Below are 115,343 nucleotides of genomic sequence, written 5' to 3' on the forward strand. Positions count from 1 at the left end.
CCATTTTATGGGTTCTTCCCAAAAAACATTTTGCTCTCCTTGACGTGTTCTTTCGATCAAAGGTTGCAGTTCTTCATAAGTTGAAATAGGGATTCTTTCTGAAAAAGTGGCGTAGGAATTTATAGAATTGTAATCGTATTTTTTTCCTAAAACAGTGTTCTTAGATGACTGAATTAAATTCATAAGCAATTCCTCTTGAACTTCGTTTGGATATTTCAAGAATAATTCGATTTGATGTATTCTTTGTTTTAGAACCCAAGAAGCAAACGAATTGATTATGGTTAGTGGCATTTAGATTTCTGATTTTAGATTAACGATTGTTGATTTCAGATTTGAATATCAATTGACAAATACTAACTTTGTCAAGTAATCAAAAATAGTGTTTTTTTATAAAAAACAATTCTTTAATAATGTAAAGATTCCGACTCAGGAGAAATCTATCAAGAGTTGTGCTTAATCTAAAATCTAAAATTACAATGACTTACGAAGGTGTTCTAACTAAAATGCAGACTGAATTTGGCAATCCAATTCAATATTATCTAGTTTTTGAAAATAGTTTCTTGAACGTCAATCAATTATTAGATAAGGATCTAGAGATTAATTTTGTTGGTTACCAATGTCTTAATTGTGGGAAAAAGAAAAAGATATTTCGACAAGGTTTTTGTTATGATTGCTTCTATTCAAGTGCTTCAGTGGGCGACTGGATAATGAAGCCTGAATTAAGCACTGCGCATCTGGGAATTGAAGATAGAGATTTGGCTTACGAGGAAAAAGTGCAATTGCAACCGCATATAGTTTATCTAGCTTTATCAAGTGAAGTAAAAGTCGGTGTTACAAGAAAAACCCAAATGCCAACGCGATGGATTGACCAAGGTGCTAATGAGGCGATTTCTATTGTCGAAGTTCCTAATCGTTATTTAGCTGGAATTACTGAGGTAGCATTGAAAAATCATTATGCAGATAAAACCAATTGGAGAAAAATGCTAACGAATACTGTTGAACATGTAGATTTAATTGCTGAGAGATTAAAACTGGAAAATTTAATTCCAAAAGAAGTTCGGGAATATTTCTATTCTCAAAAAAATGATCTTTATGAAATGCATTATCCTGTTCTAGAATATCCAAAGAAAGTGGCTAGCTTAAGTTTAGATAAGACACCACAATTTCAAGGAAAGTTAAGAGGTATAAAAGGACAGTATCTAATTTTTGATGATGGTACAGTTTTTAATGTTCGAAGTTCAGAAGGATATATTGTCAACATAAACGTATAAAAAAATGCCTAAAAAGTAATTCACTTTTTAGGCATTTTTTTTTGATGTTGAAGTTTTAATTTGCTTTCGGTTCTTCTACTTTTTTCTTTTTATTGAATAAACCATTTAATAATTCAGCGGCTTTAGTTTTTACCTCGTCTTTAGCAGTAGGTGTTGCAGTAGTATTTGCCGCAGTTGTATCAGCAGGTTTTTTGTTTTTGTTTATAAAATCATTCAGTGCTGAAGTTCCTTGCTTTACTAATCTATCTTTTTGCTGATTCACTAGTTGTGTAGTAAGTTTTGTTACTGCGCTACTAATATCAGTTGAAATTTTTGGGTTTGTAAAGTTTCCTATTAAAGTTGCAGTAATTGGAATACTTTCTACTTTCGCAGCTTCAGCAGGAGATAATTTAGCAATCAAGGCATTTGCTTCTGATCCTAAATATTTTGCGGGAACATCAAATTTTATATTATAATTCATCGATTGATCAAAACCATGCGTTCCACCAATAGTTGCTTTTATATCTTGATATTTTACATCAAAAGGCTTCACATTTACTTTTCCATCTTTAAAGGTAATTGCTGCTTTTAAATCATTCAAATTGATTTTACTTACATCGATAAATTTAATGTTAGATGCTAGTGATGTTAGCAATGTAGAATTAGCAGAATTCACGGTTGTTGAAAGTAATTGCCCTAGTAAATCTCCTGTGATAGTTTTTAGATCAGGAGTGAATTCAGTCGCATTAAGATTTCCGTTTAATTTGATTGTCGAATTTAATTTTCCATTAACGATTCCCGCTATTGGTGCAATTTTTTTCAACATATCAAGCTGCGTGAAAGATTGCGCAATGTCTACTTGATTTAAATTTAAATTCATTTCAAAAACCGGAACTTTACCTTTAGTGGAAACAGCTCCATTAACTCCAATAGTTCCACCGAAAATAGATGTTTTTACGTTTTCCAAGGTTACTTTCTCATCTTTGACAATCAATTTTCCAGATACATCTCTCAAGGTTAAATTGTCATATAAAACAGTATTAGCATTTGCGATAAGGGTACAATTTAAAAAAGATGGAATCTTCATAGCTTCTGCTTTCTTGTCTTCAGCTTTAGTTTCATCACCTTTTGTCATAAAGTCGTCTACCGCTAGTTGCTTAGAATTCATAAAGAAGTTTCCTTTCAACTCTTGGTTTCTAAAAATAAAACCATAGAAATTTTCTAAAATCCCAGTCACATTTATATCACTTTTACCAGTTGTTGCGCTAAACTGTTTTAAATTAACCTGACTCGGATTAAATTGTACTAATGCCGTACTGATATTCATGGTTTTTCCATTTTCATCAGCATACTTAAATCCTGAAAGACTCATCGTTCCAGCATTGTTTATGTTTTGATACTGACTTTTCTCCACAGATTCCATATCAAACTTTGTTGTAACATCAGCTTTTAAAATTCCTGATAGCGGTTTGTCTAACTTGACAGGATAAGCTTTTGTTACGTTTGCCAAGTTGATTGTTCCTTTTAATGCAGCATCAATAATGGCATTTTGTGTAATGTTACTAATTTTTGCTTTGGCATTAAATATATCTTGGTCAATCTGGAAAGAAAGCTTATCTAAGTTCACATAAGTATCGTTTAATATTCCAGTTTCATTTATTATTTTAGTGTCTATAACAATGTTTTGAACTGTTTTTGGTAAATCAGGATATTTAAATGAAGCATTTTTAGAAGCAATTTCGACATTGAATTTAGGAACTGTATTAGCAGAATAAAGACCTTTTGCAAAACCAACAACCGTAAAATCTCCTGTAGTTTTTACATTCTCTAAACTAGCAGAATAAGCTGCAGGAATTACTCCTAAGAAATTTTTGAAAGAGGAAGTAGGTGTCTTGAATTTTAAATCATATTCCTGTCCGTTTTCTACTAACTGAATAAATCCATCGAATGCTAATGGCAATTGATTAATAAGCGCCTTGTTTTCTTTGAAAGAATATTTGCTGTTTTGTAGATCGATTCCTAAAACGGCATCTAAAGTTAAAGCTACATTATTCATATAATTTACTTTATCGAGATCTAAGGAAATTTTTGCTGTGGATTTTGTTACTAAATCTAGTTTTTGAGAGGCAAAATCTCCTATTCCTTCGTGGTTTAAACTATCAATTTTCATTTTTATTTTAGATCCTTCATCAAAATAACGGAACTGAAAATTCTCAATTTTATAATTTTTTATTTTCAACAGTAAAGGCTCGCTTTTAGTGGCGGCTTTGTTTTCTTTATTTTTCAAAGCAATATCATAATTACCAATACCATCCTTATTAAATATGATATTAATCAATCCATTTTTAGTGCTAATTCCATCTATTGCAATTGCTTCATTTTTATCTTTAAATAATTCTTTAATTGACATTTGTAAATTAACCTCGCCTAATGAAACTAAAGTGTCACCTTCAAAAGGAGCTTTATTAATGATTACCAATGAATCGAGCGTAACATTTGCACTTGGAAAGCTTTTTATTAAACTTAAATTCACATCAGAAAAACTAACCTTCGCATCTACTTTTTCATTTATAGCATCAGCAATTTTTGCTTTTATTTGATCCTCAAAAAAATATGGGATTGTAAATAAAGCAATTAGGAACAAGATTATTAAGGCTCCAATAACTTTTAAAATTGTTTTTAGCATGATTTGGTTTTCTTTAGATTTTTAGATTCAGCAAAAATGATGCCCACTTCAATGCAAAAATAAGCATTATAGTTTAGCGATTTTCATCACTTTTAACATTTAGCCTTGTAGCTTTTTTTCTACTCGTTATTATTTAAAATGAAAGTCCGTTTAAATTTAGATTTAAACGGACTTTATAATTTTATCGTTAACTAGTTTATCTTTAATTCAAAAGGCATTACTGCTTGAATTCCTGTGCGTGTTTGCAATTTTTTAATTTCTTGCATAATACGATAATTCTCCTCTCCAATCTCTTCTTTTATAAATGATTCTTTAGATTTTGCAAAAGGTAAGTTTGCGAATAAATCATCAAAATTCTTTTCGTACTCTGGATAGTTTTGAGTGCTAAACTTTTTAATTTTTGCTAATGAAGCTGCTTGAGCAATAGCATCATTAAGTCCGCCAATTTTATCAACTAGTCCTATTTTTAAAGCTTCAGATCCAGTCCACACTCTTCCTTGTGCGATGGCATCTACTTGCTCAAATGTCATTTTTCTTCCTTCAGCAACGTGAGTAACAAATGTTTTGTAAATGTGCTCGACACCTTCTAATGTTACTGCTTTGAACTTTTCGTCGATAGGTACAAATGTACTGTAGTTTGCAGCATTCTCATGCGTTTTTACTTGTTCAGTGTGAATTCCTATTCTAGTTGCTAGTGGAGTAAAGTTCGGTAAAACTCCAAAAACTCCTATCGAACCTGTAATTGTATTTGCTTCAGCAAAAATAGTATTGGCATTACAAGCAATATAATAGCCACCTGATGCGGCATAATTACCCATTGATACAACTATTGGTTTTACTTTTTTAGTCAGCTCAATTTCTCTCCAAATCAAATCAGATGTTAATGCGCTTCCTCCAGGACTGTCGATACGAAGTACAATCGCTTTTACGTTTTTGTTTTTTCTAGCTTTTTGCAAAGAGCGACGCATTGATCCTTCACCAATCACAGTAACATCTCCTTCACCGCTCATAATTTCTCCTTGAGCATAAATAATTGCAATTTCATCTTTACTTCCCGAAGATTGCGAAGTAGTAAGCACTTTTTGAGCATAATCAGTTACAGAGACTTTGTTGTAATCTTCGTCAGTAGCGACTTTTAGTGCTTTTCTAATCGCATTGTGATACACATCTTCATAAGCTACAATATCTACCAACTTAGCTGTTTTTGCCATTTCTGGCGTTCGTGCTAATAATCCATTTGCAATTACATTCAATTGCTCAATCGACACATTTCTACTTTTAGAAATATCTTTCACAATGGAGTTCCAAACTGAAGTTAACAGCGCAGTCGTTTGTTCTCTATTGGCTTCGCTCATCTCATTTTCAAGAAATGGTTCAACCGCACTTTTATATTTACCATGACGAATAACTTCCATTTTTAATCCTGATTTTTCTTGGAAATCCTTGAAGAACATGATTTCAGCTGAAAGCCCTTTGAAATCCATATCACCTACAGGATTGATATAAATTGTATTCGCAACTGAGTTTAAGTAATATTCTTTTTGAGAGTAAGAATTAGAATAAGCCATCACAAATTTGCCCGACTTCTTAAAATCATCAAGTGCGTCTCTTACAGCTTTGCTTTGAGCCATTCCCAAAGAAGAATTATCATTTAAAATTGATATTCCTTTGATGTCGTCATCTGTTTTTGCATTTTCAATTGAATTAATAATATCAGTTAATCCTATCTTTTTGCCGTCAGAAAAAATAGTTACCCATGGATCTTTATATTTTCCTGCGTAGTCATTTTTGATTTTGCTTAAATTTAATTCGATTACCGAGTTGCTTTTTACAGTTACCGTCTCAGATTCACCGCCAAAAACAGCTCCAATCAATAGTATTCCGAAAAAGAACAACATAAAGAAAACAAAAATACCAATGATGGTAGCCAATACATTTCCTAAAAATTTCATATTTATATTTTTTTAATAAGTCTGCGACCCTTTCAATTCGTTACAAATTTAAGAGATAAAAATCTAAAATTAGTTATTAACACTCTTTATAAAGATACTTCTATTCTAAAATTGTTTTAGTTAATTTGCGTTTAATATGAAATCACAACATCAGGTAATTTTATCGCTAGGAAGTAATCAAGGTAATCGTCTAGAAATCATTGAAAAATGTATAGCGTTAATCCATCAAGAAATAGGAACTGTTATAAAAGTATCCCAGTTATATGAAAGTCCTTCTTGGGGTTTTGATAGTGATGCTTTTTATAATTGTGCTATTCTAATTCACACTACAAGTACTGCGCAAAAAGTTTTGTCACAGGCTTTAAAAGTGGAAAAAAAATTAGGCAGAATTAGAGGTGCGGCTTCAGGATACCAATCTAGAATTATTGATATTGATTTAATAGCATTTGATGAAGAAATAATAGAATCAGAGAAACTCCAAATTCCGCATCCTTTAATGCAGAATAGAAATTTTGTATTATTACCTATTTTAGATTTAAAATTAGATTGGAAACATCCAGTATTTAAAAAAACGATTAAAGAATTATTAGATGCTTCTCCAGATGAAAGTGTTTGTAAAGTGGTGCAAAATTTAAGTAGTCCACTAGCAAATCTTGCTCTGGAACAATTTAATTATGTAGCTTTTGAAGGAAATATTGGTGCTGGTAAAACGACTTTAGCCACTAAAATTGCAGAAGATTTTAATGCTAAAACTGTTTTAGAGCGTTTCGCAGATAATCCTTTTTTGCCCAAATTTTATAAAGACCAAAATCGCTATGCGTTTCCGCTTGAAATGTCATTTCTAGCCGACAGATACCAACAATTATCAGATGATTTAGCGCAGTTTGATTTGTTTAAAGATTTTATAGTAGCCGATTATCATATTTTTAAATCTTTGATATTTGCTAAAATCACTTTGGCAGATGATGAGTATAGATTGTATCGAAATCTATTTGATATTATCTACAAAGAAATGCCAAAACCCGATTTATATATTTACTTGTATCAAAATTCAGAGCGTTTGCTGCAAAATATTAAAAAAAGAGGAAGAAGCTACGAACAAGAAATTCCTGCAGATTATCTTGACAAAATCAATAGTGGTTACTTAGATTATATAAAATCACAAACCGATTTAAATGTTTTGATTATCGATGTTTCTGATAGAGATTTTGTAAAGAATCAAGAAGATTATCTTTTCATCTTAAGCGAAATTCAGAACAAAATAAATAAAGTATCACTATAAAAATTACACCTGAATTTAGCTTCGTGATATTTAATTCTAATTATATTAGATTGAATGAAAATGAGAATTAGCTCGACATGATAAAATCTTGTTGAATTCTATTGAAAGCAATAAAAGAGTTTTCGATTTTGGTAAATAGTTTTATAAAGGTATCTTTTCTATCAATTATGAAATCAGCAATCTAATTATCTAATTGCTTTACCTTTACAAATAAATCCCAAATTACAATTCCTGCACTTACAGATATATTTAAGGAATGTTTAGTTCCTAACTGAGGAATTTCAATACAACCGTCACAAATTGCAACAGCGTCTTGTGAAACTCCGTACACTTCATTTCCAAAAACTAATGCGTACTTCATTTCTTTTTTAACTTTGAAATCATCAAGAAATACAGCACTTTCAACTTGTTCGATAGCAAGTGTGGTAACATTGTCTTTTTTAAGTCTTTCGATAACTTCAATAACGCTTTCGCAATGTTCCCAGGTTACAGTTTCAGTAGCTCCGAGCGCTGTTTTATGAATTTCTTTATTTGGAGGCGTAGCAGTGATGCCACATAAGTATATTTTTTCGATCAAAAACGCATCAGCAGTTCTAAAAACAGAACCAATATTGTGCAAGCTGCGGATATCATCTAAAACTAAAATAATGGGTGTTTTTTCCGATTGTTTAAAATCTTCAATTGATTTTCTATCCAGTTCGCTATTTTCGAGTTTTCTCATAATTGGGGAGTATTCAAAAAAAAAGCTTCCTAAATTAATGGAAGCTTTTTTTTAATATTTATTTTAATTAGCTTTTTGAACCGTCGATAGCTAAAACATTTCCTTTAATCGTAAGTACTTTTGTAGGTACAACTGCATTAGTTGTCAAAGTAATAGTTTTAGAGAAAGGCTGACCTGCTCTTGATGTATCGTATTTTACTCCAATCACTCCTTTTGCTCCTGGAGCGATAGGCGCTCTTGGATAAGTAGGAACAGTACAACCACATGAACCTTGTGCATTAGTAATAATTAATGGTTTGTTACCATTGTTTGTAAAAACAAACTCACGGTTACCATCAGAGTTGTAAGCAACAGTACCATAATCAATAGTCTCACTAGCGAAAACCATTCCTGCACCGTTTACTTTTGTAGTTGTAACTACAGTAGTTTTAGCTTTTACTTTCTTAACAGCTTTTGAGCTTTCTTGCGCGTGAGAAGCCGTCACTCCTACAACTAATAATAATGCTAATGTAATTATCTTTTTCATTTTATTTGTTTTTTAATTGGTTTGACAAATTTAAAGAAAAAATCATGCCAATGCCATAATTTAATCTTAAAAAGCGTTAATTTTTTCTGTAATCACGATAATTGGCTATAAATCTATAAATTCGCTGATAGATTTTTTTTCATTCATTTTAAAGACAAAATACATTGGCATCTAAAGATAAACCGGTTAAGGAAACTCCATTAATGAAGCAGTATAATGAGATCAAAAGGAAATATCCTGATGCATGCTTACTGTTTCGTGTGGGTGATTTCTATGAAACTTTTGGTGATGACGCTGTTCGAGCATCAAAGATTTTAGGAATTACTTTGACTAAAAGAGGTGCAGGTTCAGAAGGTGAAACTGCGCTTGCTGGTTTTCCGCATCATTCCATAAATACGTATTTGCCTAAACTTGTTAAAGCTGGACTCCGAGTTGCTATTTGCGATCAATTAGAAGATCCAAAAATGACAAAGACAATCGTTAAACGGGGCGTTACTGAATTAGTAACTCCTGGTGTTTCTATGAATGATGAGGTTTTACAATCCAAAACAAATAATTTTCTTGCCGCAATATTTTTTGCTATTAAATCTATTGGAATATCGTTTCTAGATGTATCAACAGGAGAGTTTTTAACTGCTCAGGGAAATGCAGAATATATTGATAAGCTTTTGCAGAATTTTAATCCGAGTGAAGTCTTAATTCCCAAAAACAGTAAAAATGATTTTAAAGAAGCTTTCGGAGAAGACTATCATACTTTTTATTTAGAAGATTGGATTTATAAGGAAGACTATGCTTTTGAAACGTTGACGAGACATTTCCAAACTTTTTCATTGAAAGGTTTTGGGGTCGAAGAATTAAAAGAGGGAATTATTTCTGCTGGAGCAATTTTATATTACCTCTCAGAAACGCAGCATAATAAAGTCCAACATATTACTTCAATTCAGCGAATCGCTGAAGACGCTTACGTCTGGATGGATCGTTTTACTATTCGAAATTTAGAATTGTATCATAGTTATAATCCAAACGCGGTCACTCTTCTTGATGTTATTGACAAAACGCTTTCGCCAATGGGTGGGAGATTATTAAAAAGATGGTTAGCATTACCATTGAAAGATAGTAACAAGATAAAAAGTAGACACGAGGTCGTTTCTTATTTAAAAGAGAATCAATCGGTTTTGAAAAATATTCAAAATCAAATTAAGCAAATTTCAGATCTAGAACGATTAATTTCAAAAATCGCTGCGGGGAAAGTGTCGCCACGTGAGGTGGTGTACTTAAAAGAATCTTTGGATGCTATTATTCCAATAAAAAACTTGGCTTTACAAAGTCCGCAAGAAGCGGTAAAAGTAATTGGAGACAATTTGCATAGTTGTGAATTATTACGTGAAAAAATCAAAACTGTCTTGAATCAAGATGCTCCTGTAGCTGTTTCTAAAGGAAATGCAATTGCTAAAGGCGTGAATGCTGAATTAGACGATTTACGTGCAATTTCGACATCAGGAAAAGAGTTCTTAGATGGAATTGAAAAAAGAGAATCTCAAGCAACGGGAATTTCCTCTTTAAAAATTTCTTTCAATAACGTTTTTGGTTATTATATCGAAGTTCGAAACATGCATAAAGACAAAGTTCCCGCAGAATGGATTAGGAAACAGACATTAGTTAATGCGGAGCGCTACATCACCGAGGAATTAAAGGAATATGAAACAAAAATTTTAGGAGCTGAAGAGAAAATTCATAAGATAGAAGCAGAGTTATTTGAGCAATTGGTTCATTGGATCGCCACATACATCAAGCCCGTTCAAATGAATGCTAATTTGGTTGCACAGCTAGACTGCTTATGTTCATTTACGCAGTTAGCAATCGAGAATAAATACGTTTGCCCAGATTTAGACGAAACTTTCGAACTAGAAATAAAAAACGGAAGACATCCTGTTATCGAAAAGCAATTGGCGGTGGGAACGCCATATATCGCTAATGATGTTTTTTTAGATAGAGAGACGCAGCAGTTAATTATGATTACAGGTCCTAACATGTCTGGTAAGTCGGCTATTTTACGTCAAACAGCATTAATCGTACTCTTAGCTCAAATGGGAAGTTTTGTTCCCGCAGAGACTGTAAGAATGGGCGTTGTTGATAAAATCTTCACTAGAGTAGGAGCTTCAGATAATATTTCGATGGGCGAATCTACTTTTATGGTCGAAATGAATGAAACGGCTTCAATTTTGAACAATATTTCTGATCGCAGTTTAGTATTGCTAGACGAAATTGGTAGAGGAACGAGTACTTATGATGGAATTTCAATTGCATGGGCAATTGCAGAGTTCTTGCATGAACATCCTTCAAGGCCTAAAACCTTATTTGCTACGCATTATCACGAATTAAATGAGATGAGTGAATCATTGCCTAGAATCCAAAATTATAACGTGGCCGTGAAGGAATTAAAAGATACTGTTTTGTTTGTTCGAAAATTAATAAAAGGAGGAAGTGCGCATAGTTTTGGAATACACGTTGCCAAGATGGCGGGAATGCCGCAAATAGTAATATTGAAAGCACAGAAACTTTTAAAGAAATTAGAGAAAAATCATTCTAGCGATGCGTTAAACGGAATCAAGGCCGCAAAAGACGAAATGCAAATGAGTTTTTTTAATCTAGATGACCCTTTGCTGGAAGAAATTAAGGAAGAGATTTTAAATCTAGATATAAATACGATTACACCCATGGAAGCATTGATGAAACTCAATGAAATTAAAAGAATGCTGGTTAGATAAAAATTTTATTCTTTTTAAATAATGGGTTATCAGAACGTTAACTTTTTTATTGAATTTTTTTGCAAAAAAGGCTTGTGTAACTCAATAAAAGTCTTAAATTTGCATCCGCAATACAGAACAAGTATCGCGGTTCGCCAAGTCGAACTGAAAATGCGAAAATAGCTCAGTTGGTAGAGCGCGACCTTGCCAAGGTCGAGGTCGCGGGTTCGAGCCCCGTTTTTCGCTCCACACCACATAATGCTCGGATGGTGAAATTGGTAGACACGCTGGACTTAAAATCCAGTGAACAGCAATGTTCGTGCGGGTTCAAGTCCCGCTCTGAGTACTAAAAAAGCTTCAAACTATGTTTGGAGCTTTTTTTATATATTAAATTTCGATCCAAAACATATTTTTTAATTTCAGCGGTAGAGCTTTAACGTTTACTTAAATAGCTTCAAACTGCGTTTGGAGTTTTTTTATATTTTGAATCGATTATTTAGAATAGTAGTAATATTGGAGATCAATTTTGAAATACTTTAGTTTGGAATAAATATTTCAAATAAAAGTTTTGTGTCATTGTGAGTAGTGGATTCGAAGTCAACTCTGAAAACGAGAATCAGTATTATTTCTAAAATTATCGGAATGTTGATTTAAAAAAAAATATTCTTTTTGTCGAAAAGCAGTTGCTTTTTTTATATGAACTTGATTTTGTGATTAATTTTTGTTTTAAGTATGGGAGCTTTTGTAATTAGTAAAAGATATAATGACGAATATAAATTTGTGTTCACTTCGAGGAAAGGTAAAGTTGTGTTCACGAGTTTAAGTTACGAGCTAAAGTTTGAATGCGAAGAAGATATTGAAAGGTTTAAAATTCAGATAGAAACGGCAGAGTTTCTAAAATTCAAATCGTCAGCTGGAAAGTTTTTCTTTAAATTGATGCTAGGCGGCCAAATTTTCGCAACAAGTAGAAAGTATACCACAGCATTGCGTTTGCAGAAAGGAATCGATGAAATCGTACGATACGGAGGTGTATCTGAGATATTGGACTTCTCTGGGAATGATTTTGTTTTTCTTGATTAGATAAATCTAATAGTATTAAAAAAAGAGAGTGTCCTGAAGTTTCAGAACACTCTCTTTTTTTGTTTCGAGCCTCTTATTTTTAAAAAAATAAAACGCTAGAATAAAAAAAAGCCACCTGCATAGCGGATGGCTTCATTTTTTTTGTAATTTAAAAATTACTTAACTTCTGGAGTTACAGCAGTAGTGTCAGTAACAGTCATAACTGAATCAGTAACAACAGCAACAGTGTCAGTAATTACAGCAGTAGTGTCTACAGTCATAGTGTCTTCAGCGTTAGCGTCAGCTTTTTTACAAGATACAACAGTTAATACAGCAACAGCAGCTAAACTTAAAAATACTTTTTTCATCTTAATTTATTATAAAAGGTTAATTATTAATTCGTGGCAAAGATATAAATTTTTTAATATGTAAATTATTTTTTTATTTATTTTTTTAAAAATTATATTTTCTCTCCACGCCAAAGCAAATAGCAATTATTATGCCAGTTGAAAACAAAGGTTAAATAGTATCAATTTTGATTAATTTAACCTTTGATTGATTTTATTTTTTTCTTAAGACCTTCTTCTTTAATGGTTTAGTCTGTTTTGGGTGAACTAACTTTAATTCGCTAATTAAGTTTTGAGCACCTGCATATTTATCCATAATGAATAACACATAACGTATATCAACCATTATATTTCTGCAAATACTAGGGTCATAATAGATATCACTCATAGTTCCTTCCCAAACTCGGTCAAAATTTAGTCCAATTAAGTTTCCATGAGCGTCAATTGCAGGACTTCCTGAATTACCTCCAGTAGTGTGATTTGTACCAATAAAATTAACTGGCATTTTTCCGTTTTCGCTGTATGGACCGTAATCTTTTTTATTATATAGATCAACTAATTTTGCTGGAATATCAAATTCGTAATCTCCAGGAACATATTTCTCCATTACACCTTCTAAGTAGGTAACTGGTTGATAGAAAGTAGCGTCTTTAGGTTCGTACCCTTTAACTTTTCCGTAGGTTACTCTTAATGTGCTGTTAGCATCTGGGAAAATACGACTATCAGAGTTTAACTCTAATTGCGCTTTCATGTACGTACGCTGTAATGCTGTAATGTTCATGTTGATTTCGTCATACTTTGGGGCAATCTCTTTAGTATACTTATCAGATAATTCTTTTACAAGTATAAAAGCAGGATCAGCATTCAAGTTTGCAATAACCGTCTTTGCATCACCAGAAAGTAATTTTTTCAAACTTTCGTAATCTTTTAGTTTTGATTTACCGTAAACTTCTGACGCTAAGTTTTTAGCATTTACATTTACTAAACCTTTTGGTAAAAACTGTTTAGATGATTTTGTAGCATATAAATCTATCAGTTGTTCAAAAACCTTTTCATCTACTGATGCGTTGAAGTTTTTGTAAAAATCAGCTAAACTAGTTACTAGGTTTGCTTTTCTATCGTTAAATGCTTGTTCTCCTCTAGAATTGTAAACCTGTTCTAACTGGTACAATTTAAAACCAGTGCTAAGCATTTCTGTATTGCGTTGTACTGTTTCAGCGAAGTATTCCTTTGCAACTGCATAGGGAGCTATTTCAGTGTAGTTTTTTTCGAAATCAGCTAATAGTGTTCCATATTCTTTTTGCTTACCTGCTTTAACCACTTTTTCCTGAAAAGCTTTTTCCGCTTCTCTTTTTACAGCTACTGCATTTGATTTTTTTAATCCTTGTGTTTCACCAATCCATTTTTTCCAATAGTTAGCAATACTTGCATATTTTGATGCGTACTGAATTTTGATCGCATTATCTTTTCTCATAAAACCATCAGCCACCTTTAAAGCTCTATCTCTGATTTCGATTTTTGCTGGATTTAATTCGTTTACAATTTGCTCAATAGCAACAGCTGGTAAATACTCATTAGTTTTTCCTGGGTATCCAAATACTAGAGTGAAATCATCTTCCGCTACACCGTCAAGTGAAATTGGTAAAAAGTGTTTTGGAGTGTACGGCACATTATCTTTCGAATATTTAGCTGGACGATTATTTTTATCAGCATAAATTCTAAATAAAGAAAAATCTCCTGTATGACGCGGCCAAACCCAGTTGTCAGTATCAGAACCAAATTTCCCAATAGATGTTGGTGGCGCACCAACTAAACGAACATCTGTAAACGTTTCTGTAACGAAAAGCATGTATTGATTTCCTTCAAAGAAAGTACGGATTTTATTTTCTTGCCAGTTTTCCTTTGGTAAAGAATTACTTAATGAAGAAATATTTTCTTGAATTTTTTTCTGCTTATCAGCTTCATTTGTAAGTGATGCAGTTCCGTTTAAAACTGATGTAGTCACATCTTCTATTTTTACAATAAAAGTTACAGTCAAGTTATCGTTTGGTAATTCATCTTCCATTTTATAAGCCCAAAAACCATCAGCTAAGTAATTGTTTTTAACTGTAGAATGTGATTGAATTTGAGAGTAACCACAGTGGTGGTTTGTTAAAATCAAACCTTTTGGCGAAATCACTTCAGAAGTACAACCTCCGTTGAAATGTGGAACAGCATCTTTAATGCTTGAATTATTCACATCATAAATCTCTTTCACAGACATTTTCATGCCTAGATTTTTCATTTCTGTTTCATTCATTCCTTTCAATAAAGAAGGAATCCACATACCACCTTGCTGGGCTTGCGTCTGAATAACAAATAATAATAGGAATAGTTTTAAAAATTTCATGTTTATTTATTTAGTTTGCAATTTTATTTGATTTTGTGTGCCATTAATTTCCGATTATGCATTTCAAAACCGCTTGCAATATACAATTTTTGTGCATTTTGATTGTGGTTTTCGATCTCTAAGTAGATTAATTTTATGGATAGTTTTTTACTTTCTTCCAAAACAAATGCTACCGCTCGACTTCCAATTCCTTTTCCCCTAGCTTTTTCTGACAGATATAATTCATCTAAAAATGCAATTGTGCCTTGATATTCAAAACTGAATATAAATGCTAGAATTACATAGCCTACCACTTCATTATCAGAAACAATAAGCCAAGCTTTACCAAGTTTTTCATCAGAAATAAATTCTTGAAACAGCCTTTTAGATATTTCAGTGTCAATAGGATAATTATCTATTGCATAAAATTGTTCCATCATGTTAACTATTGTTTCAATCTCAGAAACTACTAATGGCTTAAATTGTATCATTCAAAATATTTTTTAAAATTACAGCAGTTGCTCCTTTATTCATTTGCACAAAAGTTTCGCAAATATGTCCTTTTTCATTCCTAATATCTTCATTTCTAATCAAATTTGAAAAAGCCTCGTTTAATTCAGTTGCGTTTTTTATAACTGTGCAGCCTTCCATATTGACTAATGCGGTTGCTTCCGCAAAATGGGAGTAGTTAGGTCCAATAACAATGGGAACGCCAAAAGTGGCTGGTTCTAATAAATTATGAACCCCTGGATTTCCAAAACCACCACCTACATAAGCGATATCAGCATAGCTGTATATTTTAGTTAAAATGCCGACAGTGTCAATAATAAAGACATCAAAATCAGCTAGATTTTTCCCTTCTTTTTCGGAGAACAAAACTGTTTTCTTATTCATACTTTCTTTTAAATTTTTGATCTGCTCTTCTTTAATATTGTGTGGCGCAATAATAAATTTAGTACTTAATGGATTTGAATTAATGAAATCTATTAAAATATTTTCATCTTTTGGCCAAGAACTACCCACAATAATTGTAAGCTTATTGTTTTTAAATTGAGCAATAAAATCTAGAGAATTATCTTTTTCTAAAATGGTTGCAACGCGATCAAATCGAGTATCACCAGATACTGAAACATTCGTTTTTCCTAATTGATGTAATAGCTTTTTTGAATTTTCATTCTGAACAAAAAAGTAGGTAAAAGTATTTAGTGCTTCTCTATAAAACCCGCCATACCATTTGAAAAACAACTGATTTTTTCTAAGAATTCCTGAAATCAAGTAAGTTTTAATTTCTTGTTTTTTAAGTTCAGCGAGGTAATTAGGCCAATATTCATATTTAATTATAAATACTAATTCTGGATGTGTTAATCTCAAAAATTCCTGCGCATTTTTCTTTGTGTCTAATGGTAGATAAACGGTAACGTCAGCGACTGTATTGTTTTTACGTACTTCGTAGCCCGAAGGTGAGAAAAAAGTAAGTACGATTTTATGAAAAGGAAACTGTTTTTTGATTGCTTCGATAACAGGCAAACCTTGTTCGTATTCTCCAAGAGAAGCCGCGTGAAACCAAATAGTTTTATCGGTCGATTTTATTTTTTGTTCTAATGTGGTGAAAACATCTTTCCGACCTTCGATAAAAAGTTTCATTTTCGAGCTAAAAAGAGCTGCGATTTTTAGTAAAAAACCAGCAAATTGAACTACTAAATTATAGAGAAAAAGCATCTTTTTGTATTTTTGGCTAAAATACGTTTTCTTTATTTTAATTACTTCCAAAGAAATGTTTAAATTCAAATTGATCTCATTCAACGCTATTATTTTATAACAATGCTATTTTTTTAATATACGTTCATTGGTTTGAACTCATTAAATAACTATTTTTGTTAATCGTTTTAAGAAAAGGTTTTTTGCGATTAAAAACTTTAAGCTTTTGACCTTTAAACAAAAGAAATCAATGAAGAAAATCCAGATGGTTGACTTGAAAAGTCAATATGATAAAATAAAAGAAACCGTTAATCTTTCTATTCAGGAAGTTTTAGAAACTAATAGTTATATCAACGGACCTCAAGTACATCATTTCCAGAAATCATTAGAAGATTATTTGGATGTTAAGCATGTAATTCCATGCGCAAATGGAACCGATGCTTTGCAAATTGCGATGATGGGTCTGGATTTGCAACCGGGTGATGAGGTAATTACTGCCGATTTTACATTTGCGGCAACAGTTGAAGTTATTGCATTGCTGCAGTTAACACCAGTTTTAGTGGATGTTGACCAAGTTAATATGAATATTTCTATAGAAGGAATTAGAAAAGCAATTACTCCAAAAACAAAAGCTATTGTACCAGTTCATTTATTTGGTCGTGCCGCTAACATGGAAGCAATTATGGCTATTGCCAAAGAGTTTAATTTATATGTAATCGAAGATAATGCGCAAGCAATTGGTGCTAACTGTAGGTTCTCTGATGGTTCAAAAAAGAAAGCTGGAACAATAGGTCATGTTGGTGCAACTTCATTTTTCCCTTCAAAAAACTTAGGATGTTATGGAGATGGAGGAGCAATTTTCACAAATGACGATACATTAGCTCATAAACTTCGTGGAATTGTAAATCACGGAATGTACGAACGCTATCATCATGATGTTGTAGGTGTGAATTCTCGTTTAGATAGTATTCAAGCGGCTGTTTTGAACGCTAAACTACCGTTGTTAGATGAATATAATAAAGCACGTCAAAATGCGGCTAGAAAATACTCGGCGGCATTTGAAGGTCATAAAAATATCATTTCGCCAACGATTTGTGATATTTGCGATTGTCACGTTTTTCATCAATATACATTACGTATTATTGCAGCAGACAGAAATGGATTAATGCAACATTTATTAGACAAAGGAATTCCTTGTGCTATTTATTACCCAATTCCGTTGCACTCTCAAAAAGCATATAAAGATAGTAGATACAAGGAAGAAGATTTTCCAATTACTAATCAATTGGTGAAAGAAGTACTTTCTTTACCGATGCATACTGAATTAGATGATGAACAAATTAAATATATTACAGATAGCGTTTTAGAATTTTTAAAATAATTATTTGTAAACAAAAAACAGCAGAAAAAGATGAAAGTTTTAGTAACAGGAGGTTTAGGTTTTATTGGTTCTCATACCGTAGTTGAATTGCAAAACGAAGGTTTTGAGGTCATCATAGTAGATAATTTATCAAATACTTCGTTAAGTGTTTTAGATGGAATTAAAAATATAACTGGTAAAACGCCAGCTTACGAAAACATTGATTTACGTGAGAAAGATAAAGTGCAGGATTTTTTCAAAAGACATACTGATATTTCAGGAGTCATTCATTTTGCAGCTTCAAAAGCGGTAGGTGAAAGTGTAGAGGATCCATTGTTGTATTATGAAAATAATATTAGCGCACTAATCTATGTTTTACAGCAATTGCAGCAAAAACCTGATGCTAATTTCATTTTTAGTTCTTCTTGTACGGTTTACGGTCAAGCCGAAAAAATGCCAATTACTGAAGATGCAGAATTACAGCAAGCGATGTCTCCGTATGGAAATACAAAAGCTGTAGGTGAAGAAATAATAACTGATACTGCCAAAGTGACTAATATAAATGCGATTTTATTGCGTTACTTCAATCCTATTGGTTCACATCCATCAGCTGAAATAGGGGAGTTACCGATAGGAGTTCCTCAAAACTTAGTTCCTTTTATTACTCAAACAGGTTTTGGATTGAGAAAAGAATTAGCTGTTTATGGAGATGATTATCCTACTCCTGATGGGACAGCTGTTCGTGATTATATTCACGTAGTAGATTTGGCGAAAGCCCACGTAATAGCATTACAACGTTTGTTAAATAAAAAGAATATTGCTAAAGTTGAAACTTTCAATTTAGGAACTGGTACAGGAAGTTCTGTATTAGAAGTTATAAATAGTTTCGAAAAAGTAAGCGGTAAAAAATTGCCCTACAAAATTGTAGGCCGTAGAGAAGGAGATATTACTTCGGCTTACGCCAATACGGACAAGGCAAATAATGTTCTTGGTTGGAAAGCACAATCTACTCTTGAAGAAGCGATGGCAAGCGCTTGGAAATGGGAACAAAAGATTAGAAGTTAAAAAATAGCTATTATATTTAATGAGAATCCCAAAGTATCAAAATGATAGTTTGGGATTTTTTTATGTAAATTTGTTTGACTACCACATTAGTTATGAGTGATGTAAAATTAAATTCAAACAATGCTGAAGAACCAATTACAGCTTACAAAACCAATTCAAAGCAGAAGGGCATTGGAGAAAATTTTGATTTTGATAAGGAATTCAAAAATGGGTATAAACCTGAAGAGCTTTTATTAGAAATGAAGAAACGAATAAGTAAGTATCATTGGAAAAAATAATTTATAAAAATGATATTTTAAACTATTTCGATGATTTAGTCTTTTTATTATTCAATAAAAAATACTTTTCTTATCAAGAAAATGCAGACAAGTATTTAGAAAAATTAGTTCAATTTGTTTCTAATAATATAAGAGACTTTCCAAATCGGAAAACTCCGCAAGAATTAAAATATCTTGGTTCATATTATATTTTTTACAACTCCGACAAACGAACAACCTGATATGTTCTTTTCGAAAAGTTGGGTGATGATTATTTAATTTCAGGAATTTTAAATAATCATTGTGAAGAAGCAAATGATTTACAAAACAAAAATCCTCATAAAAATTTATTTATGAGGATTTTGAATTTATAGGAACAGTGATTACTGCATGCTATTTTTATGCATTTGCAGTCGCAGCTTCTTTGTCAATTTTTCCAATTAATCCAGCTAATACTTTACCAGGTCCAACTTCAGTAAATAAAGTAGCACCATCAGCGATCATTTGTTGTACAGATTGTGTCCATTTTACTGGTGCAGTCAATTGAATAATCAAGTTTTTCTTAATCTCTTCTGGCGATGAAACGGCACTAGCAGTTACATTTTGATATACTGGACACGTAGGAGTTGAAAAAGTAGTTGCTTCAATCGCTGCCGCTAATTCTTCTCTTGCAGGTTCCATCATAGGCGAGTGGAATGCACCGCCTACAGGTAATAACAAAGCTCTTTTTGCTCCAGCTTCTTTCATAGCTTCACACGCTTTTTCAACTGCTGAGGTTTCTCCAGAAATAACTAATTGTCCAGGACAGTTGTAATTTGCTGCTACTACAACGCCATCAATAGAAGCGCAAACTTCTTCTACGATATTATCTGCTAATCCTAAAACCGCTGCCATAGTCGAAGGTTTGATTTCGCACGCTTTTTGCATTGCTAAAGCTCTTTGAGAAACTAATTTTAGACCATCCTCAAATGATAAAGCGCCGTTAGCAACTAATGCTGAAAACTCTCCTAAAGAGTGACCTGCTACCATTTCTGGTTTGAAATCTTCTAATGTTTTTGCTAAGATCACAGAGTGCAAAAAAACTGCTGGTTGCGTGACTTTAGTCTCTTTCAATTCTTCTGCAGTTCCTTCAAACATAATATCTGTGATGCGGAAACCTAATATTTCGTTTGCTTTCTCAAACAATTCTTTTGCTAAAGGTGAATTTTCATATAAGTCTTTGCCCATTCCTGTAAACTGTGCTCCTTGACCTGGAAATACGTATGCTTTCATAATTGCTTTTTTATCGTTTAAAAATTCATTTCGTTAATAACGAACCAAGTGCAAAAATACTATTTTTTACTGTATTTAAAACAATGGTTTTCGTACGCGATTTAGATGTAAAAATCTTAAAAAAAGATATGCTATCGTTGTAATTGCTTAGATTTTATGGGCTCCTTTGTAACATATATTAGATTTATCTACTAATTAAGTATAAAAATAAAGTTATGAAGAAAATAGTTTCAATTTTAGTGCTTGTTATTTTAGGCTTTGTATTGTTTTACATCAATTTACCAGTAATTAACTACGGTTTTACGGGTTTTGCTTTTATCTTATTAATCTTAGTTTTTGTAGCAATAGTTTTTTCAGCTGGGATAACGGTATCAGAAAAAACAAAGCAAGTAAAACTTGCTGCAATGCCAAGCAAGATTTTGTATGTTTTAGTTGCGGTACTTTTAGCATATATAATATTGCTTCCTCTTGTTACTAGTACAAAAATGTTACGAACTGATTCTTTTAAAAATTTAATTGGCAAGGTCGAAGATGGCCAGAAAATTACCAATCACATTGCGCCAATTTCTATTGATAAAATTAGAGTTGTCGACGAAAAATTAGCATATTTATTAGGTGAAAAAATATTGGGATCGCAACCGGCTTTGGGAAGCCAAGTGGAACTAGGTGAATTTTGTATTCAAAAAGTTGGTACCGAATTGTATTGGGTTGCACCTTTACTGCATTCAGGACTTTTGAAATGGTTTAACAATAAAGATGGAACGGATGGATATGTAATGGTATCTGCAACTAATGAGCGTGATGTAAAACTTGTCCAGAACGTTGGTGGAAAACCTGTAAAAATTAAATATCAACCCGGAGCTTATTTTGGAAGTGAATTGCATCGTCATGTTTACTTTAATGGAAATGCAACTGCTGGCTTAACCGACTTTAGTTTTGAAATTGATGATGCTGGAAATCCATTTTGGGTGATTACTAAGTATGCTAAAAAAATTGGTTTTGCAGGAAAGGACGCCACGGGAGTTATTGTAGTTGATGCACAATCAGGTGCTATTAATGAGTATTCAATTGCTAAAACACCGCAATGGGTGGACAGAATCCAACCTTTAGATTTTATTGAAAATCAATTGAATTATTGGGGAAAATATGTTCATGGATATTGGAACTTTTCTAATGCTGATAAACTACAAACAACTGAAGGTCTAACTTTAGTTTATGGAAAAGATAATAAATCGTATTGGTATACCGGACTCACTTCGGTAGGGAAAGATGAATCTGCGGTTGGTTTTGTTTTAGTAGATACTAGAACAAAACAAGCCACATTTTACAAACAAAGTGGTGCGACTGAATATGCTGCTCAAAGCTCAGCAGAAGGAAAAGTTCAGGAAAAAGGATATAAGGCGTCGTTGCCTATTCCTTATAACATAAATAATATTCCTGCTTATGTGATGACTTTGAAAGATGACGGGGGATTAGTAAAAATGTTTGCTATGGTTGATATTTCTGATTATACGATTGTTGGAGTAGGGAACACCATGCGCGAAACGCTTACTGCTTTTAAAAACGTCTATAATATGGCGGATAATAAGATAAACCCGAATAGCGTTTCTAATAAAAAGACGGTAAAATCAATTGTAACCAGAATTCAAAATGATGTCAAAAACGGTAACAGTTTCTACTATTTTAAAGTAAAAGATTATCCAAATATTTTCGTGGGTTCTTCTCAGATCTCAAATCAGTTGCCGGTAACAATAATAGGAGACAGTATCTCGGTTTCTTTTGATTTAGATTTAGAAGAGGTAATTGACATCTCAACTTTTGAAAATCTTAATCTAAAAGATAGTCTAAAAACTAAGTAATAAAAAATGGCTTGCAAATTATTGCAAGCCATTTTTTTTTATTTTTTAGGTAGTACTTTAAAAGAAGTCACTTTGAATCGATTGTCAACTATTTTTCCAACTACTTCTGCTTTTCGTATCGCAGCACAAAAACCATCATCAGCATGTGCATCTCCATGCGAGTCGATTGAAGTTCCATCCACGAAATATGATTTTCCATCAATCCGAACGGCTAAATCACAGTCGTGACCTTTCATATTAAATTGACATTGTCCGCAAGCGGCTTCAACAATTTGTGGCTTTATTTCTTCTTTTTTATCTTGAGCATTTATAGTTGCAGTTATAAATAAAAATGTTGCTAATACTATTTTTTTCATGATCACGATTTTACGTTTACTAAGGTAGCTGCTTTTTTAGCTTTTTCAACAATTTCTTCTATGGGAGTTTCTAAAGTGTCATAGACTAAAGAAACACCCATTCTTCTAAACGGTCTTGAAGTAGGTTTGCCAAAGATTCTGAAATCAGCTTTGGGTAATGATGCTATATTTTCAATTCCTGAATAAGTCGGATTTTGTGAGTTTTCAGATGCTAAAATTACAGCACTTGCTCCAGCTTTCTCTAATGTAATTTCGAAAATAGGTAAACTCAAAACAGCACGTAAATGCAACTCAAATTGATTAAAGTTTTGCGTTCCCGCCAAAGTTACCATTCCGGTATCATGCGGACGTGGAGATAACTCAGAGAAATAAACGCCATTATCTGTCAAGAAAAACTCAACACCAAAAAGTCCTGCACCACCTAAAGCTTCGGTAACTTTTTCAGCCATGTCTTGAGCTTCATATAAGTCCTTGTCGGAAATTCTAGCTGGCTGCCAGCTTTCCATATAATCACCTCGCTCTTGTCTATGGCCAATAGGAGCGCAAAATAAAGTTGGATTATCATTTTGTACCACGGTCAACAAAGTTATCTCAGAATTAAATTTGACAAATGCCTCAACAATTACTTCAACCACATCGCCGCGAGATCCTTCAACAGCATATTTCCATGCTTTGTCAATATCTTCAATAGTTTTTATAGTTGATTGTCCTTTTCCAGACGAACTCATTAAAGGTTTTACCACGCATGGCATTCCTACTGCTTCGACACCTTTTTGCAATTCTGCAGCGGTTGTAGCGTAGCGGTAATTGGCCGTTTTCAATCCTAATTCTTTAGAAGCTAAATCCCGAATTGCCTTTCTATTCATCGTAAAATTCGCAGCTCGCGCCGAGGGAACTACAGTAATTCCTTGTTTCTCATATTTGTAAAATTGTTCCGTACGAATAGCCTCTATTTCAGGAACAATAAAATCGGGTTGATGTTTTGCTACGATTTGGTCTAAAGCGTCGCCGTCGAGCATATTGATTACTTCAAATGAGTGAGCTACTTGCATTGCGGGCGCGTTTTCATAACTATCAACAGCAATTATAGTCTGACCGATGCGTTGTGCAGCAATGGTGAATTCTTTACCTAATTCGCCTGATCCTAGAAGTAGTATTTTCATTTGTGTGATTTTATGATGCTGTTATAAATGAGTTCTTTCTAACTAGCAAGAATATAGGTTTAGCAAATTAGTGTGATTGCTTCGTTCTTCGCAATGACAGAATTTGTATGGCAAAATTAATAAAAAAAACCGATGCGTTTTGGTTTAAAGCATCGGTTAATTTATTTTAATGAAAGTGATCTTCTTCGATTTCGAATTCGGCATCTTTTTCCCAAATCTCCATTTCACAAGGTTTACAATTGAACTTTAATTTGTATTCTAGTTCGCCTTGTTTTAAAACGAGAGGTTCTTTTAATTTTTCGCCCATTATATCTTTTTGATGTATAGGACATTTTTTTAATTCATATTTGATGCAATATTTCGTTGTCATTACACGAGATTTTCCTGGTTCCCATTGTAATTCAAATGCTTTTTCGATTTCAGTAACGCCATGACGTTCGTAAAATTTGCGGGCTAATTTATTAGATACATTATACATGAAATCTAACTTAGCTTCTGGATAAGGATGAGACGTTTTAACCATTTGGTGTTCCTCAACTTTATAACCAGCCATCCGAATTTCTGATAACTGCTCGAAAACAGTTCTTCTCATTTCATTTATTTTTGAAATAGGTAGAAACCAGTTTTCTGAGAACATAACATTTATGTCTTCAGCAACATAAGGTGTGAAACCAGTTTTAGCTAACTGAGTTTTTATATTATCGGCAATAGATTCATTGTTTTTAGTTTGTTCTTTGGCGTGTACCAAATTCACTGTACTCACATAACCGTCTTCATCAGTGGCGATTAATTCGAAACCATTTTCATTTTCTGTCAATAACAAACTCGTGCTTATTTTTCGAACAGCACTATCTTCGCGCTCCACGATTTTGATGAAAGCAGCGTCATTGTTACGGTAAATAAAAGTTCCTTCTTTTAATTCCTTTAAAACATTGGGATATGCTAGACCATTTTCGACTTTGTTTACATAAATACCATCCGCTTCATTGCTTTCATTTATGTAGCAAAGACCATCGCCATTATTCAGTAATTCGCCGTTTTCAATTTGGTAAGCGTTACCAATTGTTTTGAGTAATTTACCAATGTATTGTCCTTTTGATTTTGGACTTTCCCAAGAACCTATTGACTGGTCTCTTCCGTTTACAAAATAGTCAGTGTAACCTCGATTAAAACTTTTATTTAAAGCAGAATCGAAAGTGAAAGTGCATTTTCCAGAAGAAGCTTTTGCATAACTCTCGTTTTGTTCTAAGAAAGCATCTAATTTTTGTCTCAAATAAGAAACATTATTTTTTACATAAACGATGTCTTTTAATCTTCCTTCAATTTTGAAAGAGCAAACTCCCGCTTCAATTAGATTTGGAATCTGTTCTGAAACATCAAAATCCTTTATCGAAAGTAAGTGACTGTTTTTGATTAAAGTTTCTCCGTGACCATCAATTAAATTGTACGGTAAGCGGCAGTTTTGAGCACATGAACCACGATTAGCGCTACGCTCTCCGTTTGCTACACTCATATAGCAATTTCCGCTGAAAGAAACACATAAAGCACCAGTTACAAAAAACTCTAATTCAACATCTGAAGCTGCGCTAATTGTTTTGATTTGGTCAAGGTTTAATTCACGAGCCAAAACGACACGTTTCATTCCTGCATCTTTCAAAAATTTAATTTTGTCAGCATCGCGATTATTTGCTTGTGTACTTGCGTGAAGAACGATAGGAGGTAAGTCCATTTCCATTATCGCCATATCTTGAACGATAAGTGCGTCAACTTTGATATCGTATAATTTCCAAATCATCTGACGACACGTTTCAAGCTCATTGTCATACAAAATAGTATTAATCACAACAAAAACTTGAGCATGAAATAAATGGGCGTATTTTACTAACGCAGCTACATCTTCGATAGAGTTTGTTGCATTAGAGCGAGCTCCAAATTGTGGTGCTCCAATATACACTGCATCGGCACCACTATTTATGGCCGCCATTCCGTGAATTAAATCTTTTGCAGGAGCAAGTATTTCTATTTTCTTTTTCATCTAGTTGATGATAAATTTTTAATTTTTAAAACTTTAGTTTTTTAGAAGTTACTCTAAAAAAGTCTGCAAAGGTCTAATTTATTATTCAGCATTTCTAATGAATACTGTAATTTTTAAGAATTAATCAATTTAAAAATAGAGATTGTAATATACTTCAATACTTTCGAAACAGTGTAAAATATAAAAACCACTTAGTTGAGGAACTAAGTGGTTTTTATCAAAAAATGATCTTAATAGAATTAAGCCATTTTTTTAGCTTTAATTTTCATTAAAGTATTTTGTATGCTGTTCAATTGTTTTGAAATCATAGCAGTTTGAGCTGGTTGAAGATTATCTTTTTTCAAAACTTCTTCATATTTTTCAATTGCTGCTTCTTCACCAGTAATACAAGCATTTATAATAGCTTCCGTATCTCCACCTGTAAACGAAGCTTTAATGTCAATCCATGTACGGTGTAAAGCTCCTAAAGCTCCTCCACCTGATTCATCAGTTGATTTTCCAAGTCTGTTTATTTCGTCTTGTAATTCAACTATAAAAAGAGAACGCTCACGAGCATATTGTAAAAAATCACTTTTGATTGATCCATCCTCTGCGTGTTCTGCTGCATTAGTGTATCCTAATTTTCCATCTTCTAATATTGAAATTAATCCTTCTACTGTACTAACTATTTCTTTTGTGGTTTCATCTGTGTTTAACATGATATAATTTTTTAATTAATGTATAATACAAAGTTGGAGAAACTTGTAATAAATTGTGTTACACAATTTTAAAAAATATTTATAGTATTGTGGAGTAGGTATGTATTTGTATTAAATTTTTAAATAACCTCAAGATCTATATTTAAAAAAAGCAACATATTTTATGTTGCTTTTTTTAAATTAACTAACATCATCGATGTATTGAGTAGATATGATGGTATTTATTCATAATTTTTCAAAGTATTTAAGAGCTCATTTCTGTAATTATAAATATCATCTAAAGAATTTAATAACTTTTTTTCTCCGTTATCTTTGCCATTATTGAAAAGCTCAATATATTTATTAGCTGAATTAAAATGAAGACGACAGATTGGTTTGCGATTATTATCATCTAGTAGAATACCAAAATAGGATTGCGTATCTCTAAAACCTATTCTCGATGTTGGTAATATCTCCCTCAATATTGCCTTTATTATTTGAGATCCTTCATTCTCTTCTTCCGTGGTTACAAATTTTGGCGCTTCAGAATTGTCATCTATTGATGAAATCGTTTCATTTGCTTTAGTAGGAATCGTTTCATTAATGTCTAAAGCGTTTTTCAATCTAAAATTTATAGACTCATTAATAGAATTTGAAAATGCTTTTTTAGTATATTCTTTGAACGCAGTCATTCTAGAAGCTATTAAGGGCTTTTCATAAAACTTGCTAACTAACATCTTAACCATTTCATCTGAAGGATCTTTTAATTCTCTTTCAAATTCGTTTCTTATTGCTTTTATATACTTTAGTCCTTCTGCTGAATCTAAAATTGCCTCTAAATTATATCCGTTTTTTGTAAATTTTTCTAATATTTTTAAACTAGTATCTTTTAGATTAGATAAGTCTAAAGTAAAAAATGGTTTTTCGTCCATTATATTCGGTTTTTCCAAATCTGCGTAGAAATTATAAATATGTCCGTTGGTCAAAACACCGAATCTAGCTTTCGAAACGTGATAATATCTATGTAATTGTGAATTGTGTGCGTCTACATTCTCCTTCCAGTTTTTGCATTCTATTATTAATATTGGCTCACCATCTTTTTTAATAACATAATCTATTTTTTCACCTTTTTTAGTTCCTATATCACAAATAAATTCTGGAATAACTTCAGTTGGATTAAAAATATCGTAACCTAAAATTTGTATAAATGGCATTACGAAAGCGTTTTTAGTAGCTTCTTCAGTATTTATTTGATCTTTTAATGAATCTACTCTACTGTGTAATTGTTCTAACTTTAATTTAATTTCTGCTTCCATATTTTTATATTGCATTTGGTTATAAATATTATTTTAAAAATAAATTAGTAAATAGTTTATTCATTCAAATATAGCAATATATTCTTACTAATAATCGTTTTATTATTTATATAAGTATGCTAAGACATGTTTATTTTCTTGATTTAATGAGCTTTAAAAATTAGATGTTATTGTATTGAAAGTCGGTATAATAATAATTTTAGTTCTCAAAAGAAAAGTGAACAATATATTAGCTACGCGTAAGGGATAGTAGTGAAAATCCTTTTTTATTATGGAGCGAAAGCGGAATAATATAAAAGATTGCAGCGGATAACCCGACCTTACTTTCTCTTCCCGACGGTTTGGGAGAGAAAGCAGGGTTACGCCCAAAAAAAATAGTTTAAAGTTTGAAGCGATAAACCTTCTAACCTTAAACTATTTATAAATTTTGAAAATGTAGTTGAATTACGCTACTGCTTCTTTGATTCTTCGTAAAGCTTCTTTTAAGATGTCTTCGCTCGTTGCGTAAGAAAAACGGATACAGTTTGCGTTACCAAATGCTTCACCAGTAACCGTTGCTACGTTAGCTTCGCCTAAAAGATACATCGAGAAGTCGTTTGCGTCCTTAATTAATGTTCCTTTTAATGTTTTTCCAAAGAAAGAAGAAACGTCTGGGAAAACGTAGAAAGCGCCTTCTGGAACGTTGATTTTCATTCCTGGAATTTCTTTAATCAATCCTACCACTAAATCACGACGACTATGGAAAGCTTGAACCATTTCATTTAATACTGAAGGATCAGCGTCTACAGCAGTAATTGTTGCGCGTTGTGCAATACTGTTTGCTCCACTAGTTACTTGACCTTGAATTTTTGTACATGCTTTAGCAATGAATTCTGGTCCACCGATGTAACCAATTCTCCATCCTGTCATTGCAAATGCCTTTGCAACTCCATTTACAGTAATTGTTCTTTCCAGCATTCCTGGAATTGACGCGATACTACAGAAAGTTCCAGAAAAATTAATATGCTCGTAGATTTCATCAGCAACTACATATACATGAGGATATTTATCTAAGACTTTAGCTAATGCTGTTAATTCTTCTCTATTGTAAACAGATCCACTTGGATTACAAGGAGAACTGAACCAGATCATTTTAGTTTTTGGTGTGATTGCTGCTTCTAATTGCTCTGGCGTGATTTTGAAATCAGTTTCTACAGAGGTTGGAACTTCTACCGGAACTCCACCTGATAGTTTTACGATTTCAAAATAAGAAACCCAGTAAGGAGCAGGTAAAATTACTTCATCACCATCATTAAGCATAACTTGAGCAATGTTGTATAGAGACTGTTTTGCTCCAGTTGAAACTACGATTTGCGATGGTTTATATTCTAAATTATTATCTCTTTTAAATTTTCTACAGATTGCTTCTTTCAGTTCAACATATCCTTCTACTGGAGAGTAAGTGCTGTAATTTTCATTAATGGCGCGTTTAGCAGCCTCTTTGATAAAGTCAGGAGTATTGAAATCTGGTTCTCCTAAACTTAAACTAATGATATCTTTTCCTTGTGCTTTTAGCTCTCTAGCTAATGCTGCCATTGCTAATGTTTGTGATGTAGCCAGGTTGTTAATCCTGTCTGAAAGTGGATTGCTCATTAAAATTGTGTTGATTTCCCTTATTCTCTGTAAAAAACGAGGGTGGTTAATATTAGTTGTTTTTTAGTTTCTTAAAATTTATTGGTATTTGAAGCAGCATATTAATTACAATGCGGGCTTCATACCCAATTCTTTTAAATGCTTGAAGTGAGCGATCACCGCACTACGCATTGTCTTGTATTCGTAATACGGAAGATTACATTCTTGCGCAGTTTCCTTTACAATTTTTGCAATTTTACCGTAATGAATATGACTGATGTTTGGAAAAATATGGTGTTCTATTTGGTGATTTAATCCTCCAGTATACCAGTTTACAATTTTGTTTTTTGGAGCAAAATTAGTTGTTGTGAACAGTTGGTGAATTGCCCACGTATTGTCCATTTCTCCTAATTCATTTGGAGATGGATTTGTAGTCTCTTCCACAACGTGCGCTAACTGGAAAACTACACTTAGAATTAATCCAGCTGTATAATGCATAACAAAAAATCCAATAAGAACTTTCCACCACGCAATTCCAATTACGATAGGTAGTACAATCCAGATAGAAACATAAATTACTTTAGTAATGATTAGAGTAGTCCAAAGTACTTTTGGGCTTTTAGGTTCTCCGTACGATAATTTTCTTTTTAGATAATTACGCATTTGCTTAAAGTCAGTTGTGATCGCCCAGTTAAACGTAAGCAAACCGTAAAGAAATACAGAATAATATTGTTGGAAACGGTGAAAATTATACCATTTAGCATCTTTTGTAAAACGTATTACGCGACCTGCATCTAAGTCTTCATCATGTCCAGGAATATTAGTATAAGTATGGTGTAATACATTATGCTGAACTTGCCAATTATGCACATTTCCAGCAAGAACATAAATTGTTCCTCCCATGAATTTATTCACCCAACTTTTATTCGAATATGAACCGTGATTTCCGTCATGCATTACGTTCATTCCAACTCCTGCCATTCCAATTCCCATTACAATCGTAAGCAGTAAATGTGCCCAAAACGGCATACCTAATGTTAAGATTAAAAAGTATGGCGCTAGAAAAACGGTAAAAAGAATTATAGTTTTCAAATATAATTTCCAATTTCCAGTTTTTTGGATTTTGTTTTCTTTAAAGTAATTGTTAACCCGAGAGTTAAGAGTTCTGAAGAATTTCAGATTATCTTGCTTTGCAAATGTTGGGGCGTTATTATTCATAAGTGTTTAATAAGTTTCAAAGATAATTATTATAAATTTTTGGATATGCAAAATTGAGATAAATATTTCGACTCTAAAGTGTTACTTTTGTTAAAAAAATAAAAGATGGATGAGATTCTTAAGTATTTTCCTAATTTAACAGATATTCAGAAAGAACAGTTTGAAAAACTAGATTTTTTGTACCACGATTGGAATGAAAAAATCAATGTTATTTCAAGAAAAGATATTGATGCATTGTACACAAAACATATTTTACATTCGTTAGGAATTGCTAAAATTATAAAATTTGAGCCAGGAACTTATGTACTCGACGTAGGTACAGGTGGAGGTTTTCCAGGAATTCCATTAGCTATTCTTTTTCCAGAAACTCGTTTTCATTTGATTGATATTATTGCAAAAAAGATAAAAGTGGTTCAGGGTGTTGTAGATGCTTTAGATTTAAAAAATGTCAAGGCTGAACAACTTCGTGCTGAGAATGTAAAAGGTGATTTTGATTTTATTGTAAGTCGTGCAGTCACAAATATGCCTGATTTTGTATCTTGGGTTAAAACCAAAATCAAAAAGAACAATAAGCACGAATTGAAAAATGGGATTCTGTATTTGAAAGGTGGTGATTTAACGGAAGAATTGAAAGACTTCCCGAAAGCAACAGAGTACAATCTTGCTGATTTCTTTGAGGATGAATTTTTCGAAACTAAGAAAGTGGTGCATTTACCATTGAAGTTTGTGGTTTAATAAGTCGTAAAATTAAGAGAAGCTTGGCAAAGCAATCGTATTACATGAGCAATTTATAGGATTGCTTCGTTCCTCGCAATGACAAAAAATAAACCCCACGAGATTCAAATTATTTTGAATCTTGTGGGGTTTGATAATTATAGTGTGATTGCTTCGTTCCTCGCAATGACTATTCTCCTAAAAACGGGTATCTGTAATCTGTTGGAGTTACAAATGTTTCTTTTATAGTTCTTGCTGAAGTCCAACGCAATAAATTTTGCATAGAACCTGCTTTATCATTTGTTCCTGATCCTCTTGCTCCACCAAAAGGTTGCATTCCTACGACAGCTCCAGTTGGTTTATCATTGATGTAGAAGTTACCTGCAGCATTTTGTAACGCTACTGTAGCTTCTTCAATTGCGTAACGGTCTTGACTGAAAACAGCACCAGTTAAAGCATACTCAGAAGTAGTATCAACTAATTTTAAAGTTTCTGCCCATTTTGCATCTTCATACACGTAAATAGTAACTACAGGTCCAAATAATTCAGTTTCCATTGTAGTGTATTTAGGGTTTGTTGTTAAGATAACTGTTGGCTCGATGAAATAGCCTTTTGATTTATCATAGTTTCCACCAATGATTACTTCAGCATCAGTATCTTTTTTAGCTTGATCAATAAATTTAGCTAATTTGTCAAATGAAGCTTCAGAGATAACAGCAGTAATAAAGTTGCTCATATCTTCTGGAGAACCCATTTTCATTGATTTCAAATCAGCTTCTAATTCGCTTTTAATCGCTGGCCACAAACTTTGCGGAACATATACACGAGAAGCTGCACTACATTTTTGACCTTGGTACTCAAATGCCCCACGAGCAATTCCAGTTGAAACTTGTTTAGAGTTTGCAGATGGATGTGCGATAATAAAATCTTTTCCACCAGTTTCTCCTACAATTCTTGGATATGTTTTGTATTTACTGATGTTCGTTCCAATTTTTGCCCAAATATCATTGAAAACCCCTGTTGAACCTGTAAAGTGAACTCCTGCAAAATCAGGACTTGCTAATAACGTTTCAGTTACCATCGCTGAGTCACCCATTACCATATTAATTACACCATCAGGTAATCCTGCTTCTTTGAAAATTTGCATTAATAAGTTAGCAGAGTATACTTGAGTTGCTGCTGGTTTCCACACTACCACATTCCCCATTAAAGCGGCACTTGCTGGTAAGTTTCCAGCAATAGCTGTAAAGTTAAAAGGTGTAATTGCGTAAACAAAACCTTCGAGAGGTCTGTATTCAACACGATTCCACATGTCTGAATTAGACTTAGGCTGTTCGCTATAAATTTGAGTCATATATTCTACATTGAAACGTAGAAAATCTATTAATTCGCAAGATGCATCAATTTCAGCCTGATAAATAGACTTAGATTGCGCAATCATAGTTACTGCATTAATTTTAGCTCTGTATGGACCTGCGATTAATTCAGCTGCTTTTAAGAAAATACCAGCACGTTGTTCCCATGCCATATTTGCCCATGCAGTTCTAGAGGTAAGAGCTGTTTTAATAGCTCCTTCTATATGTGATTTTTCAGCTAAATGATAGGTACCAACAATATGCTGGTGATCATGAGGTGCTGACATTGTTTTAGTATTTCCAGTTCTAATTTCTTCGCTTCCAATGTAAAGAGGTACGTCAATTTTAGCGTTCCACATTTCTTTGTAAGCTGCAAGTACAGCTGCTCTTTCTGGCGAGTTAGGTGCGTAGCTTTTTACAGGCTCGTTTACCGCTTTTGGTACATGAAAAAATCCTTTTAACATAGTTGTAAAATTATAAAATTAGAATAATGCGTTGTGTGTTTTTATCTAAAACACAAAAGTACAAAGGATTCTTTAAAGAAATGATGTTTTTAGTGCTAAAGTAAACACAATATTTATCGATAGTCGTGTTTTAGCCCTGATCGTAGTGGAAAGCTTTTTGTAGCATCGTTATATTTTTTCTTGTAAATAAGAGCGACTTTAGAAGCTCCTTAATTTACTTAGAAAAAAATAAAAGAGAATATAAAAACTTGAAATGTAGAGCAGGATTAGCTTCTTAAAAAATTACTAAAATCTAGTTTAGTGCAAATGGCGCGCTCAACCTAAAAGCTGGTACTATTACTTTAAAGTTTCTAGTTGATGTGAAATTAATCATATTGAAATGTCCTTTCATGGCTCCATATGGAGATGATAATAAGCAACCAGAACTATAGGTATGTAATTCACCAGGTTTCAAAACCGGCTTTTTTCCAATAATGCCTTCGCCATCTACAACTTGAATGTCATTCAAAGAATCAAATATTTCCCAATGACGTGATATTAACTGCACCGAATCTTTGCTGTGGTTTTCAATTGTTATTTGATAACTAAAAGCAAAATGAATCTTGTAGTTTTTAAAGTATGTTCCTTCAAAACTAGTCAATACTGATATTTTAATGCCTCTTGTTATTTGAGAAACCATAATGATTGAATGAATTTGGGTTTATTAATGTCAAATTTACAAAAAATTGATGTCGATAAGTCAGTTTTCAAAAAAGAATTTTTAGTTGGTGCTGTTTATAGAATTTGCCATTCCTTTCCCAACAACTCTGTCATAACGATCAATACCTTCTCGATAATAGACTAAAATAGTGTACTCATTTTCTGTTTGGTAAAAATTACCATCGATTGAATTTTCAACATCAATTACGCCTTTATTATCAGCAACTGTATATTGAAAATTAGTAAATCCCTGTTTGATAAGAATTGCCTTTTCGTATGTTGCTTTTTTAGCATTGTATTCCATTTTATATTCATCTGTCAAACTATAATTGTTGAACATACCAGTTACGTAAATGTCTTTATTCAATGAAAAAGTTGGAGCCGATAAGCTAAAATAAACCCAAGCATAATCTGATTCGATTTCGCTGTTAAAGGCATTAATATTTTTAACAACAAAATTTCCATTGATATCTTGCGAAAATGAATAAGGAAAGTTTGTCCTAGCTGCGCTTGTGTATAATCGCGAACCATAAATAGCTGTGTCAGAATCAATTTTTGCTACATTGTTTGCGGCTGATCTAATATCTTTATTTTCGAAATATAAAAACTCATTTCCAGCCCAAAACTGAGTTGGTGTGTCGTACTTATAAATGAGTTCGTTACCAATTGTATACTGAGGAGCGACATTTTGAATAGAAGAGTTAAACTGTCCATTTTGCAGTAAAACAACTTTTACATTCTTTAATGGATTTTGAAAATTTATAGTTTTAGATCTAATTGTAAATTCTAAATTCTGTTTAGTATCCATGCTGTTTGCAGTTCTAGCTCTTTTAACTTGAGCAGGAACTGTGACTAAATCTTCAACTAAAATTAATTTTCTTGAGAAAACAATTTCTTTATTTTCGTCTAAAATCTTAATCATATAATTACCGCTAATCTTTAATTGTAGGGTAAACTGATTTGGAATTGCTAATTTGTAGTGAGAGTATATCTGTAATGTGTTGAATGAGTTACTATAGTTTTGAATACGCTGATTGTCAAAACCTTCTAAATATTCGTTTTTTGGTAATCCTGAAGGAACCCAATTATAATCACAATGAATAATTTCGTAATAATAATTAGCTTCGTTGCCAAATAAATCATCAAATTGAAGTTGGAATCCTTCACCTAAATTTATAATAGGAACTATATTTTGCTCATTTTGTATAAATGATACGGTCTTAATATTATAGGGTGGAGTTATTTCTTTCTCCGCTTGCGCAAAAGTAAAACTGCTAACAAAGAATAAAAGAAGCGTTATTTTATAAAATATTTTTGTCATTTTTTCGTGCTTATTATTTGGTAAATATAAGGAATGCTTCGATTTATTACTTATTAATTTAATTTCGATAAAATTCTAATTTTCTTGATGTAATACTCATTCATTATAACGTAATATTGTTGCTACTTGTTTCTTGGCATCAGATTTTTGCTCAAATAAATTACTCTTATGAAACTATTGATACGCTCATTCTTTGCTCTTTTAATATTTCCGCTCGCTTGTTTTGCTCAGAAAATAGATTACTCAGAACTGATTCCATTAGATCCTACAGTAAAAATGGGAAAGCTTGAAAACGGTTTGACCTATTATATCAAGAAAAATGCCAAGCCCGAAAATAAAGTAGATCTGCGATTAGTAGTAAATGCAGGTTCGATCTTAGAAAATGTTGACCAGCAGGGATTAGCGCATTTTATTGAACATATGTGCTTCAATGGAACAAAGAATTTTCCTAAGAATCAGTTGGTAGATTATTTACAGAGTATTGGAGTGAAATTTGGCCGACATTTAAACGCATACACGAGTTTTGATGAAACTGTTTATTTTTTACCAATACCTTCCGATAGTCCAGAAAAGTTAGAAAAGGGATTTCAAATCCTTGAAGATTGGGCCTTTAATACTGTTCTAACTGCAGAAGAAATTGATAAAGAAAGAGGTGTTGTTTTAGAGGAATATCGGTTGGGTTTAGGAGCGGAGAAAAGAATGGAGTCTCGCTATCTTTTAAAGATGATGTATAATTCTAAATATGCAGAACGATTGCCTATCGGAAAAAAAGAAATATTAGAAAATTTTCAACATAAATCTTTAATTGATTTTTATAAACATTGGTATCGTCCCAACTTAATGAGTGTAATTGTTGTGGGTGATATCGATGTGCTGGAAATGGAAAATAAAATTATTTCTCATTTTTCACAATATAAAAACCCATCAAATGCAAAAAGGAGAAAGGTTTTTGAAGTTCCTAATCACAATGAAACATTTGTAGCTATAGAAAGTGATAATGAAGCTTCAGCTTCTCAAGTTTTACTGCTTTATAAAGACTACTCTGCGCCAAAAGCAATTGTAAACATTGGAGATTTTAAAAATTATATTGAGCAAGGATTGTTTTCTACAATTTTAAATAATCGATTAGACGAACTGACTAATTCTGCTGCTGCGCCTTTTATTTCGGGATATTCTTCTTACGGAGATACTTTTGCTAGAAACAAAAAAGGATATCAATCTGCGGCGACTTCGAAAGAAAATCAGCATTTAGCCACTCTTCGTTCCCTAGTTGTGGAGAATGAAAGAGTGCGAAAATTTGGTTTTACAGCTGGAGAATTAGAGCGAGCCAAAAATGAATTTAGTTCTTCCATTGAACAAGCCTATAACGATCGAGATAAGTTGAATTCAGAAAATTTTGCTACAGAATACCAAGCTAATTTTTTAGAAGGTAAACCCGCGCCGGGAGTTGAATGGACTTATGAAAAAATGAAACAAATTTTAACTCTGATCACATCGACGGATGTGAATATTTTAATAAACGATTATTTAAAAGAAGATAACCGTGTCGTCATTTTGACTGGTCCAGAAAAAGATGGTGTAAAAAATATAACAGAAAAAGAGGTTTTAGAAGCTTTAAAAATTGACATAAAAGAGCTTGAGCCATACCAAGACGTAGTAATTGCGAAGAGTTTAATTCGAAATCATATTGTGCCAGGAGTAATTGTAAGAAGGGAAAGTAATTCTAAAATTCAAACAAAAACGTTGATTTTATCAAATGGAGTAAAAGTGACTTATAAAAATACAGATTTTAAAAATGATGAGGTATTGTTTGAAGCAATTAGTTTTGGAGGAAGCAATATGTATTCCAATGCTGATATGAAAAAAGTTCAGTTTGCCAACGCAGCGCTTACGGAAGCTGGTTTTTCAGGATTAAAACTGAATGATATTAATAAGTTTATGGCTGGAAAACTGGCAAGCGTTCAACCTTACATTGGGATTTTTAATGAAGAATTGAAAGGAATTGCCACACCTAAAGATTTAGAATATCTATTCCAAATGACACATGCTTTTTTTACTGATTTGAATTTTGATGAGTCTGCGTTTGAAGGTTTTAAACAAAAGCAATCCGCAATTTTTTCGAATCTTGCTTCCCAACCTAACTTTTATTTCCAACAAGAATTTTACACTTTCTTAAATAAGCAAAATCCCCGATTTAATGGCGTTATTCCTTCAGCTGAAACATGGTTAGAAATGGACTATAAATTAGCATACACTAAATACAAGGAGCGATTCGCAAACGCGGCTGATTTTGAGTTTTACTTTGTGGGAAATATTGATGATAAAACGATTGAAGAATTCTCCTTAAAGTATTTAGCTTCTCTTCCGGCTTCTCAGAAAAGAGAAAACGCAGTGGATTTGGGATATCGAATGATTAAAGGAGACTTTAAAAAGGTTGTGAATAAAGGAACTGATCCTAAAAGTAATGTGCTCATTATGTATTACGGTGATACTGAATATTCAGATAAGGATGCCTTGACCATTGAAGCGCTTGCTGAGGTTTTGACGATTAAACTAATAGAACAGTTGCGTGAAAATGAAAGTGGCGTTTACGGCATTTCAGCACGAGGTAATTTGACAAAGGTTCCTAATGAATCTTTTAATTTTACGATCGGTTTTCCGTGTGGTCCAGAGAATACCGAAAAATTAATAGCATCCGCATTAAAAGAAGTTCAGAACATTATTGAAAATGGACCTACTGAAAAAGATCTTGCTAAATTTAAAGAGGGTGAATTATCAGACTACAGAAGTAATATTAAGAAAAATAGATATTGGTTATCAAATTTTATTTCATCTTATAACAATCAAACTAATCCTGAAGATATTTTAAATTACGAAAATTTAGTCAAAGAAATCACAGTAAGAGACATTCAAGATATTGCTAAAAAGTTCCTTTCAAAAGATAAAGTGATTGGTGTTTTAATGCCTGAAGAAAAGTAAAATTTCTGTAGGAAAGTCATAAAAAAACCTGCTAAAAATAATTTTAGCAGGTTTTGATGAATCTTATTTAAAACAAACGGGAATAACCTCTCCTTTAGCTAAACAATATTTTTCTACTAATTCAGGAGCAATTTTATTAGTGTAGTCTTCTTCAATTACTTTGAATCCAATGCTCCTTAACTTGTCAAAATAGTCACGACCGTATATTCTAACATGATCGTATTGTCCAAAAATTTTAGCACGCTCTTTTTGGTCGGTTATAGTATCGTCAGCAAATGTAACTGCTCTTGATAAATCCTGAGGAATCTGCAAAATTGCCATTCCACCAGGTTTTAAAACGCGATACAGTTCTTGCATTGCTTTAGTATCATCTGGAATATGTTCTAAAACGTGATTGCAAAGTATAACATCATATTGATTGTCCTCAAAAGGTAAATTACATATATCTGCTTTTACATCCGCTAAAGGCGAAAATAAATCAGTGGTTGTATAATCTATGTTCTTCTGGTTTCTAAATAATTTATAGAATGCTTGTTCTGGTGCAAAATGTAAAACTTTCTTTTTCTCTTTAGAAGTAAAAAAATCAGTTTGCTCATTTAAATACAACCATAATAAACGGTGTCGCTCTAAAGAAAGTGTACTTGGAGACAGTACGTTATTTCGCTGCGTTTCGTATCCGTAAGGTAGCATTGACTTGAAACTTTTCCCATCAATAGGGTCAGTGTATTTATCTCCTTTTAAAGAAAAAGCGATTATTGGTCTCGCCACATAGCTTAAACGAATAAGTAATGGTCGAGGTATTGTGTTGAGGATTAATTTAAAAACAGATTTCATAGGGTAAAGTTTAAACACGAATTACAAAGATTAGCACAAATTATAAATTTTGAAATGTATTTCACGAATTTAAATTATAAAATAATTCTTTTATATTTTAAGCTGTATTCTCCAAAATTCACTAAAAGTCCCAACTTGTTTTTAGACGATGCCAAATAATTTAATGTTTGTTTCGTGTCACTATTAGTTAGTTGTGAAATTGCTTTTACTTCAAAAATTATTTCATCGTAAACAACAAAATCGGCCACGTACTTTCTAGGTAAAATAATTTCTTTATATAAGATTTCGTATATTTTTTCTCTTTCAAATGGAATTCCATTTACTCTTAATTCATATTCTAGCGCATCTTTATAAACGACTTCACTATGACCGCGGCCTAAAATATTGTGAACTTCCATGCAAATACCAATAATTTTATAGGATTGTTCTTTTAAGTAAATATCACTCATACTTAAATTTTTTTTGTGAAATTTATATACTTATTAATTTGTGCTAATTTGTGAAATTCGTGTCTGTAATTAAATTACTAAAGGCACTTTTCTAAACTCATCTTCCTCATTACTGACGATTCCTAGAGCTTTATAGATATAAGCAAAAGTGGATAAAATTTCTGGTTTTCCATCAATAATAGCAACGTCATGTTCAAAGTGCGCACTTGGTTTTCCATCAGCTGTGGTGATTGTCCAGCCGTCTTTATGTTGTTTGATGTTTCTTGTCCCAAGGTTGATCATCGGTTCGATAGCAACCACCATTCCTTCAACAAACAGTTTTCCTCTTCCTTTTCTACCATAATTTGGCATTTCAGGATCTTCGTGCATTTTTTGGCCAACACCGTGTCCTACTAATTCACGTACAACACCATAACCATGAGCTTCTGTGTATTTCTGAATTGCATTACCAACATCCTCCACGCGATTTCCAAGTCTTAATTCTCGGATTCCAACATATAAAGATTCTTTGGTTATCTGAAGTAATTTTCTGGTTTCTGGAGCGACTTCACCAATTTCAAATGAATACGCATGATCACCATGATATCCGTTTTTGTAAGCGCCACAATCCACAGAAATAACATCACCGCTTTCCAATGGCTTGTTATTAGGAATTCCGTGCACTACTTGTGAGTTCGGACTCATACAAAGTGAGTTTGGAAAATCATATAAACCAAGAAAACTTGGAACAGCTCCGTGATCACGAATAAATTCTTCTGCTAGTTTGTCTAAATATAAAGTAGTAACTCCTTCTTTAATTTCAGAAGCGACCATTCCTAAAGTTTTTGATACGATTAACGCACTTTCGCGCATTAATTCTATTTCTTCACGAGATTTTACAATAATCATAATTCTTGTTTTTCAGTTGGCAAAAGTACGATTTTATAATTATTTATGTGAGTTTGGTTAATTATAAAACGCAAGCGTTTCTTAGACCTTTTCGAGAAAAAGTAACAAAATGAATTAATCGTTATAAAAACAAATCACTAAATTAGTGCCATCTAAAAACAGAAATACACCTAATGGATAGTACTGAAACTAAAAAAAAGAATTTAAATAGAATGAAAAGCATCGCCCTTAGTGTATTAGGGTTGGCCGTTGTTTGCTTTTTTGTAGCGCATCATTATAAGATAGGTTGGCTTAAAGCAATTAGTGAGGCTGCTATGGTTGGTGGTATTGCCGATTGGTTTGCAGTAGTAGCTTTATTCAAGCATCCACTAGGAATTCCGATTCCGCATACCGCTCTGATTCCAAACAATAAAGATAGTATTGGACAAAATTTAGGAAGTTTTGTATCCGATGAATTTTTAATAAAGGAAAAGTTAGAAATTAAATTAGACGAATTTGATTTTGCTACCAAAGCAACAAATTGGATCAAAGAGGATAAAAATGCGGCTACAATTTCTGATTTAGTTGTTGAAAACGTTATTCCAGGAATTCTAAAAACGATCGATGATGCCGATGTAAAGAATTTTATACAACGACAATTTGAAAGTAAAATGCAAGAATTGAATTTTGGTCAATGGGTTGCAGTTGCTTTAGAATCTTTATCTAAAAGTGAAAAACAATCAGAATTAATTACTGAGGTTTTAACTGTTTTAGCGACGGAGCTGGAGGCAAATAGGTTAGATATCAATGAAAAAGTTAAAACTGCGACACCGTGGTACACATTAGGTGTTGCTGATAAAAAAATTGCTGATGGAGTTTTTAATGGACTTTATGAATTTTTAGAAATGGCAAAGGAGCACGATAGTTCCATCCGCCAAAAAATAAATTTATACATTTTAAATTTTATAGAAGATTTAAAACACTCACCAGAAATGCAGCAGAAAATCAGCACTCTGATAACTGAGTTTACACAAAAAGAAGAAGTTCAAAATTATATTGGATCGATTTGGCAGGAAATAAAAGATAATGTTACGACTGATCTGGATAAAGGTTCCGATTCTAAAATCAAATCAAATTTAACAAGTATGATTATGAACTTTGGTGACACAATTCAAAATGATACTATAATGACAACGAAAATCAATACATTTATAAAGGTTGATTTGTTAGGTGTTTTACTTCGAAATAAAAAATCGATTGGAGACTTAATTGCAACCTCTGTTCAGAGTTGGGATAAAAAAGAAATAGCTGATAAATTAGAGTTGGAAGTTGGTAAAGATTTACAATTCATACGAATCAATGGAACTGTAGTTGGCGGATTCGTTGGTTTATTGATTTATTTTGTTGAGCAATTTATTTAAAAGATCTACTGTGTGTTTTCTTTCTTATTTTTTCACGCTGGACAAATCTTAAATAATTTCCTCTACTGAATTTAGATGTGCGACGTTTACTATTTTTAAAACTAAATCTTTCTCTAAAAAAAAATGCTGTCCTATTAAGACAGCATTTTTAATTTATAAATTATTTATAGCAAGGAATGACAACTCATTACTTCAGGTTTTTCAACTCCCATCAATTCTAAGATTGTTGGAGCTATATCACCTAAAACTCCATTGTGAATCTGTTTCAACTCTTTATCGACTAATATAATTGGGACTGGATTTGTCGTGTGAGCCGTATTCGGACTTCCATCGGGATTAATCATTGTTTCACAGTTTCCGTGATCTGCAATGACAATTGTTGTGTAATTATTAGCTAATGCAGCCGCAATTACTTTTTCTACACACTTGTCAACCGCTTCACAGGCTTGTATCGCAGCACTCATTATTCCAGTGTGTCCTACCATATCACCATTTGCAAAATTCAGACAAACAAAGTCGACTTCTCCTTTATTAAGTTCAGGAACTAAAGCATCTGTTAATTCATAAGCACTCATTTCTGGCTGTAAATCGTAAGTTGCAACCTTTGGCGAGTTTTTTAATATCCTGCTTTCTCCGTCAAATGGCATTTCTCGTCCACCAGAAAAGAAAAAGGTAACGTGGGGATATTTCTCTGTTTCAGCAATTCTAATTTGCTTTTTATTTGCTTTTTCTAAAACCTCACCAAGCGTTTCTGTTATGTTATCTTTATTGTAAACAACTTTTACATTCTTGTACGTTTCGTCATAATTTGTCAGCGTTACATAATACAAATTAAGTTTATGCATATTGTGTTCGTGACAATTTATCTGTGTTAAAACTTCAGTCAATTCGCGCCCTCTGTCTGTTCTAAAGTTGAAGAAAATAACAACATCTTCTTCTTCGATAGTAGCTAATGGTTTATCAGCATCATCGACGATAACTGTTGGGTGAATGAATTCATCAGTTACATTTACTTCGTAGCTTTCTTCGATTGAAGCGACTGCATCTTTTGAATGAGTTCCAACACCGTTTACTAATAATTCGTAAGCTAATTTTACTCGTTCCCAGCGTCTGTCGCGATCCATAGCGTAATAACGTCCAATTATCGACGCTAATTTTACAGTAGTATTAGCAATATAATCTTGTAAATCTTGAATGTAATGTTTACCCGATTTTGGATCCACGTCGCGACCATCGGTGAAGGCGTGAACAAAAACATTTTCTAGTCCGTATTGTTGCGTTGCATCAATCAGTCCACGTAAGTGAGAGGTGTGAGAATGAACGCCACCATCTGAAACAAGTCCTAAAAAGTGTACTTTTTTATTGTTAGCCTTTGCATATGTAAAAGCGTCTATTAATACTTGCTCTTTTGCTAAGGTGTCATTGGCTACAGCCAAATTAATTTTAGCTAAATCCTGATAAACAATTCGGCCGGCACCAAGATTCATGTGTCCGACTTCGCTATTTCCCATTTGCCCTTCAGGCAGTCCCACATTCAAACCGTCAGTTCGAAGTTGAGCACTTGGATAATTTCTATATAAGCTATTTATAAAGGGTACGTTAGCGTTGTCAATTGCTGAAACTTTTGGATCAGGAGATTTTCCCCAACCGTCCAAAATCATAAGAATTACTTTTTTATTCATCGCAAAGTTATTTTAAACAAAGATAAAGTATTTCTAAAAATTGAAGTCACTTCATTTTAACTATTGTTGATTCAGAGATTAACAGGCCTGAAAAATAAACATTTGATTGTTAGCTTTTCTCTTTTTTACAGTTAATGCATTTAGAATTTATTCTTAATCTGATTGTAGTCTATAAAGTAGCGTACGCTTATTGAAAAAACGTGACTCAAAGCATCGTTGTTCAATAAATTAGTGACGTTGTTTCTAAAATCTTTATTGATATCTCTTTCAAATGCACCAGCGTTATTGCGATATAAAACTGATATTTGACTTCCAGGAGCGAACCACCATGAGTATGATAAATCTGTATTCCAGGAATAGAAACTTGAATTTTTATTTACGGTATAACCAGTGTAATCAGCTAATCGTCCATTTTGTTGTAGTGACAAAATATTTTTATTTTCAGCGTAAGACCAGTAATGTCTTAAAGATAGATTGAAGGACATTTTACTGTTTAAAGAGTATTTTCCAGAGAAACTATTAGCATACGTAATTACGTTTCTATTTGCATAAATAATGGTTGCTGGAGTTACTGGATCTAAGTCGTCCTTTAAACGGTCAATAAAACCTTTATCGTTATTGTCTCTGTAAAAATTGATATTATAATTTATCGATATTTTATCATTGAAACGATATCTAGGACCAAAAGCAAAGCCATAAGAATTTCGGCCCTCCTCGTTGTAAATTTGGTAAGAAGGATTAAAATCAACAGCAAAACTTTTATTATAGTCAGTAGAAATGTATAAAGACATATTTATTTTTGCTGGAGTGATCAAGTAACGATCAGCTGTTCTGGATTCATAATAATCGTACGTTTCAAGCGGATTCACATTTAGTCCCATGCCTAAAGAAAGATTCTTCTTAGTGCTCGAATTAATTTGGAAATTAATATCTCCAGACTGAATTTTTCCAGTTTCTTTTTGAAATTGTGAATAAGCATTTAACCTTGCAGTAAAACTATTGAAAATCTTAGTTGGATTTAAAATCCTATAACTTGTATTTCCATAAAAGCTGTAATAATTTGTCTCAAAATTTATTCCTAAATCATTGTTATCAAAATCTTTAGTAGTAATGTCGGCACCAATTCCGTAGCGATACTTTCCGCTTGTTTCTGAAAAGTTTAATTGAGAATTAATTCCTTTTTTATTGTCTGTAGCATTGATATAGCTGTATTTAAAATCGCCATTCAAGCTGTACGTATTTTTTTTAGTATTTAAATCCCAAACTAATGCACTAACATTTCCATCTCTAAACCCTCCGTTTCGCGTAACATTTGTATTTACAAACGCAATCGAGGAATTTTTGCGAAAGCGCTGATCTAATACTAAAACATTATAATTAGAGAGTGGTTCCACGACTTCTTTTCTAACGGTTTTGTTGTCGTTGTTTAGTATTGTTGCTGATGTTTTTTCGGTAACTGCATTTAGTATTCCTATTCCCAAACCATCCTTAGTTCTCCCCGATATTTTTAATGCATTGATGAGGTTGATGCTTGCAGGATTATCGATGATTTCTTCATTAGCTTCAATAGTGGGATAAACGGATGGATTTCCTCCAATTCTTCGAGAGTACACTAAATTTCCTTTACTAAACAAATCTGTACCTTCTGTAAAAAACGGTCTATTTTCATTAAACTGTTGCTCAAAAGGTCCTAAATTTAGAATTTGATCGTCATATTTTGTCTGTCCAAAATCTGGAACTAGAATCATATCAAGTGTGAAAGCATCATTTATTCCGTACTTTAAATCAAGACCGCCTTTTATTGTTCCAGTTGTTTTTTGGCGAGAATTTGCATTCACATAAAAAGATGAATAAGGTAAAAGAAATAGTCGAGTAGGAGGTTTTATATTTTCAATTCCCTCTAAAACACCTGATTGTTGGGTAAAAGTACCAAGCTTTGAATCGATGAAGTTCCAAGTATATTTTTGTCTGTCGCGCCTAATTTCTCTAAAGAAATTCAGCCCCCAAGTTTGCTTACTTTCTCCAGAGAATCGCAGTGCAGCATATGGAATGCGCATTTCCACAACCCAACCTACATCGGTAATTACAGCTTTACTGTTCCAAACCGCGTCCCAAGAGTAGTCTTCACCATTAGTATCTGTTGTAATACAATCTGCTTGACCATCTGCGGCATTGACAAAAAATTGAAAATCTTGTTGACCGTCATTGTATCCATTAATGAAAACGCCAAATAAATCAGAGGTCCCAAAATTATCTCTCTGCGTAATTTCTTTTAATATTTTTTGTGGATTTTCGTCATATAGCATCGCACCTATATAGATGGCATCGTTGTCATATAAAACCCGAATTTCAGTTTTCTTGCTATCTGGAATCTTTTTTCCATTATCAGGATCAAACATAATAAAGTCGGTTGCGATTTCCGCTGATTGCCAGATACTTTCGTCTAATTTTCCATCAATTTCAATTTTTTCAGAAATGAATTTAGTTTGTAAAACTTTTTTTTGGCTGTAGCCAAAGAGCGAAAATAGAAGGGAAATTGTTACGAGATACTTTTTCATGACACGATTGATTTGATTGATTGATGTATTTATGAAAAAACCAAAATAGCGCGAAAGGAAGAAAAGACCAGTTTACTGAATAGTTTGTTTTAATAGACTCGCTTTTCAGTTGAATGTTACACTTTAGTATTAAATTAAAATTTATTTTTAACAGAGTTGTAATCTATAAAATAGCGAACGCTTATTGAAAGCACATTGGTTAGATCGCTATTAAATATATTTTTAAGATTTCTTGAAAGATCTTTTTCTACTGTAGAAGCGCGTTCTAAGCCATAATTGCGATACAAAATAGAAAGCTCACTTCCTGGTGCAAACCACCAAGAATAGGATAGGTCAAAGTTCCAAGAATTAAAATTTCTATCCTTGTTTAAGTTGTAAGTTGTGTTTGGCGTCAAATAGCCATTGTTTTGTAAAGTTAAAAAATCATGGTTTTTAGAATATGACCAATAGTATCGTGCCGTCAAATTGATGGTCATTTTATTATTTAAAGAATATTTTCCAGTAAGATCATTTTGCAAGATTTCTCGATTTCTTTCTGTAAATACAGTTCCTAAATTATCAAAATCTACCCATCCACGATCGTTCTTCATTTTTGTATATTCTAAGGCATACGCAAGAGATAGTTTATCATTGAAGCGGTATTTTGGACTGGCGTAAAATCCGTGCGTCAATCTTTTATCCTCATCAAATTTTGTGAAATTAAAAGTCATATCTAATGTTAAAGCATTGTTTCTATTTAATTCGAAACCAAAGTAAGAAGCGACTCTTTTAGGAACATAAACATATCTGCCATACTCCCTTGGCTCGTAGAAATCAAATGTTTTTAATGGGTTAATAATTATTCCTAACTCAAAATAATCATTGCCCAAGAAAGTTCCTTTTAGCACTGTTTTATACCAACCTTCTTGAACTTTTCCGGTAGTGTTTTGAATTTCTAGATTTAGTTCTTGTTCAACTTTTAGAGTATTGAATACTTTAGTAGGGTTTAAAATACGGTAACTCCCATTTGCCAGAGCACCATGGTAATTAGTATAAAAAATTATCCCCAAATCATTAATATCATAGTTCTCTGAAATGTATTTTCCCGAAAGTAAATAACGATATCTTCCATTTGTTTTTTCGAAATTTAAGGCTGTTTTGTAGCCATTGTAATCTTTTATTGTGTTGACATGGCTAAATTTAAAATCTCCATATAAGTTATAAGTGTTCTCTTTTGTATTCAAATCAAAAACCAATGCGGTGGCGTTAGCATCTCTAAAATTTCCATTTCGTGTCGTATTGGCATTAATAAAGGATACAGACGAATTTTGATTAAATCGTTGATCAAGAACGATCATATTATAATTGGTCAGTGGTTCGATAACTTCTTTACGCGATTCATTAGTATCGCTATTAAATATAGTTGCTTTAGTTTTTTCGGTAACAGCGTTCAAAAAACCAATGCCCAATCCATTTTCTGTTCTACCCGATATTTTTACAGCATTTAGTAAATTAACAGTGCTGGGATAATTATTAATTTCTTCATTAGTAGCTGTTTCAGGTTCAGAGCTTGGTTCGCCACCAATTCTTCTAGAATAAAATAAGCCACCTTTATTAAATAAATCAGTGCCTTCTGTGAAGAAAGGTCTGTTCTCTTCAAATTTTTGTTCGAAAGGAAGTAAATTCAAAATAGCATTATCAAATTTTGTTTGGCCAAAATCAGGAACTAAAATCGCATCTAATGTAAATGAGTCATTGATACCATATTTAATATCTAATCCAGCTTTTAAAGTAGTGTCAGAACCAATGTCGCTCTGTTGATAATAAGCCGAAGTATAAGGTATTAAGAAAAGTCGAGTAGGGGTTTTTATATTTTCGATTCCTTCAAGAATTCCTGCTTGAGGTATCACGGCGCCAATTTTAGTATCTATATGATTCCAAGTGTATTTTTGAACATCGCGCTTAATTTCTCTCATAAAATTTAAGCCCCAAGTTTGTTTTTGTGATTTAGAAAAACGTAAAGCTGCGTAAGGAATTTTCATTTCAACGACCCAACCAAATTCTGTCAGCAATACTTCACTGTCCCAAATTGCATCCCATGTAAAATCCTCGAAATCTTCAGTTGCTAAACAGTCCATTTGAACACCGGCTGCGCTTACAAAAAACCTAAAATCTTGTTGTCCGTCATTGAATCCATTTATGTAAACAGAAAAATGATCAGAAACTCCAAAAACATCTCTATTCGTAATCTCTTTTTTAATTTTATTAGGTTCATCGTCGTATAATAACGCTGATATATAGATCGCATCATTGTCATACAACACTTTTACTTCTGTTTTTTTACTTTCGTTAATTGGCTTTCCATTATCTGGCTCAAACATTACAAAATTTGAAGCAACAGCAGCTGATTTCCAAATTTCTTCGTTTAATTTACCATCGATGGTTATGTCCTCTGTCGTAGATTTAGCTTGGAGTGTCTTTTTTTGACTGTAAAGATTAAAATTATATAATAGTAAAAAAAGCAGGCTTAGATAGCGAAAATATGACATATTTTAGTAGTTGAATCGAAACAAAAATAATAAAATTAACATAAGAATATCAGATTTAAAGGTGTTTAACTCAATAATAAATCATAATTTTCGTTATAAGAAGAATAAAGTTCTGTTAAATAGATTTTCATTTCTATTTTTTACCGTAAGTTTGCAACCCGAGTTAATTAGTAACTAAAAGAAAATCAATGATTTATACAATAATTCCTACTATTTTATTTGTACTTGCTTCAGTTATTCCTAACAACACAATATCTTCTGATACGAAGATTTCAAAACCCACCGTTTACGCTAAAACCTTAGAAACTACTGTTGAAGCTAAAATTGAAACTGCTTACAGTAATTTACACTCTAAAAAGTTTGCATTACCAAAATTAGAAAGCTTTGCCGTTGCTTTAAAGGGATATTATTCTTTAAAAGAAAAAGGCTTAATCAAGAAAGACATTCTTACTATAATCGATTTTAGTATGTCTTCAAATACAAAAAGACTTTGGGTTATTAATTTAATTACTGGAGATGTACTCTTTAATTCTTTAGTAGCTCATGGAAGAAATACGGGTGAGGAGTTTGCCTCTAATTTCTCAAATGCTAATGAATCTTTTAAAAGTAGTTTAGGATTTTATTCTACTGGCGAAATTTACAATGGTAAACACGGAATGTCACTTCGTCTTGACGGTTTAGAAAAAGGAGTGAATGATAATGCAAGAGCAAGAGGCGTAGTAATGCATGCAGCTGATTATGTTTCAGATTCTTTTATAAAAAACAATCATAGATTAGGAAGAAGTCAAGGTTGTCCTGCTGTTCCTAATGAATTATCTAAAGAGATTATTAGTATGATAAAAGACAAGTCATGTTTTTTTATCTATCATCCTTCTAGAGTTTCTAAATTTGGAACGAAATCACTTTCTTAATTAGAAACTGAGTTTTATAAGTCAGAAAGTACTCTTTCAAGGCACATTCAGATATACTTCATACAATTATAATTCCCTGTAGATTCTAGTTTAGATGCTAAATTAGAATTTATAGGGAATTTTTCATTATTGTAATTTTGATTTTTTTGGAAAATTGCCAAGTTCTTATTTCTGAAGTATTATCAGCAAATTTAAATATCGCGAGTTTCACGACACTGCAAACTCTATTTCAATTCTTTGTACATTACAACGTGCTCACCAACACCTGATATTTCAAAAGGTTCCCCTTTTATCTTGTATCCCATTTTTTTATAAAAACCAGTTGCTTCTTGTCTTGCGTTAAACCAAATTAAATCGGTTTTCTCTTCAGCACAAAATTCTTCAGCATTTTGAATTAACAGATCACCAAAACCTTTTTTCTGACTTTCTTTTAAAACTGCCATTCCCCGAATTTGAAATTGATTTTTCAAACTAAATAATTCGGTATTTGCTTTAAATAAAGACACTACTCCTGAAAGGTTTTCATCTTTATATAATCCAATATGAACGGTTGTTGGTAAATTATCTCCATCAAAAGTGCAAGTTTGGATAGGTTTTCCAATTCGAAGGACCAGATGTCGGACAGGAATTACTTCTAAAGCGGTTATTTTTCTTATATTTATCATCAGATTTTTAATTCTTTTTTAGTGCTTTTAAATTTATAATAATTTCATATTAAATTCTTTATGATTGTAAATGGCTTTATAGTAGCAAAGTTTAAAGTTTACTTTTAGACTTTTTCAAAAAAAAACTTGCATTCAAGCAAACTTATTAATTATATTTGCACCGTTGTTAATGCGAAAGTAGCTCAGTTGGTAGAGCTCCAGCCTTCCAAGCTGGTTGTCGCGAGTTCGAGCCTCGTCTTTCGCTCTAAATTTCAAATTTATTTTGAAATTTTATTTTACTGTTTATAATGCGAAAGTAGCTCAGTTGGTAGAGCTCCAGCCTTCCAAGCTGGTTGTCGCGAGTTCGAGCCTCGTCTTTCGCTCTAAAACCTCAAACTCTGTTTGAGGTTTTTTTGTTTTGTCTATTTTATAAAACTAAGATCTTTTCCACTTTCTAATTCCACAGGAGTATTGTTCTGCGTAAATAAACGCGCAGTTAAATTTCCTTTTAAAGTGATTTTATCTCCTTTTACATCAAGCCAACTTCCTTCTCGAAGTCCTAATACAGGAACTGAATTATAAGCATGGAATTCTTTAATTCTAGTTTCTCTTGTCTCGCCCATGTGATTCGAATTTAAGTCGGGATCTAAATAATGAGGATTTAAATTAAATGGAATTAAGCCTAGTGTTTGAAAACTTGGCGGATAAACTATCGGCATGTCATTTGTAGTTTGCATTGAAAGTCCGCATATATTACTGCCGGCGCTAGTTCCTAAATATGGAGTTCCATTCTTTACAGCTTCTGAAAGAGTTCTCACGATATTGTTTTTATACAATTGTGAAACAAGAACAAATGTGCTTCCTCCACCAGTAAAAATACCTTCGGCATTTTTAATTGCTAATGCTGCATCTTCAAATTCATGGACTCCAGTTACGTTTTTATTTATTTTGGCGAAAGCCAATGCAACTTTTGTTGTGTACTCCTCATGCGAAATTCCTCCAGGTCGAGCATAAGGTATAAATAGAATAGTATTGCAGTTTTTAAAATGTATTTCTAGCTCTGGTAATAAATAATCTAGAAAATCACCATTATTTATTGATGATGAGCTTGCGATTAATATGTTTTTCATTTTTATATTTCTTAATTTATGCTAAAGATAGAGATAAGGTTATTTTATTTCAAACTTTTAATTAACATTTTTTTACCAAGGCATTAGCAGTTAATTTAGAAGGCATTAGGATACTTTTACGTGCTATCAATTACAGCTTTTGAAACTATGATTAGAATTGTGTATTTATTTTTGGCTCTTGCATCAGCTAATATTTGGGCGCAACAAATGCCAAGAACACAATTGAAAGGTAAAGTTTTTGCTGAAATAGCTGCTTTAGATGGCATTTATGTAATAAATCAAAAAACCGAAAAGACTTCGATTACAAATCAAGAAGGTGAATTTACAACTTTTGCAACCGTGGGAGATACTTTGGTTTTTTCCTCGACACAATTTCGGGAAATGAGAATAGCTTTAACTAGTAAGGATTTTGAAGATAAGCTTGTCACTGTGAAAATGAACGCTGTAATAAATCAACTTGATGAGGTGATTGTAAGTAATAGAATTAATTCTGTTTCGATGGGAATAATTCCAAAAGGTCAGAGATCTTATACTCCGGCAGAACGAAGATTAAGCACGGCTACAAATTTAAATGCATCTGCAAATGTAGGTACAATGATGGGCGGGTCAATTTCTGCAGATCCATTGCTTAACTGGATTTCTGGTCGGACTAAGATGCTAAAGAAAGAATTAGAAGTTGAAAAAAAAGAATCCTACCTCAGACAGCTTGAAAATATGTTTGATGCAAATTTTTACGTCAACAAATTAAAAATCCCTTCAGAATACGTAAAAGGTTTTGAATATTATGCTGTGGAAAATGAAAGTTTTGTTACTATTTTAAAATCTAAAAATGTAGCTACCATAACTTTTCTAATAAGTGAATTAGCTATTAAATATAAAGAAATTATCGCGTGTGAAAATTAAAATTACATTACAGCTACTCTTTTTTTTAGTGTTCCATTTCGCCACTTCGCAAATAAGAGAAGTGAAGGAAATTAGCGGTTTAATAACTGCCGACTCCGTATCTGTGGAGCGGGTAAATATTGTAAATACTACAACTGAGAAAGCAACAATTTCAGATACCAATGGTAATTTTAAATTATTAGTTAGCGTAAATGACATCTTGATTTTTACGGCTGTTAATCTTGAAACTGTTCGAAAGAAAATTGTTTCAGAAGATTTAGTGAAGGATTTTTTGACCGTTAATATGATTTCTCGAAGTGTACTGCTGAAAGAAGTAGTAGTTAATGAAGCAACCATTTCCGCAGAGAGTTTGGGAATAATTCCATACGGACAGAAAAAATACTCAGCCGCCGAAAGAAAATTATATACGGCAACTTCTGGAAATGGAATAGATGGATTACTTAATACCATTTCTGGGCGAAAAGCGATGTTGAAAAAAGAGATTATTGTAGAGAAAAAGGAGCGACTCTTAGCTCGTATTGATGTGCTGTTTGAAGATCATTATTATCTCGAAACTTTAAAAATTCCTAAATTGTACATAAAAGGATTTCAGTATTACTGTGTAGAAGATGTTCCTTTTGCTAATGCACTTCGCGCTAAAAACAAAGCCTTAGTCATGTTTTTGATTGTAGAACTTGCTGAAACTTATAATGAAATAATTGCTGTTGAAATCAAGTAGAATTATAATTTTATTTTTCCTTCTAATCCGTCAAATTTCTTTTGGTCAGGTCGCTAATGAAAAAATGATTTATGGTAATATCATATTAGATTCTAATGATGCTAGTGCAGTGCATATACTAAACGTAGTAAATGGAAAAACAAGCGAAAATAACAAAGAAGGTTATTTTTATATTTCGGCTAAAATAAATGATGTCTTAGTTTTTACAGCAGAAAACTTAGAATCCCATCGGTTAAAAATCAATTCTACTATTTTTTTATCTGGAGAATTTTTTGTAAAAATGTTTCCTAAAACAATACAACTTAAAGATGTGGTTGTGAAAAAAAGTAATTTTTCGGCAGTGTCATTAGGTATTCTGTCTAAGGAACCTAAGAGATATTCTCCAGCTGAACGGAAATTACAAACTGCCGGCGATTTTAAACCTATAATGTTACTTAATTTGATAGGTGGTACGATGCCACTTGATCCGTTGATAAATAAGATTAATGGTAGAACAAAGAGATTAAAGAAGTTGGTGGCTCTAGAGCAGAAAGAAATTTATCTCAACAAGATTTCTGAATTGTATCCACGGGACTTTTTTACCAACACTTTAGGCATTTCCTCTAAGTACGTTAGTGGTTTTAAATATTATAGTGTCGAAAACGATGCTTTTTTGAAGGTGCTAACTTCTAACAATGCAGATGAAATTACTTTTTTTATGATTACATTAGCTAAGGAATATAAAGCACTTATCCTTATTGAAAAAAAATAAGTGCATCGTGATTTTTCCTAATAATAAATTTTCTCTAAAGGTATAAAACGTAAAACCACTCCAAAATGAAAAATAAAATCGGAATAATTTGTTTGATTTTCTTTACCCAATTAATTTTTGCTCAAAATGAAAATAGGAAACCCTTGCATGGTCAGTTTCAAAATGAAACTGCACTTGTCGATAATGGCTACGTTTTTAATTTAAATTCGAAAACTCGCACCTTTATAAGTAACCAAGGTTTTTTTGATATTTTGGCAAAAGCCAAAGATACTTTGCTAGTATCAAGTGCTACCTTTAAGTCGCGTAAAATCGTTCTTCAAGACAAAGATTTTTTAAAGCCATTATTAGTTCTCAACTTAGAATCGCAAACCACGATTCTTAATGAAGTTATTGTGAAAGGGAAAACAGAAATAAAGCCAGCAATTCCAAGTTCTCAAAAAATTGTTGATATGGAGTTTATCGATGATGTTCAATCTTCCCCTAAAAATAGAGCGATGCCATCTGATGGAACCATAGAAAACGGAATGGACTTTGTTCGAATGTTTAAAATGGTTTCTAAATTATTTAGAAAAGATAACGCTGAAAAGGCGGAGTCAATTTCACAACTAGGATTTGCTGATGCTGTTTCAAAAGGTGTAGATCGCTATTTTTTTACAAATACCTTGAACTTGAAAGTGGATGAAATTGGACTTTTTCTTGATTATTGTGAAAATGATCCAAAATCGAAAACATTATTAAAAGAAAAAGATGAATTTATGTTGATCGATTTTTTAATCACCAAGAATGAAGAGTTTAAAAGAATTACTAATTTTGAAAAATGAAAAAAACAATTTTAATTACATTTTTAGGTTTTTTATTTTTAACCCTTACTTCCTTTAGTGCGCATAAGTTCTACGTTTCGCTCTACCAAGTAAATTATGCTCCTGAAAAGAAGATGTTACAGATAACAGCAAGGTTATTTGTTGATGATGTGAATAACAGTATTGGAAAAAAGTATAAAAAGAAAATGAATCTAGGTTCTGAAACGGAAACGGTAGAGGATTTAAATTTGTTTAAAAAATATTTCAATGAAAAATTTTCTATCAAAGTAAATGGTCAACTTAAATCTGCCCAGTTCTTAAGCAAAGAAATGGAGGGAGATGTGCTTATTTGTTACTTCAGTATTAAAGATATTAACAAGGTAACTGGATTAGAAATTTACAATGCTATCATCACCGAAGGAAACTCAGAGCAGCAAAATATTATGCATTTTAATGTTTTAGGAGTGAAAAATACGTTGCTTTTTAGTGAATCATCATCTAAGGGCATGTTAAAATATTAATTATATAAGATAGATTTATATAAAATTGTTATTTTCACAGATTGAAAAACCAGATTTAAACCTATGAGAAAATTATCCTTATTATTATTTCTTCCGGCACTATTGTTTGCTCAAGAAAAAACACCTGCATCTGCTACTAAAGAACCAGGCAGATACGACAACAATAAGTTCAGTCAAATGTATGATTTGTTAGCAACTCCTAACATGTTTCGTACTGCATCTGGAGCGCCAGGTCCAGCATATTATCAACAACAAGCTGATTACAAAATAGACATTGAGCTAGATGATAAAAATTCTAGCATCAAAGGTTCTGAGGTAATTACATATCATAATAATTCTCCAGACACTTTGGAGTATTTATGGATACAGTTAGACCAAAATCAAGCAGCAAAAACTTCTGAAACACCTTTAGCAGATAGCCAAAGAATGGAGCAGGTTTTTCCAGCATCAAATTTTGCTAATAAATTTTTGAAACAAGATTTAGATCGAGGATTTAATATTGAGTCGGTAAAAGATATAAAAGGTAGCCCATTGTCTTACACGATTAATCACACAATGATGCGTATTAATTTAGTAACACCTATGAAACCTGGAGAGAAAATCTCTTTTTCGATTAAGTGGAATTACAACATCAATAACTACAGAGTAGAAGGTGGTCGTTCAGGGTATGAATTATTCGAGAAAGATGGTAACAAACTTTATGTAATTGCTCAGTTTTATCCAAGAATGGCCGTTTATAACGATGTTGAAGGATGGCAAAATATGCAATTCTGGGGAACAGGTGAATTTACATTGCCTTTCGGTAATTTTGATGTAAACATTACAGTTCCAGCTGATCACGTTATGGAAGCTACTGGTGATTTAATGAACAGAAGTGAAGTTTTCACGCCTGAGCAAGTAAAAAGATATGAGTTGGCATTGAAAACGTACGACAAGCCAGTTGTTATTGTTACTCAAGCGGAAGCGGAAGCAGCTGAAAAAGGATTCTCAAACAAGAAGAAAACTTGGAAGTTTAGTGCTAAGAATGTAAGAGATTTTGGTATTTCTACTTCGAGAAAATTCATTCTTGATATGATGGCTGTGAAGTTAAGTGAAAGGTCAGTAATGGCAGTTTCTATATATCCTAAGGAAGCAAATCCTTTTTGGGGTGAAACAGCAACACGTACTGTAGCGCACACATTGAAAAGCTACTCGTCACATACTTTTGATTATCCTTATCCAAAAGCTGTTTCAGTATCTGCAGAAGATCAAGGAATGGAATATCCTATGATTTGCTGGAATTACGGTCGTCCTGATGAAAATGGGGTGCTAAGTGAGCGTATTAAAAATGGAATGATTGGAGTTACAATCCACGAAGTAGGACACAACTTTTTCCCAATGATTGTAAACTCTGATGAGCGTCAATGGTCATGGATGGATGAAGGATTGAATACATTTTTACAATATGTAGCTGAACAAGAAATGGGAACAAACTTCCCTTCAAGTCGTGGTCCTGCTAGTAAAATCGTTCCTTACATGAGTGGAGATCAAAAATTCTTAGAACCTATCATGTCTAACTCTGAAACTATAGCTCAGTTTGGTGCAAACGCTTACGGTAAGCCTGCAACAGGATTGAACATTTTGAGAGAGACAATTATGGGAAGAGAATTGTTTGACCATGCCTTCAAAATTTACGCAAATAGATGGAAATTCAAGCATCCTACACCAGAAGACTTTTTTAGAACTATGGAAGATGCTTCTGCAGTAGATTTAGACTGGTTTTTTAGAGGATGGTTTTACTCAACTGATTTTGTAGATATTGGAGTTAAAGATGTAAAACAATATTTTGTAACTGAAACGCCTACAAAAGAATTGAAAGACGCTATTGTTAAAAGAGGTCGATTTGGCGAAGAAAAAGGTCCTTTTGTATATTTAGTTGCAAGTACAAGCGGAGAATTATCTTCTAAAAATAAGAAAGCGTTAAAAATTGAAGATGTTAATTTACTTTCAGACTATGTGAACACAAAGTTTACTGCCGAAGAAAAATCAAAATTAAAATCTCCTAAGTTTTTCTACGAAGTAGAGTTCAATAAACCAGGTGGAATGCTAATGCCTATCATTGTTGAATTAACTTATGAAGATAATACAACTGAGATGTTCAAATATCCAGCACAAATTTGGAGAAAAAATAATGATACCGCTAAGAAAGTATATGCTACTGAAAAAGCAATCAAGAAAATCCAAATAGATCCAAAATTAGAAACAGCTGACATCGATGTCACTAATAACACTTGGCCAAAACAAGAAGTAAAATCTAAATTTGACTAAGCAATTATAAAATCTAAAAAGACTCTGAAAAGAGTCTTTTTTTTTATGAAATATTTAAAAGTAGCAGGTTCAAAAATTGGTATCTTTGTAGCAATAAAAAACAAAATATATGTTTGGTATAGGTGGAGGGGAATTAATTTTCATCATGTTTATAGTTTTAATGCTTTTTGGGTCTGATAAAATACCTGAAATTGCACGTACAATGGGTAAAGCAATGGCGCAACTTAAAAACGCCACAAACGATATTAAAAGCGAAATTCAAAAGGGTGCAGATAATAGTGGTTTTGACGCTAAAACGTTAGGAGATTTACGAGTTAATTTAACTAGTGAAGTTACTAAGATGAAGGAAAATCTTTTAGGTGATACTTCCCAGTTTCATGACATGGCTGGAAATATTACTTCTGAAATAAATAAAGCTAAAGATAATATGTTAGGAGATGTAAACGCCTCGGTGGAATCAACCAAAGAAATTATTGATGATATTCCAGGACCTATAAAACGTCAAATGTAATGTTGGAAAAATTACTTTCTTTAGATACTGATTTATTACTTTTTTTAAATGGTTTAGGTTCGCCAGCTTACGACGGACTTTGGTTGTTTATAACAAAACAAAGCAATTGGATTCCTTTGTTCTTATTGTTGTTATATGTCATATTTAAAAAATTAGGAGCAAAGCAAACTTTGTATCTACTTCTATTTGTTGCTCTTTTAGTGACTTTTACGGACCAAATGACAAATGTATTCAAGAATGGTTTTCAGCGTTTACGACCGTGTAACAATCCTGAAATCAACACGATTTTGCGTGTAGTGCAAGTTAGAAGATCTTTTAGTTTCTTTTCTGGGCATGCATCAAACTCAATGGCTGTTGCAACCTTGCTATATTTTACTTTAAGATCTTACTTTAAGTATTTTGGTTTGATTTTTATATGGCCATTTATTTTTGCTTACAGTAGAATTTATATAGGATTACACTATCCACTAGATATTCTAACGGGCTATTTATTTGGTGCTATATTTGGATTTTTGATGTTTAAAATCTATCGCGCAGCACAACAAAAGTATTTTCCAAAGCCTATCTTATAACTTTTCGAATTTTCTATTTTATCTATAAAATCCGACTTACGGTCAAGCCATCACGAATAGGAAGTAATACAGTTTCTACTCTAGGATCGTTTTTTAGTAAGTCATTATATTCCATTATTATTTTTGTGCTCAAATCATTTGGATTTACTTGTTCAAGAACTTTACCACTCCACAAAACATTATCAGACAAAATAATCCCTCCTTTATTCATTTTTGGTAAAATCAATTCAAAATAGTTGAGATAATTTTCTTTGTCTGCATCGATGAACACTAAGTCAAATTTCCGTTCTAACGTTGGAATTATAGAAACTGCTTCTCCCAAATGCTGAAAAATCTGTTTTCCCCATGGAGATTTATTGAAGTGTTTTCTTTGAAAGTCAACTAATTCTTCTTTAATATCAATTGTATGTAGCGTTCCGTTTTCTTGCATTCCTTCACACAAGCATAGTGCTGAATAGCCAGTATATGTGCCAATTTCTAGAATATTCAGTGGTCGAATAAGTTTTGCTAACATACTTAAAACTCTACCTTGAAAATGCCCGCTCAACATGCGAGGAAGTAGTATTTTCTGATATGTTTCTTTATTTAACGCTGCTAATAATTCAGGTTCTTTTTCAGAATGTTGCTCAATGTAATCTTCTAGTTCTTGGGATATGAAATGCATTATTTTAATTATTTTCAATTGTCGACAAAGTTATCAAATTATCAAATCAACAAATCAAGAAATTGTCATTAAATTTGCAGCATGGAAATTGATAAAAAAGACATACGAGCCTTATCTAAAGAAGCATTGAGAGAGTTTTTTGTTACGCACGGCGATAAAGCTTTTCGTGGGAATCAAGTTTACGAATGGCTCTGGAGTAAAGGCGCACATAGTTTTGATGATATGACAAATGTTTCAAAAGAAACAAGAAATATGTTAGAAGCTAATTTTGTCATCAATCATATCAATGTAGATACGATTCAACGCAGTGAGGACGGAACTGTAAAAAATGCTGTCCGATTACATGATGGTTTAGTGGTTGAATCGGTTTTAATTCCAACAAATACCAGGACAACGGCTTGTGTATCTAGTCAAGTAGGTTGTAGTTTAGATTGTAATTTTTGTGCGACAGCGCGACTTAAAAGAATGCGTAATCTAGAGCCAGCTGAAATTTATGATCAAGTAGTAGCTATAGATAAAGAAAGTAGATTGTACTACAATCATCCTTTATCTAACATCGTTTTTATGGGAATGGGTGAACCGCTCATGAACTATAATAATGTGTTGAAAGCAATTGAAATGATCATTTCGCCAGAAGGTTTAGGGATGTCTCCAAAAAGAATTATGTTATCAACTTCGGGAGTTCCAAAGATGATTAAAAAATTAGCTGACGATGATGTGAAATTTAAATTAGCAGTATCGCTACATTCTGCTATTGATGAAATTCGCTCGCGAATAATGCCTTTTAGCGCTAATTTTCCGCTTGCAGATTTACGTGAATCATTAGAATATTGGTACAGAAAAACTAAAAGTAAAATTTCATACGAATATGTTGTTTGGAAAGGAATTAACGACAATAAAGAATCAATAGATGCATTAGTTAAATTTTGCAAATACGTTCCTTGTAAAGTGAATTTGATTGAATACAACCCAATTGATGATGGCGAATTTCAACAAGCTTCAGAGGAATCTATAAATGCTTACATAAAAGCATTAGAAACCAGCGGAATTGTTGTAAAAGTTAGACGAAGCCGTGGAAAAGATATTGATGCTGCTTGTGGCCAACTTGCAAATAAAGAAGCTTAATTTTTTTCTTTTTAAATAAGCTCTAAAACAAGGAAAGCAGTTGTAAGATTGTAGGCTAAAAACGTATCTTTGGCCTTAATGAATATTACTTCACAAATAAAACAGCCCATTTTCAAAGAAATGGAACTTTTCGAGAAAAAGTTCTATCAATCGATGACCTCACAAGTGGCTTTGCTGAACAGAATCACCTATTATATTGTCAACAGAAAAGGGAAGCAAATGCGACCGATGTTTGTTTTTCTAACGTCAAAAATGGTTTCAGCAGGAATTGTAAATGAGCGAACTTATCGTGGAGCGTGCGTTATAGAATTAATTCATACCGCGACCTTAGTTCATGACGATGTAGTAGATGACAGTAATAGACGAAGAGGTTTTTTCTCAATTAATGCACTTTGGAAAAATAAAATTGCAGTATTAGTTGGAGATTATTTATTATCAAAAGGACTTTTACTTTCTATAGATAATGGCGATTTTGATTTGCTTCGAATAATTTCTGTTGCGGTGCGTGAAATGAGCGAAGGAGAATTACTTCAAATTGAGAAAGCGCGAAGACTTGATATTACTGAAGAGGTTTATTACGATATTATTAGAAAAAAGACAGCGACACTTATTGCTGCTTGTTGTGCTCTTGGTGCAAAATCTGTAATTGAAGATGATGCTCAAGTAGAAAACATGAGAAAATTTGGCGAACTCATTGGAATGGCATTCCAAATCAAAGATGATTTATTTGATTACACTGATGAAGCTATTGGGAAACCGACAGGAATTGATATTAAGGAGCAAAAAATGACATTGCCACTAATTCATGTTTTGAATACTTGTACTTCAAAAGAAAAAAGCTGGTTGATCAATTCTATTAAAAATCATAATAAAGATAAAAAAAGAGTAAGAGAAGTTATTGCTTTTGTTAAAGACAATAATGGTTTACTTTATGCGGAAGACAAAATGATTGAATTTCAGCAAGAAGCACTTTTACTATTGAATAATTACCCAGATTCTGAGTATAAAGATGCTCTGATCTTAATGGTTAATTACGTAATTGAACGAAAAAAGTAAATCAGAATATTGATAAAATGAAAAATTCTTTAAATTTTTCATTTTATTTTGATTTTTAATTCACTTATAATGAGTTGGTTAATTTCTTTCGTTAACTAATTTTTAAATATTTTAATTCTACATGCAACCTTTTTGCATCTATTCTCGTCTATGTAAGTAGAAGTCCCATTCAATGTCAAAAAGCAATTATAATTAAAAATTTTGCTGTTAGTATTGAACTTTCAAATTGCCATTGAATTTTGCCATTGAAACTATTTATGAAAGTAATCAATTTACATCAACGAGAAAGTGAATTAATCCAGTTAGCTGTCGATAATAATCGACAAGCGCAGCAGCAGATTTACACTCAGTTTTCTCCCAAAATGTTAAGTGTTTGCCGTCAATATATAAAAGACATTCATCAAGCTGAAGATATTATGATAACCGCTTTTATGAAAGTGTTTGTTAATCTTAAGAATTTCCAGCAGAGTGGAAGTTTTGAATGTTGGATCAGGAAAATTATGGTAAATGAATGTATTTCCTTTATTAGAGTCAATAAGAAAATAAAATACATTGAAGACGAAACTTTTTTTGAAGAGCGCTTTAATAATGTCGAAAGTAAATTTTCAATAGAAGATATTCAGTTTTTGATTGATGGTTTACCAGATGGTTATAAAATGGTTTTTAATTTATTTGCAATTGAAGGTTTTAAACATCATGAGATTGCCGAACTTTTAGGTATTAGCGAAGGAACGTCGAAGTCTCAATTATCACACGCTAGAAAAATGTTGCAAGGACAGATTAACAAGTCAAAAAATTATAGTTATGGAACTGAATAAATTTGAAAAAGAATTTAAGAAGCAGTTAGACGCTCGCGAAATTCAGCCTTCAAAAATGGCATGGGAAAAACTAGACGCTATGCTGACTGTAAAGGAGAAACCAAAAGCGAACTTTTTTTGGATCTATATTGCTGCAAGTTTTGTCGGTTTTTTATTAATTGGAACTTTCTATTTCCGTGCGATTGAACCTGCAGTGCAAATTGATATTATGCCTTTAGTTATTGAACAAAAACAGAATAGTAATGATGCTGAACAAGAGGAAGTTGATAATGAATATTTAGATCCTGATCTATTACATAATAATAATTCGAAAGCAAACAACATTGTTGGAAGTGTGCATACTACTACAAAGGCAGAAAGAAAATTAAATAAAGACGATAACCTTCCACTTAATAACGTATCAAATGATAAAAACGCTGTGGTAGTCATTTCGGAAAAACCTGTCGTACCAAATGCCACTAAAAATAGATATATGTCAGCGGAAAAACTTTTAGCAGAAGTGAGTACTACTAAAAATGAGATTAATACAATTGATAAAATAAGCCAGAGAACGAGAGGTGGTATCGCAGTAAGCTCAAACGATTTATTAAATAGTGCTGAAAGCGAACTCGATCAATCGTTCAAAGAGTCAGCGGTCAATAAAATTAATAAAAATTATAATGCACTTAGAACAGTATTAATTAATAGAAATTATCAAGAATAGAAATCAATCATCAATCATCAATCAAAAAACGAAAATCATGAGAAAAATTATTTTATTTACTGTTATTCTTTTGGTCGCAATGGTCGCCAAATTAAATGCTCAAAGCACGGGAAGTTATAAGTACGTTCTAGACTGGTCATACTGGGAACCAACATCTCCTAATTATAATATGAGTTTTGAAAAGAATCCACAATCAGCTGCTGAATACATTTTTAGTATAAAGTCAGTCAAAAGTAAGATTGATGGATTTGGTACTCTTATGAAAAGCGTTTCATCTGAATCTTACAAAGGTAAAACTGTTAAAATGTCTGGTTACATTAAAACCGAAAATGTAAAATCGTGGGCCGGACTGTGGATGCGAGTTGATTTTTATAAAACTCAAGTTCTTGCTTTTGACAACATGCAAAATAGAGGAATAAGAGGTACAAACGATTGGAAGAAATACGAAGTCGTTTTATTTGTACCAACAGATGCAACATCGATTTCGTACGGAACACTACTGGACGGCATAGGTCAAGTTTGGTTCAAAGACATCATGTTAGAAGTGATTGACGATTCTGTTGCCGAAACAGGAACCATTAAAGGAAGAAAAAATAAAGCAATTTCATTCGAAAAGAGAGCAAAAGCCATAGGTGACGAAATTAAATCAATTACTGAACGCGAAAAAAAGGCTTTAAAGGAAGAGATAGAGGCTATTAATCAGGATGTCTCCAAAGGAATAGTTACTAAAGAAAAAGCGGAAATGCTAAAGTTAGAGAAAGCATCAGTACGATCTAATACTATTGAAGCAAAAGTAGCGATCGAGGAAGCAAAGTTAAATCAATTAATTCAAGATAATGTTGATGGTAAATTTGATAATGAAGTAGAAAAAAGCGGTGGTAGAATGATTATGATTGGCGGAAGTAATACAGAAATTGGAAAAAATCAAACAGAAATTAATATTACGTCCTTGAAAGTATACGATGGTAATGAAGATAAAGAAAATCGTAAGTCCAAGCGCACCACAAGTCAAATGGTTTTTGCAGCAGGTTTAAATAATGTTGTAACAAACGGTAAAGTTGAAAATTCTGATTTTAGATATTTAGGATCTCATTTCTATGAATTGGGTATCACCTACAACAGTAGAATAGCAGAAAAAAATAATTTGTTGCATGCTAAATATGGTTTATCAGTAATGTACAATAATCTTCGTCCAACGGATAATCGCAGTTTTGTTGTAAATGGAAAAGAAACGGATCTTGTTGTTGATTCTAGAAATTTAAATGATTCCCGTTTTAGAAATGTTTATTTAGTTGCGCCATTACATTTAGAATTTGATTTTTCAGGTAATAAAGAATCAAATGGAAATACACTTTTTAGAACGCACAATAGTTTTCGTTTAGGATTGGGTGGATATGCTGGAGTAAATTTGAAATCAAAACAAATAACAAAGTATGATAAAAATGATCTCAAGGTTACTGATAAACTTAAAGGAGATTTCAATACCAATGATTTTATGTATGGTTTAAGTACTTACGTAGGGTATCAGTCTACTAGTTTATATTTGAAATATGATTTGAGTCCATTATTTAAAGATAATATAGTGAAACAGAACAATGTTTCGTTAGGAGTTCGTTTCGATTTCAATTAATATTTTTTGAGTTAGTTAATTAGTTAGAAAGTGCTTCGAAAGAGGCACTTTTTTTTGTTTTGATTTAGAAGAATGAACTTTCATTTGTGTATTTTTGCATTCGTCAAATCTTTTAATTCCCAATTACATTTTGATTTCAAAAGCTACTATTGATACCGTTTTCGAAACTGCTCGAGTAGAGGAGGTAATAGGCGATTTTGTAAATTTAAAACGTGCTGGAAGTAACTTTAAGGGATTAAGTCCTTTTTCTGAAGAACGCTCTCCGTCATTTATGGTTTCTCCAGCAAAAGGGATCTGGAAGGATTTCAGTTCAGGAAAAGGTGGTAATTCAGTTGCTTTTTTAATGGAACATGAGCATTTTACTTATCCAGAAGCTATTAGATATTTAGCTAAGAAATATAATATCGAAATTGAAGAAACGGAGCAAACAGATGAGGAGAAGGCCAATACTGATATTAGAGAGAGCATGTATCTAGTTTCAGAATTTGCAAAGACTTATTTTCATAATACACTTTTAAATTCTGAAGAGGGAAAAGCAATTGGATATTCCTATTTTAAAGAAAGAGGCTTTACTAATGAAACTATAAAGAAATTTGGTTTAGGTTATTCTCCTGAAGCTTGGGATGCTTTTACAAAAGAAGCTTTAGGAAAAGGATATAAATTAGAATTTCTAGAAAGCACTGGTTTGACTATTGCGAGAGAAGACAAGCCTTTCGACCGATTTAAAGGTCGTGTTATGTTTCCTATACAAAGTATGTCTGGTAGAGTATTAGGTTTTGGTGGTCGTATTCTCACTAATGATAAAAAAGCGGCCAAATATCTTAATTCGCCAGAAAGCGATATTTACCATAAAAGTAAAGTGCTGTATGGAATTTATCAAGCAAAACAATCTATTGCGAAGCTAGACAATTGCTATTTAGTAGAAGGATACACTGATGTAGTTCAGTTTAATCAAGCTGGAATTGAAAATGTAGTGGCTTCATCAGGTACTGCTTTAACGCCAGATCAAATTAGATTGGTAAATCGATTGACAAAGAATATCACTATGCTTTTTGATGGTGATGCTGCGGGACTGCGTGCCTCAATTCGAGGAATCGATTTGATTCTAGAAGAAGGTATGAATGTGAAAGTTTGTACATTTCCTGACGGAGAAGATCCCGATAGTTTTGCTAAAAAGACTTCGCATGATGATTTAGTATATTATCTTGAAAATAATGCTAAAGATTTTATTCAGTTTAAAGCCTCGATATTAATGAATGAAGCTAAAAACGATCCAATTAAAAAAGCGGATTTGATTCGGGATATGGTCGTTAGTATTTCAAAAATTCCAGATCGCATTCAACGAGAAATTTATATTCAAGAATGTTCTCGCATAATGGATATTTCTGAGCAAGTTTTACAAAGTACTTTAGCGCAGCTAGTTCAAAAAGAAGCAAATGAAGTCGGTAAAAAACATAGTAATTCAGAAACTACTCAAAAAGCTTTTGAAGTTGTAAAAAACGAAAGTATTGTTGGTGCTCATAAAGTTGATATCTTATATCGCCTAGAAAGAAAAATAATCGAAATCTTATTACTTTACGGAAATAAGGAAGAGGAATTTGAAGATACTTTTTTAAAAGCAAACGAAGATGGAGAGATTGCAACCTTTACTGAAAAAAAGCAATATAAAGTACATCAAAGAATTTATTTAAGTCTGCAAGAGGATGAGGTTGAATTAGCAAACCCATTGTTTAGGGATATTTTCAATAATTTAATAACCTACTTCAATCAACAAGAAAGCTTTAATTTAGAGCAATATTTGATGCATTTAGAACCTGATTTTGCTCAAGAGGTAACAGATATATTAATGGAGGACGAACGTCTTGTTTTGCATGACTGGGAAGGTCAAAATATTTTTCCCAAATCAAAAAATGATACCATCGGACAAAATGTTTCAGAAACGATTCTAACTATGAGATGGTATTTAGTAGGAATGATTATAGAAGAATTAAAAAACTCCATATTATCAGAATCAAATTCAGATAATACAGAGTCTATGTCGATGATCATGGATTACAATATTTTAATCCATTCTTTCTCTAAAAAATTAGGAAGAGTTATGTCTAGGTATAATTAGACAATCTCTAATTTTTTTGCTTTGTCAACTAAATCTACAAGATTTGTAACGTTCAGTTTTGTAAGCAATCGTAATTTGTAAGTACTAATTGTTTTTTCGTTAAGATTTAAGATTTCAGCAATTTCGTGGTTTTTCTTACCTCCACTTAAATAACGTAAAACTTCTACTTCGCGATTTGACAGTTTGCGGTACAAACGCTCACTTTTACTTTGTTTTGCAATCAACGCTAAGTTCTTCTTAACGGTTTCATTCATTATTATTTTCCCTTGGTATACTTTGATAATAGATATACCTAAAGTCTCTAATTTTTCTGATTTATGCACAAAACCAGATACTCCGGCTTTAATGGCATTTGGCGCATAAATTTGTTCAGAAAGACCACTGTAAATAATAATTTTAGTTTTTGGAAAACTTTTCAAGAGTGCTTTAACTTCAAAGATACTGGAGAGACCTTCCAGTTCTAAATCTAGTACTAATACATCAATGTCTTTCGTTTGAAGTATATCCCGCACCATCAAGAAATTACCGACATTGGCGGCAATCGAAATGTCTGCATTATCTTTAAAGTAAGATTTCACTCCAAAATGCACAACGGGATAGTTATCAGCTATACATACTTTAATCATAATTTTTATTTTTTAGAATTGTTTGTAATTGGACTCGTAAAATTAATAAATAATTTCTGTAATTAATTGCAAATCAATATAAAATATGATTTCTTTAATAATTGTCAATCTTGCATATTGGAATTGGTATCATTTTATGCTGATTGATTGCATTTAATCTTTTGTAAATTCCAAACACTTCTTGTTCTCTTCCTGAAAAATTATTTATGCTTTTTTTATTTTCGTCTTGGTGCATAGCCCATTCTAATTCGTCATAACTAGCGCCTAGTTGATCTTCATCAGTTCGATCATCACCAAATAGTCCATCAGTTGGAGAAGCTTCTAAAATTGATTGTGAAATATTTAAATAGCGCGCTAAAGCAAAAACTTCTGACTTCATTAAATCAGCAATTGGGCTTAAATCCACGCCTCCATCACCGTATTTTGTATAAAAACCAACACCAAAATCCTCAATTTTATTTCCAGTACCAGCAACTAATAAACCGTGAATCCCTGCAAAATAATATAAAGTTGTCATTCGTAATCTAGCTCTTGAATTGGCTAAAGCCAAATTTAATTTCGCCGCGTCTTTACTAACTGGAATTGCTGTCTTGAATGTTTCAAAAGTCGCGGTTAAGTCAGCTTCGACACTGCTTACATTAGGAAATTTTTCCTTTAATTGTTCGATATGCTCTCGACCTCTAGTAACATGACTTTGTGCTTGATGTATAGGCATCTCGACGCATAGAACCTGTAGACCAGTTTGCGCACAAAGATGAGAAGTAACAGCAGAATCTACTCCGCCAGAAATTCCAATTACAAATCCATTAACTTTTGAGTTTTCAGCGTATGTTTTTAACCAAGTGACAATTTGTTCATTCACTTTATCAAATTGCATTGTGTGTTTTTTAGTCATAATAATTTATGTTTTAAGAAGGAGGAACGTATATTTGCAAATTCAAATAATCATGCCTTTGTTTCCTAAACTCCTTTAGAAACAAATTTAATTAATATATATGAAAAATTATCTGTTTGTTGTAGTCTTTTCGTTGTTTATTCTTTCTTGTAATAAGAAGAATAAAGTAGAAAGTGCAGTAGCAGCAGTTCCTTTAGAATTAAAAGTAGAACGTTTTGATAAAGTGTTTTTTGAAACAAAACCAGCTGATTTAGAAAAAGTAAAAAATGAATTTCCTTATTTCTTTCCTGCTGGAAATGACGATAATGTTTGGTTAAGTAAAATGCAAGACCCTTTATGGAAAGAGGTGTATACTGAAGTTCAAAAAAAATATGCTGATTTTAAGCCTGAAAAAGAGAATTTAGAAAATCTTTTCAAACATATAAAATATTATTTTCCAGAAACAAAAACACCTAAGATTGTTACTATAATTTCTGAAATGGATTACAATAGTAAAGTGATTTATGCCGATAGTTTAGTGATCATTTCGCTCGAATTGTATTTAGGTAAAAATCATAAGTTTTATCAATTTCCTAATTATCTAAAGCAGAATTTTGAGCAAAAGCAAATTGCTGCAGATGTAGTTTCAAGTTTTTCAGCAACTAAAATTCCGCCTGTTATTGACAAGGATTTATTAAGTCAAATGATTTATAATGGTAAGCAATTGTATTTAAAAGACTTATTGCTTCCTAAATATTCTGATGCGGAGAAAATGGGATATACGGAGGAGCAAATAAAATGGTGTGATGAAAATGAAAATTATATGTGGCGTTATTTTATCGAAAGAGAAATGTTATATAGCAACGAACAAAAAATAATGTCACGATTTATAAATCCAGCTCCATTTTCTAAATTTTATTTAGAAATAGACAATGATTCTCCGGGAAGAGTTGGAGCATGGATCGGTTGGCAAATTGTGAGATCTTACGCCAAAAATAATGAAGTGCCAATCGCTGATTTATTGAAATTAAATGCAAAAGAGTTATTTGAAAAATCTAAATACAAACCCAAGAAATAATGTCAAATAAAAATACATCAGAAATTAAATTTATAGTCGAATTAGATGAAAATCGCGTTCCCGAAAAACTAATGTGGTCTGCACAAGACGGAGGAGTAGATGCGGAGGAGGCAAAAGCTATAATGCTTTCCATTTGGGATAGCAAAGCAAAAGAAAGCATGAGAATCGACTTGTGGACTAAAGATATGCCAGTTGACGAAATGAAAATTTTCTTTCACCAAACTCTAGTAGCGATGTCGGAAACTTTTAAACGCGCTACAGACGATGAAAAGATGGCTGACACGATGAAAGATTTTTGTGATTACTTTGCTGAGAAGTTAGATCTAGTTAAATAAAAATCAGAGAAAAAAAATTCCAAACTCCAACATTAAATTGGGATTTGGAATTTTTTTTATTTCAGTAGTTTTTTTAAGAGCCAGAATTATTTTTAAAAACTTCTTGATTTACTTCATCGATGTATCCAAGTAATTCCTCTTTTCCTGTAGATTCAGTCGCTGATGTTACAAAGTAATGTGGCATTTCAGCCCAGTTATTGGCGAACATATTTTTCTTGTAAGCAGCAATGTGAGAATCGATTTTCACTTTACTAATCTTATCGGCTTTAGTGAAAATAATGCAAAATGGAATTTCGCTTTCTCCCATGTAAGACATGAATTCGATATCGATAGTTTGCGCTTCATGACGAATATCAATTAAGACAAAAGCACAAACAAGTTGTTCTCTGGTCTCAAAATAATCAGTAATAAACTCTTGAAAGATTGATTTCGTTTTTTTAGAAACTTTAGCATAACCATAACCCGGTAAATCGACAAGATACCAATTGCTATTAATCAAAAAGTGATTTATCAACTGTGTTTTTCCTGGTCGACCAGATGTTTTTGCTAACTTTTTATGATTTGTTATCATGTTGATCAAGGAGGATTTCCCCACATTTGATCTACCAATAAAAGCATATTCCGGCAAGAAGTCTTTTGGACATTTACTTACTTCGGAATTACTAATAACAAATTCGGCTGTATTAATTTTCATTTTTTTCTATGTAAAATTCTCCTTTTATGCTTTTTGAACTGCGAGATGCGTTGTATTTAACCACTCTTCTAATAATTGATTAAATTCATCAGGGTGCTCCATCATGGCAGCATGTCCACATTTATCAATCCAGTATAAGCTTGAATTTGGAAGCAACTTATTAAATTCTTCTGCAACATCCGGAGGTGTTACTTTATCGTTTTTACCCCAAATAATACAAGTTTGAACATGCATTTTTGGTAAATCTTTTGCCATATTATGACGTATTGCGCTTTTAGCAATAGTCAATGTTTTTATTAATTTGATACGATCGTTTACTGATTCGTATACCTCGTCAATAAGTTCTTTAGTCGCTACTTTAGGATCATAAAATACATCTTCGGCTTTTTTCTTGATGTATTCGTAATCTCCTCTTTTTGGATAACTATCACCCATAGCGCTTTCGTAAAGTCCTGAGCTACCTGTTATTACAAGTCCTGCTACTTTTTCTGGATACATCTTAGTGTGATACAAAGCAATGTGTCCGCCTAATGAATTTCCTAAAAGGATAACGCGTTCTAATCCTTTAAATGTGATAAAATCCTTCACATACTTTGCAAAACTTTTCACATTAGTTTTCAAAATATTTTGTGTGTATATAGGTAAATCTGGAATTATGATTTTGTAACCTCTTGTAGAGAAATAATTTGCGACAGAATCGAAATTACTAAGTCCGCCCATAAGTCCGTGTAAGATGACAATTGGAGTTCCTTCGCCAGCTTCATAATAGCTGTATCTACCTTCTTTTTTATAGTTTTTTTCCATTTTGTTTAAAACCGGATTTTCAATTTTGACAAATATAGGATTTAATAAATAAAAATTAATTTTTAGCACCATTTTTAATCGGAAAATTATTAGATCATGCTAGTAAATAGAATTGATTTTTCTAAAATTCAGCTATTTTTTTCTTGTTTTTAAATTCGTAAATCCTATTTCGACACTCTTAAATTTGTTATTTTTTGTAGCTTTTTTTATAACATTATGTTTCTTACAAATAATGTAAAAAATGTGTAAGGAGTTGATTGCATATAAATTAACCCTTTTTGTTGTAAAGTGGTTAAACTTATTAACAAAGTGGTATTTAGTGGTAAATTGTGGTAATATTTTTTATATTTTTGCTCTATATCATTTAATACTTTTTACTTGGATACAATTGTCGGAACATATGAATGTAAAGTCGATGCTAAAGGAAGGCTGCTTATGCCAGCGCCTTTAAAAAAGCAGTTGGCTACTTCACTTCAAAACGGATTCGTTTTGAAGCGTTCTGTATTTCAGCCCTGTCTAGAGTTGTATCCCATGAAAGAATGGGACTTGATGATGCAAAAAATAAATAAATTAAATCGCTTTGTAAAGAAAAATAACGACTTCATCCGGCGCTTTACTGCAGGTGTGAAAATGGTCGAAATTGACGCTTTAGGTCGTTTATTGGTTCCTAAAGATTTAGTTGCTTTTGCTAGTATTACAAAAGAGGTGGTTTTTTCTTCTGCGGTTAACATAGTGGAGATTTGGGACAAAGATTTATACGAGAAATCAATAAGCGGTGAAGATCTAGATTTTGCAGATTTAGCTGAGGAAGTAATGGGAAATATAAATGACGACGACGATGGAATATCATAATCCGGTTTTGCTTCATGCATCAGTAGACGGTTTAAATATCAAGCCTGATGGTGTTTACGTTGATGTAACCTTTGGTGGAGGAGGACATTCGAGAGAGATTTTGAGTAGGTTAGGTCCCGAAGGTAAATTGTTTGCTTTTGATCAAGATGAAGATGCTTTAGCAAATACTATAGACGATGAAAGATTCACACTAATCAATGAGAATTTTAGATTCATAAAAAGATTTTTAAGGTTTTATGGAGTTAAAAGTGTAGACGGTATTTTAGGCGATTTAGGAGTTTCCTCTCATCAGTTTGATGTTCCAGAAAGAGGTTTTTCTACACGTTTTGATGCAAGTTTAGATATGAGAATGAGTCAGAAAAATGACTTGAATGCATATAGAGTAGTAAACGAATATGACGAGGCTAATTTAAGAAGAGTCTTTTTAGATTATGGTGAATTAAAAAACGCACCAGTTTTAGCTAGAACAATTATTGAAGCAAGAGAATTAAATCCTATCAAAACTACTGACAAATTAAAAGAAGTTTTGGCGCGACACTTACCAGAGAGAGTACGTAATAAAATTTTAGCTCAAATTTATCAAGCGATCCGAATTGAAGTTAATCAGGAGATGGATGTTTTAAAAGAATTTTTAGAACAATCACTGGAGGTCTTAAATCCAGAAGGAAGGTTAAGTGTTATTTCTTATCATTCTCTAGAAGATCGATTAGTTAAGCGATTTATGAAGAACGGTATGTTTGAAGGAGAACCAGAGCGAGATTTTTTTGGAAATTTCTCGGTTCCATTCAAAACTGTTGGAAAATTAATCGTTCCAGATAGCAATGAAATAAAAGAAAATAATCGAGCGCGAAGCGCGAAGTTGAGAATAGCTGAGAAAAGATAATTAAAACGTAGCAATTTCAGAGCTTGAAGTAATACAAGTATTTAAATGTGCTAAAATTCAAATCCAATATTAATGAGGATTAATTGATTAGAATAAAATAAATGAAAAACGGAGTATACAGTTTATTGAAAGCAAGATTCCTTGTAAATGAGGATGCAGTTAAAAACTGGCGTTTTATCGTTTTTATAATTCTGTTAGGTATAATAATGATTGCAAATACACAACGCTTTGAGCAAAAGGTGTTCAAAATCGTAGCGTTGACAAATCAAGCTAAGGAATTGCGTTCTGAGTTCGTAGACAGACGTTCAGAGTTAATGAAATTAAAAATGGAGTCCACGGTATCAGATAAAATGATTGAAAAAGAGATTTTTCCATCGACAGTTCCTCCAGTCAAAATAAAAGTTAAAATAGAAAAAGAGAAAGGCTTTTTTGAAAAATTATGGCAGTAGAAGATAAAAAAATATCAAATAGGATTTATCTAGTAGCTTTTGGCATTCTTGTCATGGCTATTGCTATTGCTGTGAAATTAACTAATATTCAGTGGGTTGAGGGCGATTACTATAGAAAATTAGCAAAAGAAAGAACGGTTCGAACATTTGTAATACCGGCTAATAAAGGTAATATCTACTCTGCAGATGGAAGTCTTTTGGCAACTTCGATTCCAAATTATGAGATTCGCTTTGATGCTCTTGCGCCAAAAGCAGAATCTTTCGAAAAAAATGTAAAAGCATTGTCAGATTCTTTGGCGACAGTATTAGGGAAATCATCTAGTTTCTACGAAAATGAACTTCGTAAGGCAAGAGCTAATAAAAATCGGTACTATCTATTAGCCCGTAAATTGAGTTATACGCAATACTTCAAAATTAAGGGATTTCCATTATTTAATTTGGGTGCTTACAAGGGCGGAATTATAATTCAACAAGAAACAGTAAGAGAACATCCGATAGGAAAAATTGCTGAAAGAACCGTAGGTTACGAGCGTACTTCAAATGGAGAATCCTACGATGGAAAAGGGATTGAATGGGCGTTTAGAAATGATTTAAATGGTAAAGACGGTAAGATTTTAAAGCAAAAAATAGCTAAAGGTCAGTGGAAACCCATTCGTGATGTAAATGAAGTTGATCCCCAAGATGGCTATGATGTAATATCTACGATTGACGTTTACATCCAAGATATTGCGCATCACGCTTTATTGAAGCAGTTAGAAATTTATCAAGCTGATCACGGTTGTGTGGTGGTTATGGAAACAAAAACAGGTCATGTAAAAGCGATTTCGAATCTAGGAAGAGCTAATGACGGAACGTATTATGAAACTACTAATTACGCTGTAGCCGAGTCACACGAACCAGGTTCCACATACAAATTAGCAGATTTAATGGCGCTTCTTGAAGATAAAAAAGCAGACACTAGTACGGTTTACGATAGAAATGGAGGATTGATTATGTACAGCGGAAGACGAGTGGAAGATTCTCATAGAGGAGGTCCACAGAAAATTTCTTTAGCTAGAGGATTTGAGATTTCGTCCAATACAGTAATGGTTAAAGCGGTTTATGAAGCGTATAAAAATGAACCCTCAAAATTTGTAAATCATCTGAACAATTTTGGTTTAAATAGAAAATTAGGACTTTCAATTAAAGGAGAGGGAGCGCCTTATGTTCCGCAACCAAAAGACAAACATTGGTCAAATATATCTCTGCCTTGGATGGCATTTGGATATGGAGTTTCTATCACACCGATGCAAACTTTAGCTTTTTACAATGCTGTTGCAAATAATGGTGAGATGGTAAAACCTCAGTTTGTTTCTGAAATTAAAGAGTGGAATAGAACAATTAAGAAATATGACAAAGAGGTTTTGATTCCTAGGATCTGCTCACAATCAACTATTTTAAAATTACGTGCTGTTTTAGAAAATGTAGTTAAAAAAGGTACTGGTTCTAAATTGTACTCTAAGGATTTCTCAATGGCTGGTAAAACTGGTACTGCGCAAGTGGGGTACGGAAAAAGCGGAAGATCTGGAATGTATTATGCATCTTCATTTGTAGGTTATTTTCCAGCGGATGAACCTAAATATTCTTGTATTGTTGTGGTTCATAAACCGAACACAGCTCTAAATAATTATTACGGTGCTGATGTTGCTGGGCCTGTTTTTAAAAGAATTGCACAGAAAATATTTACTGATGCTCCGTCAACAAACGAAATCAAAAATTTAGATCGAAAAATTGCAAAACAGGAAAAGGATTACGATGCTTATTTTACTAAATCACATGAAAAAACGCAACTAATACCAAATACTAAGGGTATGTCGGGTATGGATGCGGTTGCATTACTTGGTAATTTAGGATTGAAGGTGAAAGTTCAAGGTGTTGGTAAAGTAAAAAAACAATCGATTGAAGCGGGACAAAACTTAGATAAAAACGCAACAATTTTATTAGAATTATCATGAGTGTATTAAAAGACATATTATATAAAGTAGCCATTGTTGCCGTAAAAGGTCCAACAGATATTGCTATAGCTAAGATGGATTTTGATTCAAGAAAAATTGAAACTAATGATGTTTTTGTTGCTATTCGTGGTTCAATTTCTGACGGTCATGATTTTATTAAAAAAGCAATTCAAAACGGAGCTACTGCTGTTGTATGCGATACTTTTCCCGAAATTATTGAGCAAGGGATTACTTATGTTCAAGTAAAAGAAACAAATTCTGCTTTAGCTTTTATGGCTGCTAATTATTTTGGAAATCCTTCTCAAGGTCTGAAATTAGTTGGTATAACGGGTACAAATGGTAAAACAACTATTGCTTCTTTATTATTCCAGTTGTTTCAAAAAGCGGGATTCAAAGTGGGTTTGCTTTCTACAGTTAAGATTGTAGTCGATACAACTGAATATAAAGCGACTCATACTACACCTGATTCGATAACTATAAATCACTATCTAAAAGAAATGGTAGAAAGTGGCGTAGAATATTGTTTTATGGAAGTGAGTTCGCACGGAATTCATCAAAAAAGAACAGAAGCGCTACATTTTGTTGGAGGTATTTTTACCAATTTATCGCATGATCATTTAGATTATCATCCAACTTTTGCTGAATATAGGGATGTCAAAAAATCATTTTTTGATAATCTTCCAAAAACCGCCTTCGTATTATCGAATATAGATGATAAAAACGGACAAGTGATGCTACAGAATACTGTGGCAAAAAAGCTTACGTACGCTTTGAAATCGTACGCTGATTATAAAGCGCAAATCCTTGAAAATCAATTATCAGGATTGTTGTTAAAAATTAATGGCAGCGAAGTTTGGGTAAAGTTGATAGGGACTTTTAATGCTTACAATCTATTAGCTATTTATGGAACGGCTGTCGAGTTAGGAATGGAAAGTCTTGAAGTACTGCGTTTACTTTCTGATTTAGAAAGTGTTTCTGGTCGTTTTCAATTTATAGTTTCTTCGTCCAATATAACTGCAATTGTTGATTATGCTCATACTCCTGACGCATTAGACAATGTGCTAAAGACGATTAATGATATCCGTACAAAAAACGAACAACTTATTACAGTTGTAGGTTGTGGTGGTAATAGAGATAAGACTAAACGTCCTGTTATGGCTGAAATAGCTACCGCATTAAGTGATAAAGCAATTTTAACTTCAGATAACCCAAGAGATGAAAACCCAGAAGCTATCATTAGTGAAATGGAACAAGGTGTTGCACCTCAAAATTATAAAAAGTTATTGTCGATTACAGATAGAAAGCAAGCGATAAAAACAGCTTGTCAATTGGCTCAGCCTAATGACATCATCCTTATTGCTGGTAAAGGTCATGAGACGTACCAAGAGATTAAAGGCATCCGTCAACATTTTGACGATATGGAAACGGTAAAAGAAATTTTAGAACAACTTAATAAATAACCAAATAATCCATAACCGCATATGCTATACTATTTATTTGAATATTTAGACAAAACATTGGATGTTTCTGGTACAGGAGTTTTTCAATATATTACTGTAAGATCCGCATTAGCATTTATGTTATCGTTGCTATTGTCTACGATTTATGGTAAAAGAATTATCCAGTTTTTGCAAAGACAACAAGTAGGTGAAACAGTTCGTGAATTAGGTTTAGCTGGTCAGAATGAGAAAGCGGGTACGCCAACAATGGGTGGTTTGATTATTATTTTTGCAACACTAGTTCCAGTTATACTTTTTGCAAAATTGCATAATATCTATGTCGTTTTATTGATCGTTACAACCCTTTGGATGGGGACAATTGGATTTGTGGACGATTATATAAAAATATTCAAAAAAGATAAAGCAGGTTTAAAAGGGATTTTTAAAGTTTTTGGCCAAGTTGGTTTGGGTTTAATCGTGGGAACAGTGCTATACTTCAGCCCTGCAGTTACAGTTAGACAAGATACTGGTAAGATCGATATTTTTAGAGTTACCACTGAAAATGTAATTGTACAAACACCTGTCGAAGAGAAATCTACCGTTACTACTATCCCGTTCTTTAAAAATAATGAATTCGATTACGCTGAATTGTTAGCATGGACAGGTGATGGATATCATAAATGGGCTTGGTTGGTTTTCATACCGGTAGTAATTTTTATTATAACGGCTGTTTCAAATGGAGCTAATCTAACAGATGGAATTGACGGACTTGCCGCTGGAACTTCGGCAGTCTCCGTTTTAGCTCTAGGAATATTTACGTTTGTTTCCGGAAATATTATTTTCTCTAATTACTTGAATATAATGTATATCCCTAATTCAGGGGAGATGACAGTATTTATCGCCGCATTTGTGGGTGCTTTGATAGGGTTTTTATGGTATAACTCTTATCCTGCTTCTGTGTTTATGGGAGATACAGGAAGTTTAACAATAGGTGGAATCATCGCAGTATTAGCTATTGCTGTTCGAAAAGAAATGTTGATTCCGTTATTATGCGGAATATTCCTTGTCGAAAATCTTTCTGTCGTTCTTCAAGTGAGTTATTTTAAATACACCAAGAAACGCTTTGGCGAAGGCCGACGAATATTTTTAATGTCACCGTTGCATCACCACTATCAGAAAAAAGGATATCACGAAAGTAAAATTGTTACACGGTTTTGGATTGTCGCTATAATGCTAGCCATCTTATCAATTATCACTCTAAAATTAAGATAGTATGAGACTAGTAATTCTTGGAGGAGGGGAGAGCGGTGTAGGAACTGCAATTCTAGGTAAGAAAAAAGGTTACGATGTATTTGTATCTGATTTTGGAAAAATAAAAGGCAATTATAAAGAAATTCTTTTAATAAACGGAATTGCTTGGGAAGAAGAAAAGCATACGGAGGAATTGATTTTGAATGCCGATTTAGTGATGAAAAGTCCAGGAATTCCAGATAAATCGCCAATAGTTAAAAAGCTTCTAGAAAAGGGAATTCGAGTAATTTCAGAAATAGAATTTGCCGCTCCATTTACAAATGCGACAATAATTGGGATAACGGGTAGTAATGGAAAAACTACCACCACAATGTTAACGCATCATCTGCTAAAATCAGCAGGACTAAATGCAGGAATAGGAGGGAACATTGGAAAGAGTTTCGCATGGCAAGTTGCAGATAATAAATATGATTGTTACGTCTTAGAGTTAAGTAGTTTTCAGCTCGACGGAATAAAGAATTTTAAACCGCACATTGCAATTATTACAAATATTAGTCCAGATCATTTAGATCGATATGATTACAAATATGAGAATTACATTGATTCGAAATTCAGAATAACGATGAATCAAACTGAGGATGATTTCCTCATATATGATGCAGATGACGAAGCCATGAACGAGTGGTTTACAAAACATAAAACGAACGCAAAATTAATTCCTTTTTCATTGACAAAAATACTAGAAGAAGGAGTCTTTATAAATAACAACAAAATGGATATTAAAATTAGTCAAGAAGAGTTTACAATGGATACAGAATACATTGCCTTGGAAGGAAAACATAACATGAAAAACGCAATGGCAGCAACCTCTGTAGCAAAATTAATGCAAATAAGAAAAGCTACAATTAGAGAAAGCCTTTCTAATTTTCAGGGTGTAGAACATCGTCTTGAAAAAGTTTTAAAAATCCAGAACGTGCAATACATCAACGATTCTAAAGCGACAAATGTAAACGCTACTTTTTATGCTTTAGATAGTATGAACACACCAACAGTTTGGATCGTGGGTGGTGTTGATAAAGGAAATGATTATAACGAATTAATGTCACTAGTTCGTGAAAAAGTAAAAGCGATAATCTGTTTAGGAGTGGATAATAAAAAAATTATTGACGCTTTTGGAAATGTTGTTGATATGATGATTGAAGTTGATAATATGGAAGATGCAGTTAAGATGGCGCAGCGTTTAACTGAGAAAGGAGATTCGGTTTTACTTTCTCCTGCATGTGCTAGTTTTGATTTATTCGAAAGCTACGAAGACAGAGGAAATCAATTTAAGCAAGCAATTAAGAATTTATAGATTGATTTTAATCTCGAGACTTTAAAGTGAATTGGCTTTAAATTTGGAATTATAAAAAGTTAAATAAACAGCATTATGAAACAATTGATAGGTAATTTAAAAGGAGATAAAGGAATATGGTCATTCGTGGCTTTATTAGCCTTGTTTTCGTTTATGCCTGTTTTTAGTGCAAGTAGTAATTTAGCGTACATAGGGCATGGTACAGGAAATACTCTAGGATATCTCTTGAAACATTTGGGTCACATTCTGTTTGGTTTTTTGATTATCTTTTTAGTTCATAATGTCCCTTATCTCTATTTCAGGTCTATTTCTAAATGGTTGTTGCCATTGGTCTGGGCAGTTTTAGCTTTAGCAATGATCAAAGGAACCATTGTAGGCGGGGCAAATGCGAGTAGATGGATTCAGATACCTTTTGTGGGAATCTCATTTCAACCTTCGACATTTGCAGCACTAGTTTTATTCGTTTTTGTGGCTCGGTATTTATCAAAGACAAGAGAACATCCAATTGATTTTGTCGAGTCTTTAAAAGAACTTTGGTTACCTGTTTTTATCACATTAATTCTGATTCTTCCTTCCAATTTTTCTACAACAGCATTGATTTTTTCAATGATTGTAATGTTAACATTTATTGGAAAATATCCAGTAAAATACATAGGAATTATTGTTGGTTCAGGCATACTATTTCTAATGTTCTTTATTTTAGTTTCAAAGGCCTTTCCAGATGCAAAGATGTTTAGTAGAGTTCGTACGTGGGAAAGTAGAATTGAAAATTTTAGTACTGATAAACCAGATGAGGACGATTACCAAATTGAAAAAGCAAAAATAGCAATTGCTTCAGGAATGATTTACGGATTAGGTCCAGGAAAGAGTATTCAAAAAAACTTTTTACCACAATCCTCTTCCGATTTTATATTTGCAATTATTATTGAAGAATACGGTTTAATAGGTGGTTTAGGAGTCTTATCACTGTATTTATTGTTGCTTTTCCGTTTTGTTATTGCTTCTCACAAAGCAAATACACTCTTTGGAAAACTGGTGGTTATAGGATTGGGTTTCCCCATGATTTTTCAAGCCATGATTAACATGGCAGTTGCAGTTGAGCTATTACCGGTCACCGGTCAAACATTACCATTAATTAGTAGTGGAGGAACATCAATTTGGATGACGTGTATTGCTTTAGGAATCATTATTGGTGTAACTAAAAAAGAAGAGGAAATCACTCAGGAATTGAAAAACGCCGCTAAAAGAGAAGAGGCGCTTCAAAAGCTAATCGATAGAGAATTAGAAGATGAAGATAATGTTGAAGAAGGATATTCGATAGAAGATAAAGCTTCAAATCCTATGAATGCTGTTCTAAACAAATAATAAAAAGTTTTAAAATAAAATTAGAAAATGAAACCATACAAATTCATATTAAGCGGCGGCGGAACTGGAGGACATATCTATCCAGCGATTGCTATTGCTAATGAATTAAAGTCTCGTTTTCCAGATGCAGAATTCCTTTTTGTTGGCGCAGAAGATAAAATGGAAATGCAAAAAGTACCGCAGTCCGGATATAAAATTATTGGACTTTGGATTGCAGGAATACAAAGAAGAATAACATTTGATAATGCTTTGTTTCCAATAAAATTACTAAGTAGTTTATTAAAGGCCAGAAAAATTATAAGAGAATTCAAACCCGATGTAGTTATTGGTACAGGAGGTTTTGCTAGTGGACCGCTATTGCAAATTGCAGGTTTTGCTGGTATTCCAACTGTTATTCAGGAGCAAAATTCATATCCTGGAATTACTAATAAGTTATTGAGCAAAAAGGCTAGCAAAATTTGTGTAGCCTACGAAAATTTAGAAAGGTTTTTTCCAAAAGAGAAAATGATTTTAACTGGTAATCCGGTTCGTCAAGATGTACTGGACATTGATTCCAAGAGAAGTGAAGCGATTTCCTATTTTAATCTAGATGATAATAAAAAAACATTATTGATTTTAGGGGGTAGTTTAGGATCCCGAAGAATCAATCAATTAATTGAAAAAGAGTTGGATTTTTTATTAGCGTTGGGTGTTCAAATATTCTGGCAGTGTGGAAATTTTTATATGGCGGAGTATAAAATTTTTTCCGAGCGAGAAGATGTACAAGTAGTTTCATTTATTGATCGTATGGACTTGATTTATGCAGCTGCTGACTTTGTGATTTCTCGTGCGGGAGCATCATCGGTTTCAGAATTATGTTTAGTTGGAAAGCCAACTATTTTCATACCGTCTCCAAATGTTGCTGAAGATCACCAAACTAAAAATGGAAAAGCAATTGTAGATAAAAAAGGTGCTTTACTTATTAAAGAAAGCGAATTAGAGGAAAAATTTGAATCTGTTTTTAATAAGTTGTTATATGATGAAAACTTACAGCGTAATTTAAGTTTAAACATGAAAAAATTGGCTAAGCCAAATGCAACAAAAGACATTGTTGAAGAGATAATAAAATTAATAAAGTAGAAATAGCGGTAACAAAATTCGATTTCGAAAAGAACTATAATTTTTGAAATTGGAATACGTAACTGCTATCAGAAATTCAAACTAAGAATGAACTTAAGTCAAATAAATAACGTCTATTTTATAGGTATCGGAGGAATCGGTATGAGCAACCTTGCGCGCTATTTTAAAAATTTAGGAAAACAAGTTTGTGGGTATGACAAAACTCCATCTGTTTTGACAAGTGAATTGATTGAAAGTGGTATTTCTATTCATTTTGAAGATGTTATTAATTTAATACCAAAGGATTTTTATACAGAGAATACATTAGTAATAATTACTCCTGCAGTTCCAAGCACGCATTCGCAATGGAATTTTTTCCTAGAAAGAGATTATGTTATTAAAAAGAGAGCAGAAGTACTAGGATTAATAACTAAGGATACGTTTTGTTTTGCTGTTGCAGGAACGCATGGTAAAACTACAACATCAGGGATTTTAGGACATATTTTAAATGAAAGTGGTGCTGATGTAACTGCTTTTATTGGAGGAATAGTAGAGAATTATAACTCAAATTTAATAGGGAGCGGTAAGACAATTACCGTTGTAGAGGCAGATGAATTTGATCGTTCTTTCCTTCACTTATATCCTAATATTGCTTGCATCACCTCTATGGATGCTGATCATCTAGATATCTATGGAACGAGTGAAGCAATCGAGAAATCATTTTTAGAATTTGCTGATAAAATTATTGATAAGCGCAATTTGTTTATTACAAAAGAGTTAGCAATTGAAGGAGTTGTTTGCGCAGTAAATGAGGATGCAATTTATAAAGCATTCAATGTAAGAGTAGGAAATGGTAGTTATATTTTTGATGTGCAAACTCCAAAATTAGTTCTTAAAGATTTACATTTTGGTTTACCAGGAAGACATAATTTAATGAATGCTTTAATGGCTATTGCAATGGCTGACTTATTCGGGACCCCAACCGATGCTATTGCAAAAGCTATCGCATCATTCAAAGGAATAAAACGAAGATTTTCGTACCAAATCAAAACAAACGACAAGATTTATATTGATGACTACGCACATCATCCTACAGAGATTAACGCAGTGCATCAAGCAGTCACTGAATTATACCCTAGAGAAAAGGTTTTAGCGATTTTTCAACCGCATTTATTTAGTAGAACTAGAGATTTTGCAGAAGATTTTGCTGCTAGCTTATCACAATTTGACGAAGTGATTTTACTAGATATATATCCTGCTCGTGAGCAACCTATGGAAGGAATAACGTCCCAATGGTTGATGGATAAAATGACTAATAATTGTAAAAAATTAGTTTTAAAAAATGATTTGGTTGCAGCGATTTTACAAAGTGATGCAAAGGTTGTTGTTACGATAGGCGCTGGAGATATTGGAGAGTTAGTACCAACTATTAAAAAAGCGATAAATGAAAATCTTTAATCTCACAAATATTCGATTAGTACTGATGTTTGTATTAGTGATTTTTCTATTTTCTTTTACCTCAAAGCGAAATGGTAATAGAAAATTAACTAAAACCAAGGTTGTATTTGTAGGAGATAACGCTCCTTTTGTACGACAAGAAACGGTTAATAAATTGTTAATAGATTATAATAGAGAGGCCTCTAGCATTCAAAAACTTAATTTAGATTTGAATAAGTTGGAAAAAAGGCTCAATGCACAAGAGATGATTGAAAAATCAGACGTTTTTGTGAGCATTGATGGTGTGTTGAAAGCAGTGGTTAAACAAAAGACTCCTATTGCTAGAATATTTGATAATGGAAGTTCCTTCTATATTGATTACGAAGGAAATAGAATGCCTTTGTCAAGTAATTTTACGGCTAGAGTTCCGCTTGTTTCAGGAGGTATAAATAAGGATAATAACGAAGATTTATCTGCATTATTTCGTACAATTCATGATGATTCATTTTTGAAAAAAAATATCATTGGAATTGAAATTATGACTGATGGTAGCTTAAAAATGCTCAATAGAAATTTTGATTATCAAATAGATTTTGGTAAATTGAATGATGTGGAGCGTAAGTTTCAAAATTATAAAGCTTTTTTTCAAAAAGCAGTTTTAGATAGTTCGTTGTATAAATATAAAAAAATCGACCTCCGTTTTACGGAACAAGTAGTTTGCACTAAATAATAGATAATGGAAAAAGATAATATTGCAGTAGGTCTAGATATAGGGACAACTAAAATAGTTGCCATGATAGGCAAGAAGAATGAGTATGGCAAACTTGAAATTTTAGGAATTGGAAAATCCAAAAGTTTAGGAGTGTCTCGTGGCGTAGTGAATAATATTACTAAAACCATATTGTCGATACAACAAGCAGTTCAAGAAGCAGAAAATAATTCTGGTTATAAAATTAAAGATGTTGTTGTTGGAATAGCAGGACAACACATTCGCAGTATTCAACATACAGATTATATCAGTAGACATAATCCAGAAGAAGTAATAGGTGGAAATGACATCCAGCTATTGATTGACCAAGTCAATAAGTTAGCGATGTTGCCTGGCGAGGAAATAATCCACGTTTTGCCACAAGAATTTAAAATCGATGGTCAATCTGAAATTAAAGAACCGATAGGAATGTATGGCGGAAGACTAGAAGCTAGTTTTCACGTTGTAGTAGGTCAAGCAGCATCAATTCGCAATGTAGGTAGATGTATTCAAAGTTCAGGAATTGAATTGTCAGGATTAACATTAGAGCCGTTATCTTCTGCAGATGCAGTTTTAAGTCAAGAAGAAAAAGAAGCAGGAGTTGCTTTAATAGATATAGGTGGTGGAACTACTGATTTAGCAATTTTCAAAGATGGTATTATTCGTCACACGGCAGTAATCCCTTTTGGAGGAAATGTGATTACAGATGATATTAAAGAAGGTTGTTCTATAATCGAAAAACAAGCTGAATTATTAAAAGTAAAATTTGGTTCAGCATGGCCAGGAGAGAATAGAGATAATGAAATAGTTTCTATTCCGGGATTAAGAGGAAGAGAGCCTAAAGAGATTTCTTTAAAGAATCTTTCAAAAATAATTCACGCTAGAGTAGTAGAGATTGTGGACTTGGTTTTTACAGAAGTAAAAGCATACGGTCATGAAGATCCACGTAAAAAATTAATAGCTGGAATTGTGCTTACTGGCGGTGGAGCAGAATTGAAACACATTAAGCAGTTAGTAGAATATATTACTGGAATGGATACAAGAATTGGTTATCCAAACGAACATTTAGCTGGTAATTCAGACGAAGAAATTTCTAGTCCTTTATATGCTACAGTTGTTGGTTTAGTAATGAAGAGTATAGAGAATAAATCTCAAAGCGCCGTGAGAATGGATCTTGTTGAGAAACCTAAAGCTCCTGTTTACAGAGCACCAATAGCTCAAGAAACTGCTCAAGAAGTTTTTGAGGAAGTGCAAGCAAATAATGAAAAAAGCCAGCACGATAAACAAGATTCGACAGTGAATAGAATACAAAGAAATTTCTTTGATCGTTATGTGGACAAGATTAAAGATTTCTTAGATAATGCAGAATAAAAGGCTGGGCCTAAAAAATATAAGAATTAATAATATAACAATTTCAAAAACCAAATAAAATGATGAGCGACTCAGAATTTGGAAGTATTTCATTTGATTTACCAAAGAATCAATCAAATGTGATAAAAGTTATAGGAGTAGGTGGGGGCGGAAGTAACGCCATTAATCACATGTTCAAGCAAGGGATCAAAGGCGTAGATTTTATCGTATGTAATACGGATTCTCAAGCTTTACAGAGTAGTTCTGTTCCTAATAAAATTCAGTTAGGAGTTAATCTTACAGAAGGATTAGGTGCTGGAGCAAACCCTGATGTAGGACAGCAGTCAGCTATTGAAAGTATTGCTGATATTGAGAAAATGTTAGATCGCAATACAAAGATGGTTTTTATCACTGCAGGAATGGGTGGTGGAACAGGAACTGGTGCTGCACCAGTAATTGCACAATTAGCTAAAGAAAGAGATATTCTTACTGTAGGAATTGTAACATTACCTTTCTTATTTGAAGGTAAAGTTCGTCAAGAGCAAGCGCAAATTGGTATTGAAAAATTGCGTAAGCAAGTCGATTCCTTAATCGTTATCAATAATAACAAGTTAAGAGAAGTATACGGAAATCTTGGTTTCAAAGCTGGATTTTCAAAAGCAGATGAAGTTTTGGCAACAGCCTCAAGAGGAATTGCGGAAGTAATTACGCATCACTATACTCAAAACATCGATTTAAGAGATGCTAAAACAGTATTGTTTAATAGTGGAACTGCTATAATGGGTTCTTCTATCTCTTCTGGCGAGAATAGAGCTAAGGAAGCTATTGTTGCAGCTTTAGATTCTCCATTGTTAAATGACAACAAGATTACAGGTGCTAAAAACGTATTGTTGCTTATCGTTTCTGGAACAAATGAAATTACAATCGACGAGATTGGAGAAATCAATGATCATATCCAAGTTGAAGCAGGTCACAACGCAAACATCATTATGGGTGTTGGTGAGGATGAATCACTTGGAGATTCTATTGCAGTAACTATTATTGCAACAGGATTCGATATTGAGCAACAAAATGAAATCGTAAATACAGAGCCAAAAAAAATAATTCATACGCTTGAAGACGAACAAAGAAGTTTTCATAATTTAAGTAGTAAGCCAGTTACGGCTTTTGATTTGAATACTGAATCACAAGTTTCTAATTCAAATGAAAGAGTAGTTTTTGATTTATTAGAAGATACAGTAGTAACTCCTGAACCAGTTGTCGTTCCTGAATTAGTAGTTGCAGCGCCAGTAAAACATAATGATGAATTGATGGTTATTTCAGAGTATGTTAAAAACTTAGATGTAACTTTCGAAATAGTTTCTCCTATAAGTGATGTTGATTTTACGATCACTTCAGCTGCAGTTGAAACAGTAATCGCTCAACCAAAAGCAATAGAGAAACAAGAGCAAACAGCTTTTTCTTTTGACTTACCGCTTTTTAAAGCAGAGCCAGTTGAGCAAGTTCAAGAAAAGAAAGTTGTTTTTGAATTAGCAAATGAAGTGCGTGATATTAAAGTTAATGACGCTATACAGTTTGTTCCTGTTACGGAATTAAGTGATAACGGAATTATTAAATATTCTCTTGAAGAGTTTATGGAGCAAGAGCCAGAATTTATGGCTAAACCAGTTGCTAAAGTTCCTGAAGTTGTTATTCCAGCAGAACTTAATATTACAATGAAGCAGGTTGACAAATCAGCAGATTTACATAATGATTTTGAGCCAATTTCTCCAATGGAAATGACCATTGAAGAGTCAGTGAGAATGAGAGCGGATGAAAGAAGAAAGAAGTTAAAAGAATTCAATTATAAGTTTCATAATAATGTTTCTAAAATTGATGAATATGAAAAAGAGCCAGCTTATAAAAGATTAGGTATCGACATTTCAAATAATCATTCTAATAGTACTAATTCAAGAATATCTGTTGGAACAGACAGTAATAATGATTTACAGTTACGTTCAAACAATTCTTATTTACATGATAATGTAGATTAAGGAAATCAAATAAAAAATGAAATAGCCCGAAAATCAAATTGAATTTTCGGGTTATTTTTTTAGTAATGTAGCAGGAGCCGATTTATTGTTATTTCAGTTAATTTTTTTAAATTTGCTGAGCCTTAATCCAGCTATCATTTCAAGCTTTTTGTCAAAACAACTTTTTTCTAAAAATTTAAAAGAGCTTCTAAAGTCGCTTTTTAAATTCAAGAAAAAATGGTTAGTTTTTCTTAAAAAGGCTTTTCATTTCTATCTGGGGCAGGAATTCAAAATCAAAAAACAGTAGCTATTTTAGCTACTATTAAATAAGAACAATATGAGTTTATCAGTACTAATCATGGACGATTTAAAAACAGCCATGAGAGCAAAAGATACAGTAGCACTAGAAGCGCTAAGAGCGATCAAATCTGAAATATTATTAGCGCAAACAGCATCAGGTTTAAAGGAAGAAATTTCAGCTGATGATGAAGTTAAGTTATTACAGAGATTGGTAAAAACACGCAAGGAAAGCGCAAGAATTTTTACAGAACAAAATCGTATGGATTTGGCTGAACCAGAGCTAGCTCAAATTGCAGTAATCGAAAAATTCTTACCAGCGCAATTAACTGAAACTGAAGTTGAAGCAATCATTGTTGAAATCATCTCCGAAACTGGTGCATCAGGAATAGCGTCAATGGGTAAAGTGATGGGATTAGCAGCCGCAAAATTAGGTGGAACTGCAGAAGGAAAAACTATTTCTACTATTGTCAAAAAATTATTGGTGTAAATGATAATGTTGATTAACAATTTTAAATCATATAACTAAAATTGTTAATCAACTATCTAAAATCAAACGGCTGCGTAGTTCAACTGGATAGAATATCAGATTTCGACTCTGAGGGTTGCAGGTTCGAACCCTGTCGCGGCCACCACTTCTCAATAAGTTTATTCAAAACACTGTAAATTTAATGTTTACAGTGTTTTTTTTTGGATTTATGTATCAAAACGCACATTTATTCTCCTTCTATAGGTGTCCAATTCGGGAGCATTTTTCTAGTTTTTTATGGACACCTGAAATCAAATGTTAAAAAAGCGAATAAATATTCCTTCCGCTTTACTTTCTTATTTGTTTCGGGTATTATCTAAGTATAATAGTAACAATTAATCCCTAAACAATGAAAAATGTATCAATTTTAATGTACCTGAAATGCAGAAAGAATGCAAAAGGTGAGAGTCCAATCTATCTTCGTGTAACTGTCGATGGTAAGAGAAGGGAAGTAAGTCTAAACGAAAGTATCGATTCAAGTCGTTGGGATCAAAACAAGCAGCGAGGAAGAGGCAACTCAGAGACTATTGCAATATTGAATCGAAGGCTAGTGTCCATTGAAAACAACATTAATCTTATATCACAAGAACTTGTTAATGGAGGTGTAAGAGTAACTATTGAAAGCTTGATGAATAAATATACAGGTGCTGAAGTGAAGACTCATAATCTAGTAGAGGTCTTCGAGTACGAAAACAAACGCATCATGAAGCTTGTAAAACCAGGAACATATAGCAAGTATGTTGCCGTTTTAAATAATTTGAAGAAATACCTATTGCATCAGTATAAATTAACTGACCTTGATATTAAAAGAGTAGATTTTCAGTTTGTTACCGATTTCGATTATTATTTGAGGTCTGAAATAGGTTGTGCTAATAATTATACTGTCAGGACTATTAAGACTTTTCGGCAAGTTGTCAGGACGTGTTTATACAAGGGTTGGATCGATAAAGATCCTTGCTTAAATTATAAGAGTAAGATGGTCAGAGAAGAAACAGGTTTCTTAACTAAGGCAGAGATTGACTCGATTTACAGTAAAGAATTTGCTATTAAAAGATTAGATCAAGTCAGAGATGTTTTTATAGTCTCTTGCTACACTGGACTTGCATACGTGGATGTTCATTTGCTATGTAAGGATGATATTGTGACTAATCTTGACGGTACAACGTGGATCAATATTCATCGGAAAAAAACTAACACCTTTTGTAATATACCAATATTACCAATTGTCCAAGAAATATTTGAGAAGTACAAAGATGATGCATTGGTGTTAAATTCAGGTAAACTTTTGCCAGTTCCTAGTAATCAGCGGATGAATGCTTATCTGAAGGAGATACAGGACATTTGCGCAATTAAAACATTGATAACTAGTCATTTAGCTCGACATTCATTTGCGACAAGTATATGTCGTGATTTTGGTCTACCGCTTCCAACTCTGTCAAAGATAATGGGGCACACCTCTATGGAACAGACGCTTAAATATGCTAAGTTAACAGATCAAAAACTTAATAGTGATGTACAAGAGCTCAAAAATAAACTAAGCAAATCCAATCAAGCCACATGGGGTAATTCATTAAGCGATGTTTCTTAGCTTACAGCCTATGTAACTCTATAAGCCCTTAATTAAGGGCTTTTTTTATGCCGTTTGATTTCTTTGCCAACAATTTATTTTAAAAATAATTAGCGCTCAGAAGCATTTTCAATATTTATTAAAGTACTATATAATTAAGCCCTTTTGAAAGGGGAAATCAACATATCAAAAACAGTAAATATGAATATTGAAGTAGCTACAAAAGAGGAATTTAATAGCTTTAAAATCGAGGTGCTGGAGGCATTGAAATCTTTAAGTAATAATCACGAGAAGAAATTCCTGAGATCTTCCGAGATGAGAAAAATGTTTAATATATCTGCAGGAACACTGCAGAACATGAGAATGAATGGGATACTACCTTATAGTAAAATCGGGACAACTATTTTATATGACTATGAAGTTGTTCTTGCTATTCTTGACAAAAATCGCATAAATTAAGTAGAGATAATAGAGGTATGAGCATTATTCTTGTACCTCTATATAACTCACAGTTTATGTAAAAATCTATCTACAAATACCCCTTGCTGTGATTTAGCTGTAGAGCTTCGCACAACAGATAGCAAGCGTATTTAGTTGAAGCTTTTCATTTATGAATGTAAAGCAGAAGTTATCGTTCTGATACTTAAAAACCCACGCCGAGTCAATAATGAAGTATCTTCGAAGGCAGTATACAATGTCTCTAACTACATCTATAACATTCTCGATTAATTCGATGCTTTTAAAGGCATAGTAAGCGATATTAGCCTCAGTTTGATTCTACATTACGAAACATGTTGAAACAATCCAAAGACTCTTAAAAACGAGGTTTTCTGTGCTGAAAATTTAGGTATTAATCTTGGACTATCTGGTGACCACTCCAGGGCCATTCATTGCTTAGACAGATCGTCCTTGATCAGGTCTTCTTAAAGAGTTTGAAGCTCCTCTCAAGCTTAGGTGGTGCAAATCTTGGTTGATAACAGCTCCAAAATCTTGTAGGTAGATAAAATTTTAATTCTTAGCTATCCAAAATACTTACAAGTTGTGGATTAACGGGATGCACTAAAGAGCTACGTTTAATCTGCTCTTATCGGGATTATATCTGAGGTTAAGTTTTTCTTTCATTGCCTCTTCAATGTAATTAGCGGGTCTCGAGGCTGTTGTGTTTGCTTTCTTCATATTAACAACTTGTTCTATAACCCACCCTTGCCTATATTCTGAGAGATTTGAAAAGTTAGATTCATCCTGTTTTGACGGTAAAAATCTTCCCTGCTTTGGAATGTCAGGCAGTTCACTATAGGCATTTTTTAAAATTTTCCAATTATTATTTGAGATGTCTGGGCTAGCAGGTTCATTGGTTGTTTCATATTCTTTTTTCTTCATTTGTTCATTAGTTCTTTTTGCTCTTAGTATTGAGTTGTAGGTATGTCCCATAATTTCATCCTTATAGTAAAATTTACTACACATCTTCTCATCCTTTTTATAAGTGAATTCGTTAGTAAAATTCAAATCATCCAGATCTACATCCATATCTTCATAAGCTCCTTCTTGAGCTGCATCTAAAATTTTTTCGAACTGCTTCTTCGTGAAGTTCTTTGTGTATTCTTTGTATTCTTCTTCGTAAACTGGCTTATCGTATCCTTTGAAAATTGTGAACGCACCTTTCGAGTCTCTTTGATTAAAAACAGTAACAACAACATCTTTTTTCTTTGTTGTTGTTTCTTCTGCTCTTTCTTCTTCTCTTTCTTCTACGGTATATTTTAGCCTATTTGGTTGGTCGGTTTTAACTGATTTGGTTAGTCGGTTTTCAACCAACCCAACTTCTGATTCTACAGTTGTCAATTTAAGTTCTGCCATAGTCTTTGTAAAATCTTCCAGACTTTTTTTCAGTTTAACGTTATCTGCTTTGACTGATCTTGCTTTGTCTTTCTTACTGGAGTCGATTGATTTTTCAAACCATCGCTCAAATTTCGGCTTCAATGCTGTTATATAAGTATTTATATTCTCAATGTTAATTACATAGTGCCTTGTGTTTCCTTGTCCTCTGGTAATAACTGTTACAAGTCCTGTCCTTACTATCTTGTCTATATTCGATTTAATTATCGACAATCCAAGTCCAGTGTGTCGAGATAGATAAGCGTTTGAGGCTCTAACAGCTCTACTGCCGTTAATGATTACCAGCTTATCCTTATTTTCATTGTGGATGTAAACTAAGGCGTCAACGATAACTGCAAAGTTAGCACTGTGTTCGCGGGTTAAGTATTTAGATGCTTGACGATATCCACCTGTAAATTCTATTTTTAAACTCTCCATATTTTTTCATATTTAGTATTGATATTAGATAGAATACACATTAAATGACAATATGTATGTCTGGCTGATAAATTTTTTAATTAATTTCGATAAATTTTACGATTTCTAACTATTATACCGTTATTTGGGTTACTTTTAGACTTGATTTCTTACATAATTAATGGTGTAGGTAAAAAAATCATTGATAAAGAAGCGTTAGATATGCCCACAGTTAATCAAAATCCCGAACAAATTGCTCGTGATACCATCGATAAGATGCTACGCAGCGCAGGTTGGGTGATACAATCTAAATCAACAGTAAACTTAGCAGCAGCTAAAGGTGTTGCTGTACGTGAATATCAAACAGATATAGGTCCTGCTGATTACGTATTGTTTGTGGATAGAAAGCCTGTAGGCGTTATTGAAGCAAAAAAAGAGGAAGAAGGTCATCGACTTACAGTCGTTGAAGAGCAGTCTTCTGAGTATGCTAAAGCAAAGCTAAAATACCTCAATAACGATCCCCTGCCATTCGTATACGAGAGCACAGGAATTGTCACGAGATTCACAGATTATAGAGACCCTAAGCCTAGAGGTAGAAATGTCTTCCATTTCCACCAACCGGGCACGATTGCAGAATGGTTGAAAAAGGGCGATAGTCTTAGGACACGATTGCAGAACCCTCCAGTATTAGATGAAACAGGCCTAAGACCTGCTCAAATAAAGGCTGTAAAGAACCTTGAACATTCGTTCAAGAAAAATCGACCAAAGGCATTAATACAAATGGCTACAGGAGCTGGTAAGACATTTACTGCAGCAACATTTGTTTATCGCCTGTTAAAAAATGCAGATGCTAAGCGCATCTTGTTTTTAGTTGATACCAAAAACTTAGGTGAACAGGCAGAGCAGGAGTTTATGACTTTTCAGCCAAACGACGATAATAGGAAGTTTACGGAGTTATACAATGTACAACGCTTAACATCGAGTTATATAGCCAGTGATAGTCAGGTGTGTATATCTACCATTCAACGTATGTATGCGATATTGAAAGGGGAGGAACTGGACGAAAGCTCAGAACAGGACAATCCGAATGAATCGTCTTGGATGGAGCAGCAATTAAATAAAAAGCAGGCGTTGCCAGTGGAGTATACTGCCAAGGTGCCTATTGAACAATTCGACTTTATAGTTATTGATGAGTGCCACAGATCTATATATAATCTATGGAAGCAAGTCTTGGATTACTTTGATGCTTATTTAATAGGCTTGACAGCCACGCCTGATAAAAGAACCTTTGGTTTTTTTAATGAGAATGTGGTAAGCGAGTACACCTATGAAGAATCGGTTATCGATGGCGTGAACGTTCCTTACGATGTATACAATATTGAAACCGAAATATCCAAGAATGGCGATGTAGTCAAAGGCGGTTGGTTCTTAGACAGACGAGACAAACTAACAAGAAAAAAGCGTTGGCAGCAGGAAGAGGAAGATACAGAGTACTCTAAAAACGACCTCGACAAGAAGGTAGTAAACCCAAGCCAAATACGTAACATAATAAGAGAATACAAGCAAGCTCTTAAGACTACTATTTTTCCGAACCGTATAGATGAGAATAAAGACTATGAAGTGCCAAAAACGCTTGTGTTTGCAAAGACAGATAGCCACGCTGATGATATCATAAAGATCATCCGTGAGGAATTTGACGAAGGCAATGACTTCTGTAAAAAAGTAACCTACAAGGCAGATGAAGATCCGAAATCAGTATTGAACCGCTTTAGGAACTCCTATTACCCACGTATAGCAGTAACAGTCGATATGATCGCTACTGGTACTGATGTGAAGCCATTGGAGGTATTACTTTTTATGCGAGACGTAAAGAGTACTAACTACTTCGAGCAGATGAAAGGAAGAGGTACGAGAACCATTAACAGTGATAGCTTGCAATTGGTGACCAAAACTGCTAAGACCAAGACGCACTTTGTAATAGTAGATGCGGTTGGAGCCATAAAATCTAAAAAAACAGACAGCCGACCACTAGAGCGCAAACCTACTATTGTTTTGAAAGACTTATTAGGTGCCGTTACAATGGGAGTAGCAGATGAGGACTTATTCTTGTCTTTAGCAAATAGGTTAATACGATTAGATAAACAAATAACGGATAAGGAAAGAGACAAGCTGTTGGAGTATTCTGGAGGTAAAAACTTAAAGCAAATTACGAAGGAGTTATTGACTGCTTATGATCCCGATGCTATTGAGGACAAAGCGAAGGAATTAATAGCCCAAATCCCTGTTGAGGACAGAACGCCACAAGACAGTATTGATTGCCGTAAAGAGGCTCAGGAGGCGCTTATTTCACAAGCTGCCACTACCTTCAACGGAGAGCTGAATAACTATTTAGACAACGTTCGCAAGCAACACGAGCAAATTATTGATAGTGTAAATATAGATACAATAACAAGATCAGAGTGGGACACAACCTCTGTTGATAAAGCCACAGCAATAGTGACAGATTTTAGCGAGTACCTGCTAAAGCATAAAGATGAAATTAAGGCGTTGAGTATCTTTTACAACCAACCTTACAACCGCAGAAACATCACGTTTAAGATGATTCAGGAAGTGTTTGAAAAGCTTAGTTTAGAAAAACCATTACTCGCTCCTGATTATGTTTGGGAGGCTTACAAAGCATTAGAAGAAGTGAAGAACGAACGGCCAAAAGATGAGCTTACAGCCTTGGTGTCATTAATTAGAAGAGCTTGCGGCATAGACCCTGAATTACGAGCTTTTGACAGTACTATAGAAGCCAATTTCAACAAGTGGATTTTCAAGCAGCACACCGGGCAACACAACCGTTTTACACCGGAGCAGTTAGACTGGTTGCGAATGCTGAAAGACCACGTTATTAGTAGTTACCATATAGAAATAGAAGACCTAGACTTTACGCCGTTTGATGCTAAAGGTGGAAGAGGGAAAATGTACCAGTTATTTGGTAACGAGATGAGTGATATTATGAATGAATTAAATGAGGTACTAGCAGCATAAAGTGTAATTTTGCGTGTCTAGAAAAAAGAAAAAACATCATTTAGATTGATAACAAAGGGGTTGCTGCATGTTTAGAAAAGAGAAATACATAAATTTTTAAAATGAAAAGTTGGATTAATAGAGCCATTGCATTGTTAGACAAAAGTCTAACTCCAATTCCTCAAGAATTAAATGAATTAGATTGGAAAGAAGATTTATCGCCCAACAATCAAAAATTGAGTAAGCATTTAAGCGCTTTTTCAAATCTGCCCGGTGGTGGTTTTTTAGTTTTTGGAATAGAGAACAAAGCAGGTATTATTCAAGGGATCGATATGGCTAAATCCGAACAAATTGTCCAAAAATTATCTAGCTTAGCTCGCGATACTGTTGATCCAGAAGTTGCTTTAGATCATAAAATCGAAATGTATATTGACAAACCTTTACTCTTTATACATATCAAAGAATCGGCAACAAAACCTGTTCACTTAAGATCTGGCACTATAGAAGACTCTTATATAAGAAGTGGCGGAACAACCCAAAAAGCCTCAAGGCAAGAAATTGGAGGACTGATGCTAAATAGCAAAAATCCAGTTTTTGAAGATTTGCACGTATCCAAGCTTTTATCCACTGATGATGTCTTAACTCTTTTGGATTACGCCAAAGTTTTGGAATTGCTCGGCAAGCCTATTACACATCAAAGCGATGCCATATTGCATTGGCTTGAACAGGAAAATATGATTAAAGCCATTGATGATGCAGGTTATTACATCACCAATTTAGGCGCTTTAACAGCTGCAAATTCCTTAAAAGATTTTGACTCTCTAGCCCGAAAAGCTGTAAGAGTTATTAAATATAAAGGCAATAACAAAATAATTACTGAAAAAGAATATCCTGGAAATAAAGGATATGCTATCAGTTTTGAAGCACTTTTGATGTTTGTAAAAGCGCTTTTGCCCAGTAGCGAAATTATAAAAACTGCTTTAAGAACCGAAACGTCTATATATCCTGACATTGCCTTGCGGGAGCTAATTGCCAATGCGCTAATCCACCAAGATTTTTCGGTAAAAGGTGCTGGGCCAATGATCGAAATATTTGACAACAGAATAGAAATCTCTAACCCGGGGAAACTATTGCCATCTAAAAGCGTGGATAGGCTAATAGGAACCACACCCCAATCTAGAAACGATGCTTTAGCTTCTGCATTTAGAAGATATAATATTTGCGAAGAGCGAGGTTCTGGTTTTCAAAAATCGGTAGCAGGAATTGAGCTTTATGGATTGCCGCCACTGCGCTTTGAAGAATTAGCCAACTCGTTTAGAGTAACAATTTATGCGCCTAGGAATTTTGCTGAACTTTCTCCGCTGGAACGTATTGAGGCCGCTTACCAGCATTGTGTATTACAATATTACAGCGCTAGTGCTATGACTAATACTTCATTGAGAGAACGGTTTAAGATGCACGACAAACAACGTTCCCAAGTTTCATTGGTAATCAAAGAAGCTTTGAACCGAAACATCATTAAACCCAAAGACCCCAACAATGCCTCTACCAAATTTGCAGAATATATCCCATTTTGGGCTTAGTTCTTTGCTTGTTTAGAAACGAGAAAGTAACCAAAAACCCAGTGCACACAAGGAGTCCCTGCGTATTTTTAAAAAATGAAAATGAAAAATAATACTTTAAAGGAAGATTGGATAGAATTACAGTATAAAGATGTGGTAGATAAAATTCCAACATCTAAGCAAAAGTTGAAGCAAAAAGATTATCTAAAAGACGGTAAAATTGCAGTTGTTGATCAGGGACAATCAACTATAGGGGGTTACACAAATGACGACTCCAAAATATTGGTATGTAAATTACCTGTCATTGTTTTTGGAGACCACACTAAAATAGTCAAGATTATTAGATTTCCCTTTGCTCCTGGAGCTGATGGTACCAAAGTGTTACAACCAAAGGAATTTGTTAATGCGAAATTGTTAGCCTTTTTTACTAAGATACTAGTGCATAAAATTTCAGATAAGGGATATGCCAGGCATTATCAACACATAGAAAAACAGGCGATAAAATTACCTCCACTACCCGAACAACGCGCCATAGTAGCTAAAATAGAAGAATTATTTAGCAGTTTAGATAGCGGTATTGCTGATCTTAAGAAAGCACAACAGCAATTGGTGACGTATAGGCATTCTGTTCTAAAGTCTGCTTTTGAAGGAAACCTAACTAAAGCTTGGAGGTATAAGAACCCGTATACCATGGATGTTTTTTTAACTAAACTGATAAAGGGAAAGGAACAAGCCATTAAGTCAAAAAGCATTTCTAACGGAAAATATTTTCCTAAATTTGAGGATGATGAATTAACTTATAAAGTACCTAATAATTGGCTATCGTTACCTTGGAAAACTATAACTTGTAATAACAAGTATGCCTTAAAGAGAGGGCCTTTTGGCAGTGCGTTAACAAAATCTTTTTTTGTTGAAAAGGGAGTAGTGGTGTATGAACAAGGACACGCCATAAATGATGACCCCTATCGTCATAGATATTTTGTGACAGATGCAAAATTTGAGGAATTAAAAGCTTTTAAAGCGCAAGCCGGTGATATGATCGTAAGCTGTTCCGGCGCAACATTAGGTCGGATTTGTCTTTTACCTGATGATGCAGATGTAGGTATAATAAATCAAGCATTACTTAAAATTGACTTAGACGAGAAAATTATTTTAAAAAAATTCTTCGTTATGCTGTTTAGGTCAGAGACTTTTCAGAGATTGATTTTTACAAAAGCATTAGGTTCAGCAATGCCTAATATGGTCGGTATGGCAGAATTAAAAGAAATTCCTATACCTATTCCGTCAATTGAAGAACAACGCCAAATCGTACAAGAAATAGAAAGCCGTTTGTCGGTATGTGAAAAGGTAGAAGAAAGCATTGTAGAGAGTTTAGAAAAGTCGAAGGCTTTGCGCCAAAGCATCCTTAAGAAGGCTTTTGAGGGCAAGTTATTGAGCGAGCAGGAATTAGCAGCCTGCAAGTCTGCTTCTGATTATGAGCCTTCAAGTGTGTTGTTGAAAAGGATAAAAGCAGAGAAAGCAACTGGAGTAAAAAAGGCGGCAGTTAGTAAGAAAAGAGTAAAAGAAAAAAAATAAAATGACAGAATCTACAATAATATCAAAGGTATGGAACTTCGCTAATGTACTACGTGACGATGGTGTAGGTTACGGAGATTACCTAGAGCAAATAACATACTTGTTATTCTTAAAGATGGCAGACGAGTTGAACAAGCCACCCTATTCTAAAAACCTTGTTTTTCCAAAAATGAAGGATTCAGACAATAAGGAGATTGAAGATGGTGAGGTTTGTAACTGGCCAACTCTCTCAGGTAAGAGAGGAGCAGAACTGGAAATGTTTTACAATCAAATGCTCCGCAGCTTGTCTACTGAAAAAGGAATATTAGGACAAATCTTTACTAAAAGTCAGAATAAAATTCAAGATCCTGCTAAGCTCTTAAAAATCATTGATATGATTGACAAGGAGCAGTGGAGCTTGATGGGAGCCGATATCAAAGGAAAGATATACGAGGGATTACTAGAGAAAAATGCCGAGGACACAAAGTCTGGCGCAGGACAGTATTTTACCCCAAGGGCATTAATAAAAACTATGGTTGCCTGCATAAAGCCAAAGCCTCTAAAATCCATTACGGATCCTGCCTGCGGGACTGGAGGATTCTTTCTGGCAGCCTACGATTACATAGTAGCTAACAACAAACTAGATCGTGAAGAGAAAGAGTTCTTAAAGAACAAAACGTTCCACGGTAACGAGATTGTTGCCAACACTCGTAGAATGTGCTTGATGAATATGTTCTTGCATAACATAGGCGAAATTGATGGAGACACATTTATCTCCGGTGCTGATGCTTTAATTGCTGATGATGGTAGCCGATACGATTATGTGTTAGCTAATCCACCTTTCGGTAAAAAAAGTAGTATGACAAGTACGAATGAAGAAGGCCTCCTGGAGAAACAGGATTTAAGCTATAACCGCCAAGACTTCTGGGCTTCTACGTCGAACAAGCAGTTAAACTTCTTGCAGCACATCAAGTCCCAGTTGAAGATTACAGGAGAAGCTGCCGTAGTGCTACCCGACAATGTTTTGTTTGAAGGTGGAGCAGGTGAAGCAGTGCGTAAAGAACTTTTAAAGACCACCGAGCTACATACCATTTTACGCTTGCCTACAGGTATATTTTACGCGCAGGGAGTAAAAGCTAATGTCTTGTTTTTTGATAACAAGCCAGCCTCTAAAAGTGCTTGGACTAAGGATGTTTGGATATATGATTACAGAAATAATATACACCATACACCAAAGAAAAATCCAATGCGAATGGCGCATCTACAGGACTTCATCGACGTGTACAACACTGACAACAAACATAAAAGAACCGAAACTTGGAGCGAGGAAAACCCTGACGGTAGATGGCGTAAATTTACCTATGATGAGATTATAGCCAGAGATAAAACCAACCTCGATATATTTTGGATCAAGGACAAAAGCCTTGCTGATCTAGACAATCTACCTGATCCAGATGTTCTAGCAGAAGAGATCATTGAAAATATAGAAGCAGGCCTAAACAGCTTCCGTGAAATTATGGAAACTTTGAGTGAAGAAGCAGATTACTAACAATTAAATCTTAAAATTATGGGTATATTATCTTACTTTGGGAAGCAAACTTTTACTTTATATTTACTAAATAACTCTGGAATTTTTAAAAATATGTATGATCCTGATTCGTGGTTTAGGCTCGACTATCAAACAATGCGTATACATATGAATAAATTCGAATGTAATTTTGAAAAAGATTATATCGAAGGTCCACACGAAAAAAAAATTAAAACCGATATTAATTACTTTTTACTAAGAGATATTGCAATTCAATTTAATGATGAACAAGAGAAAGAATTATATCGTAGAGTTCATCTCGAGATTGACTATGATGATATTTCTTATAATAGTGATACTCCCTTTCCTGTTGAATTTGGTAATGATCCGATTGCTGAACAGTTTTATGGTTATGGCACTAAACCAGAATGGACTTGAGGTTTTATTTTGACACTTTTTTTCATCTAATATATTTTCAAGCTGAAGGTATATATTTCTAACCTAATGAATCAAATAAATGAGTGCTTACAAAATAATAGTAGACGATTACAAAAGACGTTATGTTCTCGAAAATGGGGAAAATATGTATAGTCAAATTTATGAAAAGATAAAAATATCAAGAACATTTGAAATGTATATAGAAGACTGTATTCGTTGTAACCGCCCCTTGCTTGCGGCTGATTTTAAAATGATTGGAGCTGCTGCAATGTCATTTATGTCAGGTCATAAAACTGCCATTATGGGGCAATTGATTGCTCTTGACATATGGAATAACCGATGTAATACTAACTTCGGGTTTTTAGATCAGAATGAATTAGTACGTGTTGCGGATTCTTGCCGAAATAGTTACGGACCAAGTTATTCATAGGTTTTCTTGTTGAAAACCTATGTTCGTTTCTCACTCATTCTAATTCTTTGCATTGCTTGATACCCAAAAGAAGTATAATGATAAGGCCAAACATACGAACGCAATTCCTGATTGACTTGATAGACCCAGTATGACTGTTAGGATAAATAAAACTACTCCTATTGTTCCTGCTAAATTAGTACTCATATATGTGTTATTAAAATTTAGTTTACAGTAAGTTACAACAGATTGTTGATTTTCCTCATTCTTTCTGCAACCAATAAATTTAGTGCAATTTCACTTACCTTTTACAACCTTGCAATAATTTAATTTGAGGTATCTACGCGCAATCAAGCGGTCTCTCTTCGTGCATTCCCTTAGTTTCGCTGGGCTATTCCAGTCGGTTGTTCCGCCCTCCATTCCATAGAACAATTGACACCATAAACAGAGCCACTCGAAAGTGAGAAGCTCTGTTTTTGTTGTCTGCTTTCCCAGTCTACACACGCTCACTTCCTGCGTTCGGTCGGGCTAATGCATCCACAATACCGCTTCATTTCATTATACTCCACAGGCTCCGTGCCACTGCATTCCAGCAATATAATGTCTGCCACCCTCAGTGTTTTCAGCGGTTGCTCCTTCGCACAGCCATCGGGGTTGGCTCCATTATCACTTTGCCCTAAATCAAGGAACGCCAAAGGCTGTCTTTTATTCTTTTCCCGCCGTTTCACGCTGCAATCCCTACATTACTCTTCGCAAAGCTTTCGTTCCATTCTCGGTTTAGCGTGGCTGTTCGATTGCCGCAACACCGCCAACTTCGCTCCTCTAAAAATATTCCATAAACTCCATATTTTTCTTGCGGTGCTTGGGGGTGTTATTGTAGTTGTACATAACTCAATCGCCGTAGGGCTAAGCTCATTTTTTCTGAAGACTGCCATGGAGAATTTATCTAAAAAACAACTGTTTGCAATGGCACCCTTCCAAAAAAATCGAGCACACAATTAAAGCAATCGGGAACGTACAGTTATTCTTATATACTTTTTGGCTCCTTATTAGCTTGAGAGCTTTCTTTATAAGTTCGCCGCCCCAATTTTATATTCGTAAACCTATTTTATATTATAAGCGGGGTAGTCCTGTTTGAGAGGGTATGTTATAGCTAAATATGAAGTTCTTAAAACGTGCCCTTTAATAAAGATAGTACTTACTCTTGTGTTGAGGTTTAGTTAGCTATTTGAGATCTTCTGCAAGCCGTTTTGCGACAGCTAGGAAGTTGTTTTACCGGTTTATTAAATAACTAAGCATTAGATCTAATGCTATTTATACTATTTTACAACGGCATCCAACTTGAAACCGATCTAGAATTTTTATAAAAACCAAAAATTTAAAAAAAAATATTTTCCGTATACGCGTGGTAAGACACTACATACATCGCCCCCCGTTCTATCGCTAAGGGAAGTACAAGTGGCACAGAATGGGGGAGTACTACTGTTTTTAGTTTATCGAAGATTTCACTAGTGCTTTTTTATACTAATAATTATGCTTATCATTACAAAAAATTAGAAAGGTGCCTAATTAGGGAGCATAAAAAAATAATAATAGTTAATTTACAGATATTGAGGTAGTTACGCGTATGAGTCGAACCCTGTCGCGGCCACCACTTCTCAATAAGTTTAATCAAAACACTGTAAATTTAATGTTTACAGTGTTTTTTTTTGGATTTATGTATCAAAATGCACAATTATTATCCTTCTTAAGGTGTCCAATTCGGGAGCATTTTTCTAGTTTTTTATGGATGAGTTAGAATTCTTATTCAAACTTGGTTTATAAACATTTTGCATTTTTTTTACAATTACGTTTGTCACGCTGGAAGCGTCTCACTTATATGTGTATTCCAATATTCAAGATAGACGTTTCGCTCAAATAACTCCAAAAAAAAGCCTTTAGATTTCTCTAAAGGCTTTTCTAATTCAAAAACAATTTAATTATGCTTCAACTTCAAATGGAAGTATAGATACATAAGATTTGTTATCTCTTTTCTTTTGGAACATAACAACTCCATCTACTCTTGCGTGTAGCGTGTGATCTTTACTGATGTAAACATTTTCACCTGGATTGTGTTTTGAACCTCTTTGTCTTACGATGATGTTCCCAGCAATAGCAGCTTGACCACCAAAAATCTTAACGCCTAAACGTTTTGATTCTGATTCTCTACCATTCTTCGAACTACCGACACCTTTCTTGTGAGCCATGACGTATTAGTTTATTTTGTTAGTAATTAATTAAACAGCTTTACCACCGTTTAATTCATCTTGTAATTTTTTTAATTCATCCATTTTACCATCTGCAGCTAATTGTGCTTGTTGAGCCCAAGTAGTAGGATCTAAATGAGACAAAGTTGAGCTAGCAGTAGTTAAAATTTCTTTAACTGAATCAGCAGACGCTTTAGCTAATTTAGCAAAAGTGTCAACTCCTGCAGCAACTAATGCTTCAGCAGCTTTTGGTCCAATTCCTTCAATAAGTTTTAAATCATCTGCTTTCTTAGATGCTTTTGGAGCTTTTGCTTCTGTAACTTTTTCAGTTTTTGGAGCCGCTTTTTTTGCACCTACACCAGTAATTCCTTCGATTACAATTTGAGTAAGATATTGTCTATGACCGTTTCTCTTTTTGTATCCTTTTCTTCTTTTCTTTTTGAAAACGATAACTTTATCTCCTTTTAAGTGTTGTAACACTTTAGCTTCTACTGAAGCACCTTCTATAGCTGGGGCGCCTAAAGTGATTGTTCCATTATCATCTAATAAAAGAACTTTGTCAAATGAAACACTTGAACCTTCTTCATTAGTCAAACGGTGAACATAAACCTTTAAGTCTTTGCTTACTTTGAACTGTTGCCCTGCTATCTCTACGATTGCATACATACTGATTGGTTTTAATAATTTTTAAGGTTGCAAATATACAAATATATTTTTAACTCGCAATCTGTGTCGTAAAAAATATCACTACTTAATAGGAGATCACTTTTTCTTGTTCGAAAATACTATTTTAAAATATAAATCAACAATTGTTAAAGTCTATTTTTTCCTATTTAAAATGTAACATTTACGAGGGAAACACTACTTACTATTCATATTAACAAAATTATTAACCCTATGAAAAAATCATTAATGGCTTTAAGCGCTTTGTTTATGCTAGGAGGAGTGGCATCTGCTCAAAAAGTAGCATTTGAAGAATACACATTAGACAATGGCTTACATGTAATTTTACACAATGATCAATCGGCTCCCACTGTAATCACATCTGTAATGTACCATGTAGGTGCTAAAGACGAAAATCCAGAGAGAACCGGTTTTGCACATTTTTTTGAACATTTATTATTTGAAGGTACTGAGAATATTAAACGTGGTGAATGGTTTAAAATTGTAACTAGTAACGGTGGTGTTAACAATGCAAACACGACTGATGATAGAACGTATTACTACGAAGTTTTCCCATCAAACAACCTTGAACTAGGTCTTTGGATGGAAGCTGAAAGAATGTTGCATCCTATTATTAACCAAATAGGTGTAGACACGCAAAATGAAGTGGTTAAGGAAGAGAAAAGACTCCGTGTTGACAATCAGCCTTACGGAAACTTTCTTGCAGAAGTAAAAAAGAATATATTTAAGAAACACCCTTATCGTTGGGCAACTATTGGATCAATGGATCATTTAGATGCTGCTACTTTAGAAGAGTTCCAAGCTTTCAACAAGAAATTTTATGTTCCTAACAATGCTGTGCTAGTTGTGGCAGGTGATTTCAAAAAGGATCAAGCTAAAGAATGGATTCAAAAATATTTTGGACGCATTAAAAAAGGAGCTGAAGTTAAAAGAGAAACTTTTGTCGAAGATCCTATCACGCAAACTATCAAAGCTAAATTTGAGGATTCAAACATTCAAATTCCTGCAATAGTTGCGGCTTATAGAACACCTTCAATGAAAACGAGAGATGCAAGAGTGTTAGATATGATTTCGTCAATTTTGACTGATGGAAAAAGCTCTAGATTATACAAGAAAATTGTAGACGAAAAGAAAATGGCATTACAAATAGGTGCTTTTAGTAATAGTCAAGAGGATTACGGAAGTTACATTATTTACGGGTTGCCTCAAGCGCCAAATACTCCTCAAGACATCCTTACTGCAATCGATGCTGAAATTGTAGCGCTTCAAACAGAATTAATTTCTGAAAAAGATTTACAAAAACTACAGAACAAATTCGAAAATCAATATGTGGATAGTAATTCAACCATTGATGGTATTGCAGATAATCTTGCTTCCTTTTATTTATTGTATGGTGACGTAAACTTAATCAACACTGATATTGATATCTATCATTCAATCACTCGTGAAGAGATTAGAGACGTTGCTAAAAAATATTTAAATCCAAATCAAAGATTAGTCTTGGATTACGTTCCATCTAAAGAGAAAGCTCAAAACTAAGATATATCATTATGAAAAAATCAATATTAATTTTATCAAGCTTGTTCTTGACTATAATTATGCAAGGACAAATCATCCCTCAACCTAAACCAGGTGTAGCACCTACTGTAAAAATTGGAAAACCTCAAACCTTTGAGCTTAAAAATGGCTTGAAAGTTATGGTTGTTGAAAACCACAAGTTGCCTCGTGTAGCCTTTAGTCTTACTTTGGACAATGATCCATATACTGAAGCTGATAAAAAAGGAGTGTCTGATATGACAAGTACTTTGATGGGAAGTGGTACTACTAAAATTTCTAAAAATGCTTTTAATGAAGAAGTAGATTTTCTAGGAGCTAATGTTAGATTTAGTTCGAACGGAGCTGCAGCAAGTACTTTGTCTAAATATTCAGGTAGAATATTAGAACTTATGGCTGACGGAGCACTTAATCCTAATTTTACTCAAGAAGAATTTGATAAGGAAAAAACTAAACTTATCGAAGGCTTAAAAGCGAATGAAAAAAGTGTTTCAGCTGTTGCTAGAAGAGTGGAAAGTGTTTTAGCTTACGGTAAAGATCATCCTGCGGGAGAATTTGTAAGTGAAGCGACTTTGAAAAACGTAACATTAGAAGATGTTAAGGCAAATTATAATACTTATTTTGTACCAAGTAATGCGTACTTGATTATTGTAGGTGACGTAAAATTGAAGGAAACTAAAAAAATGGTTGAGAAGTTTTTTGGCTCATGGAAAAAAGCGACTGCCCCTTCTGTCAAATTTAATGATCCAAAAGATGTTGCAAACACGCAAATCAATTTTATCGATATGCCAAATGCAGTTCAGTCTGAAGTTTCAGTTATAAATATGTCTAATCTAAAAATGACCGATCCTGATTATTTTGCAGTATTAATTGCTAATCAAATTTTAGGTGGTGATTTTAATAGTTATATCAATATGAATTTGAGAGAAGCTCATGGTTGGACTTATGGTGCTAGAACTGCTATTAGCGGAGATAAGCGCATCGGTACATTTAATGCATCTACTCAAGTAAGAAACTCTGTAACAGATAGCACTGTTGTGGAAATCATGAAAGAATATAAAAAAATCAGAACTGAAAAAGTGAGTGAAGATATGTTAGCAAGCGTAAAAGCAGGTTACATTGGTCGATTTGTAATGCAAATTGAAAAGCCACAAACAGTTGCTGGTTATGCTTTAAGAATTCAGTCACAAGGTTTACCTGCTGATTTCTATGAGAACTATATTAAAAATGTAAGTGCTGTAACGGCTGATGATGTTTTGAGAGTAGCTAATAAATATTTTAAAATTGACAACAGTAGAATTGTAATCGTAGGTAAAGCTTCAGATGTAGCTGCTGGATTAGAAAAGTTAAATATGCCTGTTTTCTACTTTGATAAGTATGGAAATCCAACTGCAAAACCGGAATTGAAAAAACCAGTACCAGCAGGAGTAACGGCAAAAAGTGTTATTGACGCCTACATAAAAGCTATAGGAGGAGAAAAAGCAGCTTCAGCAGTGAAAACAATTGTGATGAATGGAACTACTACAATTCCTCAAGCACCATCTCCATTAACTTTTACGTCAAAAATTGATGTTAAAGGAAAGCTTATGGTTGAACTAGCTATGGGGACAATGAGTTTGATGAAGCAAGTTTTGAACGAAAAAGGAGCTTACATAATGCAACAAGGACAACGCCAAAATGTTGAGGGCGAAATGCTTACTGAAATGAGAGCGTCTGCAGTTCCTTTTGAAGAGTTATCTCTTTCTAAAAAATCTGGATTGATTTTAGAAAACATTGAGTCAGTGAATGGTAAAGATGCATATGCAGTTAAAAACGGTAAAACTACTTTATTTTACGACGTAACTTCAGGATTGAAAATTGCTGAATCGAAAGTAATGGAACAAGGTGGAAAAACGATGACGCAAACTACTTCTTATGGTGATTACAAAGAAGTGAAAGGTGTTAAAGTGCCATTTAATGTTATACAGAATGCAGGATTTGAACTAGACGTAAAAATGTCAGAAGTGAAAATTAATGAAGGTGTATCAGATGCTGATTTTAAATAATAGGTACTGATAAGTAATCAAGGCTGTCTTTTATTAGACAGCCTTTTTTTTGTCTTATTTCGAAAAGTTAAAACCACTAAAAATTTTATTTTTTCGCAGATAAATAAACACCGATTAAAATTATAAAGGCACCGAAAAACTGAATAGGAGTGAGCATTTCATTATCGAATAATCCCCATCCAAAAGCAACGACCGGAATTAAGTACGTTACCGAAGTGGCGAAAACGGGAGAAGATATTTGAATTAATTTGAAAAATAAAATATTAGCAATACCAGTTCCTACTACCCCGAGAATCATTATAAACAAAACCGACTGCTGCACATTTGCTTCTTGGATTACTTCAAAAAATCCAGAAAAAAATAAAATCATAAATGCAGGTATAAATAGAATTGTAAAATTACCTGTGGTTATGCTTAAAGGCGTTAAATCATGTAAATATTTTTTTATCAAGTTTACGTTTACTGCGTAACATATTGATGCGATCAAAACTAAAATAGCGTAATAGTAATTTTGTTCGGGATGATTAGCAGCACCATTTAAAACTAATAATGCACTTCCCGCTAAGCCAATTAGAATACCAAATACCTGATTTCTCTTAAATTGTAATCCAAAAACTAATGCTCCCAAAATCAAAGTATTTAGCGGTGTGAGTGAATTTAAAATGGAACTAACAGAGCTGTCGATTTCAGTTTGTGCAATGGCAAATAGATAAGCAGGAAAAAATGTTCCAAACATAGATGTCAACGCAATGTATTTCCACTTTTTAGCTGGAATTTTAGCTAAACTTTTATGTCCAATTAGTAATAAAAAAACAGATGCAAAAATAATTCTTAATGACCCTAATTGAAAGGCAGTTAATCCGATAAGTCCTTTTTTTATAAGTATAAAAGAACTTCCCCAAACTAAGGCAAGAGCTAATAAATAGAACCATTTAATCTGCGTGCTTTTCATAGAAATAATTTTGGTTCAAAATTGTAAATATTTTATGAATTAGTCCCTCTTTTTTTGATTAATTTTGCATTATAAAATTTTGCTACTAATCTTTAAATTATAATATAATGAATTTCAAAAATTCAATACTGACTTTAGCGGTTGCAAGTATATTATTTGTAGGGTGTAAAGAGAAATCTAACGAAACAGATTTGAAGGAAACAGCTGTAAATACTGAAGTTGTTGCTCCAAAAGTTAAAAAAGAGATTGCTGCGGTAAATCTACAAACAACAAGTTTTTCTATTGATGGAATGACTTGCGCTATAGGTTGTGCTAAAACTATCCAAGAGGATTTAACGGCACTAGATGGCGTTCAAGATGCTAAAGTTGATTTTGATACAAAATTAGCTACGGTGACTTTCGATAAAACAGTTCTGAACCAGGAAAAATTGACTAAGGTAGTGGAATCAGCTGCTGACGGTAAATCGTACACTGTATCTAATGTGAAGTCGTAAGAATTACTTTTAAATTATAATAAAAGCATTCGTAAGTTTCGAATGCTTTTTTTATGTCTTTTTATTTCCATTTTAAAGTTTCCATTAAACGTTGCATGTCGTTTTTTATATAACTTGCGGCGGGCATAATGGAATCGTAATTCGGTTTTGCATAAAAATAAACAGATGCAGTTATAAAATTTTTAGTACTGTCTGTTGCGTAAAATTGAGCATTAGTTGCTGCATTTCCTTCCACTTGATAGAACATACCGTATACTTTTTTATTAGGATTTAAGTAAGGTTGTTCAAGTATATCATCAGCTTTTATTACATGTCCGTACGTTAACTTTTGTGCGTCCTTTAATAATTTTTCTATATTGTTAGTCACGGGTTTGTACGTTAAATAAATAGTGGCCTTCATTTTAGGATAAGTAATCGCGAAGTCACACTCTTTTTCCTTTTTAATTATCGCATCTGAATTTATTTCGAAAGAATACGCGCACTCGTTTTCAAAATTCACATATTTAGCCTCAGGATAATCTAATCTTAAATAGCTAGATGGCTTTGGTAACGCATCGTCCTTACAGCTAATAGTTAGTAATGAAAGGAAGAGTAATAGTGAAAAAGCGATTTTCTTTTTTGTCATTATTAATTTAAATTATTTAATCTTACTGTTTAAAGGATTAGCTTTTTTACAAACTAATTAAGATTTGGTAAGAGTTAATGCTTATTCAATCGTTACTTTTATTTGTTTGATTCTTTTTTGATCCACTGTTTCAATTGTGAACAAACAATTTTCAAATGAAACTTTTTGATTCTTTTTTGGAAAGTTGCCTAAAATCTCTAGAATGAATCCAGCAAGTGTTTCTGCTTCTCCTTTTCTATTCTCAAACACTTCTTCGTCAACATCGATAATACGGTAGAAGTCTTTGAGGTTTATTTTACCTTCAAAAAGAAAATTCTTTTCATCAATTTGAGAGAAGTTTAAATGTTCGTCATCAAACTCGTCACTAATATCACCTACAATTTCTTCAATAACATCCTCTAGTGATACAAGTCCTGAAGTTCCTCCATATTCATCTACTACAATTGCTAAATGACTTTTCATCCCTTGGAAATCTTTCAGCAAATTGTCTAATTTCTTGTTTTCAGGTACAAAAAATGGCTCTCTCAGCAATATTTTCCAATCAAATTCATTCGTATTAATATGTGGTAGTAAGTCTTTCACATATAGAACGCCTTCTATCTGATCAATATTGTCTCGATACACTGGAATTCTAGAATATCCCTTGTCTATAATTTTCGGACATATATCAGCGAATGTTTCTGTTATTTCTAATGCAAAAATATCAATACGCGGACTCATTACCTGTCTGGTATCAGTGTTTCCAAAACTAACAATTCCTTCTAGGATTTTTTGCTCTTCAGTTGATGAGTCTTCTGAAGTTGTAAGTTCTAACGCTTGCGACAATTGATCGACAGAGAAGTTCGTTTTTTGCTTTCCTAATTTATTGTGCAAATAGATTGTAATTGCACGCATTGGAATACTAATAGGAGAAAGTAATTTGTCTAAAAAAGCAATCGGGTAGGCAGCTAGCTTAGCAAATTTTATGTTTTTTCTACTTGCATATATTTTTGGTACCACTTCGCCAAAAAGCAATATCAAGAACGTAATTGTGATAATTTCTACAATGAATTTCAAAGTTGGGTTAACTATTGCTGCAAATAAGTTATCGCCAATGAACGAGAAAAATAGTATTATAGTAATATTGACAAAATTATTAGCAATCATAAGTGTTGCTAATAGTTTTTTTGGTTTTTCTAAAAGTTTGGATATTATTTTTCCTTTCGAATTGTTATCTTGATTTATCTCATCGATATCTTTTTCTGAAAGAGAGAATAAAGCTACTGCTGCACCTGAAAGTAATGCAGAACAAAATAGTAAAGCAACTATTGCTAAAAGTCCAAATGCTAGATCAGTATCGATCGCATTTATAAACGGCAAACTGGGCTCTGGGTCCAAATTAAAAAAGATTAGTTAAACATTTAAAATGGCAAGTCGTTAATTGACAAGTCATTTTTTTCTGGCTCAAAATTAGTGTTTTTTGTATTATCAGTTGCAGGAAATTGTTTGTTACTTTCACTCTCCTTTTTAGTGGTTAGAAAAGTAAATTCAGTGACTTGAATTTCACTAGTATGTTTAGTGCTTCCGTCCTCACCTTGCCATTGTCTTGACTTGATGCGTCCCTCAACATAAATTTTGTCTCCCTTAGAAAGATATTTTTCGCAAAGTTCAGCAGCTTTATTGCGCACCACTAGATTATGCCACTCCGTAGAAGTGATTTTTTCATTAGTGGTTTTGTTGATGTAGACTTCGTTTGTAGCTAACTGAAATTTACCGATACAGTTACCTCCTTCAAAGTAATGCATCTTGATGTCATCGCCAAGAAAACCTATTAGCATCACTTTATTTAATGTTCCGTTCATTGTAAATTGGGGTATTTAATCAAAGATACATTTTTTTAGAATTATTTAATTTAATTCCTTTTCAATAAAATTATGAATAACTATTGGAAAAGGCAAAGTCTTTAAAGTTTCTTGATTTATTCCGTCTTTAATTAATCCTTCAACATTTACCTTCCAGAATTTAATATGTAAGTGCTGATGTGATAATTTGTGAAGAATACTTTTTTCATGTGTTTCTGATATACTTGAAATAATGTTTTCTTTAAAATATTCGTTTTGTATTTGCTCAGCAACAAAGTTAAAGCCTTCCTCTTGATCGGTCTCAAGTAATGGAAACTCGTATAAATTATGCCAGATCCCTTTAGCAATTCGTTTGTGAATTATAGTGTTTTCACTTTCATCAGATGCTACTATATAATTAAAGTAGCGATTTCGGACTTTTATCTTTTTAGACTTTACAGGTAATTGATCTACTTTCTTCTTTTGTAAAGCCGCGCAACTTTCGTTAAAAACGCAAATGGTACAATTTGGACTTTTAGGGACGCACTGTAAAGCGCCAAACTCCATAATAGCTTGATTAAAAATGGCTGGATTGTCTTTTGGCATCAGTTCGAAAGCTAAAGCAGCAAATTCTTTTTTGGCGGAAGCCTGAGTAATATCAGTTTCAATGTCAAAGTAGCGTGATAGTACTCTAAATACATTACCGTCAACAACAGGAACCACTTCATTGTAGGAGAAGGAAGCTATTGCGGCAGCCGTATATTCTCCAACTCCTTTCAATTTAAGTAACTCATTATAGTTATCAGGGAAAATTCCGTTTAAATCAGATGCGATATATTGCGCGGTTTTATGTAAATTTCGAGCTCTGGAGTAATAGCCCAAACCTTGCCAGAGTTTTAACACTTGTTCTTCACTTGCCGTTGCAAGGTCAAAAACAGTTGGAAAAGCAGTTGTGAAAGATAAAAAATAAGGCATTCCTTGTGCAACTCGCGTCTGTTGAAGCATGATTTCAGAGAGCCAAATAGGGTAAGGGTCGGTGGTGTTTCGCCATGGTAAATCCCGCTTATTTTGTAAGTACCATTTTATCAGTAAGTTAGAAAAATTCATGTTTAAATATTAGACTGCAAAAGTAAAAGTTTATGTGATTAAAATTTAATGAATTAGCTTGAATAATTGTTTTTTAAATTCATATATTTGCAACCTCAAAAAAATAGTACAACATAATATAATAGGAAAGAAAATGACGAAAGCAGATATCGTAGCAAAAATTTCAGAGAAACTAGGTCTTGAAAAAGGAGATGTTCAGGCAACTGTAGAGACTTTTATGAATGAAGTAAAAAATTCATTAGAGACTGGGGACAATGTGTATTTAAGAGGTTTTGGAAGTTTTATTGTGAAAACTAGAGCTGAAAAGACAGGTAGAAATATCTCAAAAAATACAACAATAAAAATTCCTGCACACAATATCCCTGCATTTAAACCTGCAAAAGTTTTCGTAGAAGGAGTTAAGACAAATAACGAAGCAAAATAATAATATTAATTAATCATAAAATCGACAAGATATGCCAAGTGGTAAAAAAAGAAAGAGACATAAGGTAGCAACTCACAAACGTAAAAAAAGAGCGAGAGCTAACCGTCACAAAAAGAAAAAGTAGTTTATAACTACTTTTTTCTTTTTAAAAGTTCATTGAAATCGAAAATTAGTATTCAGTCTCTAGTAATTAGTGTTCAGTTTACTGGCCACTTACAGCTGCTTACTGCTAGCTAATTTTCTCCGGGTACAATACCTGTTAAAATATTGTTTAATCCATCCTTACAATTCAGTTTTAGCTTCAAGCTGTAAGCTATAAGCCATGTTTTGCTTATCGCCTAGTGCTTATTGCCTATTGCCAAAAAGTTCGGATAAAAATTTACAGATGAATAAAGAATTAATCATTAGATCTAGTTCTGAAGCCGTAGATTTTGCCTTATTAAAAGATGGAAAACTAATTGAATTACACAAAGAAGAAGAAGAAAGCAACTTCCAAGTTGGTGATATTTTTATCGCTAAAATAAGGAAGCCAGTTGCAGGACTTAACGCTGCTTTTGTAAATGTTGGCTATGAAAAAGATGCCTTTTTACATTATCACGATTTAGGTCCTAATTTAGCTTCCCAATTGAAATTCATAAAACTTGTAAGCGCAGGTAAATTAAAAGATTTCTCCCTAAAAACCTTTCAGTTTGAAAAAGAAATAGACAAAGATGGTACCATTACTGATGTATTGAGTTCCAATCAATCTGTTTTAGTACAAGTTGTCAAAGAACCTATATCTACAAAAGGACCAAGAATTAGCGCTGAGCTTTCTCTTGCCGGAAGATTTATAGTTTTGGTTCCGTTTTCTGACCGTGTTTCTATTTCGCAAAAAATAGAAGACAAAAAAGAAAAGGATCGTTTGAAACGTCTTGTACAATCCATCAAACCAAAAGGATTTGGTGTTATTGTTCGCACAGTAGCCGAAGGCAAAAGTACAGTAGAATTAGAAAAAGATTTGCAGAACCTGCTAAGCAGATGGACTGCAATGTGTAAAAAATTACCAACTGCTCATCACCCGTCTAAAGTATTAGGAGAGCTCAATAGAGCATCTTCAATATTGAGAGACGTTTTTAATGATACCTTTAGTGGTATTCAAATTGATGATGAAGAGTTGTACAACCAAACAAAGGATTACTTGCAAGAAATTGCACCATCCAAACAATCAATTGTTAAGTTTTATCAATCTAAAGACACTCCAATTTTCGAGAAATATAATATAGAGAGACAAATCAAGACTTCTTTTGGAAAAACAGTATCCATGAGTAAGGGAGCGTATCTTATTATTGAACATACTGAAGCGTTACACGTTATCGACGTGAACAGCGGAAACCGTTCTAATAAGGCAACCAATCAGGAAGATACAGCCATGGAAGTGAATATGATTGCAGCTGCTGAAATCGCTAGACAATTGCGTCTACGTGATATGGGTGGTATAATTGTAGTTGATTTTATCGACATGTCTAATCCCGAAAATCGTAAAGTCTTGTTCGATTTCTTGAAAGAAGAAATGAGCGATGATAAAGCAAAACACAAAATCTTACCTCCTAGCAAATTTGGATTAGTCCAAATTACCAGACAAAGAGTAAGACCAGAAGTAAATATTAAAACTAGAGAAGAAGATCCTAACAATGAGAGTGGCGAAATTGAAGCGCCAATTCAAATCATTGATAAGATTAATTTTGATTTAGAAAGAGTTTTAAAGAACCACAAAGATGTTGTGCTTAACGTACATCCATTTGTGGCCGCATACCTTACCAAAGGTTTTCCATCATTACGTTCAAAATGGTTTCTTGAACATAAAAAGTGGGTGAAAATCATACCTCGTGATGCTTACACGTATTTAGAATATCATTTCTATGACAAAAAAGAAAATGCTGTTATAGATTAAAACAAAACCGCCTCTCGCAAGATTGGCGGTTTTTTTGTGTCTTGTTGTCACTACTTTTTTCAACCTTTCAACCTTTCGAATGCTTAAAGCTTTAGAGTATAACAAATGCTATTTCTAAGTTTCCAAAATAAATTATTGTTGCTGTGATTTTTATTTTTAGGAGCTGTTTCCAGCTATGTGCTATATCTCTTCCTTCGCCTAATGAGGCGATGGAAAAGGATGCCGCTTCTATCTGGGCTAGAGCCTAAATTTCGCAAAATAAAACGTTTTCTGTATGACGATAATATTTATGCAGAGGTGGCTAACTTTTAAGCAAGCTAAGAAATAGTAGAAACAAAAAATGGCGCTATCAGCGCCATTTTCTAGATGCTAGTAAGTTCTTTTAAATCGTGTATGGTTTGCGTTGGATTTTCGGCTTTAAATACAAAGCTTCCAGCTACTAGAACGTCAGCTCCAGCTTCAACAAGTTGTTTTGCATTTTTGTTAGTAACGCCACCATCAACTTCGATAAGCGTAGTAGCTCCGGTTCTATTGATTAATGCTTTTAGCTTTTTAACTTTAGCATAAGTGTTCTCGATGAAAGATTGTCCTCCAAATCCTGGATTTACACTCATGATGCAAACCAAGTCAATATCATTTATTACATCCTCTAATAAATCAATATTAGTATGTGGATTGATGGCAACTCCTGCTTTCATTCCTTCTGCTTTGATTGCTTGTAAGGTTCTATGAAGGTGAGTGCAAGCTTCATAATGTACGCTTAATATATTTGCACCTAATTCAGCAAATGTTTTAATATAACGATCAGGATCAATTATCATTAAATGAACATCTATGGTTTTAGTAGCATGTTTAGTAATTGCTTCTAAAACTGGCATTCCATAAGAGATATTCGGTACAAAAACACCATCCATAATATCAATATGAAACCAGTCTGCTTCAGAATTGTTAATCATTTCAATGTCACGTTGTAAATTTCCAAAATCAGCTGCTAATACCGAAGGTGCAATAAGAGTATTTTTCATTTGTGTTGTTGTTTAATCTGTAGTTGAATCAGA

At 33.2% G+C, this 115,343-nt stretch carries 98 protein-coding genes and 5 tRNA genes (1 of these 103 running past the window's edge); 60 read left to right on the forward strand and 43 right to left on the reverse strand.

Translation table 11 applies throughout. From position 1 onward, the window contains the following. Positions 1-291: the 5' end (the start) of a GH3 auxin-responsive promoter family protein gene (locus tag BC961_RS01040; protein WP_121924007.1), read on the reverse strand. It extends 1,236 nt beyond the left edge of the window; only the first 291 of its 1,527 coding nucleotides appear in the window; the start codon lies at positions 289-291; its stop codon lies off the left edge, out of view. Between the two features lie 185 nt (positions 292-476). On the opposite strand from BC961_RS01040, the gene BC961_RS01045 reads away from it, so the two are divergent. Next, entirely contained in the window at positions 477-1,271 is a 795-nt protein-coding gene (locus BC961_RS01045; RefSeq protein ID WP_121924008.1) for a DUF2797 domain-containing protein, read from the forward strand. Positions 1,272-1,326: 55 nt separating this feature from the next. Here the strand turns inward: BC961_RS01045 and BC961_RS01050 are convergent, their stop codons facing one another. Further along, positions 1,327-3,936 carry an AsmA-like C-terminal region-containing protein gene (locus BC961_RS01050; protein ID WP_121924009.1) on the reverse strand — a complete coding sequence of 870 codons (2,610 nt, stop codon included), beginning with the start codon at positions 3,934-3,936 and terminating at the stop codon, positions 1,327-1,329. A gap of 191 nt (positions 3,937-4,127) precedes the next feature. Continuing rightward, entirely contained in the window at positions 4,128-5,888 is a 1,761-nt protein-coding gene (sppA, locus tag BC961_RS01055) for a signal peptide peptidase SppA (protein WP_121924010.1), read from the reverse strand. Between the two features lie 136 nt (positions 5,889-6,024). On the opposite strand from sppA, the gene folK reads away from it, so the two are divergent. Continuing rightward, positions 6,025-7,170, forward strand: coding sequence for a 2-amino-4-hydroxy-6-hydroxymethyldihydropteridine diphosphokinase (gene folK / locus BC961_RS01060; protein WP_121924011.1), 1,146 nt, complete (start codon positions 6,025-6,027; stop codon positions 7,168-7,170). A gap of 181 nt (positions 7,171-7,351) precedes the next feature. Here the strand turns inward: folK and BC961_RS01065 are convergent, their stop codons facing one another. Continuing rightward, positions 7,352-7,891, reverse strand: coding sequence for an RNA methyltransferase (locus BC961_RS01065; protein WP_121924012.1), 540 nt, complete (start codon positions 7,889-7,891; stop codon positions 7,352-7,354). Positions 7,892-7,958: 67 nt separating this feature from the next. After that, a complete protein-coding gene (locus tag BC961_RS01070; protein ID WP_121924013.1) occupies positions 7,959-8,417 on the reverse strand; it encodes a DUF1573 domain-containing protein in 459 nt (152 codons plus the stop codon). 164 nt (positions 8,418-8,581) lie between these two features. Here BC961_RS01070 and mutS point away from each other — a divergent pair, with 164 nt between their 5' ends. The 4 genes from mutS (at position 8,582) to BC961_RS01090 (ending at position 12,244) form a co-directional block, all read left to right on the forward strand. Then, positions 8,582-11,185, forward strand: a complete 2,604-nt coding sequence (gene mutS, locus BC961_RS01075) for a DNA mismatch repair protein MutS (protein WP_170151274.1) — start codon at positions 8,582-8,584, stop codon at positions 11,183-11,185. 152 nt (positions 11,186-11,337) lie between these two features. After that, positions 11,338-11,413 (forward strand) — tRNA-Gly (locus BC961_RS01080). A gap of 11 nt (positions 11,414-11,424) precedes the next feature. Beyond that, positions 11,425-11,510: transfer RNA gene (locus tag BC961_RS01085), tRNA-Leu, on the forward strand. 386 nt (positions 11,511-11,896) lie between these two features. After that, positions 11,897-12,244: a YegP family protein gene (locus tag BC961_RS01090; protein ID WP_121924014.1), complete on the forward strand. Its 348-nt coding sequence runs from the start codon at positions 11,897-11,899 to the stop codon at positions 12,242-12,244. Positions 12,245-12,399: 155 nt separating this feature from the next. Here the strand turns inward: BC961_RS01090 and BC961_RS01095 are convergent, their stop codons facing one another. The 4 genes from BC961_RS01095 to BC961_RS01110 all read right to left on the reverse strand — a co-directional run bounded on the left by BC961_RS01095 (position 12,400) and on the right by BC961_RS01110 (position 16,657). Beyond that, on the reverse strand, positions 12,400-12,591 hold the full coding sequence (locus BC961_RS01095) for a hypothetical protein (protein WP_121924015.1): 192 nt from the start codon (positions 12,589-12,591) through the stop codon (positions 12,400-12,402). A gap of 193 nt (positions 12,592-12,784) precedes the next feature. Next, entirely contained in the window at positions 12,785-14,959 is a 2,175-nt protein-coding gene (locus tag BC961_RS01100) for a S46 family peptidase (protein WP_121924016.1), read from the reverse strand. A gap of 23 nt (positions 14,960-14,982) precedes the next feature. After that, on the reverse strand, positions 14,983-15,429 hold the full coding sequence (locus BC961_RS01105; protein ID WP_121924017.1) for a GNAT family N-acetyltransferase: 447 nt from the start codon (positions 15,427-15,429) through the stop codon (positions 14,983-14,985). Next, entirely contained in the window at positions 15,416-16,657 is a 1,242-nt protein-coding gene (locus tag BC961_RS01110) for a 3-deoxy-D-manno-octulosonic acid transferase (protein ID WP_121924495.1), read from the reverse strand. Before BC961_RS01110 ends, BC961_RS01105 begins: the two co-directional genes overlap by 14 nt. Positions 16,658-16,886: 229 nt before the next feature. Here BC961_RS01110 and BC961_RS01115 point away from each other — a divergent pair, with 229 nt between their 5' ends. The 3 genes from BC961_RS01115 to BC961_RS01125 all read left to right on the forward strand — a co-directional run bounded on the left by BC961_RS01115 (position 16,887) and on the right by BC961_RS01125 (position 19,339). Further along, positions 16,887-18,017, forward strand: coding sequence for a DegT/DnrJ/EryC1/StrS family aminotransferase (locus BC961_RS01115; protein ID WP_121924018.1), 1,131 nt, complete (start codon positions 16,887-16,889; stop codon positions 18,015-18,017). Positions 18,018-18,047: 30 nt separating this feature from the next. After that, entirely contained in the window at positions 18,048-19,061 is a 1,014-nt protein-coding gene (galE, locus tag BC961_RS01120) for a UDP-glucose 4-epimerase GalE (protein WP_121924019.1), read from the forward strand. A 92-nt stretch (positions 19,062-19,153) separates the two neighbouring features. After that, positions 19,154-19,339, forward strand: coding sequence for a hypothetical protein (locus BC961_RS01125; RefSeq protein WP_121924020.1), 186 nt, complete (start codon positions 19,154-19,156; stop codon positions 19,337-19,339). Between the two features lie 378 nt (positions 19,340-19,717). Here BC961_RS01125 and fabD read toward each other — a convergent pair whose 3' ends face one another. Next, positions 19,718-20,590: an ACP S-malonyltransferase gene (fabD, locus tag BC961_RS01135; RefSeq protein ID WP_121924022.1), complete on the reverse strand. Its 873-nt coding sequence runs from the start codon at positions 20,588-20,590 to the stop codon at positions 19,718-19,720. A gap of 215 nt (positions 20,591-20,805) precedes the next feature. Between fabD and BC961_RS01140 the strand changes: the two genes are divergently transcribed. Next, entirely contained in the window at positions 20,806-22,449 is a 1,644-nt protein-coding gene (locus BC961_RS01140; RefSeq protein ID WP_121924023.1) for a hypothetical protein, read from the forward strand. Positions 22,450-22,487: 38 nt separating this feature from the next. Here BC961_RS01140 and BC961_RS01145 read toward each other — a convergent pair whose 3' ends face one another. The 7 genes from BC961_RS01145 to BC961_RS01175 form a co-directional block, all read right to left on the reverse strand. Then, positions 22,488-22,805 (reverse strand): DUF6370 family protein, encoded by a 318-nt coding sequence (locus tag BC961_RS01145; protein ID WP_121924024.1) that lies wholly within the window; start codon positions 22,803-22,805, stop codon positions 22,488-22,490. Between the two features lie 2 nt (positions 22,806-22,807). Beyond that, entirely contained in the window at positions 22,808-23,968 is a 1,161-nt protein-coding gene (gene purT, locus BC961_RS01150; protein ID WP_121924025.1) for a formate-dependent phosphoribosylglycinamide formyltransferase, read from the reverse strand. Positions 23,969-24,134: 166 nt separating this feature from the next. Continuing rightward, positions 24,135-26,003 (reverse strand): peptidase U32 family protein, encoded by a 1,869-nt coding sequence (locus BC961_RS01155; RefSeq protein WP_121924026.1) that lies wholly within the window; start codon positions 26,001-26,003, stop codon positions 24,135-24,137. Positions 26,004-26,242: 239 nt separating this feature from the next. Continuing rightward, positions 26,243-26,701: a ferritin-like domain-containing protein gene (locus BC961_RS01160; RefSeq protein WP_121924027.1), complete on the reverse strand. Its 459-nt coding sequence runs from the start codon at positions 26,699-26,701 to the stop codon at positions 26,243-26,245. Between the two features lie 221 nt (positions 26,702-26,922). Then, a complete protein-coding gene (locus BC961_RS01165) occupies positions 26,923-27,996 on the reverse strand; it encodes a type I restriction endonuclease (RefSeq protein WP_121924496.1) in 1,074 nt (357 codons plus the stop codon). 444 nt (positions 27,997-28,440) lie between these two features. Then, a complete protein-coding gene (locus BC961_RS01170; protein ID WP_121924028.1) occupies positions 28,441-29,628 on the reverse strand; it encodes a pyridoxal phosphate-dependent aminotransferase in 1,188 nt (395 codons plus the stop codon). 105 nt (positions 29,629-29,733) lie between these two features. Continuing rightward, positions 29,734-30,825, reverse strand: coding sequence for a fatty acid desaturase family protein (locus tag BC961_RS01175; protein WP_121924029.1), 1,092 nt, complete (start codon positions 30,823-30,825; stop codon positions 29,734-29,736). Positions 30,826-30,930: 105 nt separating this feature from the next. On the opposite strand from BC961_RS01175, the gene rsmG reads away from it, so the two are divergent. Continuing rightward, entirely contained in the window at positions 30,931-31,560 is a 630-nt protein-coding gene (gene rsmG / locus BC961_RS01180) for a 16S rRNA (guanine(527)-N(7))-methyltransferase RsmG (protein ID WP_121924030.1), read from the forward strand. Between the two features lie 169 nt (positions 31,561-31,729). On the opposite strand, the gene pruA is transcribed toward rsmG, so the two are convergent. From pruA to BC961_RS01195, 3 genes are all read right to left on the reverse strand, one after another. After that, the gene (pruA, locus tag BC961_RS01185) at positions 31,730-33,358 is read right to left on the reverse strand and encodes an L-glutamate gamma-semialdehyde dehydrogenase (RefSeq protein WP_121924031.1); all 1,629 of its coding nucleotides are present in this window, start codon (positions 33,356-33,358) and stop codon (positions 31,730-31,732) included. 292 nt (positions 33,359-33,650) lie between these two features. Beyond that, a complete protein-coding gene (gene apaG / locus BC961_RS01190) occupies positions 33,651-34,037 on the reverse strand; it encodes a Co2+/Mg2+ efflux protein ApaG (protein WP_121924032.1) in 387 nt (128 codons plus the stop codon). 81 nt (positions 34,038-34,118) lie between these two features. After that, positions 34,119-35,378, reverse strand: coding sequence for a type IX secretion system plug protein (locus BC961_RS01195; protein WP_121924033.1), 1,260 nt, complete (start codon positions 35,376-35,378; stop codon positions 34,119-34,121). Between the two features lie 168 nt (positions 35,379-35,546). On the opposite strand from BC961_RS01195, the gene BC961_RS01200 reads away from it, so the two are divergent. After that, positions 35,547-38,357, forward strand: coding sequence for a M16 family metallopeptidase (locus BC961_RS01200; RefSeq protein ID WP_121924034.1), 2,811 nt, complete (start codon positions 35,547-35,549; stop codon positions 38,355-38,357). A 63-nt stretch (positions 38,358-38,420) separates the two neighbouring features. Here BC961_RS01200 and BC961_RS01205 read toward each other — a convergent pair whose 3' ends face one another. The 3 genes from BC961_RS01205 to map form a co-directional block, all read right to left on the reverse strand. Then, the gene (locus BC961_RS01205) at positions 38,421-39,191 is read right to left on the reverse strand and encodes a class I SAM-dependent methyltransferase (RefSeq protein WP_121924035.1); all 771 of its coding nucleotides are present in this window, start codon (positions 39,189-39,191) and stop codon (positions 38,421-38,423) included. A gap of 74 nt (positions 39,192-39,265) precedes the next feature. Next, positions 39,266-39,640, reverse strand: coding sequence for a GxxExxY protein (locus BC961_RS01210; protein WP_121924036.1), 375 nt, complete (start codon positions 39,638-39,640; stop codon positions 39,266-39,268). A 69-nt stretch (positions 39,641-39,709) separates the two neighbouring features. After that, positions 39,710-40,528, reverse strand: coding sequence for a type I methionyl aminopeptidase (gene map, locus BC961_RS01215; RefSeq protein ID WP_121924037.1), 819 nt, complete (start codon positions 40,526-40,528; stop codon positions 39,710-39,712). Between the two features lie 212 nt (positions 40,529-40,740). Between map and BC961_RS01220 the strand changes: the two genes are divergently transcribed. Further along, entirely contained in the window at positions 40,741-41,928 is a 1,188-nt protein-coding gene (locus tag BC961_RS01220) for a DUF445 domain-containing protein (protein WP_245980773.1), read from the forward strand. Positions 41,929-42,092: 164 nt separating this feature from the next. Here the strand turns inward: BC961_RS01220 and gpmI are convergent, their stop codons facing one another. From gpmI to BC961_RS01235, 3 genes are all read right to left on the reverse strand, one after another. Further along, on the reverse strand, positions 42,093-43,610 hold the full coding sequence (gene gpmI / locus BC961_RS01225; RefSeq protein WP_121924039.1) for a 2,3-bisphosphoglycerate-independent phosphoglycerate mutase: 1,518 nt from the start codon (positions 43,608-43,610) through the stop codon (positions 42,093-42,095). 140 nt (positions 43,611-43,750) lie between these two features. Then, positions 43,751-46,168, reverse strand: coding sequence for a DUF5916 domain-containing protein (locus tag BC961_RS01230; protein ID WP_121924040.1), 2,418 nt, complete (start codon positions 46,166-46,168; stop codon positions 43,751-43,753). Between the two features lie 134 nt (positions 46,169-46,302). Then, on the reverse strand, positions 46,303-48,696 hold the full coding sequence (locus tag BC961_RS01235; protein ID WP_121924041.1) for a DUF5916 domain-containing protein: 2,394 nt from the start codon (positions 48,694-48,696) through the stop codon (positions 46,303-46,305). Between the two features lie 188 nt (positions 48,697-48,884). Here BC961_RS01235 and BC961_RS01240 point away from each other — a divergent pair, with 188 nt between their 5' ends. Next, positions 48,885-49,607 (forward strand): murein L,D-transpeptidase catalytic domain family protein, encoded by a 723-nt coding sequence (locus BC961_RS01240; protein ID WP_121924042.1) that lies wholly within the window; start codon positions 48,885-48,887, stop codon positions 49,605-49,607. Positions 49,608-49,831: 224 nt separating this feature from the next. Here BC961_RS01240 and BC961_RS01245 read toward each other — a convergent pair whose 3' ends face one another. Then, positions 49,832-50,272 (reverse strand): GNAT family N-acetyltransferase, encoded by a 441-nt coding sequence (locus BC961_RS01245; protein WP_121924043.1) that lies wholly within the window; start codon positions 50,270-50,272, stop codon positions 49,832-49,834. Positions 50,273-50,443: 171 nt separating this feature from the next. Here BC961_RS01245 and BC961_RS01250 point away from each other — a divergent pair. Continuing rightward, positions 50,444-50,516, forward strand: a tRNA-Gly gene (locus tag BC961_RS01250). 45 nt (positions 50,517-50,561) lie between these two features. Next, positions 50,562-50,634: transfer RNA gene (locus BC961_RS01255), tRNA-Gly, on the forward strand. A 39-nt stretch (positions 50,635-50,673) separates the two neighbouring features. Here BC961_RS01255 and pepE read toward each other — a convergent pair. After that, positions 50,674-51,381 (reverse strand): dipeptidase PepE, encoded by a 708-nt coding sequence (gene pepE / locus BC961_RS01260; RefSeq protein WP_121924044.1) that lies wholly within the window; start codon positions 51,379-51,381, stop codon positions 50,674-50,676. Positions 51,382-51,528: 147 nt separating this feature from the next. Between pepE and BC961_RS01265 the strand changes: the two genes are divergently transcribed. From BC961_RS01265 to BC961_RS01300, 8 genes are all read left to right on the forward strand, one after another. After that, positions 51,529-52,284 carry a hypothetical protein gene (locus BC961_RS01265; RefSeq protein WP_121924045.1) on the forward strand — a complete coding sequence of 252 codons (756 nt, stop codon included), beginning with the start codon at positions 51,529-51,531 and terminating at the stop codon, positions 52,282-52,284. Continuing rightward, positions 52,274-53,002 (forward strand): carboxypeptidase-like regulatory domain-containing protein, encoded by a 729-nt coding sequence (locus BC961_RS01270; RefSeq protein WP_245980776.1) that lies wholly within the window; start codon positions 52,274-52,276, stop codon positions 53,000-53,002. The genes BC961_RS01265 and BC961_RS01270 overlap by 11 nt, the downstream gene beginning before the upstream one ends. Next, on the forward strand, positions 52,989-53,753 hold the full coding sequence (locus tag BC961_RS01275) for a hypothetical protein (RefSeq protein ID WP_121924046.1): 765 nt from the start codon (positions 52,989-52,991) through the stop codon (positions 53,751-53,753). The genes BC961_RS01270 and BC961_RS01275 overlap by 14 nt, the downstream gene beginning before the upstream one ends. Positions 53,754-53,818: 65 nt before the next feature. Further along, positions 53,819-54,574 carry a hypothetical protein gene (locus BC961_RS01280; protein WP_245980778.1) on the forward strand — a complete coding sequence of 252 codons (756 nt, stop codon included), beginning with the start codon at positions 53,819-53,821 and terminating at the stop codon, positions 54,572-54,574. Continuing rightward, positions 54,571-55,074 (forward strand): DUF6702 family protein, encoded by a 504-nt coding sequence (locus BC961_RS01285; RefSeq protein WP_121924047.1) that lies wholly within the window; start codon positions 54,571-54,573, stop codon positions 55,072-55,074. The genes BC961_RS01280 and BC961_RS01285 overlap by 4 nt, the downstream gene beginning before the upstream one ends. A gap of 63 nt (positions 55,075-55,137) precedes the next feature. After that, positions 55,138-57,381, forward strand: coding sequence for a M1 family metallopeptidase (locus BC961_RS01290; RefSeq protein ID WP_121924048.1), 2,244 nt, complete (start codon positions 55,138-55,140; stop codon positions 57,379-57,381). A gap of 109 nt (positions 57,382-57,490) precedes the next feature. Continuing rightward, entirely contained in the window at positions 57,491-57,892 is a 402-nt protein-coding gene (locus tag BC961_RS01295; protein WP_121924049.1) for a Sec-independent protein translocase subunit TatA/TatB, read from the forward strand. Further along, positions 57,892-58,464, forward strand: coding sequence for a phosphatase PAP2 family protein (locus BC961_RS01300; protein WP_121924050.1), 573 nt, complete (start codon positions 57,892-57,894; stop codon positions 58,462-58,464). Before BC961_RS01295 ends, BC961_RS01300 begins: the two co-directional genes overlap by 1 nt. A gap of 22 nt (positions 58,465-58,486) precedes the next feature. Here BC961_RS01300 and BC961_RS01305 read toward each other — a convergent pair whose 3' ends face one another. Then, positions 58,487-59,128, reverse strand: a complete 642-nt coding sequence (locus tag BC961_RS01305; protein WP_121924051.1) for an O-methyltransferase — start codon at positions 59,126-59,128, stop codon at positions 58,487-58,489. An 81-nt stretch (positions 59,129-59,209) separates the two neighbouring features. Between BC961_RS01305 and rlmN the strand changes: the two genes are divergently transcribed. The 6 genes from rlmN to dnaG all read left to right on the forward strand — a co-directional run bounded on the left by rlmN (position 59,210) and on the right by dnaG (position 66,576). Then, positions 59,210-60,253, forward strand: coding sequence for a 23S rRNA (adenine(2503)-C(2))-methyltransferase RlmN (gene rlmN, locus BC961_RS01310; protein ID WP_121924052.1), 1,044 nt, complete (start codon positions 59,210-59,212; stop codon positions 60,251-60,253). Between the two features lie 78 nt (positions 60,254-60,331). Then, complete coding sequence (locus BC961_RS01315) at positions 60,332-61,309, forward strand: polyprenyl synthetase family protein (protein ID WP_121924053.1); 978 nt, start codon at positions 60,332-60,334, stop codon at positions 61,307-61,309. Between the two features lie 257 nt (positions 61,310-61,566). Then, entirely contained in the window at positions 61,567-62,127 is a 561-nt protein-coding gene (locus BC961_RS01320; protein ID WP_121924054.1) for an RNA polymerase sigma factor, read from the forward strand. Next, complete coding sequence (locus tag BC961_RS01325; RefSeq protein ID WP_121924055.1) at positions 62,114-62,830, forward strand: hypothetical protein; 717 nt, start codon at positions 62,114-62,116, stop codon at positions 62,828-62,830. The genes BC961_RS01320 and BC961_RS01325 overlap by 14 nt, the downstream gene beginning before the upstream one ends. Before the next feature lie 37 nt (positions 62,831-62,867). Further along, positions 62,868-64,460, forward strand: coding sequence for a hypothetical protein (locus tag BC961_RS01330; RefSeq protein ID WP_147440525.1), 1,593 nt, complete (start codon positions 62,868-62,870; stop codon positions 64,458-64,460). Between the two features lie 130 nt (positions 64,461-64,590). Beyond that, positions 64,591-66,576 carry a DNA primase gene (gene dnaG, locus BC961_RS01335; protein WP_121924057.1) on the forward strand — a complete coding sequence of 662 codons (1,986 nt, stop codon included), beginning with the start codon at positions 64,591-64,593 and terminating at the stop codon, positions 66,574-66,576. On the opposite strand, the gene BC961_RS01340 is transcribed toward dnaG, so the two are convergent. Both BC961_RS01340 and nadE read right to left on the reverse strand, forming a co-directional pair. Next, positions 66,573-67,202, reverse strand: coding sequence for a response regulator transcription factor (locus BC961_RS01340; protein ID WP_121924058.1), 630 nt, complete (start codon positions 67,200-67,202; stop codon positions 66,573-66,575). The two genes, dnaG and BC961_RS01340, sit on opposite strands and share 4 nt — an antisense overlap. Before the next feature lie 94 nt (positions 67,203-67,296). Next, positions 67,297-68,097 carry an NAD(+) synthase gene (nadE, locus tag BC961_RS01345; RefSeq protein ID WP_121924059.1) on the reverse strand — a complete coding sequence of 267 codons (801 nt, stop codon included), beginning with the start codon at positions 68,095-68,097 and terminating at the stop codon, positions 67,297-67,299. Between the two features lie 100 nt (positions 68,098-68,197). Between nadE and gldB the strand changes: the two genes are divergently transcribed. Then, positions 68,198-69,154, forward strand: coding sequence for a gliding motility lipoprotein GldB (gldB, locus tag BC961_RS01350; RefSeq protein WP_121924060.1), 957 nt, complete (start codon positions 68,198-68,200; stop codon positions 69,152-69,154). Then, positions 69,154-69,489 (forward strand): gliding motility protein GldC, encoded by a 336-nt coding sequence (gene gldC / locus BC961_RS01355; protein WP_121924061.1) that lies wholly within the window; start codon positions 69,154-69,156, stop codon positions 69,487-69,489. Before gldB ends, gldC begins: the two co-directional genes overlap by 1 nt. A gap of 73 nt (positions 69,490-69,562) precedes the next feature. On the opposite strand, the gene yihA is transcribed toward gldC, so the two are convergent. Then, on the reverse strand, positions 69,563-70,183 hold the full coding sequence (gene yihA, locus BC961_RS01360; protein ID WP_121924062.1) for a ribosome biogenesis GTP-binding protein YihA/YsxC: 621 nt from the start codon (positions 70,181-70,183) through the stop codon (positions 69,563-69,565). Between the two features lie 24 nt (positions 70,184-70,207). Continuing rightward, positions 70,208-70,987, reverse strand: a complete 780-nt coding sequence (locus BC961_RS01365) for an alpha/beta fold hydrolase (RefSeq protein ID WP_121924499.1) — start codon at positions 70,985-70,987, stop codon at positions 70,208-70,210. Between the two features lie 378 nt (positions 70,988-71,365). Here BC961_RS01365 and mraZ point away from each other — a divergent pair, with 378 nt between their 5' ends. The 17 genes from mraZ (at position 71,366) to BC961_RS01450 (ending at position 90,071) form a co-directional block, all read left to right on the forward strand. Beyond that, positions 71,366-71,839: a division/cell wall cluster transcriptional repressor MraZ gene (mraZ, locus tag BC961_RS01370; protein WP_121924063.1), complete on the forward strand. Its 474-nt coding sequence runs from the start codon at positions 71,366-71,368 to the stop codon at positions 71,837-71,839. Then, positions 71,814-72,722, forward strand: a complete 909-nt coding sequence (gene rsmH / locus BC961_RS01375) for a 16S rRNA (cytosine(1402)-N(4))-methyltransferase RsmH (protein ID WP_211331298.1) — start codon at positions 71,814-71,816, stop codon at positions 72,720-72,722. Before mraZ ends, rsmH begins: the two co-directional genes overlap by 26 nt. 101 nt (positions 72,723-72,823) lie before the next feature. Beyond that, on the forward strand, positions 72,824-73,171 hold the full coding sequence (locus tag BC961_RS01380; protein ID WP_121924065.1) for an FtsL-like putative cell division protein: 348 nt from the start codon (positions 72,824-72,826) through the stop codon (positions 73,169-73,171). Next, the gene (locus tag BC961_RS01385; protein ID WP_121924066.1) at positions 73,162-75,165 is read left to right on the forward strand and encodes a penicillin-binding protein; all 2,004 of its coding nucleotides are present in this window, start codon (positions 73,162-73,164) and stop codon (positions 75,163-75,165) included. Before BC961_RS01380 ends, BC961_RS01385 begins: the two co-directional genes overlap by 10 nt. Continuing rightward, positions 75,162-76,625 (forward strand): UDP-N-acetylmuramoyl-L-alanyl-D-glutamate--2,6-diaminopimelate ligase, encoded by a 1,464-nt coding sequence (locus BC961_RS01390; RefSeq protein ID WP_121924067.1) that lies wholly within the window; start codon positions 75,162-75,164, stop codon positions 76,623-76,625. Before BC961_RS01385 ends, BC961_RS01390 begins: the two co-directional genes overlap by 4 nt. 21 nt (positions 76,626-76,646) lie before the next feature. After that, positions 76,647-77,876, forward strand: a complete 1,230-nt coding sequence (gene mraY, locus BC961_RS01395) for a phospho-N-acetylmuramoyl-pentapeptide-transferase (RefSeq protein ID WP_121924068.1) — start codon at positions 76,647-76,649, stop codon at positions 77,874-77,876. A gap of 1 nt (position 77,877) precedes the next feature. Continuing rightward, positions 77,878-79,209 carry a UDP-N-acetylmuramoyl-L-alanine--D-glutamate ligase gene (gene murD, locus BC961_RS01400; RefSeq protein WP_121924069.1) on the forward strand — a complete coding sequence of 444 codons (1,332 nt, stop codon included), beginning with the start codon at positions 77,878-77,880 and terminating at the stop codon, positions 79,207-79,209. Between the two features lie 75 nt (positions 79,210-79,284). Next, positions 79,285-80,574 carry an FtsW/RodA/SpoVE family cell cycle protein gene (locus BC961_RS01405; protein ID WP_121924070.1) on the forward strand — a complete coding sequence of 430 codons (1,290 nt, stop codon included), beginning with the start codon at positions 79,285-79,287 and terminating at the stop codon, positions 80,572-80,574. A gap of 27 nt (positions 80,575-80,601) precedes the next feature. Further along, positions 80,602-81,693: an undecaprenyldiphospho-muramoylpentapeptide beta-N-acetylglucosaminyltransferase gene (gene murG / locus BC961_RS01410; protein ID WP_121924071.1), complete on the forward strand. Its 1,092-nt coding sequence runs from the start codon at positions 80,602-80,604 to the stop codon at positions 81,691-81,693. A gap of 87 nt (positions 81,694-81,780) precedes the next feature. Continuing rightward, a complete protein-coding gene (murC, locus tag BC961_RS01415; protein ID WP_121924072.1) occupies positions 81,781-83,130 on the forward strand; it encodes a UDP-N-acetylmuramate--L-alanine ligase in 1,350 nt (449 codons plus the stop codon). Further along, complete coding sequence (locus BC961_RS01420; RefSeq protein WP_121924073.1) at positions 83,117-83,839, forward strand: cell division protein FtsQ/DivIB; 723 nt, start codon at positions 83,117-83,119, stop codon at positions 83,837-83,839. Before murC ends, BC961_RS01420 begins: the two co-directional genes overlap by 14 nt. 6 nt (positions 83,840-83,845) lie before the next feature. Further along, positions 83,846-85,228 carry a cell division protein FtsA gene (ftsA, locus tag BC961_RS01425; protein WP_121924074.1) on the forward strand — a complete coding sequence of 461 codons (1,383 nt, stop codon included), beginning with the start codon at positions 83,846-83,848 and terminating at the stop codon, positions 85,226-85,228. Between the two features lie 59 nt (positions 85,229-85,287). Continuing rightward, positions 85,288-87,240, forward strand: a complete 1,953-nt coding sequence (gene ftsZ, locus BC961_RS01430) for a cell division protein FtsZ (RefSeq protein ID WP_121924075.1) — start codon at positions 85,288-85,290, stop codon at positions 87,238-87,240. Positions 87,241-87,556: 316 nt separating this feature from the next. Continuing rightward, positions 87,557-88,006 carry a GatB/YqeY domain-containing protein gene (locus BC961_RS01435; RefSeq protein WP_121924076.1) on the forward strand — a complete coding sequence of 150 codons (450 nt, stop codon included), beginning with the start codon at positions 87,557-87,559 and terminating at the stop codon, positions 88,004-88,006. Between the two features lie 68 nt (positions 88,007-88,074). Further along, positions 88,075-88,151, forward strand: a tRNA-Arg gene (locus BC961_RS01440). Positions 88,152-88,394: 243 nt separating this feature from the next. After that, the gene (locus tag BC961_RS01445) at positions 88,395-89,633 is read left to right on the forward strand and encodes a site-specific integrase (protein WP_121924077.1); all 1,239 of its coding nucleotides are present in this window, start codon (positions 88,395-88,397) and stop codon (positions 89,631-89,633) included. Positions 89,634-89,777: 144 nt separating this feature from the next. After that, the gene (locus BC961_RS01450) at positions 89,778-90,071 is read left to right on the forward strand and encodes a helix-turn-helix domain-containing protein (protein WP_245980779.1); all 294 of its coding nucleotides are present in this window, start codon (positions 89,778-89,780) and stop codon (positions 90,069-90,071) included. A 600-nt stretch (positions 90,072-90,671) separates the two neighbouring features. On the opposite strand, the gene BC961_RS01455 is transcribed toward BC961_RS01450, so the two are convergent. Next, positions 90,672-91,922 carry a hypothetical protein gene (locus BC961_RS01455; protein ID WP_121924079.1) on the reverse strand — a complete coding sequence of 417 codons (1,251 nt, stop codon included), beginning with the start codon at positions 91,920-91,922 and terminating at the stop codon, positions 90,672-90,674. 141 nt (positions 91,923-92,063) lie between these two features. On the opposite strand from BC961_RS01455, the gene BC961_RS01460 reads away from it, so the two are divergent. From BC961_RS01460 to BC961_RS01485, 6 genes are all read left to right on the forward strand, one after another. Continuing rightward, on the forward strand, positions 92,064-94,934 hold the full coding sequence (locus BC961_RS01460; protein WP_245980781.1) for a type I restriction endonuclease subunit R: 2,871 nt from the start codon (positions 92,064-92,066) through the stop codon (positions 94,932-94,934). A gap of 101 nt (positions 94,935-95,035) precedes the next feature. Then, positions 95,036-96,496, forward strand: coding sequence for an ATP-binding protein (locus tag BC961_RS01465; protein ID WP_121924080.1), 1,461 nt, complete (start codon positions 95,036-95,038; stop codon positions 96,494-96,496). A gap of 81 nt (positions 96,497-96,577) precedes the next feature. After that, the gene (locus tag BC961_RS01470) at positions 96,578-98,050 is read left to right on the forward strand and encodes a restriction endonuclease subunit S (protein ID WP_170151275.1); all 1,473 of its coding nucleotides are present in this window, start codon (positions 96,578-96,580) and stop codon (positions 98,048-98,050) included. Position 98,051: 1 nt separating this feature from the next. Further along, positions 98,052-99,578, forward strand: a complete 1,527-nt coding sequence (locus BC961_RS01475) for a class I SAM-dependent DNA methyltransferase (protein ID WP_121924082.1) — start codon at positions 98,052-98,054, stop codon at positions 99,576-99,578. A gap of 18 nt (positions 99,579-99,596) precedes the next feature. Further along, entirely contained in the window at positions 99,597-99,995 is a 399-nt protein-coding gene (locus tag BC961_RS01480) for a hypothetical protein (RefSeq protein WP_121924083.1), read from the forward strand. 79 nt (positions 99,996-100,074) lie between these two features. Beyond that, complete coding sequence (locus tag BC961_RS01485) at positions 100,075-100,425, forward strand: hypothetical protein (protein WP_121924084.1); 351 nt, start codon at positions 100,075-100,077, stop codon at positions 100,423-100,425. A 39-nt stretch (positions 100,426-100,464) separates the two neighbouring features. On the opposite strand, the gene BC961_RS14670 is transcribed toward BC961_RS01485, so the two are convergent. The 3 genes from BC961_RS14670 to rplU form a co-directional block, all read right to left on the reverse strand. Beyond that, positions 100,465-100,611 (reverse strand): hypothetical protein, encoded by a 147-nt coding sequence (locus BC961_RS14670; protein ID WP_170151276.1) that lies wholly within the window; start codon positions 100,609-100,611, stop codon positions 100,465-100,467. A gap of 1,772 nt (positions 100,612-102,383) precedes the next feature. Continuing rightward, entirely contained in the window at positions 102,384-102,650 is a 267-nt protein-coding gene (gene rpmA, locus BC961_RS01495) for a 50S ribosomal protein L27 (protein WP_121924086.1), read from the reverse strand. A 30-nt stretch (positions 102,651-102,680) separates the two neighbouring features. Next, positions 102,681-103,316: a 50S ribosomal protein L21 gene (rplU, locus tag BC961_RS01500; RefSeq protein WP_121924087.1), complete on the reverse strand. Its 636-nt coding sequence runs from the start codon at positions 103,314-103,316 to the stop codon at positions 102,681-102,683. A 231-nt stretch (positions 103,317-103,547) separates the two neighbouring features. On the opposite strand from rplU, the gene BC961_RS01505 reads away from it, so the two are divergent. Together BC961_RS01505 and BC961_RS01510 are read left to right on the forward strand one after the other, a co-directional pair. After that, positions 103,548-104,873: a M16 family metallopeptidase gene (locus BC961_RS01505; protein ID WP_121924088.1), complete on the forward strand. Its 1,326-nt coding sequence runs from the start codon at positions 103,548-103,550 to the stop codon at positions 104,871-104,873. Positions 104,874-104,884: 11 nt separating this feature from the next. Further along, on the forward strand, positions 104,885-106,933 hold the full coding sequence (locus BC961_RS01510) for a M16 family metallopeptidase (RefSeq protein ID WP_245980783.1): 2,049 nt from the start codon (positions 104,885-104,887) through the stop codon (positions 106,931-106,933). 85 nt (positions 106,934-107,018) lie between these two features. Here the strand turns inward: BC961_RS01510 and BC961_RS01515 are convergent, their stop codons facing one another. After that, a complete protein-coding gene (locus BC961_RS01515; protein WP_121924090.1) occupies positions 107,019-107,885 on the reverse strand; it encodes a DMT family transporter in 867 nt (288 codons plus the stop codon). 107 nt (positions 107,886-107,992) lie between these two features. Here BC961_RS01515 and BC961_RS01520 point away from each other — a divergent pair, with 107 nt between their 5' ends. Further along, the gene (locus tag BC961_RS01520; protein ID WP_121924091.1) at positions 107,993-108,379 is read left to right on the forward strand and encodes a heavy-metal-associated domain-containing protein; all 387 of its coding nucleotides are present in this window, start codon (positions 107,993-107,995) and stop codon (positions 108,377-108,379) included. 61 nt (positions 108,380-108,440) lie between these two features. On the opposite strand, the gene gldD is transcribed toward BC961_RS01520, so the two are convergent. The 4 genes from gldD to mutY form a co-directional block, all read right to left on the reverse strand. After that, complete coding sequence (gldD, locus tag BC961_RS01525; protein WP_121924092.1) at positions 108,441-109,004, reverse strand: gliding motility lipoprotein GldD; 564 nt, start codon at positions 109,002-109,004, stop codon at positions 108,441-108,443. Positions 109,005-109,085: 81 nt separating this feature from the next. Continuing rightward, complete coding sequence (locus BC961_RS01530) at positions 109,086-110,381, reverse strand: gliding motility-associated protein GldE (RefSeq protein WP_121924093.1); 1,296 nt, start codon at positions 110,379-110,381, stop codon at positions 109,086-109,088. Between the two features lie 23 nt (positions 110,382-110,404). Beyond that, positions 110,405-110,845 (reverse strand): single-stranded DNA-binding protein, encoded by a 441-nt coding sequence (locus tag BC961_RS01535; RefSeq protein WP_121924094.1) that lies wholly within the window; start codon positions 110,843-110,845, stop codon positions 110,405-110,407. Positions 110,846-110,890: 45 nt separating this feature from the next. Beyond that, the gene (mutY, locus tag BC961_RS01540) at positions 110,891-111,931 is read right to left on the reverse strand and encodes an A/G-specific adenine glycosylase (protein WP_121924095.1); all 1,041 of its coding nucleotides are present in this window, start codon (positions 111,929-111,931) and stop codon (positions 110,891-110,893) included. Between the two features lie 103 nt (positions 111,932-112,034). On the opposite strand from mutY, the gene BC961_RS01545 reads away from it, so the two are divergent. Both BC961_RS01545 and BC961_RS01550 read left to right on the forward strand, forming a co-directional pair. After that, positions 112,035-112,355, forward strand: coding sequence for an HU family DNA-binding protein (locus BC961_RS01545; RefSeq protein WP_262706551.1), 321 nt, complete (start codon positions 112,035-112,037; stop codon positions 112,353-112,355). A 385-nt stretch (positions 112,356-112,740) separates the two neighbouring features. Further along, positions 112,741-114,285, forward strand: coding sequence for an Rne/Rng family ribonuclease (locus tag BC961_RS01550; protein ID WP_121924501.1), 1,545 nt, complete (start codon positions 112,741-112,743; stop codon positions 114,283-114,285). Between the two features lie 362 nt (positions 114,286-114,647). On the opposite strand, the gene rpe is transcribed toward BC961_RS01550, so the two are convergent. Then, positions 114,648-115,310 (reverse strand): ribulose-phosphate 3-epimerase, encoded by a 663-nt coding sequence (rpe, locus tag BC961_RS01555; RefSeq protein WP_121924096.1) that lies wholly within the window; start codon positions 115,308-115,310, stop codon positions 114,648-114,650. Positions 115,311-115,343 lie beyond the last annotated feature (33 nt).

The sequence above is a fragment of the Flavobacterium weaverense genome, from assembly GCF_003688495.1.
Classification (GTDB): Bacteria; Bacteroidota; Bacteroidia; order Flavobacteriales; family Flavobacteriaceae; genus Flavobacterium; species Flavobacterium weaverense.

Coding starts and splice junctions, on each gene's coding strand:
- BC961_RS01045 (WP_121924008.1), top strand. CDS start 477: ATGACTTACGAAGGTGTTCTAACTAAAATGCAGACTGAATTTGGCAAT.
- BC961_RS01050 (WP_121924009.1), bottom strand. CDS start 3,936: ATGCTAAAAACAATTTTAAAAGTTATTGGAGCCTTAATAATCTTGTTC.
- sppA (WP_121924010.1), bottom strand. CDS start 5,888: ATGAAATTTTTAGGAAATGTATTGGCTACCATCATTGGTATTTTTGTT.
- folK (WP_121924011.1), top strand. CDS start 6,025: ATGAAATCACAACATCAGGTAATTTTATCGCTAGGAAGTAATCAAGGT.
- BC961_RS01065 (WP_121924012.1), bottom strand. CDS start 7,891: ATGAGAAAACTCGAAAATAGCGAACTGGATAGAAAATCAATTGAAGAT.
- BC961_RS01070 (WP_121924013.1), bottom strand. CDS start 8,417: ATGAAAAAGATAATTACATTAGCATTATTATTAGTTGTAGGAGTGACG.
- BC961_RS01090 (WP_121924014.1), top strand. CDS start 11,897: ATGGGAGCTTTTGTAATTAGTAAAAGATATAATGACGAATATAAATTT.
- BC961_RS01095 (WP_121924015.1), bottom strand. CDS start 12,591: ATGAAAAAAGTATTTTTAAGTTTAGCTGCTGTTGCTGTATTAACTGTT.
- BC961_RS01100 (WP_121924016.1), bottom strand. CDS start 14,959: ATGAAATTTTTAAAACTATTCCTATTATTATTTGTTATTCAGACGCAA.
- BC961_RS01105 (WP_121924017.1), bottom strand. CDS start 15,429: ATGATACAATTTAAGCCATTAGTAGTTTCTGAGATTGAAACAATAGTT.
- BC961_RS01110 (WP_121924495.1), bottom strand. CDS start 16,657: ATGCTTTTTCTCTATAATTTAGTAGTTCAATTTGCTGGTTTTTTACTA.
- BC961_RS01115 (WP_121924018.1), top strand. CDS start 16,887: ATGAAGAAAATCCAGATGGTTGACTTGAAAAGTCAATATGATAAAATA.
- galE (WP_121924019.1), top strand. CDS start 18,048: ATGAAAGTTTTAGTAACAGGAGGTTTAGGTTTTATTGGTTCTCATACC.
- BC961_RS01125 (WP_121924020.1), top strand. CDS start 19,154: ATGAGTGATGTAAAATTAAATTCAAACAATGCTGAAGAACCAATTACA.
- fabD (WP_121924022.1), bottom strand. CDS start 20,590: ATGAAAGCATACGTATTTCCAGGTCAAGGAGCACAGTTTACAGGAATG.
- BC961_RS01140 (WP_121924023.1), top strand. CDS start 20,806: ATGAAGAAAATAGTTTCAATTTTAGTGCTTGTTATTTTAGGCTTTGTA.
- BC961_RS01145 (WP_121924024.1), bottom strand. CDS start 22,805: ATGAAAAAAATAGTATTAGCAACATTTTTATTTATAACTGCAACTATA.
- purT (WP_121924025.1), bottom strand. CDS start 23,968: ATGAAAATACTACTTCTAGGATCAGGCGAATTAGGTAAAGAATTCACC.
- BC961_RS01155 (WP_121924026.1), bottom strand. CDS start 26,003: ATGAAAAAGAAAATAGAAATACTTGCTCCTGCAAAAGATTTAATTCAC.
- BC961_RS01160 (WP_121924027.1), bottom strand. CDS start 26,701: ATGTTAAACACAGATGAAACCACAAAAGAAATAGTTAGTACAGTAGAA.
- BC961_RS01165 (WP_121924496.1), bottom strand. CDS start 27,996: ATGGAAGCAGAAATTAAATTAAAGTTAGAACAATTACACAGTAGAGTA.
- BC961_RS01170 (WP_121924028.1), bottom strand. CDS start 29,628: ATGAGCAATCCACTTTCAGACAGGATTAACAACCTGGCTACATCACAA.
- BC961_RS01175 (WP_121924029.1), bottom strand. CDS start 30,825: ATGAATAATAACGCCCCAACATTTGCAAAGCAAGATAATCTGAAATTC.
- rsmG (WP_121924030.1), top strand. CDS start 30,931: ATGGATGAGATTCTTAAGTATTTTCCTAATTTAACAGATATTCAGAAA.
- pruA (WP_121924031.1), bottom strand. CDS start 33,358: ATGTTAAAAGGATTTTTTCATGTACCAAAAGCGGTAAACGAGCCTGTA.
- apaG (WP_121924032.1), bottom strand. CDS start 34,037: ATGGTTTCTCAAATAACAAGAGGCATTAAAATATCAGTATTGACTAGT.
- BC961_RS01195 (WP_121924033.1), bottom strand. CDS start 35,378: ATGACAAAAATATTTTATAAAATAACGCTTCTTTTATTCTTTGTTAGC.
- BC961_RS01200 (WP_121924034.1), top strand. CDS start 35,547: ATGAAACTATTGATACGCTCATTCTTTGCTCTTTTAATATTTCCGCTC.
- BC961_RS01205 (WP_121924035.1), bottom strand. CDS start 39,191: ATGAAATCTGTTTTTAAATTAATCCTCAACACAATACCTCGACCATTA.
- BC961_RS01210 (WP_121924036.1), bottom strand. CDS start 39,640: ATGAGTGATATTTACTTAAAAGAACAATCCTATAAAATTATTGGTATT.
- map (WP_121924037.1), bottom strand. CDS start 40,528: ATGATTATTGTAAAATCTCGTGAAGAAATAGAATTAATGCGCGAAAGT.
- BC961_RS01220 (WP_245980773.1), top strand. CDS start 40,741: ATGAAAAGCATCGCCCTTAGTGTATTAGGGTTGGCCGTTGTTTGCTTT.
- gpmI (WP_121924039.1), bottom strand. CDS start 43,610: ATGAATAAAAAAGTAATTCTTATGATTTTGGACGGTTGGGGAAAATCT.
- BC961_RS01230 (WP_121924040.1), bottom strand. CDS start 46,168: ATGAAAAAGTATCTCGTAACAATTTCCCTTCTATTTTCGCTCTTTGGC.
- BC961_RS01235 (WP_121924041.1), bottom strand. CDS start 48,696: ATGTCATATTTTCGCTATCTAAGCCTGCTTTTTTTACTATTATATAAT.
- BC961_RS01240 (WP_121924042.1), top strand. CDS start 48,885: ATGATTTATACAATAATTCCTACTATTTTATTTGTACTTGCTTCAGTT.
- BC961_RS01245 (WP_121924043.1), bottom strand. CDS start 50,272: ATGATAAATATAAGAAAAATAACCGCTTTAGAAGTAATTCCTGTCCGA.
- pepE (WP_121924044.1), bottom strand. CDS start 51,381: ATGAAAAACATATTAATCGCAAGCTCATCATCAATAAATAATGGTGAT.
- BC961_RS01265 (WP_121924045.1), top strand. CDS start 51,529: ATGATTAGAATTGTGTATTTATTTTTGGCTCTTGCATCAGCTAATATT.
- BC961_RS01280 (WP_245980778.1), top strand. CDS start 53,819: ATGAAAAATAAAATCGGAATAATTTGTTTGATTTTCTTTACCCAATTA.
- BC961_RS01285 (WP_121924047.1), top strand. CDS start 54,571: ATGAAAAAAACAATTTTAATTACATTTTTAGGTTTTTTATTTTTAACC.
- BC961_RS01290 (WP_121924048.1), top strand. CDS start 55,138: ATGAGAAAATTATCCTTATTATTATTTCTTCCGGCACTATTGTTTGCT.
- BC961_RS01295 (WP_121924049.1), top strand. CDS start 57,491: ATGTTTGGTATAGGTGGAGGGGAATTAATTTTCATCATGTTTATAGTT.
- BC961_RS01300 (WP_121924050.1), top strand. CDS start 57,892: ATGTTGGAAAAATTACTTTCTTTAGATACTGATTTATTACTTTTTTTA.
- BC961_RS01305 (WP_121924051.1), bottom strand. CDS start 59,128: ATGCATTTCATATCCCAAGAACTAGAAGATTACATTGAGCAACATTCT.
- rlmN (WP_121924052.1), top strand. CDS start 59,210: ATGGAAATTGATAAAAAAGACATACGAGCCTTATCTAAAGAAGCATTG.
- BC961_RS01315 (WP_121924053.1), top strand. CDS start 60,332: ATGAATATTACTTCACAAATAAAACAGCCCATTTTCAAAGAAATGGAA.
- BC961_RS01320 (WP_121924054.1), top strand. CDS start 61,567: ATGAAAGTAATCAATTTACATCAACGAGAAAGTGAATTAATCCAGTTA.
- BC961_RS01325 (WP_121924055.1), top strand. CDS start 62,114: ATGGAACTGAATAAATTTGAAAAAGAATTTAAGAAGCAGTTAGACGCT.
- BC961_RS01330 (WP_147440525.1), top strand. CDS start 62,868: ATGAGAAAAATTATTTTATTTACTGTTATTCTTTTGGTCGCAATGGTC.
- BC961_RS01340 (WP_121924058.1), bottom strand. CDS start 67,202: ATGATTAAAGTATGTATAGCTGATAACTATCCCGTTGTGCATTTTGGA.
- nadE (WP_121924059.1), bottom strand. CDS start 68,097: ATGACTAAAAAACACACAATGCAATTTGATAAAGTGAATGAACAAATT.
- gldB (WP_121924060.1), top strand. CDS start 68,198: ATGAAAAATTATCTGTTTGTTGTAGTCTTTTCGTTGTTTATTCTTTCT.
- gldC (WP_121924061.1), top strand. CDS start 69,154: ATGTCAAATAAAAATACATCAGAAATTAAATTTATAGTCGAATTAGAT.
- yihA (WP_121924062.1), bottom strand. CDS start 70,183: ATGAAAATTAATACAGCCGAATTTGTTATTAGTAATTCCGAAGTAAGT.
- BC961_RS01365 (WP_121924499.1), bottom strand. CDS start 70,987: ATGGAAAAAAACTATAAAAAAGAAGGTAGATACAGCTATTATGAAGCT.
- rsmH (WP_211331298.1), top strand. CDS start 71,814: ATGACGACGACGATGGAATATCATAATCCGGTTTTGCTTCATGCATCA.
- BC961_RS01380 (WP_121924065.1), top strand. CDS start 72,824: ATGAAAAACGGAGTATACAGTTTATTGAAAGCAAGATTCCTTGTAAAT.
- BC961_RS01385 (WP_121924066.1), top strand. CDS start 73,162: ATGGCAGTAGAAGATAAAAAAATATCAAATAGGATTTATCTAGTAGCT.
- BC961_RS01390 (WP_121924067.1), top strand. CDS start 75,162: ATGAGTGTATTAAAAGACATATTATATAAAGTAGCCATTGTTGCCGTA.
- mraY (WP_121924068.1), top strand. CDS start 76,647: ATGCTATACTATTTATTTGAATATTTAGACAAAACATTGGATGTTTCT.
- murD (WP_121924069.1), top strand. CDS start 77,878: ATGAGACTAGTAATTCTTGGAGGAGGGGAGAGCGGTGTAGGAACTGCA.
- BC961_RS01405 (WP_121924070.1), top strand. CDS start 79,285: ATGAAACAATTGATAGGTAATTTAAAAGGAGATAAAGGAATATGGTCA.
- murG (WP_121924071.1), top strand. CDS start 80,602: ATGAAACCATACAAATTCATATTAAGCGGCGGCGGAACTGGAGGACAT.
- murC (WP_121924072.1), top strand. CDS start 81,781: ATGAACTTAAGTCAAATAAATAACGTCTATTTTATAGGTATCGGAGGA.
- BC961_RS01420 (WP_121924073.1), top strand. CDS start 83,117: ATGAAAATCTTTAATCTCACAAATATTCGATTAGTACTGATGTTTGTA.
- ftsA (WP_121924074.1), top strand. CDS start 83,846: ATGGAAAAAGATAATATTGCAGTAGGTCTAGATATAGGGACAACTAAA.
- ftsZ (WP_121924075.1), top strand. CDS start 85,288: ATGATGAGCGACTCAGAATTTGGAAGTATTTCATTTGATTTACCAAAG.
- BC961_RS01435 (WP_121924076.1), top strand. CDS start 87,557: ATGAGTTTATCAGTACTAATCATGGACGATTTAAAAACAGCCATGAGA.
- BC961_RS01445 (WP_121924077.1), top strand. CDS start 88,395: ATGAAAAATGTATCAATTTTAATGTACCTGAAATGCAGAAAGAATGCA.
- BC961_RS01455 (WP_121924079.1), bottom strand. CDS start 91,922: ATGGAGAGTTTAAAAATAGAATTTACAGGTGGATATCGTCAAGCATCT.
- BC961_RS01465 (WP_121924080.1), top strand. CDS start 95,036: ATGAAAAGTTGGATTAATAGAGCCATTGCATTGTTAGACAAAAGTCTA.
- BC961_RS01470 (WP_170151275.1), top strand. CDS start 96,578: ATGAAAAATAATACTTTAAAGGAAGATTGGATAGAATTACAGTATAAA.
- BC961_RS01475 (WP_121924082.1), top strand. CDS start 98,052: ATGACAGAATCTACAATAATATCAAAGGTATGGAACTTCGCTAATGTA.
- BC961_RS01480 (WP_121924083.1), top strand. CDS start 99,597: ATGGGTATATTATCTTACTTTGGGAAGCAAACTTTTACTTTATATTTA.
- BC961_RS01485 (WP_121924084.1), top strand. CDS start 100,075: ATGAGTGCTTACAAAATAATAGTAGACGATTACAAAAGACGTTATGTT.
- BC961_RS14670 (WP_170151276.1), bottom strand. CDS start 100,611: ATGAGTACTAATTTAGCAGGAACAATAGGAGTAGTTTTATTTATCCTA.
- rpmA (WP_121924086.1), bottom strand. CDS start 102,650: ATGGCTCACAAGAAAGGTGTCGGTAGTTCGAAGAATGGTAGAGAATCA.
- rplU (WP_121924087.1), bottom strand. CDS start 103,316: ATGTATGCAATCGTAGAGATAGCAGGGCAACAGTTCAAAGTAAGCAAA.
- BC961_RS01505 (WP_121924088.1), top strand. CDS start 103,548: ATGAAAAAATCATTAATGGCTTTAAGCGCTTTGTTTATGCTAGGAGGA.
- BC961_RS01510 (WP_245980783.1), top strand. CDS start 104,885: ATGAAAAAATCAATATTAATTTTATCAAGCTTGTTCTTGACTATAATT.
- BC961_RS01515 (WP_121924090.1), bottom strand. CDS start 107,885: ATGAAAAGCACGCAGATTAAATGGTTCTATTTATTAGCTCTTGCCTTA.
- BC961_RS01520 (WP_121924091.1), top strand. CDS start 107,993: ATGAATTTCAAAAATTCAATACTGACTTTAGCGGTTGCAAGTATATTA.
- gldD (WP_121924092.1), bottom strand. CDS start 109,004: ATGACAAAAAAGAAAATCGCTTTTTCACTATTACTCTTCCTTTCATTA.
- BC961_RS01535 (WP_121924094.1), bottom strand. CDS start 110,845: ATGAACGGAACATTAAATAAAGTGATGCTAATAGGTTTTCTTGGCGAT.
- mutY (WP_121924095.1), bottom strand. CDS start 111,931: ATGAATTTTTCTAACTTACTGATAAAATGGTACTTACAAAATAAGCGG.
- BC961_RS01550 (WP_121924501.1), top strand. CDS start 112,741: ATGAATAAAGAATTAATCATTAGATCTAGTTCTGAAGCCGTAGATTTT.
- rpe (WP_121924096.1), bottom strand. CDS start 115,310: ATGAAAAATACTCTTATTGCACCTTCGGTATTAGCAGCTGATTTTGGA.